Raw genomic sequence first — 114743 nt, 5'->3', positions numbered from 1 at the left:
AGCGTAGCGACACCAACAAAAATACACACAAAACTCATTCTTAAACAACTTCATAGTAAAATTATGAAACAAAGGTAAGTGATTTATTTATATCATTCTTTCATATAACTCCAAATACTGACGAGCAACTGTTTTTGGATTGAATCTTTTTATATTTTTTTGTCCATATTTGATGAGTTCATTTCTATAATTTTCTTCATTCATAATCTTCAAAATGCCTTCTTTTATTTCTTGTACAGAATATGGATTTACCAAACAAGCATTTTTTCCTGCCACCCAAGGCATAGAAGAAATATTACTTGTAACGACTGGTTTTTGTAAAGTCTGTGCTTCTATAATTGGCATTCCAAACCCCTCAATCGTAGAAACAAAGGAAACCAAATCACAATTTTTGTATGCCAAAATGAGTTCTTCAAAACTTACTTTGTCTTTGTGTTTGTAATCAATCTTAAATTTTTTGAGCAGTTTAAAATGATATTCTGAAAGTGGAGCTATGATATGAAGTTGGCAGTTAATACCTTCTAAAGATTCAAAAAGACGTTCTAAATTTTTATTGAAAGCTGCTCCTAATTGTAAAATAGTCGGTTTTTCTGAATTAAATTTCTTAGGAATATAATCTTGAGAGGCTTCTGCAAATTTGGGAGAAATAGTTGTCGGAATAACAATTATTTTATCAGGATTGCAATTTGTATGTTTTACAATTTCATTTTTTGTGGCTTCCGAAACGGCTGTAACAAACCTAGACTGCTTTACAGGAATATCTAACCAAAAAGTTTTTAGAAATTTCTTTTTTAGTTTGTCTTTTATAGAATCAGAATTTTGTTCTAAAAAAGCACAATCATGAATAGTCAAAACTGTTTTTTTAGGATTTAACCCCATTGTCAGAAAATGCACATCTCCTGTAATATGATTAATATCACTTTTTAGTTTTTGAGTTTGTCTTTTTGCATCACGAATATTTTTGATACGTGGCAAAATTCCATCACTAAAAAAAGGCGATTGATAAACAATAGGCTCTATTTTACTTGAAATGGAAGGTAAATAAGAACGAATATCTTCAAAATAAGATTCGATACTAAAATTTCCAAACTGACGAGGTTTTCGATGTAAATAAACGACTTTCAAAATTTATTTTATTTATTCCTTACCTCAACGACGGTCTTGACCTCGTTGACGGTTGAAAGGTGGCTTAAATGAACCGTCGTTGAACCTCAAATGAAGTCATCAACGAGGATTAAATAAGATAATTAAACCAAATTAGAATTTAAAGAAGAAATAATTGAAGTTGGAGAAGCCGAAATTTGATGTTCTTGTAACCAATTTTCTAGCACTACCAAATTCCAAACTCTTGCCCACGAAACTCTAGGGTCATTCTCTAAAAACTGTTTCCAAACTTTCATAATACCTTCTTCATTAAACTCTGGACGACTAGCTAAAGATTGAATTCTTTCATCACAAAAATCAAAAAGTTCGTTTTTGAGCCAAATTTGCCAAGGAAGAGTAAAACCCATTTTCTGACGATTGACAATTTCAGAAGGAAGTAAATCGCCTACCGAATCAACCAATAATTTTTTTGGAGAATGAGGAAATTTGAATGAATCTGGAACTTGAAGAACATATTCAATCAATTTATGGTCTAAAAAAGGAACACGAACTTCTAGTGTATGTGCCATACTCATTTGGTCAGAATCACGCAAAAGGATATTTTGTAAATAGGTAAAAAGTTCGGCTACCGAAATTTGAGATAAAAAAGGAAGTTTTTTAAAATCTTTTTGTCTTGCTAAACTTTTGAAAGCCGAACGCACTCTATTTTCAGTCAATTCATCTTTTCGTAAAAATGATTTTATACGTTCATCCAAAAATACTTGTCGTATTAAAGGATAGGTATAATCTAATTTCCAATCTTTTTGAGAAAGCAAACCAAAAAGTTTGTCAGAAGCTACTGAAGGACGGTATTTTTGTCGTAACCTTCCTACATGAGACTTCAAAAAAACAGGTAGTTTTCCTATCCATTTATTATTATTGAGCTTATTGAGCATCATAAAAAGTTCATAACCAGCAAAAAGCTCATCTCCTCCTAAGCCCGACAGAGCCATATCAATTCCTTTTTCTTTAGTTACTTTCGAAACGATATAGGTATTTATTCCATCTCCACTAGGGTGATCCATAGCTGAAAGAGCTTTTGGAATAATATCTAAAAAATCTTTTGGTTTCAGACGAATATCATGGTGTTCTGTATCAAAACGGTTTGCAATCAAACGAGCATATTTGGCTTCACTAAACTCACTCTCATCAAAAGAAACACAAAATGTTTTCACTTTTTGATTAGACATTCGGCTCATCAGTCCAACCACAATACTAGAATCTATTCCACCAGAAAGAAAAGCTCCAAAAGGAACATCAGCCACCAAACGCTTTTCGACGGCTTCATTTAATCTTTCATAAATATCTTTTTTGATTTGTTTGTAGTTTGTGGCTATTGTTTGCTCGGTATGATGAGCTTGCCAATAGCACTTCTCTATCCATTCGGTTTCAGAAATTTCCACATAATGAGCAGGCAAAAGCATACAAACATTCTCAATCATGGTGCGTGGAGCATGTACAGTTTGATAACGCAAAAAATCTTCTAAACCATGATGATCCAAATTTTTGGGAATATATCCCGAAGCCAAAAGTGAACGCATTTCAGATGAAAAAATATATTTATTCTCATCTCTATAATAATATAATGGCTTTATGCCAAGTCTATCTCTTACTAAAAATATTTTTTTTTCTAAATTATCCCAAATAGCGAAGGCAAACATACCTTCAAGTTTTTTGACACACGCTATTCCCCATTGGGCAAAAGCAGCCAAAATTACTTCCGAATCTGAATCTGATTTAAAAGGATAATCAAGCTGTTTTTTGAGTGCTTTGTAATTATAAATTTCACCATTAAAAACCATTACATAACGTCCGTCATGGGAATGCATAGGTTGATGTCCTGCATTCGAAAGGTCAATAATAGAAAGCCGTCTGTGTCCTAATGTTACACTATTTGTAGTTTCATCTTTCCAAATTCCTTCATCGTTTCGTCCTCGGTGTGCCATGGCTTTATTCATAGCAGCCACTCTGTGCATATTATTTTGTAACGAAAAATCTATAATTCCATTGATTCCACACATAAATTAGTCTTAATTATTTTTTTAATAAAGTAGAATAGAAGTGTTATTTCTTAGCTTTTAATAACTCTTCAATTTTAATATCTACAATAATTCTAAACCAAAAACCTTGTAGAAAGTGAAAAATCCGTCCCTCTTTTCCATCTAAAAAACCTAATTGAAAGAAGAAGCGATAGATAAAATAAATACAAGGTCGCCAATAAAGAGGGAGTTTCCACCAAATATTCTTTAAAAATGCAATTCTTTCATCAGGGTTGCCAGAAAGTTTGCGTGTAGTGTGTTGTGAACGCAACTTTTGAATTCGTTCTACCTCTTCTTGTGCTACAAGATTACTATATTTATTGTGTTTATCAAGCCAAAAAGAAATATCATTTTCCTTCGTATTTTCTTCAATTAAGAAACCTTTTTTCCAAATTTGAGTTTTACCTTCAATGACAAAACGATGATCCATATTTTCGTTAAGGTCAGAATGCCCATATCCTTTTCGAAACATTTTTAATAAATACTTCGGAAAATAGCCACCATGTTTTATCCAACGTCCTCTAAAATAATTTTTTCTATTAAAATAGATTCCATTTACTTCTTTAGAAACGGCATTTTCATCGAATAATGCTAATTTTTTTTGTAACTCTAATGTTACTATTTGGTCTGCATCCAATCCAATAATCCATTCTGTTTGAATATCAAAATTATTCAGAGCAAAATCCCATTGTTTTGGATGATTTTCAAACTTATTATATAAAACTTTGGCTTGATAGGCTTCTGCAATAGATAAAGTAGCATCTGTACTACCTGAATCTAATATAAAAATAGGTGCATCCAAATCTTTAATTGATTCTAATAAGCGAGGTAGGTGTACTTCTTCATTAAAAGTAAGAATAATAAACGAAAAATAAGGCATAAAATAGAGCAATTACAATTCAAACTAGAATGAGTAAAAGTACAAAAACACGGAAACCATAAAAACGATAGTGTAAATATAATTACAAAAGTATAATTTTTTTTTGACTTTGCAGTAATTAATAAGTATTCGTATCTTTCTATCTCGTACCAAGTTATTTTTTCAAACTTAGATGAACCTTTTCAAATTAATTCTTTCTAGCCTTTTTATTTTTACTTTTAGTTTTGCTTTTTCTCAAAGAGAGCAGATAGAAAAAGTAAATATAGCTCCTTCTTTCGATACAAATCCAAAGGCTGTTTTTGATATTAAAAATGAAAAAGTAACTCATGATAGTTTGCTCAACGATGCTTTTGTCTATGTAGATTGTACTCAAAAAAAGAATTTTCAGAATATTGTTGAGTTACAAAATGAATTTATAAAATATTCAGATACAGTAAGTTGGAATTCTAATTGTATTTATTGGGTCAAAATTACAATCAATAATACACTTCCACACGAACACGAATGGGTGTTGAATCTAGGAAAAGATTTGAACTTAGTAGATGTTTTTGATCCTCTGCCTGCACTTAATCAATATGCTCACAAACGCAATGGTATCTTTGTTTCTCCGTCTGAGAGAAATATTGATGAAATAGTTTCTCAAACTAAAGTAAGGGTCAGTTTCCTTCCAAAGTCTCAAAAAACAATATTTATTCGCTATCAAAATATTAATAATCGCCCAATAAAAGCTGATTTGAAATTGATAAAGAAAGATAAATTCGAACAAGATGTAAAATACCGTAATCTTTCTCAAGGTATTTTTCAAGGTCTGATTTGGATAATGGTTTTCTACAATTTTTTGATTTTTATTCTCAATAGAGAAAAGGTTTATCTTTATTATTCTTTGTATCTACTCGGAACTGGATTATTTCTGATGGTCATGAGTAGCTTGGCATTAGATGGAATAAATGGAGAAATGTTTCATTATATATGGTATTTTGCAGGACTTTGTGTGGCTTTTTATTTCTTGTTTATGCGTTCTTTTCTAAGAACAGACGAGCTTTTTCCTAAATTAGATAAAGCAATTAAAGTAGCTATTTATATTCAATTCATCGTTGTTGCTTTTGTGATGTTGTATCACTTTACGAAAGATATAAAATTGATTGCCATTCTTTATTTTCTTTCCATTGGTCTGCAAGCCTTATTTATTTTAATTCTTTTAGTATGGTTATTAATTATTCTAAATACTAAAAAGATGAAAGGTAAGATTAATAAAAAATTGATGTATTTTTTCATTGCTGGCTCGTTTGCACTCATTGCAGGAGCTGCTTCTGGAAATATAATGAACTTTTTAGACCTTGTACCAAGAACAGTTGGAGGAGCATTTGTACAAGTCGGAATTGTAGCCGAAATACTTCTTTTTTCAATGGGTTTGGGATATAGAATGAAGCTTAATGAAAAAGAAAAGCAGAATGTACAGGAAAAACTCATTATTCAACTTCAAGAAAACGAAACACTTCAGCGCACTCTAAATCAAGAACTTGAAGAAAAAGTAATCGAACGAACACAAGAAATAGAACAACAAAAAGAACAAATCAATAAGAAAAATCATCAGCTTGAAGAAACAAATAAAAAAATGACAGACAGCATTACGTATGCTGCACGAATACAAAGTGCTATTCTAGGAGATATAAATCAATTAGAAGAAGAATTAGGAAATGCTTTTATACTTTTTCGTCCTCGTGATATTGTAAGTGGAGATTTTTATTGGCTCAAAAAAATAGAAATAGAAGAAAAAAGTTATAAAATATTTGTTGTGGCAGACTGTACAGGACATGGAGTTCCAGGGGCATTTATGACAGTTATGGGAGTGGATTCTTTAGAAGAAATAGTTGGACATGAAAAAACATGGCAACCTCATGAAATTCTCTACAAATTAGATAAACGAATTACAGCAGCTACCACACAACGCCAAAGTACAGGAAGACAAATTCGTGATGGGATGGACATCGTAATTTTGGTGTTTGAAGAAGGAACAAATACAGCTTACTTTGCAGGAGCAAAAAACCCTCTTTTTCATATACGAGGAAACGAACATTTACTTACAAAAGGCTCTACTTCTGCGATTGGAGGAAGTACTAGAAAAGCCAAATCATTTTCTATGCACGAAATTACTTATCAAAAAGGAGATGTGTTTTATCTTTATTCTGATGGTTTTCAAGACCAGTTTGGAGGAAAAGATGGAATGAAATATATGAGTAAAATCTTTAGAGAAAAGTTAGTAGAAATTTCCAATTTCCCAATGAACACACAAAAAGAAATTTTAGATAAAGAATTTGTAGAATGGAAAGGAACACAGTCACAAACTGATGACGTGATTTTGGCAGGAATAAGAATGTAGCAGTTTCTATTAGATGAAAAAATAGAACTTGATAAGAATAACATTATTTCAAGACTATATATACCTTTACATAAAAAAACTCCTTCCGATTGAAAGGAGTTTTTTCTGTCCACTTACTTACTTTACTACTTAACTATTAGAAAACCTAGCTGAATAACTTAAAAGGTAAGTCGTTACAAAAAATTGATAGATTGCTCTATCACAAACGCCTTGTTATTCTTCTACTAATTTTCTTTTTCTGCTGCTTCAAAAAGTAAAAATTCTGTCAAAAGTTTTAGACAATTATCATTAATCTAATAACTATAAATTATCAATCAGAATTTTTGTGAAGCCAAGTTCTTGTTTTCTAATCTTTTATTAGAAATACGTCAAACATATATCAATCTATTTGCCAGTTTTGTGTTTTTCTAAAAAATAACACCAAATCGCTGTTTTTAGCTCAAAAAACCACTTTTTATTTTTTAAACGTATTTCTACACTATCTTTATTTTTTCATTTTGAAAGGGTATGTTTTTCATTTTGAAAAATTGCACTATTTATATTTATTTGATTACAAAAATAAAATTTATTTTAGATTAAAGCAAAAAAATAGTCTGTTAATTATTCTATTATTTCCTTCTTCGCATTCTTAAAGGTAACATTCAAAATCACTCCCAAAAGCATCAGACCAATTCCTATAGAAACATAAATATTAAACATCTCGTGAAAGAATAAAAACCCAAAACCAAGGGCATAAACAATTCCTGTATAACTCACACTAGCAACTCGTGCAGCTTCTTCAATTTGGTAGGCTTTTGTCATATATAACTGTGCAATTTGTGTCAAAACTCCAATCAAAAGCAAGTATAACCAATCCCAACCGACAGGCATTGTCCATTCATAAAAAATACAATACAGACTTGCAATAGGCAGCGTAACCAATGGAAAATAAAGAATTACCATAAGAGGATGTTCTGAGGTTTTGAGTTTTCGGATGCAATTATAGGCACAGCCAGCAAGAAAAGCTGATACAATTCCCATGACAAAATAAACCGTATCGACACGCTCATCAAAGCCTTTTACCATCGTTACTCCCACAAACGAAATCAAAAAAAATAGCCATTGCAGAAGCACCAAACGCTCACCCAAAATAAGCCAAGCAATAATTGCCGTAAAAATGGGAGCTAAATAATGCAGCGTAATTGCAGAAGCAAGAGGGATATTTTGAATCGTGGTAAAAAACAGAAAAAGAGACATTCCACCAAAAAGCCCACGCAGAAAAAGTACTTTTTTATTTGTTCCTAAGTCTTTTACTTTTTGCATTTTCAGACCGACCACACAAATAACAAAAGAAACCAAAGAACGAAAAAGAATAATTTCCATCGCAGGAATATGAGGCAACATTTTTACTATCAAATTCATTGTAGCAAATAATAATACAGCAAAAAGCATATACAAAATACCTTTTGTAACTCCGATTTTGGCAAGGAAATCATTGATTTTAGAAGGAGAAACGGAAGAGGAAGGAGTAGAATTTTCCAAAGAATATAGTTTTAATAAAAGTTCTGTACAGATTTTCCACAAAGGTAAGCAAGGCAAAATGAAGCAGAGCTATAAATAACTAAAATTAAGTATATTGTAGTGTGTAGCTCAAAGACTTGTCTTTAAATTATCAGAGAAGGCATATTTTTTTTCTATCTTAAAACCTATTTACTTTACAGGCGTTTATCCTTTATCAACTATTGTCAGAGTTATTTTTTTTACCAAAAAAACTACTTACAAAGTTTCAATTCAAGCAAAAAAACTTTGACAGTCCTTGTAAGGCTGTCAATAGTTTGAAAACAAAGAGACAAAACCGTTTCTTTGTTATTTCTATTCGAAAAAATTGTATCACAGACTTCCTAGTCTGTGCAAAAATATAATCCTAATTCACAGACTGGGAAGTCTGTGGTACTCTATTCTAAGATGAACCAGCTAGAAACGAACGAGCAAACAGAAGAAAAAATATTAAAACTCTCTCCTAGGGATTTTGTCAAAAAATATCAAAAGGATGGTATCATTCAGACCATTTCCTCAAAATTAGAAAACGAAAAAAACAAAACTGATTCGGTTCGTTTTCATTTGAAAGGACTTATGGGAAGTCAGGATGCTATTGTTTTGGCTGCTATTTATCGTTCGAATCCTGCACTTTCTCATTTTGTGGTGATGGACGATGCCGAAGAAGCTGCTTATTTTTATAATGATATTCAGCATTTTTTGGGAGAAACTTTGTCTAGTTCGAATCCTAATATTTTATTTTTTCCTACTTCGTATAAAAAGCCGTACAAATTTGAAAAGATAGATAACGCTAATATTTTGCAGCGTTCGGAGGTTTTGACAAGGCTCAATAATCATCATTCAGAAGAAAATGGAATTATTATAGTTACTTATCCGTCTGCACTAACCGAAAAGGTAATTAATAAACAGGTTTTGGCTGCCAATACGTTTGTGGTTAAGATTAATGAAATTGTAGAACCCAATTTTGTAATAGAAATATTAAACGAATACGGTTTTAAACGTGAAGAATATGTTTTTGAAGCAGGACAATATTCGGTTAGAGGTGGAATAATTGACGTTTTTTCCTATTCAAATGAATATCCATATCGAATAGAATTTTTTGGAAATGAAGTAGAAAGCATCCGAACTTTCAAACCAACTGACCAACTTTCCATCGAAAAAGTAAATCGTGCTGTTATCGTTCCGAACGTTACCGAAAAAGTACAGAAACAAACAAGAGAGAATTTTTTAGAATTTGTACCTTCAAAAACTCGTCTTTGGCTAAAAGATTATGCACTTACAGTCGATGTAGTAGAAAAATATTTTGAAAGAGCGACAGAAGATTTTGATACAATTTTGCAGGTTTCGAATTATACTCAAATTATTTCTGACCCAGAAGAATTATTTATTACCAAAAAAGAATTCAAAAATCAGATAGAAAAGTTTATTCAAATAGAATTTGGTAGAAAGTTCAGACGAGTTACCGAAAAAACAAAAGACAATCATTCTATTTTCGAATTTGATGCAAAGGCACAACCAACATTCCATAAAAACCTTCAAAATTTAGTTTTTGATATTGAAAGTTATAATCAAAAAGGCTATCAATGTATTATCGCTGCCGATTTGCCAAAACAGATTGATAGAATGCACACTATTTTTGAAGAAAAAGGCGTAGGTGTTCAGTTTTACGGTCTTAATATTGGTTTGCGTGGTGGTTTTATTGACAATAATTTGAATATTGTTTGTTATACTGACCATCAAATTTTTGAGCGTTATCACAGATATAGCACGCAGGAGCGTTTTACAAAATCGAAGGCTCTCACACTTAAAGAACTCAACACACTTCAAGCAGGCGATTATGTTACGCATATTGATTACGGAATTGGTCGTTTTGCAGGTTTGGAAAAATTGGATGTCAATGGAAATGAGCAAGAAGCCGTTCGTTTGATTTATAGAGATAATGACGTTTTGTATGTCAGTGTGCATTCATTACACAAAATTTCGAAGCATTCTAGTCAAGATGGAAGTTCGATGTCGCTTAGTAAACTCGGTTCGCAAGATTGGAACAATAAGAAAAAACGAGTAAAAAAGCATTTAAAAGATATTGGTACAGAATTAATAGCCTTGTATGCCAAACGCCAAACTGCGACAGGTTTTGCTTATCCAAAAGATAATTATATGCAAGCCGAAGTCGAATCTTCGTTTTTTTATCAAGATACACCAGACCAAGCCACAGCAACCAATGACGTAAAAGAAGACATGGAAAAACCTGTTCCGATGGATAGATTGGTTTGTGGAGATGTTGGTTTTGGTAAAACAGAAATTGCCGTTCGTGCTGCTTTTAAAGCCGTTTCGAATGGAAAACAAGTTGCTGTTTTAGTTCCTACGACGGTTTTGGCAGCGCAACATCATCGTACTTTTAGTGAGCGTCTTTCAAATTTTGGTGTAAATGTAGATTTTGTCAATCGTTTCAGAACGGCAAAAGATGTACGAGAAATTTTAAAGAAATTAGAAGAAGGACAAATTGATATTTTGGTAGGAACGCACAAAATTGTCAGTCAAAAAGTAAAATTTAAAGATTTGGGTCTTTTTATTATTGATGAAGAACAAAAATTTGGTGTCAAGACAAAAGACAAAATAAAGGAAATGCGTGTCAATGTAGATTGTCTTACTCTGACAGCAACGCCAATTCCTAGAACGCTGCAATTTTCACTTTTGGGAGCTAGAGATTTGTCGGTTATGCACACGCCACCACCGAATCGCCAGCCTGTAACTACGGAAGTGCATAGTTTTAATGAAGCCTTGGTTAGAGATGCCATCAGTTTGGAACTTCGCAGAGGTGGACAAGTATTTTTTGTTCATAACCGAGTGATTGATATTTATGAAGTTGCAGGGATTTTGACTCGTTTAGTTCCTGATGCGAAAGTCGTTGTCGGACATGGTCAAATGAAAAACGACCAGTTGGAAAAAACAATGATGACTTTTATAAATGGCGATGCTGATATTTTGGTTTCGACAAATATCATCGAATCGGGTTTGGATATTCCCAACGCAAATACGATTATTATCAATAATTCTCATTTGATTGGTCTTTCGGATTTGCACCAAATGCGTGGACGTGTGGGGCGTTCCAACAAAAAAGCCTTTTGTTATTTGCTCATTCCTTCGGCTGCCACGTTGCCAGCAGATTCAAGAAAACGTCTGAAAGCCTTAGAAGAATTTAATGAACTTGGCGATGGTTTTAAAATTGCGATGCGTGATTTGGATATTCGTGGTGCAGGAAATCTTTTGGGAGCAGAACAGAGTGGTTTTATCAATGATTTGGGATTAGATACCTATCATAAAATGCTAGAAGAAGCCATTTCAGAACTCAAAGAAGAAGAATTTAAAGAGCTTTTCCAAAACCCAAATGCAAAACCTCAACCTCTAAAAATTACGTGTTCGATAGAAACCGATTTAGAAATTTTGATTCCAGAGAGTTATATTTCCAATATTTCGGAACGCCTTCAACTCTACATTGAAGCCGATAGATTGAAAAATGAAGAGCAGTTAGAAAAATTCAAAGAAACTGTAAAAGACCGTTTCGGAACTCCTCCACCCGATTTTGATAATTTATTACAAGCTGTTCGTCTGCGTTGGATGGCAGAACAAATAGGCTTTGAAAAGCTGATTATCAAAAATGAAAAAATACGAGGTTATTTTATTGCAGGAAGAGAAGATTATTACAAATCGGATGCCTTCGGAAAAGTTTTGACTTACCTTCAAAAACGTCCAGACCGTTGCAAACTCAAAGAAAAAGACAATCGTGTTATTTTTATTATGGAACAAGTCAAAACCCTTGATGGTGTGATGAATGTTTTTAGGGGGATTTTGGAGTAGGGTAGGTTTTTTATTTCTAGTGCAAGGTTTTGCATTTCGCTACATTATTATGCAAGTTTCAATTCCATAACTCCCTCCATATTTTAAAGTTTTTTTCATACTTTTGTATTTCAATTAACAAAATCGTTTAAATGAATTTCTCTAAGCAAAACTGTATATTTTTTTTATTACTATTACTTAATTGTCAATCTTATGGGCAAGGTTCATCAGATAGTTTAGACTATTATTTTGATGATGAAGCCGAAAAACCAATAGGAGCTTTGAAGATAAATGTATCACAGATTATTTACGGAGATATTTCATTTTCTTACGAACAACACATAGGTAATAGAATAGGCTTAGAAGTTGGTTTAGGATATCTATTGCCTTATTATATTTCTTCATTATTGACTGATAAGGAAGATAGAATAAAGCTAAAAGATATAAAGAGTGGGTATAGCTACTTTGTAAGTCCTAAGTTTTATTTTGAGAAAAATAGAGAGTTTATGTATGGAGGTGTCAGAGTTCGAAAAAGAAAATTTATTCAGAGTGCAAATAGAACTACTACTATACTAGAATGTATTCCTCACGTAGGAGGAAACTATTATCTCATAGATAGTAAATGGTTTTTCGAGTTCAATATTGGTATAGGCTTTTCACATATAAAAACAAATTATTTTATCAATCCAGATATTCCTGAGAAAGAATACTTTCAAATTGTTGCTCCAATAAATTTAAAAATTGCTTATTTAATATATTAAAGATTATGAACAGATTATTATATCTACCCTTATTTCTTATTTCATTATTATTTATTCCTACCATTGCTTTTTCCCAAAGCCAGTATGCAAAAGCTTTTTGGAATAAGACACGTCAGAAAAGTGAAAAATCAGGACTTCGTACTGTAACACAAGGAGATATAGATGTAGTAGGAACTACAAAGGACGGAATTCGTATTATAAAGAGGGAGGAGTATATATTCGAGTTTAAAGAACGTACAAAGCATTTTATAGAAAACTATAGTGATAACTTTTCAAAAATAAAAGCAAGGGAGATACAATTAGATAATGAAGAAGAAGATTATAATAATATACTTTTGCATAACGACAAACTACTTCTATTTACTAGTTTTGAAAACAATAAACTGGAGAAAGCCTTTCTCTTTGTCCAAGAATTAGATAAGTCAACTTTATTATCAGTAGGAGAAAAGAAGAAGTTAGTAGAAGTCGATCTATCAAAAAATCCCCTTCCTTCTAAATCTTCGTTATTAGCTCGTACGGTAGATCGCATGGGAAAAGCAAACTCAGCTACTAGTAAAGAAGATTTGGCTATAAAGTTAGGATATGTTTTTAGGGTAACTACTAACAATGACTCTTCTGAGGTCATGATAACTTATCAGCTACCTGTAGCAAGAAATGAATATAAAAAAGTATATGTAGCTCTTCTTGATAAGAATCTAAAATTAAAACACCAAAAGGCATATGAATTACCTTATAAAGAATCAGAGTTTGAAATGGAAAAATTGGGAACATACTATTTAGATAGTATGGGAACTGCGTATATTAGTGGCACACATGAACTGTCAAGGAAGGAAAAAGTAAAAAAAATATTTAGTGTTTCTGATGACTTAGAGCTAAAAGAATACTCGTTTCCATTAATGAAGGAATTTGTAATTTATAAATATGCTCTTGACAATACAAATGAAATAAGAATGTATGGAGGTTATGTTAAAGATATAAATAGAAAAAAGAAAGAAAAAGGTGTCGTTTACCTTAGTGCAAATCGAGAGTCTGGCAAAGTTGAGAAAAATATAACTATTCCTCTAGAAGAAAAATATCAGAGAATCCTCAACGCTGAAAAATATACTCATAATTTTACTATTCTCCATAATCTCATAGAAAATAAGGATGGTAGTGTTCTCATAACCTTAGAAGATATATCAGGGTCATCAAAAGATATAACCGTTTTGAATTTGGATGAAAATGGAGTCGTAAAATGGTCTACTTTGGTATCAAAGAGACAATATGGTTCTACTTATACCTCCTTTTATGAACAAAAAGTAGGAGACAAACTATACCTCATTTTTCCAGAACATATAGATAACAAATCACTAGAATTATCAGTTAATGATAAAGTTGATGACTATGCTATCAATTCTAAGGAGGCAATGCTATCTGTTGTTGTCATAGACTTAGTTACAGGTAAAGCTATAAAAGAAAAAATATATAGATTCTTTCCAAAAAAGGATAAAGAATGGATAATACCTCGTAAAATGGCTAAAATAACTGAAACAGAAGCTCTTATATATGCAGAAGGAGATGATACTTTTAAAATAGGAAAAATTACTTTTAAGCCATAAATTTTATACAGTTAAAAAGCCTATCATTATTTGATAGGCTTTTTTTAATTGCCCCTCGTTCAACTTAGAATAAATCGTAGTTAAGCATTGTCTTAGACTACGATTTATCAGTTTGGCAAATCTTCAGATTTGCGAGTGATAGGTGTTTTTGTATTTACTTGACGACATAAATCTGAAGATTTATATAATTGATAGGTCTTAGTTACAAACTAAGCCCAACGAGGAGAAGATTGGGAAAAAAATAATTAACAAAAAGTTCAAAACGAAAGAATAGTTTTCAATTTGAAGCAGTAGATTATAAACCTACTAAAAAAAACACTAAAAGCTAATACTGTATATAATTATCATTAGCTTTTTGCTTACTGAAGAAAATATTTACGGACTTTTTTGGTAATTATTTACTAAATTAGTTGTTTGAAACACCCAAAAAAACATTATATACAATTTAAGAAAAGATAAACTTCGGTGCAATTACTGATGTTTAGAAAACTATTCTAATAATCAAAAACTCATTATGAAAAAACATATTTTAGCATTAATTATTTTAATATTTTCATTTGTTTCTTGCAATAATGATAGTGACGATTTCAACAACATCGATTCAGACACTAAATGGTGGATATTAACTCGTCCGAACCAGAATGGTGTTGGAGAATCTGAAATTATCCTTTACAATGAAACTAAATCCATAATTGAAAGAACAATTGATTTGCCTACTCAAGTCGATTCGCCTCACGCACTTGAATTCAACGGAGAGTTTCTGTGGCTTGGTGGAATGGGAGCAGATGAATCAATCTATAAATTAAACCCTGAAGATGGAACTGTGGTTTCTAAATTAACCAATATTAGAACCCAAGGAATTTCTTATTTAAATGGAAAACTTTATTATTCATTTTATGGTAGAATATATAAAATAAGCCAAGACGGAACGCTAATTCAAGAAATCATATTATCAACTGACAGCAATCCAACCGACATGGCAATAAACAATTCGTCACTTTACTATGTTTATAATGGAGCTATTGATCCAATTATTAAGATAAATCAAACAGGTTCAACAGAAGAAATAATCACAGAAACAGAAATTACTGGATTATATACTCTTGCAATTCAGAATGACAATTTAATTGTTACAACAAATTCCAACGCAATTCGTCGTTTTGACATCAATTCTGGCGAGAGAATATCTGATACAGAAACAATTATAGAAGGCTGGATTACTGCAATTGTGCCTTTTAATAAGTAATCTACCCCTGCTGTTGCTCGGCTGTCCAAAAATTGCCGTCGCTTGGCTTTGCCGAGTGACTGATATGTATTCGGCATCCTGAAAACTATGGTAAAACCAAGTCTAACCTTTAGAAAAATTGTTAAAATTTATTCCATTTCTATCGTATAAAACTTTGTTTTTTACACAAGCGAAAATGCGTTGAATAATTTTATTTCGCAAGGCATTAATGACACTCATTTTATTCTTACCTTCTGCTACTTTTCTTAAATAATAAGCTCTTAATTCTCCTTCCACTTGTAAAGCTGATAAAGCACACATATGTAGAGCCGTTTTAAGTTGCTTATTAGCCATTTTTGAAACTCTAGCTTTTCCTTTGAATTTTCCAGAAGAATTTTCAAAGGGAACAACACCACAATAACAAGCTAATTGTTTAGCTGTATCAAACTTAGTAAATCCATCAGTAGCTACTAATAACTGAATAGCAGTTACTTTTCCTACTCCTGTCACGGAAGTAGCTAATTGATAGAGTTCTTTAAGATGTGGGTCGTTTTTTATAATTTGGTTCATTTCTTCTTCAAGCTCTTTTATCCTTTGTGTCAAATGCTCTAAAGTAGCTTTAGAGTTTTCTTCAAGCAGTTTTTGAGTAGAAGATTTACTAAATTGACTTTGTTCATTGACATACGTTTCTAACTCTTGTTTATGATTGACTAGCGTTTTACGTAGTTTTTGAAGTGTTTTTAAGTCTTCTAGCTGTTCACTGGGTGGACAATATAGATTTGCTTTGTCTTGAAAACGAAACGCATAAGTAGCAATACGCCCAGCATCAACTTTATCATTTTTACCTCTATTAGCTCCTCCAGAACGCTTTACTTGAAGAGCATTTTCTACCCAAATAGAACACTTAAAATCACTAAAAGCAACCAAAAGCCAGTTAATGTAAACACCTGTATGTTCCATACAAAACAAACTTTCTTTAATTTCATGCTTGTCTTGAAAAGAAGAAAGGTAAGAAGTTATACTTTCTAAATTATTCACAATATGTTTGTATTTGATGGGTTTGCCTTCTTGAAAAAGAGCTATATCTAAATGGTTTTTACTCACATCAATACCTATAAAATTTTGGTAAGTTGGCATAAAAAAGTTAATTTAGGGTGACTAATTTAAAGTGATTCATCGTATTCAATCAGACTTAAAACCTTATCTAATGAGTTTATTTTTAGGTCAATAAAAATACTCCGAAAACTATTTGAGTTTGAGATTGAATAAAAGCAGATAGAGGCTGATTCAGGATATAGATTTCAAAATCTTGCCGTGGATATAGGTTCTCTATCTGCTAGATGAATTCTTAAATACAAGATAAGAAATTACATCTATTTTATCTACTACAAACCTAAAGGCCGTGTATCTGTATTTATTCCTTTTTCTTCATTCTGCGTTCTTACTGGTCTTATTAAAATCAAAGAATAAAAAAAGTGCTGCTGTTTCACACAGAGGCAATGAAAGGATAGCATTTTAAATGCTGTCAGATTTATATAGTTAAGCAAAGTAAATTCGAAATGTAGAAATCAACAGTCATCTTTTTTCAAACAAAGCTAAGAAGTTTTTGAATAGTACTAAATTTTTCCGTAGTTGTCAGCAGTTTATCATTTAGAAAATAAATACATGTTGCTTATTTATACTTATGATTCTTTAAAAGGATATTAATTTAGTAGTAAAAAACGTATTTATCCTGTATTTCATCATATAAATCACTCGCTAATCAGTTACAGTATTTTAATTTAAAAAAACTATGAATCTAATTTTGGCAATGATAAAATCATTATTTATTTTATTACTCTTCGTTTCTTGTACTACTAAAACCGATGATAAAAAAGAAAATAGAACAGAAGAAAAAAATATAAAAACGGCTGATACACTTTCAGAGCCTGTTCGAGTTTTTATTTTTTATTTCTTTTAGCTCCTTTGTTTATGAGATTCAAAATCATAGCTAAATACACAAATGCCTTTGCAGATTTTCTTGTTTTTTCATAATCTACTTTTAGTCTTCGGTTCTGATTGAGCCACGCAAATGTTCTTTCTACAACCCATCTTTTGGGTTGTGGAACAAATGCTTTATCATCTTTTTTTTCTCTTCTTGGACTATTGACAATTTCCACTTGCACTCCTGTTTGACTAAATATTTCAGTAGCCAAAGCCCCACTTCTATACCCTGCATCAGCAAGAATTTTGAAAAATGGTCTGCCTCTAAACTGAGCTAAATACGACAAATAAGCAAGTTGATTTACATCGGCTTGATTGGCTGGACTAATCTCTAATTCTAGTAAATTTCCTTGCGTATCTACTAAAATATGCCGTTTCCGTCCTTTTTTGAGCTTATAGCCGTCCACTCCTATCGCCTCTCCTCCATAAACACTCTGAACACTTTGAGAGTCTATACAACCCAAAGAAGGTCTTGGATTTCTACCTTGTGCTATACGTTCCCTTCTAACAAGCTTATCTAACAGCTTTTTATACCAACCTGTCTGCTGCCACTTACTGAAATAATCATACAAGCTACTCCAAGGAACACCATAACTACTAGGAAGCAAACGCCAACTGCTACCTGAACGAGTAAGATAGAATAGACCAGAAAATAAATTATACAAACTGTGTTTGCGTTTTCTTTTCAAATACGAAGAAGGTATAAATTTTTTCATATATTGCCAAAGAGCATCAGATAAATATTCATTAGTAAACATAGAAATTGATATTTTAATTAGTAACTGAAAATCAATTACTTAACTAATAAAAAAATCTGATGTTCTTTTTTTTTAAACTAAACTCGAACAGGCTCTCATATAAAGAAGATGATAAAATTGTTGCTGAAAAAAGTATTGACTATCTGAAGATAGATACAGTATTTTTTCCTATTGACAACAAAAATTCTAACTTATTCGGATATAATAAATGGAGTAGTAGAGGTTGGGGGTATGCAGAGGTTATAAATGATTCTATTTTATTTGCTTTTGATGATTTGCATGATAATATGAAGTTGTTAAATGTTTATACAGGTAAAATAGACACAGTTGTTAATCACGATGTTGATTATTATTTTCAAGGGTTTAAAGAAGTTAGAGGAGAGTTATTTAGGCAAACCCACAATTTTTTGTATAGGTTTGATGCTAAACTCAATTTAAAAGATTCTATTTCAGTGAGTGAATATCTTTCTGACGATTATGCACAATGTGATTATGTGGATAAAAAAAGCGACAATCTTTTTTGTATCAATATTTTATATCAAAAAGGTTTTGAAAAAACCAAAATTAAGAAAGAAGAACTAACAAAAGTTCTTGATTTAGAAAGAATAAATGATTCTACTCTTCAATATGGAATCAATCTATACAAAGTGAAGCAATTACCAAAAAACACAACATTTACTTTTTATTCTAAAAATAAAATATATTCAGTTTATCACTTAGAAAATAAATACATGTTGCTTATTTATACTTATGATTCTTTAAAAGGATATTAATTTAGTAGTAAAAAATGTATTTATCATGCATTTCATCATATAAATCACTCGCTAATCAGTTACAGTATTTTAATTTAAAAAAACTATGAATCCAATTTTGGCAATGATAAAATCCCAAGAGGGAAAAAAACTAGGTGCTATGAATCCTCCTCTTTCTCAATGGCTTGATGGCAGACTTATTTCGGCAAATGAAGGCGAGATGGAAATGGAATATCAAGTACGTGAAGAAATGACAAATCCTGTCGGAATTTTGCATGGTGGAATTCATTCAGCTATCATGGATGACCTTATCGGAATGTCTTGTTTTTCGCTTGCTCTTCCACACGTTTATTTGTCTGTAAACTTGACTGTTGATTTTTTAGGACAAGCCAAAATAGGCGATAAAGTAATTGCAAAAACTATTTTGGTCAGAAAAGGAAAAACAATGATAAACTTTTCGGCAGAAATTCATCACGCAGAAACAGGGCAGCTTATCAGTCGTGCTACTTCGAATATGGTAAATTCGGGAATGCAATCAGCTTGGGCGAAGGAAGAAAAAGAGTAAGAATTAGTGTAGAAATAAAAAATGTAGCAGCTTGATTTATACTTATTTCAAGCTGTTTTTTGTATATTTATTTTGGTAGAAAAATCGATAACAACTTTCTGAATTAGAAAAGCGTTTTGAAATTAAAAACTAAACTCATTCTATTATGTCAATTACAAAAAAGGAAAAAGATAAATATAGAGCGACTAAAAGTAATTCTAAAAAAACTGATTTTATTTCTGAAGAGGAATATTTAGATAGAGAACTTTTAGCAGAAACAAAAAGTGAATATGATAATGGTAAAATTGTGGCGATGGCAGGAGCGCAACCTGAACACAATCAAATTGTAAGTAACTTACAAGGAGAGTTATATATTTGCTTGAGAGATTCAGATTGTACACTTTATCCAAGTGATATGCTTGTTCATTTGCCTGAATGCACAAAATATGTTTTTCCCGATTTGACTATTACTTGTGAAGAATTAGTATTTGCTCAAAAAAATAGGAATGGCTTGAAGGTTCTTACAAATCCTCAAATTGTGATAGAAGTTTCCTCAAAAAGCACAGAAGGATATGATTTAGGTGAAAAAATGAAATGTTATTTGAAACTAAAGAGTTTGAAAGAATACATTATTGTCAGCACAAAACAAAAGTTAATTATCATTTATACCAAAAAAATAAAAGGAGAAATAAGAACAAAAATTTATGATGAAAATGATAAAGAAGTGAAAATTGGGGAGTGTAAAATTTCGATGGATAGAATTTATGCAAAAGTAGGCTTTGAGCTAGAGAATGAAAGCGAAACGGAAGAAGAAAAATCATAATTTTGCTCAATGCTCCTATTTTTAATCAATACCTATGAAACCCTTTATAAAATTCATTCTTGTTCTATTATGTGCTTTTGTTTTGACGACTGTTTATAATATTCTGTTCAATGGCAATGTACCTGCACAAAAAATGTGTCTTATTTCAGTGTTTTTATTAGGAGGTCTTCTTGTATTTTCTCTCATTGTCAGTTCTTTGATTTCTATATTTTTTATCAAAAAAGGGAAATTCAAAGTTGTATTTAAAAAATCTATTTTCTCTGTATTCATACTTTCTTTTTTTTCATTATTCTTGTATGAGAGCTATTCAGAATTTGAATCTTACCAAAAGAATAAAAAATATAGAGAAGAAACTAGGAGAATTACAGCACTAAGTTTAGAAGAGAAATTAGAAGAAGAGTTTATCAAAAACCCAAAACAAACTTTTCTTCATATTACCGATTCAAAAGATTCCATTTTTCCTAAAAATATAGATAAATTTTCTCATATAGACTTTCTATTAATCAGTCAAACGAATATCAGAACATTACCAAAAGAGTTTGCTCAACTGATTAATTTGGAACTCCTCGTTTTACAAAGGAATAAGTTTGATACACTGCCAGAAATAATCTTTGAGTTACAAAAATTAGAGAGGTTGAATATAATGGGAAATAAAATCACTTATATATCTCCAAACATAAAAAAATTAGAAAATCTTAAAGAGTTAATATTTTATTCAAGTATGGGAGGAGAAAACTATTTAAAATCTATTCCAAAAGAAATGGGAGAGCTAAAAAACCTAGAGCATCTCACTTTACACAATATAGATTCATTTCCTTTAGAACTTGGGAATTTGGATTCACTTAGTTTTTTGATGTTAAATCAAACTAGCTTTGATAGTTTTCCAGCTTTTATGTTCAAACTCAAAAATATTGAACAGATAACTATTGCCTTTCGTCCTACCCAACCTTTTCCTCCTCACATTACCAAAGATTTTGAAAAACTCAAAACATTAAAGCATCTTCGTTTTATGTATATCTACCCTAGTGAAGAAGAAAAAAAGAAATTACAAGAACTTCTACCCAATACAGAAATCGAATACTAATAAAATTTCGTATTTTTGGAAAACCTAATCTTTGCTCTCAAAAACTCAGAATAAAACAAAAAAATACTATGCAACGAGATACTCAAATTTTTGATTTAATAGAAAAAGAACGTCAAAGACAAGAACATGGCATCGAACTAATCGCTTCTGAAAACTTTGTTTCTCCACAAGTAATGGAAGCAATGGGAAGTGTCTTGACAAATAAATACGCTGAAGGATTACCAAATAAAAGATATTATGGTGGCTGTCAGGTTGTTGACCAAGTAGAACAATTAGCTATCGACCGTTTGAAAGAACTTTTTGGTGCAGAATGGGCAAACGTACAACCTCACTCGGGCGCACAAGCAAATGCAGCCGTTATGTTAGCAGTCTTGAATGCTGGAGATAAAATTTTAGGCTTTGACCTTTCACATGGTGGACACCTTACACACGGTTCAACGGTTAATTTTTCAGGGAAATTATACGAACCTCATTTTTACGGAGTAGAAAAAGAAACTGGTCTTATCGATTGGGATAAAGTAGAACAAAAAGCAAAAGAAGTAAAACCAAAATTATTGATTTGTGGTGCTTCTGCGTATTCTCGTGAGTGGGATTATGCTCGTTTGCGTAAAATTGCTGATAGCGTTGGTGCGCTTTTATTGGCTGATATTGCTCACCCTGCTGGACTTATTGCAGGTGGTATTTTGGCTAATCCATTACCTCATTGTCATATCGTAACTTCTACCACTCACAAAACTTTGCGTGGTGCTAGAGGTGGAATTATTATGATGGGGAAAGATTTTGAAAATCCTTATGGTATCAAAAATCCAAAAGGAGAGTTAAGAATGATGTCTGCTTTATTGGATTCTGGAGTTTTTCCAGGTACGCAAGGAGGACCTTTAGAACATGTTATTGCAGCTAAAGCAGTAGCATTTGGCGAAGCTCTAAAACCAGAATTTAAAACCTACATCAAACAAGTTGCTAAAAATGCACAAGCCATGGCAAAAGCATTTGTAGATAGAGGGTACAAAATTATTTCTGGAGGTACAGATAATCACTTGATGCTTATTGACCTTCGTAATAAAGATATTACAGGAAAAAAAGCCGAAAATATACTTGTACAAGCTGATATTACACTCAACAAAAATATGGTTCCTTTTGATGACAAATCTCCTTTTGTTACTTCTGGAATGCGTATCGGAACGGCTGCCATTACTACTCGTGGAATGATGGAAAGTGACATGGAACGCATCGTCGAACTAATTGATAAAGTTTTGATGAATGCTGATGATGAGAAAGTAATCGCTGATGTTCGTACAGAAATAAATAACTGGATGAAAGATTTTCCTTTGTATAAAGAATTGGAAATGAGCGTTTAAGTAGTTATTAGTGATTAGTTAATTTCAATAAATCAAACTTCTATGCTTTTAGGAGTTTGATTTTTTTTATTAAAATCTGATTATTTAGAAGAATGCAAACGACTAAATGTTTCAGGAGTCATTCGAAGATAGGCAGCAATATATTTGTGAGGAATTTCTTGAAAAAGTTGTGGGCTTCGTTCATAAACACGTTTGTAACGCTCGGCAGGCGAATTATTCAATAAATCAACTTCTCTTTCTAATTGTTGTAAAACGAGTTCTTCTAACAAAATGCGCCAAAGGTTTGTATATTCTGCATTTGATAAAAGAAAGTTTTTAAAATCAGTTGCATTCATTCGAACTACTTTTGATTTTCGAATTGCCTCAATAGAATAAATAGTTGGAACACTTTTAAAAAAAGAATCCAAAACTGTAACAAGCGAACTACGATACGCAAAACGAGTAGTATGAATTTCATTTTCGCTCTCTACACAAATTCTAAGCGCACCACTTTCTACATAATAAATCCAATTATCAATACTGCCAGTCTGAACAAGCATTTCATTTCTTGACAAAACGATGTCTTTATCCCATAAATTAGGAGCAGTTTTGTCTATGGCTTCTTTAAGAATTTGTATTGGATTCATAGAAAAAAAATGATTGATGATAAATTAAGACTTGTACCAAATGATTTTTTGTCATTTTTTTAAAACAGGATAATGTATATCATTATTAAAGGTTCTATCATCAATAATTTATCCCACTTGAAAAGAGTTTGAATAAATATAGTACCATCTAATATTTAAATCAAATATTATTTGTAATCTTATGTGTAGAAGGTAGCACTTAGGTCATTAAACACAAAAAAGACTTGCCAATTTGACAAGTCTTTTTATACAAGTGTTTGAGGTTGCGAGCGTACACGCAATAATACCTTCAAGCTACGAATAAAGCCGTTTTTTTTGTAGTGTGTCCTATAATGTGAGCTACAAAAACGACTTTCCTTTTGGCAAGTAGTTTAGGCTACTTTTTCAATTTCTTTTTCAGTTTCTTCTGAAGCTGAATATGAGATAAATAGATTCGTTTCGATACTACTTGCCTTAGCCTTTCCCAAATCTATTTTTAGATTGTTTTGTATAATCATTTTATACAAGTCTTTCAACTCCCTTTCTGCATCAGCTAATTTTTTAGCTAGAGAATAATTTTCTTTTAATAAATCATTGGGTTGTTCTTTTTGAATTTCTAATTTTTGAGTTTTTTCCAGAATATTATAACCTTCTCCCATTATTTTAGAAACAGGTTCGCCAGTAATTTCGCTTAGTTTACTTACGTATTTAGTTTCTATACTATCTCTTTTATAGAAATTATACAGCGTTGAGGACGATATTTTCAACTTTTCGGCTATTTCGTCGTGTGAATATTCAGAATTATCTACCACCGACTTAAAAAAATTTCCAATCATAACGTGTTGATTTTCAGTTGTTTAAAAAAATAATTGCAATTTATTGGAATTTATTTTTACAATATTGTAGGATATTGAAAAAATAATTCTTATGTTTGTAACACAATGTAACACAAATATACAAAACATTCTAAAAAGATAGAAAAACAGTTTGTCGATTATCTACAAACTTTTTTTTAAAAGAAGACCTTCTATGAAAAACAAAAAAAATAAACCTAGATATTTTGGCTCTGCACGAGTAACTCAAAGCGAATATTCAAAAATCAAAGATTTTTTGGATAAGAAAAAACGTAAATGGTCGTGGATTGTAAGGGGTTTGATGCTTTTCAATGATGAAGAATGGCAAATATTTTACAATCAAATTGAGGAAAAATATGAAGAATCAGAAGCCAATTAATCAAATAACTGACTTACAAGAGTTGGAAAGGTTACACCGAAAAGAAAAATATAACCTTACAGTTGCTAAAAGTCTGCAAAACGGACAGAAAGCCGTTGATGAAATAACTTTGAGGATAAAATCCATAAAAAAACGAAAAATAGACTTGAAATAATGGAGTTCGAATATGCAGAATGGCAATACTGAACAGCAAGACTTAGGGAAGAAAAGCTCTCTAAGATTAAAGAATCTAAGCGTACTAAAAAACAAAAAGAATCTTTAAGATGTGCAAAGTTTTGCAGACAATTCTACTTAAAAATAATGCAAAAAAACTGACTCAAAATAGACTTGAAATGAACACTAAAAGACTACTTACTTATCTATCTTCTTTAAGATACTACTTTCTAATTCTTATTGCTTTTCATTTAGAATTTGGGGGTAGTTGGAGAGGAACATATAGAGAATGGTGTGCTTTAGGAATAGAGATAATCTTTGTTTTAGTATTGCTTTATTTTCCTTTTCAAAAAGAAGATTCGTACTAGAAAAACGCAATCAAAAAATCAAAATAGACTTGAAATAAATCTACTTATTCCAATATGCTAGAAGTAAAAGAACTCAAAACGAAAGAAGACTTTGAAGGACTGCAAATAGGCGATTTACTCTTATGTGAGTTCAAAAAGCCTTTCAAAGACGGTAGAACGTTTTATAGCTTTCCAGTTTGTGAGATAAATTCAGAGAATGAAATTATCCTAAATCGTAAGTTAAATTATTATTTCAGTTACGAATTGTATTTGCAAGGTGGTGGTTGGTTAAAGAGTGTTTCTCTAGTAGAGCAAAAAGCTGATATAAGGAAAGTTGTGAGATTAACACCTCAACAAGCTGACCACCACGATTTTAATTTTACAGATACTTACAAGGAGTGGATAGAAGCATTTATTAAAGACTGTAATCTTGATGTAAACTTGATTTTTATTAGAGCTAATAATTGCACCTCAAGATGCACCTCAATAGACATTGAATATACAGTTTTAGATGATATGCTTAGGTTGGTAGGTTTCTTAGGATATGCCTATGCTATGCAAGACAACGGTAGATAGAAAATATTTTTCACTCAAAACTGACCTAAAACAATCAAAATAAATCTACTTATTCCAAAATTGAAATAACATGACACCACAAGAACAAGAAAATAAAACCCAATCCTTTGAATTAGGAAACACGCAAATAGAGTGCGTTTCAGAAGTTATTGAGGGAGAACTTTTTGACACAAAAGTTTCTATTGGAAACGAAACGCTTTGTTTTGTTGCAGGTTCGGATTTAGAATATTTCATTTTAGAAATGGAGCAACTTATACAAAAGTATAGAATTTAAAAACTCAAAACTGACCTAAACACTAGCCTTATGCTTTTCAAAGACATTAAAGACATTTTTTATATCCTTTCAAGACTTGCCTACATTGTTTTTGTAGTTCCAATACTTTGGATATTGATGTATATAATTGGAGGTTTTAATTGGTTATGGTATTGGTTGTCTTTTGGTGTAAAGTACGAAATAGAAAGATATTTTCTTCTAAGAAGTGTCCGAAAATATGAGGCTAAAAAAGCCAAAAAGAAAGCTGAAAAGCCTGAAAAAGTTATTCACGCAATGAGAGTTGATTCTTAATTCACTAAAAAAACTAAACCCTATATGTTCAAATTATCAATAGTAACAGAAAACAATTTTGCAGTTTTGGGAATCACAGCAAAAACGGAATTTTTCAGAGTTATGGAAAATGAAAAGTTAGACACAGTTCAAGAAATTGACGATAACTTTTTAGAAAAAATAGCATCAATGAAAACTACGGACTTCTCTAAAAATGGCTTTACAGAGGAATTTAAGGCTGTTTTTTTTAGAAATGCTAAAAGAAGAAAAAGGGAAAAAGTGTTTTCTAACTGATTCGTGGCTTACTAAGCGTGAGAATATAGATACACAAATGTATATGAAAATTGTGTCCTTCTTGAATGAAGGTAAGACTTTGGAAGAAGCTATTAATTTGTATAAAGCAGAAACAGAAACTAAAGATTAAAAAAGATGCAAGAAACAACTATAAAGTGTCCAATCTGTGAAAGAAATGTGTTTGCTGATATTTATGAAGTAGATGCAGAAACAGATATACCGACTGAAACAGGCTTTCATGTTCATTGTTCCGACGATGCTTTGGAAACTAGCTTGTGTGATTTGGACTTTAATGATGCCGTAAACTTGCATCATACCGTTTTTCTCTATTTAAGACAAGAAAAAGTACTAGAGCATTTTTTAGTTCTAAAAAAACAAGTTTGGAACATATCTGATGTTCTAACTTTTTTGAAAAAAGTAGGGATTAATCCTAGCTTGATTCAATTTTTAGAAGAAAATAAAGATAAATAATTCTCAAACCCTATTATCAATTATGAGCAAAGAAAAACCACTCAAGAAATTCAAAAAAAATATCAATCACATGTTAGAATTAGACCAAATGATTGAGAGATATGCAACTGAAAATGACCTTACCTTAATAGTTATAACTTCACTTGCAAAACCAACTAAAAACGGTGCAGTTGTTACAGGAAGTTGGATTAACTACGGTAATAAAGAACTAGAAAAGCCACTTGTTAGAGGTGTACTAGAAATCGTAAAGTCAAGACTAGAATCTTAAAAAAAACGTGTTGTGCGTATGTCCTTTCATAAGGAAGTAAGTAGAATGAATATAAGGCAGAAACATTGTTTTTGCCTTATTTAAAGAAAAGGTAAGTGTAGTAGCATAATTGGTTAATGCGCTGAACGGTTAGTTCAGAGAGTGAGGGTTCGACTCCCTCCTACGCTTCATCTAGGCAGGTGTCCGAGAGGTTTATTAGCTCCTACAATGACGTGTAAATCCTGATTTCCCAAAGGATAAAAAAGCTAATTGGTATAAACATATCTGTAAAAGGCAAAAAACAGATATAGGCTTGTTTGTGGTAAGATTGAGAGCTAGTAACTCTTGATTTAGGGTTCGATTCCTTTACAAGCTACAAATTCATAGTTAATGAGGGTTAAACAGATTTAATTGTGATGTTTGGTAGGGACTGCGAAACTCCCTACCATTTTATAAAAATTATTCATTCTAAATTATTACAAAAATGGACGTTCTGAATTACGATTATCCTGATATAACACAAAACTTAGCACCCAAAACTGACCCTGTTTTACTAGAGGAAGCTAAAAAACGTGGTTTCTACAACGGAAATACAGAGTACAATAAGATGTTTTCAAGTATGTTTTTTTGACAAAGAAGGAAAACGACAGAAATTAAAAATAAAGGTTTTATGCTCAATTTTTCCTTTAAAAAAAATGCAAACCGAGTACGTATTTGTTTGAAATACGCTATCAGATATATATTCTAAAGTGAGTGTCATTGATGCTCACTTTATTCCAAAACAACAATTATATGGAAAAGCCAAAAAGTAATAGTTTAACAGGTGCATTGATGGGAATGGCACTAGCAGCACTTTCATCAGAAGGCGTTGAGTTGCCACCGATGGAAGAGAGAAAACCAAAACGTTTTATCGAACACAAGACACCACTAAACAAACAACAAAAAATCCGTCGTCGTCGTGCGAAAGCTGCACGAAAAGCAAGACAGAAAAATAGAAGTTAAACCTAAACCCTAGTATGAAAAATCAATCAGCTTACGAACGTTTCCTAGAGAAACAAAAACTCCAAAAAAGCAAGCAATTAGACCAAAATCAAATTGCTTTCCACGAGGACGAAAAACAAAATTTTCACAAGAGTAGCCTTGCATACAAATTGCATTCAGAAGCTACTCAAAAATTAAAAAGTGTATGAAAGACCCACAATTCCACCAAAAACTCAATCTATGGCAACGGATTGAGAGAATGTATCAACGAGAGTTAGATGCAGTCGTGCCAAAAAAGAAACCTATTAGAGAAAAGTGGCTTACCGAAACAGCTACCAAAATTCATTCTCTAAAATCACAGCTTTACCAAGCTGACAATCCAAATTGATTATGAAACAACCAGTAAAGTCCTTATCTGAAATGACAGACTTCAATAAAAAGGAGTATGCAAAAAAAATAAAGGATGCAAGAAAAAAGGTAACAGACCATTTACGATTAATGCAAGTATGTAAGCAGCAAGCTAAACCGATGCCTTCGTTTTCTGCATCAGTCAAAGTTTTTGAAAATATGCTTGAAGCCTTTGATATTTCACTAGACGCCTTACACGGCACACCTATTGAAATGTTCCCTGAAACAACAGAAACAAAGAAAAACACTTGATAAATTCATTTCTTTCAGCAGCTTCGTTTTTATTTATCACAGAAAAAAGAAAAAATCAATGGAAATCGCAGCATACATCACATTACCTAGTCTTATTCTTAGCCTTGCTTTCAACTTTTACTATGCTCGTAAAGCAGCAAGTGAAAAAATTGAAAATATAGATTTAAAGCAAAAGAATAGGTTTTTGCTAGACAATATTAATCGAAATTATTAAAAAACTATGGTAGGTTATATCTTATTTGCAATTACTCTACTCACTTGTCTTCCAATTATCATAATAGGTTTTTTTGAGAATAAAAAGCTCAAAGGTATAAATGATTTTTTGGATAGAGAGAATGAGGGTTTACACGGTAATCTGAAAACGCAATATTACCTTGAAGGCTGTGAGCGAGATGGAATCACACCAAGGATACAAGAACCCAAACAAATAGAAAAACTATGATTTACCTATATATTTCCCTCTACATCATTTACTCTATTGTAACCTTTTATTTAGGTTTTCGCCTCGCAGGATTCCTAATAAAATGGAAAGCGAAACAAAAACGGAAACAGAATCGCATTAAGAAACAAAAGCAGAAACAAAAACAAAGTGCCGTCAGAAACAACAGAAACGGTACTTTTCGTAAAAATGTTCACAACGGTAAGCGTATAAATATAAATCCAAATGGAAAAGCAAAGCCCAACAATACAAACTCCAATCGTACTAAATTACGAAGACACGCTAAGTAATGGCTTAGCTAATTTTATGTCAAGACAGTTGTCCAACATTTGCGTATTTGTTGGACTAATGATGAGGATAATCTTTGTGCTTATCATTGCTATTACCTTCGGTTATATTTTCGTAGAAATGTATAAGCAAGGACACGATTTTGTCGGTCTTTGTATTCAATACGCTATTCCTGCATTTTTAGAAATTGCCTTTACCTTGTTCTCTTTAGTATCAGCCAAAATGTACGGCTATGGAGATAACAGAAGTAAATACTTCTTTTTTGGGGCAATTTTAGGACTTGTTTACAACGGTACTCAATTATGGTTTCTTTCAGATGTATTGCCTTTCGGAGATATGAATTTTAAAGTCCAAATAACATTACAAGTAGCAAACTTTGTAGCATGGGGGCTTGTAGAAGGGGGCGCATTACTAACAAACCCTAGAAAAATAAATAACTCTGTAAATCAAATTGACTTACAGAAACAACAGTCAGAAACAACATCAGAAACACAAAACCCTGTTTCTGATTCAGAAACGGATGTTTCGGACGAAGAAATTGAGAACACACAAGACTTCACAAGTGTAGGTTCTATCTCTTACATAAAACCTACTTACTTTATTCCTAAAGAATTTCGTGTAGTTGGTAAGACAGAATGTATTGCTGATGGGAAACTTTGGAACTTAAAAACTGCCTACAAATTGTACCATATCTACAAAGATAGATTTGAACGAGCTAGTGGAAATGTTCAAGAGAACGAACGTAAATCTTATTATCTAGCGTATTTAATCCGTCATACGGAAAACGGCACACAAATAACATGGAATAATGAGTTTGAGAAAAAGCCTGATTATCCATTACCAAACGTGGTAAATAAAAAGCCTATAAATGGCAAAAAAATACTAAACGGTCAAGGTCAAGAAGTCTAAATTTTAAATATATGTACGACCCAACTTGTGATTATTGTGGAGGTTGTGAGTACGATTGCTACTATGGTAATCCAAAACAACCTCATTGTAAAACAACCTCAAAAACTAAAACTATGAGTACAGAAACAAAAATAAAAGAGCTACTAACTCCACTCCTAAAAGAACTCACAGAATTACATCAACCTGATGGCGTACAGGAGGAAATGGACTTTGAAACTAGCATTGATGTTTGTATTGATAGTCGTGCTAATAATGGATTCTACTTTGTTTTTCGCTCAAACTATGACTATCCAAATCATCTTTTATGTGATAAAACAGTTAAAGGACTGAAAAATCAAATCATAGCAATTAATTTGACAAAAGATGTTGAAAATATCAAGTCTGATAAATACCTAAATCCTCCACCAACATGACACGACAACGCCAAAAGGAAAAAAAACGACTGATACAAGAAATTGAAACACTAAAGCCTATAATTCTAAAATTCATTGCTTCAGATGAAAAGGAATTGATTCTCACAAAAGGAACTTATAAGCTGACTTTTTTAAAAGAAAGTTCAATAGAAAGTCAGTTAAATTCCTTCGGAATAAATATTCATAGACCAAAATAAGCCAGTAACGGAACTAAGAGGGTTCGACTCCCTCTATTGGTTCAACAAAAAGTAAAAAGTTGGAAAAGGGAAAAAAAAGAGTTATTTTTGAAGTCTTCAAGAATCCCTAAACCCACCAATTTTTCAATTTTTTACTTTTTGGATAATTAAATCAATTTTTAATTAATCAAAACAGAGAAACTATGGAGGGAAATAAAGTCTTAACACACAATCCGAATCACTTTAAGCTGCAAAACATTGTAGATAAAAAGTATTGGTGTGAACACCGTCCTTCACTAACCTATTTCACAAAATCTATTGAGCGTTACAATAAACGAACACTCAAAAAGACTGAAAAGTTACGTTTAAATGCACGTAATACGGCTATTTGTATGCTAGAATCAGCTATAAACGCATACAACAATGGTAACATAATAGAAGTGGAAAACGAAGAAGGACAAATGGAAAAAGTATTTAATTTGCTTGTAATAGAAAATGGTAAGATTTTCTATGAAACATCTAAGTTTTTAGCCAAACATCTTTACTTAGCTTCTTGTGAAGACCCACGAACAGCAGAGGAACATCTCAAACGAATCCAGTTAGCAATAGACAAAGGTTGTAATATCTTTCTTTCTTATCATAAGAACTTTGAAAAGAAACACCGTTTTGACTGCAACGCAAGATTTGAAATAAACCCTGAACTTTTAGAAATCACAGACCGTAGAGAACACTATACCAGTAAAAAACGAACTTAAACAGACAACTCCCTCCGACATACATACAGCTTTCATTTTTGAATCATCTAACGTGGATTGACTAAAATCTGAAAGAGTGAAAAACTTCACAGTTATTTTTGCGCCCAATTTTGAAAGGTTCAAAAATGAAGGTTGTACAGTACAGCCTTTGAAATCTAACATAAATACGTTTTTTGCGCCTATTTATAGTTAATTTCATTTATGGCAGTTGTGTGTCGTTACCTCAAAACCTAAATATTTGTATAGTATTGTTTGTATTACAATGTATTGTTATTTGTATAATTAAACATTATATAATTAAACAATTTTTAATTAATAAGAACCTTAAATTTTTGTCAAAAATGGCTCAACACGACACTAGCATTCAATTTGTTATCTATTTTAAGGAACTCCACGCATTCGCAACCGAACATGGAGAACTCAAAGAAATAAACCGTTCCTATCGTTTCCACCCTTTTGAAAACGGCTTTATAAATGCCTTATACCTCGTTAAAAAGGTGCTTTTGGGCAAGATGTATGGAGATTATACACCTCAAAAGGTTATTATCTATCAAGATAACAAGCCTATCTACCAACTTCCTAGAGTAAGTGGAACACCTATCTGTAATGACCGAAAAGAAGTAAAAAAAATAGCTTATGCTATCAATGAATTAAGCGAATACGAAAAGCAATATAAAAAACAACTTATTGCTTCTACTCCAAAAGTAACTCCAATAGTTCCTAAAAAAACACAAGAAGAAACCGATGCAGAACTAAACACTATCAAAAGAAGTGTTTACAACGGCATAAAAGCCAAAATTCTACTAGAAAAATTAGATTGGACACCTTCGGTAAATCAAATTATAATAGCAGAATTACAAGCTAGAAACGAAAAAACAACGATTGAAAGCTATTTTAAAGAGTATTTTGATACTCTAAAAGTAGAAACGAAAAAGCCTACTACTAATTTTTCAGATGAACGTTCTGGAGAGCCTACCCAAATAGGCGAAACATTCAAAAAAACTACAAAGGTTTTGACAAACTCTGTTCCTACACAAGTAGAAAAAACAGAATTGCCACCGATTTTAATAGAATCGTATGTTGATTTACTTTCAAAAGACTACGAAAAAACAGGTAGAAAAGCCACAGAACACGTAAAAAACACGTTTAAAAACGCTTTTTCTCGTTGCACAACAACAGAAAGACTAAATTCTGTTTATGCGAACTTTGTAACTCAAATTCATAACGGACAATTTTAGTATGAAAACAAAAAAAATAAACTCGTTTAAGGTCCTGATTGCTTGTGAGTATTCAGGAACAGTAAGAGATACCTTCACTAGAAAAGGTTTTGATGCTACCAGTTGCGACATTTTACCAACTGAAAGCAAAGGAAAGCATTATCAAGGAGATGTTTTTGATATTTTACACTCCCAAAAGTGGGATTTACTGATTGCGTTTCCACCTTGTACTTATGTTAGTTCAGCAGGTTTACATTTTTGCAATGTAGAACGACATGGACAGAAAGCAATACAAAGGATAAAAGATAGGCATAAAGCCATAGAGTTTTTCCTTGATTTGTACGATGCACCAGTAAAACATGTTTGTATTGAGAATCCAGTAGGGCATATATCCAGTACGATTTTGAAGCCTACACAAAAAATACACCCTTATTATTTTGGCGAGAAACAAATGAAAAGGACGTGTTTGTGGCTCAAAAACCTACCAATTTTGAAGCATAGCGAACAAGATACTTTGTTTTCCAAAAGAACGCATACAGAGAAACCTCAACCAATAGCCATTGATGCGACAACAGGAAAAAAGAGATATTTTACAGATGCTTTCAAAAAAAATGGAATGAAATCAGCTCACGAACGAAATAAAACTTTCCAATCAATAGCCGATGCAATGGCGAATCAATGGGGAAACTACCTTAAAAATCTATATCAATTATGACACAATCAACAAAAAGCCAAACATACAACATGGATTGTGTAATTGGAATGAAGGACTATCCTGATAATCATTTTGATTTAGCTATTCTTGATCCACCTTTCGGTATTAATGCGCCCAATATGTCAATGGGAACAAATAAAAACAGAAAAGACCAAAAAGGTGGAACATCAACAGCTACTAAGCTAAAAGGTAGATTGAATACAGGTAGTGGAAAGCTGAAAAATAGGATTTTGAATAAAAGTCTTATTGAGTGGGATAATGAAACTCCTTCTGAAGAATACTGGAAAGAAGTGTTTAGAGTTTCTAAACATCAAATTATTTTTGGAGGAAATTATTTTGATTTGCCACCAACACGAGGAATCATTTGTTGGGACAAAAAGCAACCTTGGGAAAACTTCTCACAATTTGAACTTGCGTGGACTTCCTACGATAAACCTGCAAAAGTTTTTCGTTTATCAAGTAGAGGAGGAAATAACAAAGATAAGAAGATACACCCCACTCAAAAACCGATTGAGTTATATGAGTGGTTGCTTCTCAAATATGCTAAAGAAGGCTATAAAATCCTTGATACGCATTTAGGAAGTGGGAGCAGTAGAATAGCGTGTTACAAACATGGTTTTGATTTTACTGGATTTGAGATAAGTAAAATCTATTTTGATGCTTCAGAAGAACGATTTAATCAATTCAAACAACATAACCCTATTTTACTACGATGACAGGATCAGAAGCCAAAAAACTAAGAGAAGCATACGGTTTTACACTCCAAGAGTTAGCCGATATTTTCGGCTACTCACAGCGAGGGAATATCCTAAGAGTTGAGGAAATGACAATCGTACCCAAACTCTACCGTTTTGCTTTACTTTCTCTAACTCACAACTGTAATTCAGTAGGAATATTTCTGCAAAATTACTTTCAAGAGCAGGAAAATAAAGGCAAAATGACAAAACAAGACTATCAAATAGTCTTCTGTAAAGCTAGAGTTCTTGAAGTCAGAATAAAGGAAGAGTTATCAGCTTATTTGATAAAAAACCTACCTTTTCCTAAAAAGAGAATGTTCTTTAACAAACCAATTTCTTTGTTATGTATTCAATTTGAATACAAAATCTAAAATAAATTTATAAAACCGTACTCATTTAGAGTACAAAACCCTAAACCCAAAATGAAAAAAGTAAAAATTGAATTAGAAGTATCTTTTTGTAATGATTGCCCTTTTGCTTCTAAACAAAGTAGGCAAGTAGGACTATCAACAGGCAGCGATTATGTTGTAGATTGGATATGTCAAAAAATAGAAAAAAAGATAACATGCTCTGATATTGGCGAAAAGGTAAAAATTCCAAACTTTTGTCCATTTATAGAAAACGACCCTAAAAATGAATAGAAAAAAAACAAAACTCTCTACTGGTTACAATCCAAAAACAAAAAAACATACTCTTTACTTAGGAGAAGCTGTTGTTTTAGGTATTTGTAGGTTATTGGAAGATTACATAAGAAATTTTGAGAAGCAAAACCACCCTCAAATGGCTAACGAACTCAATTATTTTGAATATGCAGAGATATACCTTTACAAATCCTTACTTAAAAAAATTCGCTCATCGGTGGCGAATGGAAAGGGAACACTTGTTTTATTCAAAATAGAAGCACAAGCATTGTCTAAAATAGATATGCGTTTAGAACCTTATTTTTCAAAAATTACTTAAATTATGAAAGAATCACAATTAAAAATCGTCCTTCAACTATTAGAAATAGACTGGAGTGAGTTTGTCAAGTTTATTGCTCATAAAACAATTTCAATGTTAGGTACAGAAACGTACTATTATCAATCAGATATAGACCATTTTCTACTACTTCAATTTGAAGCAAGAAGAGATAATTTACTCAAACATGAGAAACTTAATTTGTAAAAACACACAAAAAAAAGCCTTTCAAAAACTAATTTGAAAGGCTTTTTTATGCAAAATAAAAGCCTAAAATAAACAAAATACTTCAAATATTCGTATATTTGAGTTCACAAGGTTTCCTATTCCGTTGTTTTTTTATTCGAATAAAAATAATTTACAAATGAAAAACGTAAAAACGGAACATATCCTAATCGGAGTTGGTGCAGGTGTAGCCTTGTATTTTGGCTACAATCACATGCAAAAAATGCAAGAAGACAAAAGAAGATTGCAAGCACTTGAACAACAAAAGCAGAATCTAATGATGATGCAGCAAAACGGACAAACTCAACAAACAACTACTGGAACTGGATCAAAAGTAGAAAGTACTGTCCAAGATGCAAAAAGTATCTTAGATTTATTTGCATCAAGTGGTCTTCTTACCAACAATGCAAAACAAGATTGCATCAGCAAAGGTGGTAAATGGGATTCAAATGGTTTATTCAAAAAAGGTGTTTGTGTAGAAGGAGCAGAACAAGAACAAATTACTAGAGGTACAGAAGTAAATCATCGTGAGATTGCTTACTTTGATAAATCCCAACTGAAAGAAATAGCAGGTCTGAATATCAAAGGCGAACTGATATAAAAAGTCCTAACTTCTTCAAAACATAGAAAACTCTAACAAAATAAAAAAAAGCCTTCAGATTTAGTTCTGAAGGCTTTTTTTTATAAAGTAAAGAAACAACCATATAATCCATTACTTTTAACCTCTTTTTTGTCAGATAAGTAACTTTTTAAGGCGCAATTACCTTCATATTGATAATAACCATTAATGCGTGGCTCAAAAGTGTTTTTGTGAATTTCATTTTTGTTAAAGAGAGCTGCAAAAACTTTAGTAAAATCTTTGTCAGTTGCTAAAATATCAAACTTCATATTATTCCAATAACCACTTTTTACAAAAATTGCACTGGTTGTTGGAAACTTATTTTTTAAAGATTCAACTAAATAATAACTACCTGCACCTCCATTAGAAGCATTTACAAGATATGGTAAGGTAAGTTTATTATTGATACTCAATAACTTCATATACTGCTCTGCAATAGTTTCTTTCTGCGTTTCGCTGCTGTCAGTTATAGTAATTAATAGCTTTTCGCCAACTTTTTTAGTGTTTATCAAAGATTGGTTGAAAACCTCCATTTGAAATATTTTACCAACTCTATTCTTGTGTTTACTATTTTTTATCAACCAACAACAGTAAGGATTGTGTCCATGTAATAAAGTTTTATACCCTAAATACTGTAAAACATCCCCTTTTAGTAACGTGGTTTTATTATGTGCGCTACCAAAAGTTTCTTTTTGCACAAACTCTTCAACAGGAATGTCTATTTTATATATAGCAGAGCTATGATAAGAAGTATCTGTTAATACTTCAAGTAGGTTTTGATTGCTCATAGTTTTTTTTAGTTCTGAAGGCTTTTTTTATTTCTTTTTTTGCGTTTTGCCTTTCTGTTTTCTTTCCACTTCTTCGAAAAGCTGCAATTACATCTTTTTTATGTTGTGTTTTTTTTGGGGTATATTTAACTAAACCCTTTTTTTCTTGATAATTCCAATATCCGTCGGAAGGATTGTTTGGATTATTATTTTTATACTCTGTATCTTCATAAGATTCAAGACTATGTAGTCTTTTTACAAACTGTTTTCCTTTTTTACTGTATGGTTTCATTAGTTTTGAAGGCTTTTTTTATTGGTTAGTATTCTCTAATCTAATTAATTTCATTTCTAATATATCTATAAATCGTTCAGGACAGTGGTATAACGCATACCAATCTCTTGAGTGGTCATAGGTAAAGGTTTCTTTGTATTCTTTGTCATAGATAGTCTTTCCTTCCCACTTTTTTTTTGTTACTTCCTTTCTTTTAATAATTAGTTCACCAACTTCTTTAGATGATAGAATTTTCTCTTCATTTTGTAAGTGCTTTTTATCTACTAATTCCAATCTTTTTTGCTGTAAAAATACGATAATCTCATTTAAAGTATTAATCTGACCCAGTAAATAAGGATACATATCAGATTGTTTTTCTTCGGTGGTTAGGTTCTTTTGCTCATTCTCTAATAAAACCACTTTTTCAGTTAGAAGCCTAACCGTTTCTTTCAGTATTTGTTTTTCTTTATTCATTTTCTAAAAAAAATATATAGTCTTTAATGTCTTTATAAATTTTACTTCCTTGAGGATTTAGTAAAGTCCCTTTTTTTATATTTGTTCGTTTGTCTTCAAATGTAATTAAAGTGCTGCTTGAGTGAATATCTAAATAAGTCTTTAGTTTCTCTAGTATTTCTTTTTCTTTACTCATAATATTAATCTATTTTACAGTTATTACTTTTCATTTTCTGAAAAGTAAAGTTTAAATCTTCTAATCTGCAATATTCCAAGTCAAAACTAAAGTTACTTTCTCCTGCATTTCTTGTAAAATGTGAAAATTTAGCTTTAAAATTTGTATTATAATCCTTTTTTACAAACATACAATTATCTATCAAACAGTTATTTAATTTTACAGAAACACCATTAAATATACAACCCTCAATATCACAAAAAAAAGCCTTAAAAACACCATTAAACGTGCAATTTACAAACTTAGTGTGTTCAAAAATGCCTCCTTCAATACACTCTCCTGTACGAATGTTTGTTTTCTCCAGTATTTCTTTTTCTTTATTCATTCTTGAATTTTATTGTAAAATTGGAATATCTGTCATATCCACATATACCTTCACATTAGGCATTGATTTAAAGGATATTATTTCTTCTGCTGTAAGTTCTTTTCTGTCTTGCCTTACAATATCTTTTTCAGGAATATCATAAGGATTGATAAGCATAAAAGTATTTTTAGAAGTAGTATGCTCTATAATGCAATTAAATTTTAGCTTTTTACTCATTTTTAATCTAAAAAAGATAATCTGTAATTAAATATTTTCAAAGTCTTCTTGTATTTATTTCGTTCTGAAAAAGTCAAGGGACTTTTATTTGATTTTGCTATGATACCAGTTCCCAAAACACGAATCCAATATTGATTTGTTGATACAGAGAGTGTGGATATACTTTTTTTGAATAAAGTTAGAGTATATTGTTTGCTGTTTTTCAGTTCCAAAACACATATATCCATAATGCAATTAAATTTTAGCTTTTTACTCATAATCTTTCCAAGTTTTGATAAACGATAGAGGACCTTGTAAATAAAATGTAGCTTGAAGGTAATCATTAAATCCTCCGTTGTTGTGTCTTGCATTTACCATTTTGCAATCTTTTAACTGAAACTGTACATACGGAAATACATTTTTGAAATTAAATGCAGACACTTCACTTGTATTTGTTGCAGTTAATAGAATATGAAGGTTGCCCTCATTTACTGTAATAAGAATTTTTTTTAAATTCAAACCTTTAGCAGAATCATAAATAGCTTTTACAAAGTCCACGAGTTCGTAACCGTCGGCTACTTCTGTTAAATTGCTATCAATTTTAGTTATTTCTAGCAATCCTTTGTCTAGTTTGTAGTTTACATCTTCAAATTTGTACATTTTTATAGTGTTTTAGTCCCTGTAAATACATTTTAATCTCCTACAAAACTCTTTGAAGGATAAGTTTTGTGTCATGATTTTATTTTTACAGTTATTATCTAATAAAATCAATGTATAAATTATTTTCTCCTTTAAAAGCCAAGCAATCAGTACCAACAGTTGCTTCATAATATTCTAATGGAAACAAGATACCTTTATTTATAAAGAAATGATTGTTAAACTCTTCAATCAAAGAAATATGTAACTTCTTAAAATCGCCTTTATTTTTCAATATTTCTAATCTATCAGCATTTTTTATAATATAATAAAATACACCTATCGCATTGTGTTTATGAATAGTTGGTTTTTTGCTTGGCTCTTTAAAAGAAAAGTAGGCGTGAACTGAAAAAACGTATGCAAAACTTTCAACAAAATTATTTACAGGGTCAAAAACAAAATTTCTGTAATAATCTACTTTCGCTTTAACCTCCTCTATCGTAGGAGGTGGCTCTGAAATTAATCTAATATCTTGATTAAGATACCTTTCAGCACTAGCTTCAATTTCTTCTATTAAATATTGGTTCATTGATTTGTTAATTATAAGAGTGTAAAATTCAAATTTATATATATTTTTAGTCCTTATAAATTATTTTCAATCTTCTACGAAACTCCTTAAAAGACAAATCCTCTGCAAAAACAAAAATAAATAGTGCAAAAGTATCTATTATCTGTCTAAATTTTAGTTTTTTACTCATCTTCTAGTGTTTTTGGCGCAAAAACGCACTTTTTTTGATAAAATTCAACCTTTTTTAGCAATATTTTACGCAAAACATAACTCATTTTGCTAAAAACCTAACTAATTCTAACTAATTCTAACTCATTTTAGCCTTATTTTACGAAAAATGTAACTCATTCTACATTTTTGTTAAGGCAATTTGCGTTTTTTTGATGGTTTTCGTGGCACAATTTATCAACCTTATTAGCAAAAGAAACTTTTTTTCGCTCTAGCTTTAGTCCAAACTTGTAGTAAAGAATAATTGCAGAAACTTCAAAATAACTAAGAAAGCGTTTTTTGCTAAAATTTATGAGCGTTCCATCGTTTATAAGAGGTTGTATTTCTGTTGTTAGTTGATAAATATTTATACTCAACTTATCTAAAATTTGTGATTTGCTCATTGCACAAATCTCCTCCATTTCTTGATTAATTAAATTTTCTAATGTCATTGATATTAGATTAATAGTGTTACTGAATCAAAATATCTGAAAATATCTCAAAAGGAATCTAACTAGCTCTAAATATCCCTATATCGTCTATTTTCATTACCGTATCATTGTGTATCAAACAACATGAAAACGGCAAAAATGAACAGCAATACTAAATCAATTCTAGCTATTACAGGTGCAACTGTTGTAGGTGGAATTTTACTTACGAAGATACTAAAAACCAACAGTTTATACAAAAATTTTGAGGTTCTGCCTGATATTTCTGTACATAATATTGGTTTTGATGGTGTTGTTATCAATGCAAATGCAAAAATTGTCAATTCTTCAAACGGTTCTGTCAAATTACGAAAGCCAACTATCAAGTTGTGGAATGAAGACAAAACAAAATTATTAGGTATTTCAGATGCTTACCAAGATGTAGAAAGACTAGAATCATGGTCTTCCCTTTGGTTTAAAAATATCCGTATAAATATCCCTTTGCTTTCTCTTCCTTCAAATGTACTCACTCTTTTAAAAGATGGCTATCTCAAAATGATTGTCGAAACTATCCTTACAGTAGAAGGAGTAACAATTTCTAAAGAGGAAACGGTAGAATTAACTGCAAGGTTTTAATGATTAGTAACAGCCGAAATATCGCCCAAACTACTCAATTTGACCGTTTTTTTCCAAAATCTACTGGAAAAGATACAGTCATTATCAAAATGGCTGACGTTGATGATACCCTTGACTTAATGCAAAAAGTCATTGTAGAAACGCTTGACGATACAAAACTAATTGTCGAATTGTTAAAAAAGGATAGCATTAAAGCTACCTCCGAAGCAATTTGGAGTTTCGTTTACAAGCATATCAACTACAAAGAAGACGAGCAAGGAATTGAACAAGTCAGAAGACCGAGCAGAACGTGGAGAGATAGAAAAACTGGTGTCGATTGTGATTGCTACCTAGTTTTCATTTGTAGCATTTTGTCAAATTTAGGTATTGAAAGCATTATCAGGATTACTGACAACTATGGAAATGGTTGGAATCATGTTTATCCTGTTGCTATTGACGAAAACGGCAAAGAGATAGTAATAGATTGTGTTTTGCACGAATTTAACAAAGAACATTCTTATAAAAGAAAAAAAGATACACGTATGGAATTAGCAAGACTGGACGGTTTAAACGGTGGAGATTGTGGTTGTGGTTGTAGTGGAAACTGCGAACAAACAAACCGAGCAATCGTCGAACAACAAACTACTTACTTATCAGGATTATTTTCAAACTGGAACAACCCATTGGATTGGGTAAAAGAAAAAGCCGATGATTTTGGAGATACAAAAGTAGGTGGAGCAATAAAAGATGGTGTTCAAGCTGTAAAATCTGTTGTAGCTAGTCCTTTGCGAAATGGTTTGTTGCTGTATATGAAAGGTAATTTGTTCAAAGCAGCCGAAAGATTACGTTGGGGTTGGCTTACAGAAGAAGAAGCTGCAAAATATGGTATTCCTTCAGATAAATACCAAAAAATAGGCACTTTAGTAAATAAAGTAGCTCAAATTTACCTCAAAGCAGGTGGTAGTCGTTCAGCTTTACGAAGTGCAGTTTTTAATGGAAAGGGTAATCGTTCCCCAAAACTTGCAGAACCTACCAATTTACAATCTCCTATCGGTGGTTTAGGAAACTTACAGCCGTACAAAATAGAATATTATCAACCTTCATCAAATGAAGGTATTGCAAGACAAGGAAATCAAGAAGTTAGCATAGCAGCGCAAAGAAATAGCGCACTGCAAAGTATTTTAGCTCAAACTCGTTCTACTTGCCAACCTCAACAAATAGAAGCTATTGAAGGCTTATTTGGGTTGCAAGGTTTAGGAGTCGTCGACCCTGCAACAGTATCACTAATTGCAGTAGCAACAGGGGCAATGACAGCCGTAGTAGCAGCACTTGACAAAATGGGAATTATACACTCTTCACAAGCAGACGGTAGTAACGAATCGGATAGTACAGGAGATGCACAACTTGATGCACAACAAAGAGAACAACAAGAAGCTATGATGAGAGCAATGCAAGAGATTGATGCAGAAATTGACGCAATCGACAATCAAAATCAAAATCCTTCTTCCCCTATTGAGTGGGTAAAACAAAATCCTTTACCAAGTGCAGGAGTGGTTGCCGTTGTTTTAATTGGTGGTTATATGCTTTTAAAACCAAAAGACAAGCCTAAGCCTACACCAAAAAGCCAATTAACAGGCACTAGAAAGCGAAAATCTACACCAAGAAAAAAGACTACAAGCCGTAAAAAACCAAACGAAGAATTGCAGTTTTTAGGCATTTAGAGAGGTAGTAAAAAAAGCTATCAAAACATTACAAAACGATTTATTTACAAACAGATAATAAATAATCATCATGGACAAAAACTTAATAAAAGGTAAGGGACTAACCCAAGCGAAAGGTAATTATCAAGATACACTTTTACAACTGGCTGTTGTTTTAGGCTCAGGTGTAGTAGGAGGTGCTGCAAGTGCTTTTGTTGGAAAAGGCTCTGGAATTATTGGTATAGTAACGGCAGGTATAGGTGTCTATTTTGACTTAGTACCACTTACCGTAGCAGGTACAGCAATGACAGCAAACGGATTTTCAAGAAATGGCGCATTAGGTAGCCTAAACGGTGGAATGAATGGGGTAAAGGACGGAATTGCAAACCTAAAACAATACGCTACAAACCTCAAACACTCTGTATTCCTAGACAAAATTATTCCTGACGATGAACCTCAATTAAGTGGCTTCTCTCGTCATTTCATAGCTCCTTCCTCTTCTCATAATTTTAATGGAATAGGAAACCTGAAATTCATAGACAAAGAGGAAGAAGCTATGTATCGCTCAATGTTTTCAGATGCCGACGAAGTACAAACTTTAACAAGTGGCACAAATGCAAAAGGAGAATTGATTTAATCAAAAAATCACTATCAAAAAAAATCAAAATCTTTCAATTATAAAATCTACAAACAATTATATTTTTCAATTATGACTAATGAATATGGCAATTTAATGGGTTTAGGCGCAAAACCTTTTCCTTCGGATATTATGAACTCGCATGAGTGGTTTTTACACTACATGTACAACACAAACGAAATTCCTCAAGAGATTCAAGCTCGTTTAAAAGCTCAAATTGATGGCAGTGGAGTTTTGAAAATTCGTGAACACGTACTTTATACAAAAGTACAAGCAGGTACAGGTGTAACACGAATTGATTTGTTCAAAGAGGACTTACAAGTTCGTAAAGGTGTGCGTAACATTCGCAATGCACGTCCTGAAAAAAATCAAGTCATGTTGGTGCGTGGTATGAGAGTTCGTCTTGGGACACAAGGTGGAACTGTTACTGACGGTGGAACACCAGTAGCCTTGAGTACAAATGTCGCAACGGCAGAAACGCAAATGGCTGTTTTGAAATACGAAGGTATTGACAGAGATGATGATTACAACTGTTTCAAAAGTTCAGAATTTAGCTTAAAATCAGGTTCAAACATTTTGGTACACGAACTTTCTGCATGTGTTTTTGAATCAGGGCTAAAACAAGTCCAAGAAGGCTTCTTTATGTTTGATAAGCCAATCATACTACAACCTGACCAAAAGTTAGATAGTTATTTTGAATTTGGCGATGCTGCAATGAATGACCTTCCAGTAGGTACTGCTATTTCAGTAGAACTTATTGGTTCTCGTACTTACTAGAATGTCAAAAAGGTAAAATTTATCTTAAATGGGTTTAGGGTAAGTTGATTAAAAAAGGGGTTTTCACTTGAAAACTCCTTTTATTCTATCACATTCAAAAAGTAGCAAGTACAATGAAAATATTTAGAGAAAAAGTAGTCCGAAAGGTACTTAGACAACCTTTTGAACTAGAAATTGGAACAGATGGTGCAACCGTTTCAGAAACGTTCAGATTAGATCAAGATATAGTCTGTGTAACAGGTATATCCTTATCGTCTGACGACAATGAGCGATTAGTAGCTCGTACAAAAGTCAATGAATTACGAATTGACAATTTTGAAACCATACGAGATGTGTACGCAGATAGATTTTTCCATTCGGAAAATGTCGCTGCAAATAGTCGTATGTACGATATTTCTCAGTTAGACAAAGATTTAGAAGGAATCGGAACGCAAGGCACAAGAGAAGTAAACGTTTCTTATACAGATAATGGCGCAGCAGGTTTCGCAACTTATACTGTTCGTCTTTATTTAGAATGCTATGTATTAGCGTAACAAAAAACAAAATGAAATCAGTATCAAAAAAAATAACAATAGACTTGGAAGGCGATAAAAAGCAAATTTTACTTTCTATTCCTCCGAACAAAAAAATTGTTTCAATGGGTGCTAAATTGGTAGATGCAACGGATTTATACGATGATTTGAAACCAATATTAGGTACTCATGAAATAGCAAAAGTTGTTTTTACTGATTACAAAAACAAAGTTGTGTTAGCTCAATCTGTGAATATAGATTTTGAGAACACCACTTATTTAGGTAAAGAATCAATTTGTTTTGAGCCGTTTTATTCAAATTATCTTCTCGTAAGAGTAGATGATATTATCAATAAAAAAACAACCGTAGATACAACTTATCAAATAGAAGTATTTGCAGAATATCAATAAAAAAATGAATCCAAACATAGCCATATTACTTGCAAGTGCTTATGAACGTGAATTGTGCAACTCACAAATACGCCATTTACCTTGTACCATACAGCCAAATGAGGATTTAAAGATTGAAGAGCAAAGTAGATTCTATTTACTAGATACCCCTTCATCAATAGTTATTTCAGCAGCATCAGGTTTTTATGACCCTACTCAAAAAAGTTCTGTGGGTACGCATCAATTTGATGGTGGAATGACAATAGAAAACAATTCAGCAGTAGCAAAAACGATTGAGTTTTTAGTCGTTTCTGGTGATCCTATTTCTGAATCTGTTATCCAACAATTAGACTAACTAAACCCAAAAAAGTAAATGGAAAGTTTTGTAGAATCAACACAAAAAGCACTTAATAAAATAGCAGGATTACTTCTTTTAAGTAAAGAGAATAGTGCTACTCAAGATTACGATATTATTATTGATGATGTGCGTGTTGTGCCTAGAAATGATAATCCTGAACTTTTGAAGTTAATAGCTCAACAGATTGACGAAGACACCAAAAAGGTGCAAGTCAGAATGTACAATGGGAAGTCAAAGAATCACGAACCTAAAGAATTTGTAAAGTCTGACAAAGCCTTAAATGGATTTGGTCTTACAGAACAACAGATTAAAAACAAATTCAAAAAAGAGTACGAAGAAAAGGAGAAACTTGAAAAACTTGAAAAACAAGTAGAAGAATTAGAAGAGGAAAACGAATCTCTTCGAAAAGTAAATTTAGGTGGAATAAATGTTTCAGATGCCCTAGTAGGTGCATTAACTCCCTTGCTTCATCAAGGAATAGAGCATTTTGTGGGTTTGAAAAGTCAAGCCGTAGCACCTCAACAATTAGCAGGAACGCAAGATGAGTTTTTGATGCAACTAAACGAACTTATCCAAACAATGCCTGATAACCGAAAAGCTGCAATACTGCAAAGTTTCCAAGTTTTGGCACAAGTTCCTGACCAAAAATTTAATCAATTTCTAATGTTTATGAATGAAAATTTCACAGACAAAAACCCTGAACAAAATGGCTGATAAATTCAACTTAATTGGCGAAAAAACTACAATAGAAGTAGAAAAAGACAAAGAAGAATCATTGCTAGAATTAGCAAAACAATCAAAAGAGGATTTGGAAAAGCTCGTAAAAGCTATGAAAAAACCTTTTTATAAACAATTATTCAAAAACGCTAAAATCTAAGAAAACAAATGTTCGAAGAGATAGAAGATGTTGGAAAACTCGCTTTAATAGCCGTAGGTGCTATTTTGGTAGGCACACAATGGCATAAAATATCTAGTAAAATACAAGATAACAAAACCGATGCAGCCTATTCCGATGCAGCTATTTCTGAAAGTCCTTCGGAATTTGCCAAACTTTTTAATCGTGCATTTGAGAACTGTTCTTATATGATTTGTAGTGGTACAGATGAGGAAGCCGTAGAAGCATTGGTGGATAGAATACCAAGTAAAAAGTTTACTGGACTTATGGAAAAGGAATATTTCAATCTCTATAATGGCGAATCTTTCCAACAAAGATTATTCGACGAGTTTGGAGGTTGGGGTTCTACTTCATCAGATAATGAAATTTACGACAGACTAATCCTCAAACTTAACCAAAAACCGAACGCATAAAATGGAAGATAAAGATAAAAAATTACTCGTAGCAGGACTTTTATTAGGGGGGGGAATCTTTCTATATACCAAGTCAAAAAATGGTGGAACTGGCTTTAAGCCTTTGGATAATATGATTAATCCAAACTTAGACAATCCAACAACAACTGTTACAGATACTAGCGCAAACGGTGGACAAACAGTATCCGTAACTGGTTCTGTGAAGTTTGGCGACAAAGGTAATGCAGTAATTACATTACAACGCTACCTCAAAGAAATTAAAGGCGAATCTTTGCCACTTTCCACACGCTCAAACGGTACTTTGGACGGAGATTTTGGTAATGAAGTAAAAACATTAGTAACTAAATACAACATTCCTTACCCTGTCCCATTGAGCAAAATTGCCGAATTTGAAACTGCATTGAAGGCGCAAAGTAGTCTTAATAGTGGAGATAGTAGTGGAGGTTATTATAATCCAAATGCAATTACAAGTACAAGTACAAGTGGATTTAATGCTGCCCAAATTGGTAACGAAATTCATCAAGCTATTAGTGGTTTTGGTACAGATGAAGAAAGATTGCGTAAGGCATACCTTCGCATCAAAACAGCTAGTCAGTTTGAAGAAGTTTCAAAGTATTACAAAGACAAGTACTTGCCTTATTTTGCAAAGTTTGACACCATGGACGAAGTCATCAACGATGATCTGAACGATAGTGCGATGGAATGGAATCAATACAAAGAGTTCAAAATTTCTTTGGGTATTACTTCATCAAACTCTAGCAAATCAAATCAAGTAGCACCAAACGGTAGCGACAACGGTGGTTTTTTCTACAATGAAGATATGTGGGCAACACAAGGTAGTTGGGGAAGTACAAACGGATTGAACGGATTAGGAATGATTGATTGGTACAATGTAATCACTAAGAAAGATGTTACAATCTATCAAAAAGGAATGGCTACTTCTTATGCAAAACCAAACACTAATTTAGGTGTCATGATTGGCTATTCGCCTGATAAACAGTACGTAGAAGTCATAGACATCCAAGGCAATCAATTTGCTGTTCTGACAAGCTCTGTCGGATTATCAGCAGTATAAAAAACAGAAAATAAAGACAATTTTCAATAAAAAATCATTTACAAAAAAAATCAAAATCTTTCAATTATGGCTCTTCAACAACAACAACAACAATTACTTTTTCAAAAAGTAGCAAAAATTAAAATTGATTTAGCAAAAATCAATAATACAATAAAATGGATTCGTACTTTGCTTAAAAGTCAGTTTTTAGGCTTGTTTTTGTCAAAGAAAAAAGTACACGAAGCGTTGGAAATTACGCAAGAGGTGTCAGGTATAGCTGATATTTTGACAGAAACAGGTGGACTAGAAAGTGCTAGAGCAGTACTCAACAAATGTGTAGAATTAGGAGGTTTCGACGAAGCCTTGGACAAACTCAATGCAATAGAGATTCCTTCAGAGGATGTAACAGCGTCGTCAAAAAAAAAGACGACAACAAAGAAGAAGTAAAGCCTGTGGAAACTGCAAAACCTGTGATTGTTAAAGAAAGTCCAAAAGATAAGTATTTGATAATATTTGATGCAGGACATGGCATAAACACAAAAGGAAAAAGAACACCATTTTTTGAGGACGGTTCTTTCATGAAAGAATGGGAATTTAATATTGATGTTGCTCGTAGATGTGTAAAATTGTGTCAAGATGCAGGTTTTGAAACGGTTTTACTTAATCCTGAAGAAATGGATTTGCCTTTGTCTTCTCGTTCTAAAAGAGAAAATAGACTGTTTTTAGAAGCAAAAGAGAAAGGCAAAACTCCAATTTTTATAAGTATTCATGCAAATGGTCATGGAAATGATAATCAATGGAACAGCGCAAAAGGCGTTGTTACTCTTCATCAACCTATTACACCACGTTCAGAATTTATCAGAACTTTATCTAAAGAAATAAAAGGCAAAATTAAAGAATTGGATAAGGAAGATAAGTTTTACGCAGAAAAGTACGATGATATTATCAGACCAGAGATACATAGAAGAGTACAAGGAAAAGTTTTGGCAGGAGAAATACAAAAGGTTCTTGTCAGAGAAACGAAACTTCATGACAGAGCTTTCACAATGGCACGAGATACATCAGTACCTCAAAATCTACATATTACTAGAGAAACAAAATCTATTGCAGCACTTGTAGAATGTGGTTTTATGACAAATAAAGTAGAAGCTGCACTACAAAGAACGGACGATTTTAGACGTATTTGCGCTGAGAGTACCGTTGAAGGAACATTCAATTATATTAAAATTTTAGAAATATGAGCTACTACGGATATTCAAATAAAGGATTAGGATTTGTTTTTAACAGTTCTACTTTCGACGCTGTGAAGGACGTTCAAAATCGTATTGAGGAAAAACAAAGTCAAGCACTTAGATATAGCAAAGACCTCACGGAGCGTATTATAGAATTGCGTACTGCAATTACTCATTTGAAAGGTAAAAGCCGTACTAAAATAGAAGACGCTTACTTAGGCTTGTACCAAAATGAGTATAAAAAACTTACTAACGAGTCGCAAGACATAAAAAAACGTTGGACGTGGATAGGTAATTACAAGCGAAAAAGAACTGAAGCAGAAAACTGTATCAGAAATGGGAATATGTACAACACTACCGTAGAACAATGTTCTGTATTTAGCAATGGTGGTACAAATACAAACTTTCCAACACCAACAAATACAGGAGGGGGTGCAAATTCTAAAGGAGATATTTCTATCACCCCTTTACCTATACCAGTAACAACAACTAACGTTTCTAGTGGAGGTTATCCAATTAAATTACCAGTTACAACTACAACTACAAGTACAGAAGCTACCTCTAAAGCAAATCCACCTATTCCACTGGATAACAAAGGAGATACTTCTCCTGTAATGTCTTTCTATGAGAAAAATAAAACAGGTGTGTTAGTTACAGGTGGAGTATTAGCTGTTTTAGTTGTTGGAGGGGGGGTATGGTACGCAAACCGACCAAAAAAACGAGGTCAAAAGAAAAAAGATTCCTATAATCAAAAAAAGTAAATTATGAGTATTTTTTATCCTAAAAAAGGTATTGTTCTTCCTGACTTAAATATAAATACAATAGCTGATAGATTTATAATAAAAGGAATAAAAGAAAAACTACTACCATCATATTTTTCCGAGATAATCGGAAAAAACAATGCAGCTTTTAGATGGGAAAATGCTATTCAAAGAGCTAATTCGGAAGGGTTTCAATTTGTTAAAATTACAAATGAACCTACAATTTTGAAGGGGATTTCTGTAATAAATAATTTTTCGCAAAATCCATATTCGTTCTTTTATGAGCTAAGGTATTTGACTAAATCAACTTTAAGAGGTTCGTATGCTTATTTAGCATATACTTTTGCTGAGATAGCAAAAAGAATGATTCAAGATGATGAGGTTAATTTTTCAAAAACCGAAAAAGAAAATGTATCTATTGTACTAAATATGAATTTTGAAAAACCAAAACAAACAGAAGACATGGACATACTACTTCCAAACAAAGACCCAGTAGCAATAGCAAACGAAACCTCTAACCCAATAGGTGAGGAAGCTGTTGTAACAGCTATTGATATTTTTGAAGGTAATAATTCACTTTCTAAAACATCTTTGGATAAACTTATAGCACAAGAAAACGCTAAGAAAAGTAATTCAACAGCAACTTACTCTGATGTAGCACAAGCTCTTTCTTTAGAAGAAGCTACTTCCAATAAATCCAGTAAAAAATGGTGGATTGCAGGTGCAGTTGTGGGTATTGCTGCCGTTGGTGGTGGTGGTTATTACTATTATCAAAAGAAAAAAAAGAAACCAAAATCTAAAACAACCAAAAAATGAAAACAGGAACTAAAATAGCCGTTGGTGTTGGAGGAACTCTTCTTTTGGGAGTAGGTGGTTTTTTTGCTTACAAACACTTTTCAAAGGGGAAGGATGCTAATTCAAAAGCAAATTATGATGCTACATTATTTTCAGAAGAGTTTCCTGAAACAGACCCTTTATCTTCTGTACCTGAACAAGCTGCACAAGGAATTACACAAAAGCAAGCTAGAAATTACACACAAGTAAGTAACTTTTTTGAAACTCAAAGAAGAATTGCAGAAGAAAGTGGAGATTTTAACCGTGCTGCACAAATGACAGCATCATTAGAAAAACAAGCTCGCATAATTAAAAATACAGAAGACCCTGAAACCGTGTATAATAATTATTTAGCAAATCCTAATACTATGACTAATCTATTCATAGGAAAGAAAATAAAGGCTTGCCAAGCAAATCCTAGAGATGCAGAATGTCAAGCATGGAACACTCCTTTAAGAGATTATTTAGCTCGTAAAGGTGTGATTTAAAATAAAAAACTATGTACCTACCAACACCTCAAACACTAAAAAATTCAAAATGGAAAGTCTATACTAGACCTTTTGAATTGAATATAGTAGGCGTTCGTTCTCCGAGCTTACGACCTAATAAGTTTGATGACATAATGGTAGTCTTTTATTACGACGACAAAGGAAAGCTAGTTTATCTAAAATTCCCTTGTACGACTGACACAGGTACATATTGGCTTAAAAATCCAATGATGCCACAAGGAACGGCAATAGTACAGGAAGGTCAGTACATAGATGCGTATCAATTAGGTTTTCATCGTGGACAGTACAAAGCACTTGTTCAAGTCAAGCCAGTAAGTATAAGAAGAGATAACAACAGAGATGATGTTTTAGATTTTTTTGCAGGAAAGATATACAAAGACAATATAGGTGCAAATATCCACCATGCAAGTTCAAACGGAACTACCAAGTTTGTAGATAAATATTCGGCAGGTTGTCAAGTCTTTGCAAATATAGAAGACTATGATTATTTCATTTCTCTTTGTGATAAACATAAAAGTTTGTACGGAAATAGTTTTACTTATGGTTTGATTGATGCGAGAATGCAGCAAAGAACCGTAGCAAGAAGGACAATTACAGCTTTAGGTGCATTAGCACTTGCAGCCGTTTATAATAAAGAAATTACGGATTTTTTAGGCTTGAAAAATTAGCCAAATATAACTTACCATAAATTTATTTTTATGAGAATTGTTTAGAAAAAAATCGTTATTTTTACATTAAAAATTTCAACCAAAATGCCAACTAAAAGAAAGACACCAGTAAGAAGAAAAAAATCAAACTTAGGTTCTGTCAAAAATGAAGATAGACTAAGTGTTGGAGGTGCAATACTTTCTTTTGTTTTTCCAGTCGTAGGCGTTTATCATTTTGCAGCTAATCATACTGACAAACCAAAAAAGGCAAGTACAGCCTTAGCACTTGCAGCCGTTGGATTAGTTGGGAATCTTTTTGCTTATGCAAAAATGAATGAAAGAGCTTCTAAAAAATTTGTTGATGATGTTACTAATGTAGGTTCTCTTTCTAAATTTAGACAGAAGGAAGAAAAATATTTTGTGAAGTCAAAAGATAAAGTTTCTATTCTTGATGGCTCTTATGTAGGAGAGGTTAGTGGATGGACTTTGACAATATTATCACAACCCTATTATAATACAAAAATAGGATTAGAGTTCGGCATAAAAGGTATGCACATACCAACTAATGTAGTGGTAAAAAATGGAATTGCTTATTGCTGCAAATAATTTTTTATAAAACAAGTGCTATAATCTATAAACTTTCAACCAACATGGCTAAGAAAAAAACAACAAAACGCAAAACTTCAACAGGTCTTACAGCAGGTCAGAAAAAGATAAAAGCTATTTCTGCAAGAGCATCAATTATATACAAAAAAAATCCTAATAAAAAATGGACGGATTGTATCAAACAAGCTAGTAAAGAATTAAAGTAAAAACATAAAATAAAACTATGAACACTCAAAGAATCCTCAAAACTGAAAAGCAAGTCCTTCAATACATTAATGAATTGAAAGGGGTTGCTTTTTTGGGTTCTTTGAGTCATAGTAAAGCAGATTTTGAAACTCAAAAAGAAAATACTCTAAGAGCTATCCTTTGGATAAAAAACAACCTTTTTGTAGGGGGCGTTTTGAAAAGCTATTACGAAGCTGAATACAAAAAAGACAAAACTAAAAACTTTAGAGAGCGTGATATTACTCACTTGTTGGAAGATAAAATTCAAGAGTTTGAGCCTTATCCTCACTTTGAGTTAGGATTTAATTTTTCAATAAATAATGAGTTAATAATATCTATTAATATCGTTGATGATATTGATAAAATCAGAAAAATATCTTTTGATTTATTATACACTCCTGAGCAACAACGTATTTGGGAAAAACTAAAATTCAATGGCAAAATAAGACGTACTAATGGAAAACTAAAATACCACGATAGACAAAAAAGAGATGATTTAGTGTATTGGTATGGAGAGTTTTTACGTCGTGGAAATAAAAAACAAGCCTATGCAGTTCGTGATGTTTTGTTGTCTAATTATGCTTTTGGGAAAGACACAGACGGTTATTCAGGACAGCCATACAAGAGAAAAATATATGTAGATAAAGATAGAAAATTTGATGGAAACAATGACAAAGAAACGCTTTACACTATTGATAAAGCATACTTTGACAAAGTAGAAAAAGAAATTGATAAGGAACTAAACAAAAAAACTTCTACTAAAAAAACAGATACAGATATTCTTTTAGAAGTGATAAAGCATATAAAAGAAGAGTTTTTATTTTTAAATAAAGCGATTCAAGCGTATGATTTGAGATATGAAAAAGGAACTGATACTATTGAAGATAACGATAGTATTGAACGAATTTTATCAAATCATATTTACGATGTTATTAGATTTAGAAATTTGAGTAAAAAGTATGAAGTAAACTCAAAGGCACATTATTATTTTGCTTTCAATGAAGATAAAGCCGTAGTTGTTAAAATCCATTATGGAGAAGATAAAAAAATAGATTTTATTTTAGAAGATATTTATGATGAACAATTAGAGCTTGAAAGAAAAAAACTAACTGAAACAACTGTTAGAGCATTTTTACAAGATACACCTTTAAGCAAACCAAAATATGTATTTTCTTTTGGAGAAAATGGTAAAGAAGTAAATGCTTTTTTAAGTGGAGATACTAAAGATTTGTATATAAGTTTTTACGATTCTTATGGAAAATTCATTTCTAATAATCAAGTACCGAATGCTAAACTTGTTTATTTCATAGACAACATTAACCAGTATTACAGAGGTAAAGAAAAAGTAAATCCTAATCTAATAGCATTTCTTAAAAAGCCTATACTTAGCCAAAAAGAAAAAACTTCTACCTCCGAACCAAACGAATTAGAAGCACTTGACAAAAGAAAGCAAATGCTTTCAGAAAAAGTAAAGTCTTTATCTGCAAAAAAGAAAAAACTTTACTCTAATATGGATATTACAAGTCCAAAAAGTAAAGCAGAAAAAGAGTTGGAACAAGAAATAAGCACTATTTATTCAGAAATAAATAGCATTGTTGGGCAGAAAAGAAAAATCAATTCTTCTACCTCCGAACCAAAAAAGAAAATGAAAAAAGACTATTCCGAAGGCGAAAAACAAGGGAGAGAAATATTAAACGCATACTTCACTCCCTTAGAAATTTGCGAACAAATGTGGGAACTAGCAAAAGTACATGGCTACAATGGTGGACGTGTACTAGAACCTGCTTGTGGAACAGGGAATATGTTAGTTCATGCACCTGACCAGTCCAAGTGTGTAGGTCTGGAAACTTCGGAACGTTTCTTTTTAGAAGCTAAAGAAAGATTGCCAAAAGCAACCTTTCATAATATCTATTTTGAACAACTCTTTTTGCAGCCTGATAGATTTACAGATTATTACAAAGGTAAAGAGCGTACATGGCTTGAAGGTTATCCTTTTGATTTAGTTATTGGCAATCCTCCTTATGGAAAATTTACAGGTAAATATGCTTCTTACTTTTCAAGAAAACGAAAAGGAAACGTACCAATGAAACAGTATGAATTGTTCTTTGTCTATAAGGCTTTAGAACTCCTTAAAAAAGGTGGTTTAGTTGTTTACTTGACTACTCAAAACCTCCTTAGTACAGGCTTTAATGCCTACAAAGAACAAAAGAATGCTGTTTTAACAGAAGCTGATTTGGTATATAGTTGCCGAATAGGTAGTGTCTTTGAAAAAACAAAAGTGCCAGTAGATATACTAATCCTTCAAAAAAAATGACAACAGAAGACAAAGTAAGAATAGCAATCAAAAACGCACTTGACGAGTGCGATAGTGGAAAAACTCCACACGTTTGCAATACGAAAAGTACTACACAAGGCTATCAACGAATTGAAAGCCTTATTTTGAGCATTATGATTAAAAACAATCTAACACCGTCCGAAGCCATAGGACACATAGAAAACGAAGAACTCTAATGAACTACTATTCTAAACGTATAAGTCTGATTTGGCATATCTCTACTGATATGCAAAAACAAGGTTTGCATAAAGACAAAAAAGTTGATTATGCAGCTTTACAGAAAGGTTTTTTCTCAGACTTTGTACGTTCAGAATATGCAAAAGAAATAGAAGAATTAGAAAAATTAGACAAGTCCGTAGAGCCTACAAAAGAAGAATTATTTTCTTACTCTAATTATTTTATCAAATATCCTGATAGGTTAGCAGGACAGTTAAAAATGTCTTCTACTTACATTTTTCCAGTTTACTCAACGGCTAACCTCAACGAAAGTGTAGAGTTTTTGAAAAATCAAGTTGCTTTATTAAAAGGAAAGGGGAAATCTACTTCTGCTAAAAAACCAAAATTTGAAGTAGGGCAACACGTACAATTAAATGAAAAAGGATTAAATGAACACGCTGTTTATTTCAGAACAGATGGTAATAATAATTTTCAAATAACTGACTTTAGAGGAGAAACAACTGTAATTGTATTTTCTTTTATGGATAAATTAACAAGGTATTTTGATGTTGATGAAATAGAACCACTAGCTTCACATAAGATTAAGTGGGATAGAAATGATGAAGAAAATTTTGAGGAAAACACACCTATTACTATCTATTACGATGAGTATTTGCCAAAATTTTTATCAGAAAAGTTTGGTACAATGAAAGGCTACGAGTTTATTCGTCAAATTAAAGGCGATACAGATTTTCCAATTAAAAAAGAAGTAAAAGAATACGTTACACCAAATGGAAGACCTAGGACTCAAACCGAGTATTATTTTATTGAATTTGAAGGTCGTAAGATTATTTTAGACAAATATTTACATGATTTTTTTGCTCAACTTAGAAGTAGTTATCTAAAAGAAAATGGTTATAGATATACGCAAGATGAGTTTTTGAAAATGTTTGACAATATCAATATTGTTGGGAATCCTGTTTTTTACCATTATGAATCTATTAGTTCTGCTATCAAAAACAAAAAAGATGTAAATGCAGATGTATTAAAAGACTATCCTGACCTTATGGAAAAACAAGATACTTCTATCATTGATGTTACCGACCTAAAAAGTGATAAGATTATGGAAAACAAACAAGCTACTCAAGCCGAAAAAACAAAGGCATTAAAACAACATATTTTTGAAAAATTCAAGGATATTGTAAAAACGAGTATTAGGTATGAGAGCTTTTCAGGTGGTACAGCATATCGCATAGAGTATTTTGCTAAAAAATATAATTTAGAACTAGAAAGATACCTTCAAGACAAACTACAATATTTTGATGGTGTAGATAATTTTGATAGCCAACAATACAGAAAAGCTGAAGGGATTACTCACAATGGCGTATTTGTCAATGCAGTAAAATTTATAAGTGTTTCATTTACTGAAACTTCTCAAAAAAGAAAAGAGAAAAAAGCAGCTAGTAAATCAAATAGTACAAAAAGTGTAGTGTCACAAAACACTGATATACAACTGATTGACTATTCTGACAAATCTATTGCAGTTGTTGGAGATACCTATTCTATAAAAGACAAACTAAAAAATTTAGGGGGTCGCTTTAATCGTGGTCTTACAGTCAATGGAGAGCGTACAGCAGGTTGGATATTCAAAAAAGAACAAAAAACTGAATTAGAAAGGTTTGTGTCTAAATCTAGTCAGTCAGAAAAACCAAAAATAGACGAAGCTAAAATGAAAAGAATTAGAATCAATAAAGGCAAATTGAAACTATTAGCTTTAAAAAATCAATCCCTTGATGGATTTAGTGGTTTGTTTGGTTTGGGTTCATTGGGTAAATTGGATAAAAAAACAATTTCAGATAATGAAGAGCAACTAAACAAACTTATCACAACTGATAACTCTTCTACAAAAAAAATCAATTCATTTGAGGATAATTTCAATCGTTACAACAAAGGAATTACCGAAAATGAAATAAAAGCATGGGTTTGGTTTAAGCAATCGCAAGGTTCGCCCATGTACGGTTGGGAAAAGTGGTTTTTAAAATCAACTGGAAAGAATGAAGAGGTTTTAGTTACTAAGCAAGCTACTAAAATAAAAGACAATCATTTTAGAGATGAAGCAACTGTTCCAAGTGGTTCTGTTTTGGGAAAACCTACTCGTTTTTCAAATAAATATGCAAAAGAAATTTATCAAGTTTATACAGATAAAGAAGGAAATAAAAAATTTGTAAACAAAGCTCATACAAAACTTCAAAGGACAAGTGCAACGGCTGATAAAAAAGAAATTGATAAATTAGTAAATGAAGGTGTTTTATTCTTTGGAGAAGCTGATTTATTGCCTTTGCCTTTGTTTACTTTTGGCAATATCTATGATAAAATTTTGGCAGTAGAAAGTCAAAAAGATAGTATTATTAGTCAATATGGACAAGCTGTTTATGATAATCATATAGAGGCTTTAGATGCTGCAAAGCCTAGTCCTTTATCTGTTATCACACCTGATGCAAGCAAGCGTTTGAGAATCTTACCTTTTTCAGAATTTGCATCACAATTTATGATTTATACTGATGTTGATGGCAATGAAATTGGTTCTGAAGAAGGAATTAGTATTGCCGATTTTTTCAGAATATGGCTAAGCAAAAATGAAGAGCTTATAGAAACTCAAGGTATATCTGCTTACAATATAATAGATATTTACTTAGACGGTGGACGTAAATCAAAAGAAGAAAAAGAGTTTTTAGAAAAGTTTACTCGTTTAGAAGGGGATAGGCTTTTTGATATTTTCCTACATACTGGATTGTCAATCAATGATCAAAAGAGATTGGATATGTCTTGGAATAGACAATTTAATGGGTTTGCTGAATTAAATTATAAACGTGTGCCTATTGGTTTAAAAACATGTGCATTGTTCAAAGGTAGAAGTTTGGCTTTTCTTGAAGCTCAAAGAGAAGGCGTTGCTTATATAGATGCAGTTGGTAGTGGTTGTATTGCGTATGAAGTAGGTGTTGGAAAGACTATTACAGCTATTTTAATTGCTGCACAAAATATTCAAAACGGTACTTACAAACGCCCTGTTATTGTTGTTCCTGCTCCTACGTATGAAAAATGGAAAAATGAATTAGTAGGCTATACAGATAAAAAAGAAAACTTTATTGAAGGCGTTTTATCTCACTTAGGCGTTAAAATCAATGATTATAGCAATTTAGGTTCGCCTTTCTTGAAAAAGAATAAAAATATTAATAAGCAAGTTGAGGAAGGTTCTATTACACTTCTTACACATGAAGGACTGGAAAAAATTGGTTTTTCTCCTGCATTGGAAGAAGAGTTATTAACTGAATTATCTAAAATACTTCTTGTTGATAATGGCGAAAGCAATAGAGATTTAGAAAGCCAAAGAGAAAGTTTAAGAATGTTGATAGGTCGTATTGGTAAAAAAACCGTATGCGATATTGACATTTTGGGTTTTGATGCAATGATTATTGACGAAGCGCACAATTTCAGAAATGTTTTTTCGTTTGTGCCTGCTCAAGAAGGTACAAAACGATACAATGTTTCAGGAAGTGTAGCTGCAAAAGCACAAAAGGCTTTTATGTTGTGTAACTACATACAAAGGAAATTCGGTGGAAATGTAATCTTACTTACAGCAACACCATTTAACAATTCGCCTTTAGAAGTTTATTCTATGCTTTCTTTAATCGCTCTGAATAAAATGAGAAAGGTCGGTATAGATTCTCTTAGTCAATTTATGGAAACATTTATTCAAGAAATCTATGAAACAGTTGTTACTTCTACTAATAAATTGGCTCAAAAGGCTATTGTAAAATCCTACCAAAATAAAAAATCACTTCAAGCTCTTGTTTTTAATTACATTAATTTAAAGACTGGAGAAGATGCAGGAATACGTCGACCTAAGAAAATTAATCTTCCTAGATTATCATATAAAGATTCAGACGGCAATATAGTACAACTCAAACCAAGTGAGCAAATAACGACTTACTTAGAAATGAATGCTATGCAATTAGCTTTACAAGCTGAAGCTGTAAAACTTGCAGAAAGTGGTACTAATTTCAAAGAAAAAGGTAAAAATACCTTAATTGGATTAATGATGAGCCGTAATAATGCGTTCAGTCCTTTTTTGGTTCACAAGGAAAAACCTGTTGATTATATTGATTTTGTTGATAATTCTCCCAAAATAAAATACACAATGGAGTGTATCAAATCAGTAAGAAAACATCATCAAGATACTAAAACCCCTATTTCGGGTCAGATTATTTATTCAAATGTAGGTAAGGATTATTTTCCGTACATAAAAGAGTATTTAGAGAAAGAAATTGGTTACAAAACTGGAATAAAAGTAGGTAGAAAGTCATTTGATGAAGTAGAAATTATCACTAGCAAAGTAACAAAAAATAGAAAAGAAGGCATAAAAGAAGCATTTTTGTCAGGATCTGTAAAAATAGTAATTGGCTCAGGAACAATCCGTGAAGGGATTGATTTGCAGAAAAAAACAACCGTTCTTTACAACCTATATCCTGATTATAATCCTACGGATATAAAACAAATTGAAGGCAGATTTCACCGACAAGGAAATGAAAATGGGTTCGTGCGTTCAGTTATGCCTTTAACTCAAAATAGTTTGGACGTGTTTGTCTTTCAAAAATTGGAAGAGAAAACTGCACGTATCAATGATGTTTGGTCAAAAGCAACTGACGATTCAAATGTACTTGAGCAGGAAAGTTTGAACCCTGAAGCTATCAAATTTGCACTCTATACTGACATAAATAAATTGGTTGATTTGAGAGTAAGTGAGATAAGAATGGATATTAGTAAGTCAAGAAAGAAAATTGAAAATGAATTAAGTGTACTCAAAGAAGTAGAAGCTGCAAAGAAAATCTATAACTCTGCTAAAACCTACATTCATGAGAGATTTGTAGAGTTTAAGCGTTTGGCTACCAATTATATAGAAGAATATGACGGTTCTGATAAAGAAGTCATTATGAAAGCATTGGAGTACCAAAAAAGTGTGCTTCAAGAGCTTAATAGTTATAGTTATATTGATGACAAGCATTTAGTTAGAATTGGTATTAAGATACAAAGAGAGTATAAAAACTTCTTTAATAATAATTCTTATGGTTATAGCGACCAATTAGGCAACTTTAGAGGTGTTTTGACTAAAATCAATAAAACTGAATCTATCCTAGCAAAATATGATAATATCGAAGATGCTATCAAAAAAATCAATGAACAAATCATTGAGCAGGATGAAAAGTTAGAAGAATTAGGTACAAAAGAATACGAAGCTAAAATCTATAATGAAATTGTAGAGGAAAAAGCCAAGCTAAATATTGACGGTAGAACACCTGAAATGGCTGCAAAAGACTTTTCAGACCTCAACTATTTACTTGACTACAAAATGGCAGATGTGGACGGTATTGAAGGCAATTCTTTACCTACTGATAAGCCAAAAGAAACTAAACTTATTGCTAATAAAACGGCAAGTAATGATAAAGCCAAACGCATACGCATTAACAAAGGAAAGCTCAAGTTAATGAAATTAAAAATGAACGAGCTTAGTGGAATCTATGCCTAAAAAATCAATTATTAAAACTCATTAAAACTTTTCAATTATGATACAAAATATCACAACAGCGCAAATAAATAGTTTACCTCCTTCATATCAAAAACAATATGAAGAGTTTAAGGAACTTACTGAAAACTTTGATGCCGATTTTATGGCAGAACAAGAATACAAAGATTTTGGTAAAGACCTTTATCAAAAAATAATTAAGAAGTTGGCAAGTGAAAGTAAATCCACACCAACAAAAAAAACAACAATCCGTAAAGCACCGTCAAAGGCTAGAGCTACCGTTTCGGCACGTAAAAAAGCAAGAACAACACGCAAAGCTGCACCAAAGAAAACAGCAGCCAAAAAAGCAACACCAAAGGCAAAAACTACTACCACTAGAACAAGTACAAGTAGAAGCACTTTGAAGCCAAGTGAAAGTTCATACGCATCAAAATATATCTATTCATTTTTGCAGCTTGTAGGAAAGAAAAAAAGCCGTAATCAATTAGAAAATTTGGTTCGTGATATGAACAATGCAATTATCAATAAAAAGGTAAGAAAGACTTCAAGCTATAAAGAAGCCTTTAATTATATTGGGAAGTTTTTGCAGAATTTACTAAATGGTAGTCGTTCTCAATCATTTACGATAAAACTTCCTACCGACGGAGTAGAAAAAATGAAACGATTTGCACGTATGCACGAAACAAAAGGCGTTCGTGCCTTGCGTAGATTTGCAGCCGTACAAGGGGAGGACTATCTCAAAAAACACGATGCTTTAATGTCGTATTTGAAAAACGTACCGACTTCAGACCCATACAAAGCAGAAGCAAACCGAGCAATCAAAACATTACAAGCAGCCAAAAAGAAAAAAGGAACAATCAAGTTTACAACAGCACAATTACGTGGATTAAACGGAATTGATGGAGTAGAACAACCAAAAAAAAAAGGTAATACGCTAAATCCGTATGCACAAGGCGCAATCATTGGTGCTGCATCAGGCGTGGCTAGTGTAGCTATTCAAAAGGGAATGTCAAATGTTCTTTCAGGTGTAGATATGATGAGCGTGATGTATGATACTTTGGTTCTACCAAGTAAATATAAAGGTGTAGGTCTTGATGATATGCCATTGAATACGAGCATTCTTTTATTTGCAAAGCCAAAACTTGGAAAATCTACACTAGCCTTAGAGCTTGCAAAAGACTTGTCAGAAGTTGGCGAGGTTCTGTATGTTTCAGGCGAAGAAATGTTTGATAACCAAACACCGTCCAAGTCTTTGCAGAATAGGGCTGAAAAGGTAGGAGTTACTGATAATATGTTTTTCTCTAAAGAATTGATTGATTTAGAACCGTATCAATTCATTATCCTTGATTCTATTAACGCTATCGGATTAGATATTGAAGGTTGGAGAGCATTAAGAGCTAAATATCCTAATAAATTCTTTGTTCTTATTTCACAAGTTACAAAAAGTGGAGTGTTTCGTGGTAGTCAAGAGTGGTCGCACGAAGTTGATACTATTATAGATGTTTCTGAATTAGGAATTGCTACAATCGTAGGGCGTTTTGGTTCAGGAACTTACGAGTTTTTGAATCCAAAATACGCTTAAATTATGGAGAACCTAACTAAAGAAGAAATTGTAGAAATTGTTAAAGCAGCAATAACACATCAACCACCTATACCAGTTAAGAATGAAGAAAGAGGGTTTCTTTCTTCTGCAAAAAATGTAGTGATTACTCTTTTTGGGGCTGCTATAATCGGTGTTTTTAGCGTGCAGTACGCTAGAAATGATACTAGCCTTCGTTTTGAGGTAAAAATGGAAACGCAATATGAAAGTCTTGTAGATAAATTAGACAATCTATTGTCTAAATATGATGAGGTTCAAAAAGAGCTTCATGACAGAACTGCTGACCGAATTACAAATAGTGCTTTTAAAGAAGAAATTATGATTAGAGATAGTCGAATAAATTCTTTAGAAAACTCACTACATAGCGTTGAAAATAAATTTAGAGAATTAGAATTTATCATAAAATCTAAACACAAATGAGAATATACACAAATGAATTTAATGCTGTCATTTTTGCAAAAGATGATGGAACAATCATACGAGCCTTTCCAACAGGAAATTTTGAGGTTACTCTTCTTGAAAACAACAAAATAGAAATCAAAAACCCTATTTTTGGTTATCAAGAAGCATTTTTGTTTTCTGATATAAAAACCTTCGACGGAAGTTCTACTGGTGCAACGATAGCAGATACAATAAATTATTTATCTGAAAAGGTAAATTTTAGAAAAGGTGGTATTTCAGAAGAAGACCTAATAGCCGAAAATATCACCGAATTGCAAGGCGAGGAAGGAAGTGTTCAATACAAAAATGCACTAGGAAAGCTCTTTGGAGATGCTTTTTTGTTATGGAAAAGTAGGCTTTTGACTGTTTTAGGTTCACTTTATATTAAAAGTGAAAGCAACGTAACAGGAAATGCTGTTGAGGTAAGAAGTGAAAATAACACAGTATTGTGTCAAGTTACGAATAGTGGCGAGTTTCAAACTAATAAAATTACAGGAGTAGGAGGTAATAATGTAAATTACACAGTATATTATGACGCTGGTTATGCTAACACTAGAGGTATTTATGGTGTGAGATTGTGGAAAGGGCAAAATGCTTCAGCAGGTAATTTATACGCAGACTTTGGTTCAAATAACGTAATTTCTTTTTACAAAAGAACGCAAGCAGACACCATGTCCACAAAAGTCTTAACCGTAGGCGACCCCCTATTTGGTGTTACTTATGATTTAACAATACAAGGACAAGCTGCAAGTCCAATAAATGGTTATACAGGAGGAACGTCAAAAAGTGTCGTTATCGAAGATGGAAAACCTCGTCCAGATGACACAGGATTTGGTTACGATGGCTTGGGTGTAATTATCAAATCTTGGAGGAAAGAAACAGGCACAGACCCAGTTTTGGAAGAAGTGGCTAAATTTCAACATGAAAAAGTTAGTATTAAATTACCTGTATTTGCTGACAATGCAGCAGCTTTAGTTGAGTTGGACGTGAACGACTGGTACACAACAGCAGCAGGCGACATAAAACGAGTTATCTAATCTAAATAAATAAAAAACATGATAAAAATAAACCAAAATTTTGAATTTGATGTGGCAATGGATGCTGACACAAATGTACGAGGATATGTAAAAGAAATTGTGATACGCCCTAAAAACAACTCTGTTACGCCTAATGAGATATTTTTAGACATTCATGCAGAATGTTATCCTAGTGCTATGCCTGATTTCTTGAAAAAAGTTACTTTAGAACCGTTGAATGTATCACAAGAGAATTATGATACAATAATGACAGAAGTTTTTAATCAATTAGGTGATTTTATAAACATTGAATTAGGTGAAAAATTGAATCTTCTTATTCAACAACAAATGCAGAAAGCAGAATTGTAATAATCTTATTTCTCTTTGTAAATTATATACTTAAACAAAAATATATATGCTTTTTTTTCAAAACCAAAACCTAAAAAATGAATTAGGGTCATTTAATTTAGGCATTCCAACAGCATCGGATTTTTACATAGATCCAAATTCAAATTCTCCTTATCAATTAAATCTTGATTTGGATTTTTCAAAAATGAACTTGCCTAGCTTTACGACAACGGATAAAGCCTTGCCAAGCCTAACCCTATTGCAGCAGCAAGACGAATTAAAAAGGAGGGAAGAGGAACGATTGCGCCAAGAAGAAGAAAGATTACGTCAAGAAGAAGAGGATTTTCTCAAACAGTATTCTTCTCAAAACAACTTAGAACTGAAAAATGTAAAGCCTAACGAAAAACAATGGATAAAAGGTTTTACAAACAACGAAGTTTTAATAGGAAGTGGCGTTTTGGGGTTAGCCATTGTTGCTGTTGTTGTAATAAAAAACAGAAAATAAATGTGTGTATTAAGGGTACACACAAGAAACGAAGGGGAGTAATAAATCTATTGCTTAGTTGCTTCTATATCTGCAACTATTGTAACAGGGACACCATCACTCAAGTAACTTACTTGTTGTGCAGCATTTACCTTTTTTGAGTTGTAAAAGTATGCACCATGATAATCTACATTGTTTAAATTAATTTTATTAACACCAGTAATAGTAACGTTTTGACCTTCTACAATATCAGTGTCATTCACTAAGTCAAAAGCAATTCCGTCATTGTCTTCTTTAAATTTGACAGCCGTGAAAAGAAGTTCGCCTCCTTCTTTGAATTGTATCACTTCATTATCAATAGTACCTGTGCCTTTAGTTGCTATCATAGTTCCAGCAGCATCGTATTCAGAACCTAAGTAGCCAAAACCTTGTTGGGTTTCATAGAATTTTATACGATAGTTGTAAGTTCCAACAATATCATCTCTCAAATCTTTTGGGTCTTCATCTTTATCACAAGAAGACAAAAATAGAAAGCTAGAAATGAATAATAATAAATACAAAAAATTAAATTTTTTCATTTTGAAATGGGTTTGGATTTTAAAAAAAATAATTGAGTTATAAAGATAGTTCTTTTTTATTTATTACGAAATACTCTATCAAATTCATTCCTAACTAGCCATTCATCAATAACTTTTGCATAGACTTTTTCTGTGTATCGTACTGTTTTATGACCTAAAACACGACTTACTGTTTTTACAGTTATTCCACTATTTAAAAGTAATGCACCAAGTGTATTTCTTGAAATGTGTGAGGTTAAATATTTATTTATCCTTGCCATTTTACAGATAATACGCAAGTTTTTGTTATAGACATGTCCAGTAACAGGGACGGTGTCAAAGTTTACCTTTCTTAAAAACTTCATTCCATTTGGTAGGAGTGGAATTTGTTGGTAAATATCTGTTTTGCCACGCTTTTTAATTAGCCAGTTCCAGTCTGTTTCATTTTTTGCTATTCTAAAATGGTCTTCTTTGGTAAACTTTGCCAAATCTCCATACGCAAGACCAGTATAAGACTGTATCACAAACAAATCTCTTACTCTTTCCAATTTATGTTCTTGTGAAAGAAACTCTAAATCTTCTAATCGTTTGAGTTCATCAGGAGTGAGATAAATATATTCTTTTTCCTTTTTAGCAAGATACACCTCATATTTTGCTACTGCATCTTTTTCTATCTGTCCAGTTGTGTAGCCTAATTTGATAGCTGCTTTTATTCTGCTTATCGTTTTTGCTACATAATCTACACTATTTACATCTTTACTTTCTAACATTAGACTTTATTACGATAATTTTTGATAGGTTATTCTTGTCTTTACCCTTAAATTATGAATACCACACGCAATTTCCATGACTTGGTCTCTTACCTCTTCTCCCCACAATCGGATTTCATCTAAGACAATTCTAAGTCTTTTTACTCCTGCTATGCTGTGTTCTGCACGTACTCTACGACTAGACTTTTTACTATTTTCAGCCTTGTCCTGCTCCGATAATTCTTTTCCTCTAGGCTTTTTTTTGGGTTGCTCAATAAGGACACCTTTAGGTCTATGACCTTGATAACCAGTATCTTGATGAAGAATAGTTCCCTCAGGAAAGGTAATATCATCTTCTTCTAATAAACGTTTATCGTGTACTTTTCCTGTTTCTGTATCTCCTAAAAAAACTACCTCTTGATGTTTATCTGTAACTAAAGTATTTTTTATAGTGTGCTTTTTTTTTTCCACTATATACTTCTTTTTGAGCTTTGTAATCGGAGGGACGAGGAATTTCACGTTCGCTTCCATCTACCCATAACTCTAAGGCTTTACCTGCTTCTTCAACACGATCTGCAAGTTTTATTGTCCATTCCGATTCATTTCTTGCAGGCAATACATTAATTTTTCTTAAACTTTCTTTTAAAATGGGAAGAAGGCTGTTAATCCATTGATTAACTTTTCCTTGAGAAACATCAAAAGTAAGAGCTAAAGATTCCTGTAAAGGGTTGTTTTTCAAGTAGTAAAGGATAAAAAAAAGTTTCATTTCACTACCTTTTAGTTGTATTTTTGCGTGTTCTCGGAAGGTGGGCTTATTTCTAGCCTTTCCTTTGAGGTCATAATACATATAATGTTTTTCCCAAAGTGGAGAAAAAGTAGCTAATAACTCATCAAACTCTTTGATAGTCAAGCTAGTAAGAGCCATAAAAGGCTTTTCTTTTTTACGTAAGTTAGGTAAATCAATCATAAAGTAAGGATAAAATGACCGCTAATATAATAAAATTTACGTTTTAAAGTCTATTTTTTTTGCAATAGCTTCTAAATCTACGTGTGTTAGATTGTATGCTTCTAAATGTTCGTTTTTCTTATCATTTTTTAGATAAGGAATAAGCCAAATAGTGAGAGTAGTATTGTGTATTCGAAGAGTTTCTTTACTTCTTTTCTCAATAAACTCTTTTTTGTGCATCAACTGTTTGAACAGGTCCACAACCGTAACTTTTGGCTTTAATTTGCCTTCATATATATCTGAAACCTCCTGAATGTGTGAAATAGTATCTTTAGTATTAAAGTAGATACTCATTAAATCTGCTCTTATATCCTCTAAAATGATATTATAAGCATTTGCATTTCTGCCAGTAACTCTTGAACCGTTCCAGTCTTTAGGATAAACTTTAATTTTTGTGCTTAAAGCTGTGGAACGCTGACCATTCCAAGAAACATAATACTGTATTGTTCCTAATCCGTTTATTTTGTCTTTCTTATGCTTCCTATGTACAAAAACAACATTCATAAATCTTTTTTTTAAACATACATTTTAGTTTAGTTGGTAAATAATAAAAGACTTCAAAAATAGTGTGTCCTATAATTTATTTGTGTGTCCTAAAGTGTATGCTGCGTACAGAAGTCAGTAATTAAGGTGTTTAATTATTGAAACAAAAAAAAGGCTTGTAGAATGGTTCTACAAGCCTTTTAGTAAAAAGGAATAATCCGTATTTTGAGGTATTGAGGTTGCGAGCGGATTCGAACCGCTGTACACGCTTTTGCAGAGCGTTGCCTAGCCGCTCGGCCACGCAACCTTTTTATTTTGCACTCTCTAAAGTTTGTGTTTTAGAGAATGCAAACTTACGAATCTTAATTGATTTTGCAAAGAAAAAGTTCATTTTTATAGAAAAATCTAATAAAAATATTTCTTTCTTACTTATACCACCTCTCCAAACAAATCAAATTCTTCTGCTTTGTCTATCCTGATATTAGCAAAATCGCCTATTCTCAAATAGGTTTTTCTAGCATCTACCAAAACTTCGTTATCGACTTCTGGAGAATCAAATTCAGTTCTGCCAATAAAATAATTTCCTTCTTTTCTATCGATAAGCGTTTTGTAAATCTTACCAATTTTTTCTTGATTGAGTTCTAAAGAAATACCTTGTTGTATTTCCATTATTTCTGCAACACGCTCTTGTTTTTCTTCTTCTGTCAATGTATCAGGCATAGAATGAGAATGTGTGTCTTCTTCATGAGAATAAGAAAATACTCCTAATCTATCAAATCGCATCTTTTCTACAAAATCCAAGGTTTCTTCATGGTCTTCTTGCTCTTCGTGTGGGTGTCCTGCAATAAGCGTTGTACGAATAGCAATTTCAGGCAGTTTTTGGCGAATAGCATCAATTAATTCTTCTGTTTTTTCTCTTTTTATTCCTCTACGCATTGCCTTCAAAACTTTGTTTGAACCACTTTGTAACGGAATATCTAAGTAATTACAAATTTTATCATGCGCTTTCATTGTATCAATGATTTCTATCGGAAAGCCAGTTGGATAGGCATAGTGTAAACGAATCCATTCAATTCCTTCTACATCGGCTAGTTTTTCTAAAAGTTCTGATAAAACTCTTTTTCTATAAATATCAATTCCATAATAGGTCAATTCTTGTGCAATAAGCATTATTTCTTTTGTTCCTCTTGCAGCCAAATTTTTAGCTTCTTCTACTAATTCCTCCATCGGACGAGAAACATGTTTTCCACGCATCAAAGGAATAGCACAAAAAGAACACGCTCTATCACAGCCTTCCGAAATTTTGAGATAGGCATAATGTTGAGAGGTGGTTGTCAGACGTTGTCCTAAAAGCTCATGTTTGTAATCTACATTGAAACGATTAAGAATCAAAGGCATATCTAATGTACCAAACCAATCATCCACTTCTCCAATTTCGCTAGAAAGTTCGTCTTTATAACGGTGTGACAAACAGCCCATCACATATAATTTATCAATTTCGCCTCTGCTTTTTGCTGCTGAATAATCCAAAATCGTATTTATAGACTCTTCTTTTGCTTTTTCGATAAAACCACAAGTATTAATAATAATAACATTTGGCTGTTCGATTTTCTTTTTGACTTCTAACTGATGATGAGCATCAATTTCGTTGGCACGAAGCTGAGTAAGTATATTTTCAGAATCCACAAGGTTTTTTGAGCAACCTAGCGTAATTATATTGACTTTATCTTTTTTGATTGTACCCGTTTTCATTTACTTTTATATTTTGGAAGCTGACTTTCTAATTAAACATTTAATTAAAAACAGCTAATGGATTTTCTTTCTTTAAAAATAAGATTGCAAAATTACGCAAAAAATAATAGAAAACATAGAGTCGAAATTTAAAATAGAATAATAAAGGCTTGATTTTCAATAAGATAAATTTAAAAACGACATACAAAATTTCATTTCTTTTTAAAGTATAAGTTTTTACCTTAGAAATAATTTATTTTAGAAAATTTTTACATTTAGATAAGATTAGAGAGATCGATTTTGTTTGTAGGGTACAGAAACGGTTTACATCCTTAACAGTGATTCAAGGAAAATTAATATAAAAACTGTCATAAATTAAAACTATAAATTTATCTTGCGAAGATTTTTAAAAATCTATCACTAAAATAATTCAAAAATATTTCGCAATGAAAAAAATTACTTTATTCCTTTTAGCCTTGGTAATTAGTTTACCTTCTTTTGGACAAGATATTAGCAAAATCACTAAAATTGTTAGTCCGACAGCACAACCTGCTCCTATTTCTCTAAAAAGAAAAATCTCAAAAACTACTTCTCAAAATGGACAAAATGATGATTTACCTTTCGAAGAGCGTCTAAAACCTTTTTATCATGGCGTAGCTTCTGGCGACCCACTTTCTGACCGAGTGATTATTTGGACACGAGTAACTCCTGATACAGAAAATCAAACTAATGCTATTCCTGTAAAATGGTATATGACTTCTGATGTAGAACTTAAAAATGTAGTTGCAGAAGGAGAAGTTAGTACAAATGCAGACAAAGATTTTACAGTTAAAATAGATGTAGTGGGGTTACAACCTAACACAACTTATTACTATTATTTTTCTGCTTTAGAAACAAATTCACTTATTGGGCGCACCAAAACTGCTCCAAATGAAACTAATGCAGAACATTTGAAATTTGCTGTGGTTTCTTGTCAGAATTATGAAGCTGGTTATTTCAATGCTTTTGGAAGAATTGCAGACCGAAATGACCTTGATGCTGTGGTTCATTTAGGAGATTATATTTATGAATATGGAACAGGAGTATATGGTGCAAATCTTATCGAACGCTCACACCAACCCGAAACAGAAATTTTGACTGTGGCAGATTATCGTACTCGTTATTCATTGTATCGTTTAGACCATAATCTTCGAAGAGCGCATCAACAACATCCTTTTATTACCATTTGGGATGACCACGAATTTGCTAATGATTCGTATAAAGATGGAGCGCAAAATCATACAGACTCAACAGAAGGAAACTGGGCAGATAGAAAAACAATTTCTAAAAAAGTATATGATGAATGGATGCCTATCCGAACAGTCAATACAGGCATTTATAGAGTAATTAATTATGGAAATCTAATGGATCTGATAATGATTGATACTCGTATTGAAGGGCGTGATGAGCAAATTAATGATGTTACAAATCCTCTTATGTATGCACCAAACCGTACACTTTTAGGACAAACACAAAAAGAGTGGTTTTTGGATAAACTAGAAAACTCAACAGCAAAATGGAAAGTAATTGGAAATCAAGTTATTTTTTCAGAGTTTAATGTTGGTTGGGCTGCTGCTGCGCTTACTCCTCCTCAAACGCCTGAACAAGTAGAAAGTACGTTTACAGATATTTGGGATGGTTATCCAATAGAAAGAGATAATATTATTGATTTTATGTCAAGTAATTCTATTGATAATGTGGTTTGGCTGACAGGCGATTTTCATTCTACCTTTGCCTTTGATATTGCAAAACGTCCATCTATTTTTGGATTTGACCAAGCAACTCCTACCTATAATGCTGCAACTGGTGAAGGTTCTGTGGCTGTTGAGTTTGCAACTCCTAGTATTGCTTCTGCTAATTTTGATGAAAATGTAGGTGCAGCTACTTCGGCAGCTTTAGAATATCAAATTAATAAACCACTTCCTGCGCCATTAGAAGGTGTTAATCCAAATCCTCACATGAAATTTGTTGATTTGGATAGACATGGATATTTTATTTTAGATATTAAGGAAGAAGCTGTTCAGGCAGATTGGTTTTTTGTAGATAAAATTTTAGAACCTTCAGAAGGAGAAGGTTTTGGGGAAGGTTGGCTCACAACTGACGGAAGAAATCATTTGACAAAAGCTGATTCTCAAACTGCTCCCAAAACTACACAAGCAACAGCAGCACCAAATGAAGTTCCTGAATATGTAGATGAGGTTACAGGAATATTTTCTCCAAAAAATGAATTTACAGATATTGCTATTTTGAGTTTGTATCCAAATCCTTCTTCTACGATTGCACTTGTCAATTATGTGGTTGCTCGTCCGATGAATATAAATATCAAACTTATTGATTCACAAGGAAAAACTGTAAAAGTAATTGAAGAGCAAAAAAATGTAAGTGGAAATTTCGCCCTCCAATTTTCTGTAAAAAATCTTTCAGTAGGTGTTTATATTCTTCAGTTTGAAACTGACAAAGGACAAATTAGTCGTAGAATTGTAGTAGAAAATTAACATTTTTATATAAAATTGATTTTTTCTGATTCAAACACTTCTTTTTATTTTAAAAGGAAGTGTTTTTTGTTTTTTTATTCTAATTTTATCTAGCAAAAAAAACTTTGTCTTTTGTTTAACGTTCTCTTTTTTGCAGATTTATTGTGAAGCCTATTTTTTAAACTCTATTTTTATACCTGTCCTAAAACTCTATCTATTTTATGAAAAATATTCTATCTAAAAAACTTCTTATCATTATAGGAAGTATTCTCCTAGTGTTTGTTGTAGGAGGTTTTATAGCAGTCAATTACTTGGATAACTATTTAAAAGAACAAATTACCATTTCTATTAATGAAAATAAAAAATCTCCTTACAGAATAGAAATTGGAGAGGTTCATGTCAATTTATTGCCAACAAAAGTAACTTTAGAAAAAATAAAAATTCGAACAGATAGTATTTCAGCAAAAGAAAAAGGAAAACCGAATGCGAAAATTGATGTAGAAAAAGTAGTTTTTAAGGGTGCAAGTATTCGTAAATATATAATGAATGGAGAATGGCATGCTGATAAAATTACACTTCAAAATCCTATTATTGACATAAGATATATTGCTGACTCTACTCAAGGCGTTTCTCGTGCTGCTGACACAGTCGCTAATTTTGTGGTTGCGCCTCTATCGGTAGGTATTTTAGAAATAAAAAACCTGACAGGAAACTATCAATATAATTCAAACTCAACGATAGCACTCAAAAAACTAGATTTAGAAATTGAAGATGCCAAATGGCTCAAACCTCCTACTTTTCGTTTTAGTTCTGAAAAAATACAACTTTCTTTTGAACAATTAAATCATAAAACAACTGATTTTGTGCAAACAGTCGATACACTAAATGGAACGTTGAATAGGGTTAGTTTTGATACTTCATATATAGATGTCTTGCGTTTTTCGGATGTAAAATTACTCATAGATAATTATTCAATGGCACATCGAAATGGAACAGATTTTAAAATAGGTGAAATTAATTATCAAAATAAACTCGTAAAAGTAAAAAATGTAGAACTTTTACAAGACTTAGATGAAAAACGAGAAATGAAAGCAGAGCAGTTAGAAGCTCATAATTTGGATTGGCAAGCACTACAAAGACAACTCATAAAGGCTGACAAAATTTTGGTTTTTAATCCTACCATTTCCATTTTGAAAGATCGGAATCGTCATCCAGAACCTTCTGAAAAGAAAATGCCTTATCAATGGAAAATAGGTTTGGCAATAGATACTTTACAGATAGAAAAAGGAAATATTGTATATTCAGAGCGTGCAGAAGGATTGGATGGAATAGGAAGTCTTACCTTTGATAGTTTGAATATGATGGCTCTCAATTTTCATAATTTTGAAGAATCCAAACCTGCTATCATCAAAGCAAATATGTATTTTATGGAGGAAAGTAGAATCGAAATTACGATGGAAATGCCTCTCAATACAGATACATTTGAAGGAAGTATAAATGGTTTTTGTACAGAAATAGAAATCCCAACTCTCAATAAAATGCTTTCTCCTATTACTCGCTTTGAAGCAAATAAGGGAATAATAAAGAGAGCTGAATTTGATGCCAAAATTAATGATGGATATGCAACAGGAACATTTCGTATTACTTATAATAACTTAGAAATAACTCTCCTAAAAAAGAAGTCCAACAAAAAACGTAAATTTTTAAGTGGGCTTTTAAATACTGTTATTGATAAAAATGTAGAAGGAAAAGAAGGTAAAATAAAGTATCAAAGAGAGTATAATGATAGTTTGTTGAGGTATGTTTGGCGAACAATTCGTAGTGGGCTGATTACTTCTATGTTGCCCTAAACAAACTAAATTTCTCTTTTTAATGTCCAAAAAAGCCAGTTTGCTTCCGATGTACACGTTACAACTTCCCAACCTTGCGCTCCCAATTTGGAAAGTGTTTTGACAACTTCTGCGTATGAACCTGTGCTTTTTTCTTCACTTCCATTTGGTAAATTATAACGAAGACCATGCGAATCCCAAAGCCATTCTAAAGTAGCATATTCCCATTTTTTGTTCATAATTGATATTTTTATGTAAATTTGATTTGAATAATGAGTTTAAAAAATTGCTTTCTTTACAATTTAATAATTTTCTACTAAAAAACGAATACAAATGAAAAATATACTTTTTATACTTGGTTTCTTAATTTTCACTCTGCTTTCTGCTTGTAGCTCATCTAATGTTGAAAAAGAAAATACAGATACATTTGTAGTAAAAGAAGATGCAGAAACGACAAAAAATGAACTTCTCAAACAACCAAATAAATTATCAAATGAGGAACTCAAAAAAATGAAATATGATGATTTAGAGGAAGAGATGCAAGGAGGAATTGTTAATGTGAAGATTGATGATGAAGATTTTGCAGAAAAAGATTATATCTTCGAAACACTTCGAAATGAAAACACAGTAGAATATGATGCAGCATTAAAAACAGCAACTATAATGGTAGCCAACTATCAAAATACAAATACAAACTTAGTCATTACGGCAATAGGAGGTAAAAAAGGCGATTTTCCAATTATGTCAAGTCCTCAACGCTCTGCGACAGTAACTTTTTATTATAATAATGGACTTGCAAATATTGGAGGTTCTCTAAAAGAAGGAGTTGTAAATATTGATATTTTTGATGAAGAAAAAGGGTATGCTAGAGGTAGAATAGAGGGTAAAACAGAAGAAGGTAGCCCTATGAAAGCTACCTTCGAAATTCATGCTGAAAGACAAGTAAGTTCTATTCAAAATTAATTTTTGTAATAAAACTAAATTCATCTCAAATTTATTTACGCATTTACCATTGCTTCTTTTTCTACCAAGTAACGTTCTGCATCAAGAGCAGCCATACAACCTGTTCCTGCTGCAGTTACGGCTTGGCGATAAATTTTGTCTTGAGCATCTCCAGAAGCAAAAACCCCAGGAATATTAGTCAGTGTGCTATCATTTTGAGTAATCAAATAGTTACTTTCGTCCATGTCTAACTGTCCGATGAAAATATCTGTATTGGGTTTGTGTCCAATAGCTACAAAAAATCCATCAACAGCAATCTCATGACTTTCGTTCTTTAGATTATTGAGCAGACGAACTGAAGTTACATTTTCGCCATCTCCCAAAATTTGTTCTGTTTCTGTATTCCAAAGAATTTCTATATTTTCTTTTGTCATGACACGTTGCTGCATGATTTTGGAAGCACGAAGCTCATCACGACGAACAATCATATATACTTTTTTACATAATTTAGCTAAATAACTAGCTTCTTCACATGCCGTATCTCCACCACCTACAATAGCAACTGTTTGTCCTCTAAAGAAAAAACCATCACAAACAGCACAAGCAGAAACACCTTTTCCGTTGTATTCAGCTTCTGAAGGTAAGCCTAACCACTTTGCAGCAGCACCAGTAGAAATAATTATTGATTCGGCTTCAATTCTAATTCCAGAGTCATCATAAGCAACATGAGTTCCTCCAGTTTTGCTAAACTCTACTTTTTCGATAACACCATAACGCAAATCTGTTCCAAAACGTCCTGCTTGTTTATCCAAATCTTGCATCATTTGAGGTCCCATTACACCATCTGCATATCCAGGGAAGTTTTCTACATCATTTGTGATAGTAAGCTGTCCACCTGGTTGTTGCCCTTTGTATAAAATAGGCTCTAGTCCTGCTCTAGCTGCATAAATGGCTGCTGTATAACCTGCTGGTCCTGACCCAATGATAAGACATTTTGTTGTATGTATTTCTGACATAATTCTTTTTTTATTTTTTGGTTGTTAATATAAAAATGTTTTTAGTTGGTTATCTTTTCCCTTTAATCAACGTATCAACATAATTTCATATAAGTTACAAAATAAACGATTTTTTATGAGAAATGGTTTTGAAACTTAAAAATAAGCACATTTCAAATATCTAAACCTTGGCTTTTGATGTATTTTTTGAAGTTGTCAAGGTGTTTTTTGCATTCTATATAATCTAACTTTTTCAATTCTTCAAAAATTTCTCTATCCTCTATACCATCATACCTTGCTGTTAAAGAATACTGAAATAAATTTTTGTACTCTCTCCAAGCTCCAATACTAATTCTCATTGTAGGAATCCAACGGCTATTTGGATTAACATTTCTTTCTATGTCATTGTGGGTTTGTCCAATTTCAATACCCTTATAGTCTGCTAGAGCTTGTAAGTAATGGATAGCAATGTAAAAAGTAATTGTAATTTTCCAATCAAAAAACTTTTGAGGAAAGACAGTTTCCATTTCATTCAAAAGTTCTTGATTATGTTTAGCTTGTTCTAAATGGTTTTGCATCTAAATCTAATCTAAATTTATTTTTGGAAGGTGATTAAATTTATTTACAAAACTCAATGGTATAAACTGCACTAGGAAAGAATGTTGAGTTTCTTCTTCGTACTTTTCTAAAAAATCAAATACTATATTTCTGTTTTTGGTACAATCTTCCTTTAAAGCAATATAATAAGTCTGGGTTTTATCTCCTTTTTCCTTTGAAAAAACACAATCTATTAGCTCCTTATTTTTTTTAAAAAAAATAATTACTTTTTCTTCATTATAATATTTCGGTCTAACATAGAAACGACTTATTGGGCTTTTAGAACGATTTTTTATTTTATTATGAGAAGATATTCTTCTATTTGAAAGAGTTTTATACCGTGAAGTTCTGCGTTCTAATAATCGTCGAAAAACTTCATTATCAGAAATAAGATTTTTATCATCCTCTTCTAATAGATGGTTAATTTCCTCTTGAAACTCACTTAATAAAGTTTGTAAAAGTGGGGTAAATGCTTTAAGACGGTTTAAATTATCATTATGTGTTTTCATATTATAAATCTATTATTCTTAAAAAACGAGCGTAAAGTGAAAGTTAATCCTTTACATTTAAACGCTCATTTTTTAAGAATAGTTTTATTTCTTAGAATTTCAACTCTTCTCCCTCATAAAACTCTAAAACCTTAATTCTAAAGATAAACTCATATTTGGCTCTCAATAAATCAGCTTGTGCAACAGAGAGGTTATTTTTTACAACTGTATATTCTGTGCTATTGGCTGCACCTGCTTCAAGTCTTTTTTCCATTACTCTTACTGTTTCTTCTAATGCTTTTACTCGTGTTTGACTAGCTTCGAAAGATGCTTTTGCTGCACGAGCCGAAATATATGCCTGTTCGATGGTTTGATAAAGTTGTGTACGAACAAGTTTAGAGTTTAATTGTGCATTTTGAGTCTGAATTTTGGCTCTCTGAATACCATTATCTACTTGAAAACGATTAAAAATAGGAATTTGAAGATTTAATCCTAAATTATATCTAAATGATTCGTTGAGTTGATTGAAAAAACCAAAATTATCAGTCGGAAAAGTAAAATCTGGACTTACTACATAATCTGTAGGAATGCCATTATTTGCAATATATCCAATCGTATCAACTCCTGAAAGAGTAGGTTGTGTAAAATCAAACCGTTCTTTTTGATTACTTGTATAATTCGAACCTGCACCTGCTATCAAAGAAAGAGTAGGAATTCTTCCAGCTTCGGCAATATCAATTCCTTTTTTGGCTACTTCTATATTTATATCTGCCCCTTTGATATTAGGTTGTGTGGTTTCGGCAATTTGATAGATTTGATATGGATTTTTTGAATCTAAAATAGCTGAAGGGTCATCCACTTCTGGAGTAATAATATCAAAACTTTCAGTAGGTTCAAGTTGCATCAGTTGGCGAAGTTGAAGTTTTGCAAGCATCAAGTTATTTTCTCCCAAAATTATTTGTTGCTCATCGGCTGCTAATTGCGCTTCTAAGTCATATAGATTTGCTCTAGGCAAAACACCAGCTTCCACAAGTTGTTGTGTTCGGTCATATTGTGCCTGTGTACTTGTTTTCTGACGACGAGCATTTTCTGCAATTTCTTTATTCAAAACAACCTGTAAGTAATTACTGGCAATATTGAGCATCAAATCATTTTGGGCTTGTCCATAATTGAGCTTATCTGCTTCTACCTGTAACTCATTTTGGCTAATTGTATTTTTTAGGCGAGAACCATTATAAAGAGTTGTACTAGAGCTTAAAGATAAGTTATTCGTTTGGATACGCTGATTAACAAAACTATTCGAAAAAGGGTCAATCGAACGTCCCCAGTTGTAATTATGAGAAAAAGAAGCGTTTGCATTAGGCAATCTATCATCTTTAGACTGTTTTAAGGCAAGCTCAGAATTCTCAATACCTAATTCATTTATCTTTAATTGAATATTTTGACGCAAGGCATAAGCAATACAAGAATCTAACGACCATTTTGGAGTCGTGTTTGTGTCTTGAGCGATGGTTTTTTGAGCTAAAAAAAAGAAACAAATACTCAAAAAAAGGCTAGTAAAAGCAAATAAATTCTGTTTTCTATCAAATTGCATATCTTTCATAGTTGATTTAAAATTCTTGATAATAATGATTCCTTATATAATAGATAGCCAAAATAAACAAAACACTTCTATTTAGAGCTATTCGATGAATAATTGATTTGTTAAACTTTTTAAAAGAAAATTACAATTTTATCAATATTAATTTCTATAAGAATAGCTTGGTTTAGTTAAATGGTTGATTTATAACTAATTAATAAAATAATCAAGTGAATAATCAATATTGTTTATCAAAAAAAACACTCAATACACAACACGCTGCATTAAAAAGTAGTTTTTGCACTGATTACTGATTCTTTGAGTTTAGCTCTTCTATATATAGGAATAAAAAAACCAACTTGAAAAAGTAAATCTCTAGTTTGGATAGTTCGTTCTGGATTTGCTAAATATCTATTAAGTCTATAATCAAATGAATTGATATTGTTTAAGCCATATCTATATCTAACTGAGGTCTGAATACTTACATTTTTCAAATTAAAAGAAGGAGTGATTCCTACTATTGCTCCATAATTAAGTTTTTCAAACTGATTATCTGAGTTTACATCATAATTTAGTACTTCTACACGTGGATTAGGAGCGAGGACTTTGCCAAACGAATTATATAGACGAGCAGCCGAAACCCCTGCTTCTGCTGAGAGTGAAAACCAATCTGTAATTTGATACGAATAAATTCCGATAAGATTTACGTCAAAAGTAGAAATTGTATAATCTACTGTTCCTTCTAAAAGAGCTATTCTATAAGAGGTATTATTACTTCTATAACGTCCAATAACAAGCTCAGGTTGAATGCTAAAGTGGGAATTTAGTCTATAATTCGTAAAAAAAGTCAGAACTGAACCTGTACTAGGACTATTTTTATCATTTTCTTCTGGATTGCTTATTTCAAATTGTCCGTTAGTAATTCCACCACGAAAGCCAATACTAAATTTAGTTTTGATTTTCTTAGCTAATAAGACAGAATCTAAAGGGATAGAAGAATTTATTTGTGTGGAATCAGTACTCTCAGATTGGCAAAAAGCATAAGAAGTAGAAAATAAGTTAATAAAAATCCCAACAAATAATAAAATTATTAAAGAAAATGTTTTTTGTGATAAATAATTGACAGACAGTGCTTTATAATTGTTTTTGTGAGTGGAATAGACCATAAAAATTGAGTTTATTGAAAATAAGTAGAAGAATTTTGATTTTTTTTAAAATAAATGCAACCTTTTTTAAGGGTTGGTGGGTCTTAGGAGTATAACAAACAGTTCACTTGCTGCAAAGCTACTACTTTAGTGAGAAATGAATCAAAAAGTTGTGAAATAATAGATTGAAATTTTCTTAAAATTAGTTCTTTTTCAAACAGAATTTAAAAACTGACTTGAAACAAAACTAAGAATAACTGAAAAAATTAAAATAATTTCTACAAACTATTTTGTAAGTCTCAAAACTAATATATACCTTTGCATTCACAAGTGTAAACTACTAAGTGCGCAAAAAATTGATAATTCAATTACACTAAACTCTATTGTTCCATGAACAAAAATCTTTTTATTTATTCATTCAAGTACCTTGCTGTTTTATTGGCATTGGTTACTTTTTCTTCTTGTGAGCGTGATGAGTTCACAGAACAAGATGCTTTTGATTTACAACAAGCACAACTTAATGCACAAGATGCTCGTGAGCAAGCTGCTTTAGCTGCTCAAGATCAACGTGTAATGGACATGGCTCAGTTCCGTCGCAGCATGGATTCACTTACTCGCCTTAACTCTGGTGGTAAAGTATTCTATACTGTAAACGTTGTACCTGGTGGTTCTTCTGCGTTCTCTTCTGGACGTTTCGAAGAAGTTGAAGGTCTTGACGGTGCTACTGTTACTGTATCTCAATTAGGTGGTGCTATTGTTGAGCAAAAAACTACTGTTGGTGGTCTTGCTTCATTTGAAATGTACAGTGGCGAAGTTACTGTAAATGTTGAAGCTCCTAACCATACAGATTTAAACTATACAGCCAACCTTACTCCAGACGGTGGTGTTCCTAATGGCGCATTATTGTATGTAGGTAATGTTGTTCCTGTATTTGATGATCCTAACAATCCTGGTGCTGGTTCTGAAGAGAATCTTGCAACAGTTAAAGGTTTTGCTTTTGCAGAGCTTGACATTACAGAAGGCAATAATCAAGAAGAATCAGTTCCAGACGGAACTAAGGTTCGTGCTTTCATTGACGTACAAAACCCTGCTTTTAAAGCTAAGTATATCGACCAAGCTAATGACGAAGGCGTAAACAACGGTGGACAGCCTACTAAGTCTGGTTTCATTCAAAGATTTGCTTATGAAGAAGCTGCTTCTACAACAGGTACTACTGTTACTACACCTTTGAATAACGATACTGCTCCTGATGGTGGCGAGTATAGCATCACAATTGGTGCTACTGCTTCAGGTCTTCCTATCATGATGAAATTTGATGATTTCGCAGCAGATCGTACTTACTTCTTTGATGACAATGACACTGACTTTGGTGGACCTGTTGGATTTGGCCCTGGTGCTAAGCGTTTTATCTATACACAAAACACTGAGTTAGTTGGTGGTGTAGCTAATCAAGCTCCAACTCCTATCTCAAGTTTAGGTGATATAGACCTTGGTCCTGGAAGACTTAGAGTGAACTTTGATTTCGCTCAAAATGAAGCTACTGCTACTGCTGGTCTTACTGGTGGTGATGCTGTTGCTTCTGTAACTATTACAGATGGTGGTTATTACTATGTAGCTCCTACTGTTACTTTCTCTGCTCCTACTACTGGAACAACTGCTACTGGTACTGCAATAATGGAAGCTATTCCTACTGCTGCTAATGGTGGTCCTGCTGCTGGTACTGTTGGTGCTGCTGCAAGAGATAGAGGCATGTTAAGAGTTGCTGGTGTAAATCTTAATGGTGTTGATGGTATTGCTAATAATGCTGATGACACTAGAGGTTCTGGTTATACTTCTAACCCAACTGTTACATTTACTCGTTTCTCTTATACAGGACGTGATGCTGCTGGTGTTCCAGTTGCTAACGGTACTGGTTCGGTAGCTGCTTCTAGCTCTACGATCAAATACATCCGTATTATTGACGGTGGATTTGGAATGACTGGTGCTGGTACTTCAACAGGTGTTGGTAACTATACAGGAACTGTTCCTGGTGTTGTATTTAACAACAACGTTGTGCCTAATGGTGGTGGTGGTGTTTTAGCTACTGCAAACCTTATTGTTGATACAAATGTAGGTACTGCTACTGAAGTTCAAATCACTGATGGTGGTGATGGATATAGTGATGCAGTTGCTATTACTTTCAACTATGGTCAGAATGCTGTTGTATCACTTGGAACAATAGGTGGTGCTGATAATATATTTGCACAGGTTGCTGGTGAATTAAGATGGAATAATACAGGTACTACAAGAATTCTTACAGTTGCTAATGCTGCTGGATCTGAAGTAGCTTTTGCTGGTGGTGATAATTACTCATTTGTACCAAGTATTTCACTTACAGGACTTGTTGCTCCTGCTGGTGCAACTCTTCCTACATTTGCAGCAACGGTTGTTGGTGGTGTAATTACTCAAATCGAAATGCAAGGTGCAACTTCTGGTTGGACTACTAATCCTGAGTACACAGGTACTATCAACATTTCTGCTAACCCTGAAGGTGTAGCTATCTCTGCTGAAGGCTTCACTGAAGGTGGAAGTATTGATACTTATACATTTAGTTCTAACTATGGTGTGCCTCCAACAATCTACAAAACTTCTGTAGAAGCTATTACTGGTGCAACATTTGATTATCTTACTACTGACGCTGCTGGTGGAGGTGTTATCCAAGATGAAAATGGAACTGCTGTTGCTGCTGCTGATTATGCTGAAAATAGTGATTATATCTTTGTATTTGAAAATCCAACTACTGGAACTTCAAATGCTTGGGGATATCCAATCTTTGATAACGGTGGAAACAATGTTGTAGGTCTTTTATTTGCTCCAGGTACTGGACAAGGTATTGGTTATACTGCTGTTCCTGCTGATGGATTCAAATTCTGGGTTATTCCTGCTGACTTAGCTGGAAATGCAAATGCAGCTTTAGCTAAATATGCTCAGACAGATCTTAACCCTACTCCTGATGCAAACGCTAAAGCAACTGCTGCTCGTACTGCTCAAGTATTGACTATTACATTTACTGATGGTGGTCTTGGTTATGCAATCCGTCCTGAGTTTGTTATCTCTGGTGGACAACGTTCTGCTGAAGATTTAGCTACACTTAACTCTAACATTAATAGTGTTCGTGGTCAGCTTAACTTCAACTCTGCTGGTTCAATCATCAATACATCTGTATCTACAGCTTTACCTGCAAATACATTTACTGCTGATGGTATTGCTGCTGAGCCTCTTGCTCTTACAATATCTGTTGAACGTTTACAAGGTATATTCAACTCAGAAGTTAATGTCTTTGATCTTGCACTTAATTTGAATACTGGTCCTTTTTCAGGTGGTGTTCTAATAGGTAGTGCTGGTGACGGAACTGCTGTTGCAGGACCTGGTGCTTGGGGTTATTTCGATGAGGCTCAAGCCCCGACAACTCCTGAAGAAATGTTCAATGACCTTGAGAGGATAGAATTTACTGCTGCTGATCGTATAGGTACTAACGGAGCTGCTAATGCAGACTTTAAGTATATCACGGCTCCTACTTATACAGTTAGTTTCTTAGGACTTGATACAGGTGGTAATGGTGTTGCAGTACTTGATCCAAATACTGCTGATATTACTTCATTAAGTTCTAATGATAACGGTTCTTTCCCTGCTGGTATCACTTTTGGTGGTCTTGCAACTTTCGTTATTCCAACGAATGATGATAGCTACGACCCTGCTGGTGAGCGTTTCCGTACTATTGGTGGACCTTCTTCTTTTGAAGTATTCTCTGGTCTTACTTATATCCGTGACGTAAACTATGGTACTGGTATTGAATTAGAATAATTTTAATCTTTAGATTAAAAGTTTTATTCAAAACTTGAATCTTATATATAAAAAAGAAGGCTAAGGGAAACCTTAGCCTTTCTTTTTTGTCAAAAATTATTTACTCATTTTAAAAGATAAAAAAATATGCGTTGTTTAATTTATAGCTTATTCTTATCTGTATTGATAGGTAGTTTGTTTTCTTGTACAGATTCAAAACAAAATAAGGAAGAAGAAAAAGTAGCTTTGATGAAAGCAAACTGGAGTGATACAACAGCTTTAGCCAAAGCTATAGATGTTTTTTATAAAGACTCTGTTTTTAAGAACGGAAAAATAGCCTTAGAGGTACGAGATGGTACTATTAAAAGTAAAGCACCCTATCGCTATCTACAGTTACACAAAATATACCGTCCTAAGTTTAAACTGACCTCTTCTACTGTCGGATATATGCCTGTTTTGATGCTCTCTGGTGCTGATTCGGCTATCGTAGATTTTCAGCTTACTTGGCAACAAATAAGCCCTAAAGATTCATTAGGGAAATTTATGGTTACTGATAAGTTTTTACAATCTGTAAACCATCAAGCTAGATATGAATGGATACAAGAAGGAGAGTATTGGATAAGAAAAAATGTTGAAGTTTCTGAACAAAATCAACAAAGAAAAGGAAGAGGAAATGGTTTGGACATAGATCCTAAAAGTCTCAAGAAAAAACAATAGAATAATTAGATTTTTTTCAACTTTGACAGTCTTTTCACAAGGCTGTCAATAGTTTGAAAAATAAACACTTCTGTACTCAACTCTTCTCATTCTTTATTTAACTCAAAGGAATTTTATTTTTAGATGCGATTAACCTTTTTTTTATCTTAAAAAAAGTGTTTTTTGCCATAAAAAACGTATATTTTCGTATCTTTGCAGCCAAATCAAAACCTTCCTGTTGAACACTTACTTCATTAAGTATCAACAAATTAAAAGAATTAGCTGTTGTTGGTTTCTTACTAACAACATACCTACTATCAATATGGCTGCTATTTATCGCAAATTCGGAGTTACTACAATTATTGCTGTTTACCTGCTTATTTTGGTGGGTGGAATTGTGCGTAGTACAGGTTCTGGAATGGGTTGTCCAGACTGGCCCAAATGCTTTGGACAGTATGTTCCACCAACAGATATTAGTGAATTACCAGAGGATTATAAAACTATTTTTGCCGTTCAAGGGCGTGAAATAGCTGATTTTAATGCTGTTCATACGTGGATAGAATATGTAAATCGACTTTTAGGAGCTTTAATTGGACTTTTTATTCTGATTACGGCTGTTCTTTCAATTTCATTTTGGAAGAAAGATAAAATTATTACATTTCTTTCTGTTTTGGCTCTCATTGGAGTACTCATACAGGGTTGGTTAGGAGCAAAAGTAGTTTCAACAGATTTACATGAAGGAATGATAACCATTCACATGGTAATGGCTCTTGCCATTGTTGGATTATTGATTTATACAGTTGTTCGTTCGTATAATGGCGTTTTGAAAACTGAAAAAGTAAGCAATACTCCGAAAATCAATTTGATTGCTTTTGCAAGTGCAGGAGTTGCTTTTGTTCAGCTTATTTTAGGAACTCAAGTAAGAGAAAATATTGATAGCGTTTCGAAAACTTTAGGCGAAAGTATGCGAAGTGAATGGATAGAAAATCTAGGAACAACTTTTTATATCCATCGTTCTTTTTCTATTTTAGTTTTGTTGCTTCATGTCGGTTTGATTTATTCTCTTTGGAAAAATGCCTCTGCAACTGGACGTATTCAATCGCTTGGAAAGAGTCTTCTTGCTATCTTGGTTATAGAAGTCATTACAGGAACTATTATGGCTTATTTTGCTATTCCAAAACCTTTACAACCTGTCCACATGCTTTTAGCTTCTGTAGCTTTAGGCATTCATATACTACTTATTTTATTTATTAATTTTGATTTTCTTTTTAGGAAAAAGGAATTTAATATTAATTCAAACCTTAAATCCTAAGGGTTTCTGAAAACCCTTAGGGTTTGAACTATATACAATTATGCTTACCAAAACAGATAATCTAACTTTGGACATAAACTTAGACCTTCCCGAAACTCCAACTGAAATACACAATACAGATGTAATACATGCCGAAACATCAAAAATTAAAGCCTTTTTTGCACTCTTAAAATTTCGCTTGTCAGCATTGGTTGTTTTTTCTTCTGCTATTGGTTATGCTTTGGGAGTTGATGAAATTACAGATTGGAAAAAATTTGCAATATTTTGTTTTAGTAGTTTTATCATTACAGGTTCTGCCAATACACTCAATCAAGTAATTGAAAAAGAGTACGATAAAGATATGAAACGCACCAAAACTCGTCCTTTACCAACAGGTATAATTTCACAAACAGAAGGAATTATCTTCGCTGTTATTTTGGCAATTATTGGAGGAGTTTTATTGGTTACTTTTGTCAATTCTCTTACGGCTGCTTTAGGTCTGCTTTCACTCTTTTTGTATGCTTTTGTTTATACTCCGTCCAAACGAATTTCTTCATTTTCGGTCTTTATTGGAGCATTTCCAGGGGCATTTCCTCCTCTTATTGGCTGGGTTGCTTCAAATGGTGAGATTACTCAATTTGCTCTTATTCTTTTTGCTATTCAATTTATTTGGCAATTTCCTCATTTTTGGGCAATCGCTTGGCTTGGAAATGATGATTATGTAAAAGCAGGTTTCAAAATGCTTCCTAGTGGTGGCAAAACATTGAGAACATCAATTCAAATCTTGACTTATACCATATTTTTGTTACCTATTGGTCTAATGCCTTATTATAGTGGAATGTCTGGCAAAATTTCGGCAATAATTATCTTTGTTTGTGGACTTTTATTCTTAATTCCTGCGTGGCTTTTAGTAAAAAAAGGAGATAACAAATCAGCTTTATTTTTGATGTTTTCTTCATTTTTCTATTTGCCTATTGTTCAGCTTGCTTTATTATTTGACAAACTCTAATTTGATAAGTTATAGTAATGTCGCTCGTGAGGACACGAGCAACGGATATATCAAAACAAAATCACTTATTCTACCATTGCTTGTGTCCTCACAAGCGATTATTTAATAATAAAAAAATGGATACTACAAAAAATATATACATAGAGGAACAAGAAATAACAACAATGCACCCAAAGAAATTTAATGTTTGGTTGTTTATTGTAAGTATTATTATGCTTTTTGCTGCCCTTACTTCGGGGTATATCGTAAGACAAGGCGATATTTTGAAAGAATGGTTAGTTTTTGATTTGCCATCTCTTTTTTATTGGAGTACAGTAGTAATTTTACTTAGTAGTGTTACGATGCACTGGGCATATATTGCAGCCAAGAAAAATGAAATCGGACAAGTAAAAACAGGTCTTATTGTTACGCTTGCTTTAGGAGTTGTCTTTTTGGTAATGCAAATTCAAGGCTGGGGACAACTTGTAGATGCAGGTGTATTCTTTGCTGGAGATAAAAGTAACCCTGCTGGTTCTTTTATTTACGTTATTTCTGGGTTACATGCATTTCATATTGTGGCTGGTTTAGTTTTCGTAGCCGTTACTTTAATTAGAGCTATGAACTCAAAAGTTCATTCAAAAAGCACCAATACAATTTCTATGTGCATGACGTTTTGGCATTTCTTAGACCTTCTTTGGGTGTATTTATTCTTCTTCTTTATGTTCTTTAAAGATGGATTGAATTAAATCAATTACAACATTTAGATATAGAAAAAAGCAAGTTTAGAAATGAACTTGCTTTTTTTGTTTTAATAAAATTCTATCAAATTATGATAAATAAGTATCTGAAAATTAGCTGGAATACTTTATATATATGCTTAAATAACGAATGGATAGACTCAAAAGAAACAGTAAGATTAATTAATGAAAATCAGCATACCATAAAATGCCATGAGGATTTGTTAGTTGATTTTAATTTGAACGACGATGATAAAAAAAATATCTTAGATTTAATTTACAAAAACTACCAAATAAATGAAGAAGAGGGACTCAAAGATTGGCAAAACTCTACTCTACTCTCAATCAGAAACTCTCAACTAACCATTAAAGAAAAATTAATAGAAGTAGCTAATCTATGGGCTTATTTTAATTATCCAAACGAATGGAGAAGTTTTATTTATTATATCTCAAATGAGAATAATAAGAATATTAATTCTCTTGAAGGGCTTTATGAAGTCTTCTTAAATTACCTAGATCAGTTGGAAATAAAGTAAATACAAAAAAATCTACCAGTAAAATTAGTTTACTCTTTCAAATCAACTCGTCTTAGTTCTCCTGTTGGAGTCAGAATATAAATGATTTTATCGTCCTTTTCTTCTCTAGGCAACGTATAACGTATCTTCAAAGTAAAAAATAACTGAACAGCAGGTTCTAAAATTGTCGGATTGATAATACATTCGATATTATCATACTCTAATTTTTCATAGAAAGCACTTGGAGTACGATTTTTATCATTTACTTTTGAGTTTTTAGAAAAAGAAGTCTTGCCTTTCGAAACGGCTTCATACGAACGGTATCTATCAAAAGGAAAGAAGGTCTGAAAATTTTCATCAGCTACTTTTTCAGCTTTCGAAATTTGAATCTTTGCACTATCATAGAGTTTTTCTTTTTTTGTAATTAATTCAAATGCTTTTTTACGTAATTTTTGATAGAGAATATCTGTATCTTTAATAAAATATTCTACTTTAGATAAATCATAAATTTCGTTTTCGGCTGCTTTTGCAATAATTTTATCTACCATTTTGTTATCTTTAAAACGAATATGGACATTCTTTTTTAGCTCAAAACCCACAGGAACTTCATTATAGGTCTTGCTAAAAAGTTTTTTCTCAATATCATATTCGTACTCTGGAACAAGTGAAAGAAAATCGACAATCATTTCACCTTCTTTAATTCCTAATTCTAAAAGTCCTTTTTGAAAATTAGCAATTCGCTTGTCCATATTTTCTTGCACATCTTTGAGTCTTTCTCCTTTTTGTTCGATGTGAAACATGGCTACATATTCATCTGCCGTAACATTCATCAAAACAGTAGCTTCTAATTCTAGCATATTATTATTCAAAATAGTTGCTACTGGAAGAACTTGAGAGGGATTTTTTTCTGTACCATAAATTGAATTTGCAGCTTCAGAGTTGCCATAATTGTAATTGGCTCTATTTTGTGCTAAACAAACAAAATTTGAGGAGAATAAAATCAAGAATAGTGGTATAAATAAGCTGTTGTTCGTTTTCATAAAATTTGAGTAAATTTGGTAAAAATAATATGGTTTCAGACCCTTAGGGTTTCGAAAGCCCTTAGGGTCTAAAATTATGCAAAATGATAAATCTCTCCAATTTACAAAAAGATAAGGTTTCTACCGTACAAGTCATTGCAGATATTGGTGTTTTAATTTTGGTTTTGATAAATCTGACATTGATTGTTTTCAATTTTTTATTCACAGCCGAACTTGTCCAAAACTTCCTTAAAGCATATATTACCTCATTTTATCATTTTTATAATGATTATATTTTCAAAAATTTTGCACTTATAGATTTAGTTTTTGTAGGAATTTTTATTTCTGATATTGTTGTTCGTTGGGCGATTGCAATTTATCTGAATACCTATCATCGTTGGTTTTTTTATCCTTTTATTCACTGGTACGATGTTTTGGGTTGTTTGCCTTCGTTTCGTTCTTTGCGTGTGTTGCGCTTGGTGGCTATTCTTTACAAACTTCATTTGATGGAAGTTATCAATCTTTCGAATACGTATATTTATAAAACACTCGGAAAGTATTTTTCCATTTTTGTAGAAGAAGTTTCGGATAGAGTAGTAATAAATGTATTGAATGAAGTACAAGGAGAGGTAATGAAAGGAAGTCCGATTGTAGAAAAAATAGTAGAAGATGTAGTCCGTCCTCGTTCAAATCTCTTGACAACTTGGCTTACAAAACGTGTGCAAGTTGTCGCTGCAAAGAATTATCCGACCTATAAATACGAATTAAAAAGATATGTAGAAGTGCTTATCAATGAAGCCGTAGAAAAAAATGCAGAAATAAAAACGATAGGAAAAGTACCTGTTATGGGTGAGTTTATTTCTCAAAACTTAGAAAGAGCTATTGCTGATATTGTTTTTAATGTTGTCAATCAACTGGTAGAAGATGCCACAACAGTCGAAGAGAATAGAATTTTGAAAGAAGTAACCGAAATTTTGGTAGAAGCATTACTCATTGATTCAAAATCTCAAGAACAGTTTGGTGCAATCACAAAAGGAATGATAAGTGAAGCCCTAGAACTTATCAAAAAACAAGTCGCTATCAAACAATGGCAACTCAAAGAGTTGGAAGAAAAAGAATTTGGTTTTAGTCCCCCTGCACAAGAAAGTATAAAAGATATTGAAGAAGAATGGGAAACCGAAAAAACAGGAGTAAAATCCAACAAAAACCCAAAACGAAAATAAAATGCCAACTTGTCTGAAATTGGTAAAAAAAATTAAAAGAACTACCTTTGCAAATTAATACAATCTACTTTTGTACGATTTTGGAAAGAATTTAAAAACAAACGAATAATAACAAAAAATTAAATTATAAATTTTGGATATACAAGGAATAATTATTGGAATTTTGCAGCTTTTGGCTTCGCTTTCTATCTTGGTAGGATTGCACGAATTAGGGCATTTGTTGGCAGCAAAGTATTTTGGGGTTAGAGTAGAAAAGTTTTCTATTGGTTTTCCTCCAAAAATATTTGGTTTTAAATACGGAGAAACTGAATATTGTTTGAGTGCTTTACCTTTAGGTGGCTACGTCAAAATAACAGGAATGATTGATGAATCCTTAGACACTGACCAAATGAAAGGTGAGCCTCAACCGTATGAATTTCGCTCAAAACCAGCGTGGCAACGTCTTATTATTATGTTAGGAGGGATTATTTTTAATGTCGTTTTGGGTGTTTTGATAATGGTTGCGATTGCTTTTACGTATGGAGAAAAATATATTCCGATAGATGAAGTAAACAGATACGGAATTGAAGTAAACGACCTCGGAAAAAGTCTTGGACTAGAAACAGGCGACAAAATAATCAATATCAATGGAGAAACTCCAAAGTCATTTAGAGATTTATTAGACCCAGCTTTTATCTTAAATGATGACTCGTATTATACCATTGAAAGAAATGGAGAACAGAAGAAAATTTCAATTACAAGTGAGTTTTTGAAAGTTTATAGTTCTGATAAAGATGAAGCAAAAGCGTTTATGACAATACGTGAAGGAAAATATCCTTTCACGATTGGTGCAATCGCTCCAGATAGAAATGCAGAAAAAGCAGGGTTAAAGACAAAAGATAAAATTATAAAAGTAAACGAAACAGTAACAACCGACTTTGAAGCATTCCAACAACTACTACATCAAAATGCAGGAAAAACACTTACTTTTGTAGTAGAAAGAGATGGAAAAACAATGAATTTGCCTGTAAATGTTGCAGCAGATAGCACAATCGGAGTTGGAATAAGTTATGAAATAAACTATGTAGAACGTCCGTATAGCTTCACAGAATCTCTACAAGTAGGAACAGAAACTGCTTTTGGAGTTATTGGAGTACAAGCGATGGCATACAAAAAAATGGCTAAAGGAGATATTAATGCTTCTGATTCATTGAGTGGACCTATTGGAATGGTTATGATTTTTGGTTTTGAGTTTGAGGCGTATCGTTTTTGGAGAATTACAGGATTTTTATCAATGGTTTTGGCTTTGATGAATCTTTTACCAATTCCTGCCCTTGATGGTGGACATGTGATGTTCCTTCTTTATGAGATGATTACAGGTCGTCCTCCTTCGGATAAATTCTTAGAAATTGCTCAAAAAGTAGGAATGGTTCTTATTCTTTGTCTTATGATTTTTGTTTTTGGAAACGATATTTGGAAACTGATAAAGGTTGGGTTTAATTTATAAAATCTAATTTATCTTTAGCTTACACTTCAGAGTGAGAAAGCATAAAAGAACCATTTCTAAACTAATTATTTTAGTTTGGGAATGGTTTTTTTATTCACAATTAATAATTTTTCAGCCTTTAGCTGCTTCTCTCGCCAAATGGTCTGCTTCTCTCAACACATCTAATTGTCTGTATTCTCCTGTGTGTTCTTTTACTATTTCTAAGGCTTGTTTGCTAGAAATTTTGTGTCCTGCACTTACAAAAATTGGTTTTACATTTTCTCGGCTGCGATAAGCATAACCGATAAGTTCCTGTTGATTTTTAGTATTGTCTTCTAAGTAAATATCCAAACTACTGTATTTTTCTTTAGCTAAATCTCCATTGTATTTTACTAAGGTATCTTTAGCTACCCCAATAGACATTTTTTCTAAAGCTAGACCAATATAGGAAGCCAGACCAAATTTTCTTGGGTGTGCTATTCCATGTCCGTCAATAAGTAAAATATCTAAATTTAGGTCAAATTCTTTTTCAGCATCATTGATTAACTTTATGATAATATCTCCTTCTCTAAAGGCAAAAAAACTAGGAATATAGGGAATTGTAGCTTCATATTTTTTTGTAAATGTATGAATGATTTCTCCCTTTCTATCAAAAATAACAAGGGCTGCAAATCCATTTTCGCCTTCATATTGCACGTCTATTGCCCCCAAAATAGCTTCTGGATAAATAGGTTCTGCATCGATAGGAATCCAAATACTAGGTGCAAGTTGGTTTTGAAAATCAGTTAGTTTTTTTATTAAATCGTCCATTAAAATAAAATAAGAGGTAGGATGTAAAAATATGAATTAAAAACCAGCAACTAATTGCGTAATTTTAGAATATGAAAGTACAATAGTAAGGAAATAATTCATAAAATAAATTTCTAAATTTTGAAATCTAGTCGTTAAATTTGCTTTTGGTGCAGCATTTTTATCTACATTTACGTCAGAGTATAAAATAAGACTTTTTTTAATAAAGAATACCAAAGTTATTTCTTTTGATAAAAAATATCTACTCCCTTCCAAAAAGCAATTTCTCCCTATCATTAATTTTAAAATTAAAAAAATATCATGAAAAAAATTGTATTTCTCTTGCTGTTTTGTTGTCTATCATCTCTGTTTGGTTCAGAAGGTATGGCACAATCTAATTCTAATTTATTTACCAATTCTATTTCTTCGTCCAATCATATTATAGAAGGAAAAATTGTCAAACAAGAAAGTTTTTGGAATCAAGACCAAACTATGATTCTGACTCGCCACACATTGGAAGTCTATAAAGTCTTCAAAAGTTCTTCAAATCTATCTCAAAATACGATTACTTTTACAACAAAAGGAGGAAAAATAGGAAAAAACATTATTAATGTAACCTCACATCATTTTCCTATTAATTATGGAAATTCAGGTCTTTTTTTATTTAATCAAACAAGTACGACTTATCAACTTGCTAATGATGGGTTTGTATTTTATGATGTTTTGAATGAAAAAGCGAGTTCGAAAAATAATCATTTTAGTAACATTCGAAATGAAATCTATACTCAACTTTCTGCACCAAGAATAATAAAAAATGAGTCTTTATTTTTACCTTCTCCTTCTAATCAACGAAATGACAATATTACAAGTATTGCTCCTACAACCATCACAGCAGGAACTCAAAGTATTTTGACTATAAATGGTTCTGGATTTGGAACTGAGATAAATAATGAATCAAATATTTATTTTTCGTATTCTCCTAATGGTGGACAGAATGAATATCCTGTTCTTCAGTTTGGTTTTGCAGGTCTTTTTGGTCTAACAGAAATTGTAGAATGGACAGATACACGCATAAAAGTAAGAGTGCCAAGTGTAGCAGGAACTGGAAGAGTAACCGTTACAAATTCAACAGGAGAGCGTTTTACAAGTTCTGAAATATTAACTATTCCATATTCGGTAGAAGCCACACCTTTATATTGGTATAGTTTTGATGGTGAAACTCCTTTCGAACAAGAAGCGACAAAAAATTATTTATCAAATTATAATGGAGAAGGTGGTTATACACTTTTTGTTGATCCTTCCTTTTTTGCAAATACACAACAAATGAATGCACTCAAATCAGCACTCAACAAATGGCGTTGTGCGACAGGTTTTAATGTCAAAATTTCGGCAAATCAAGCTCCTATTCCTTTTGGATTTGGTGGAAAAACTACGATTTCTACTTTTGATGGAAATGAATTTGGCGACCCTAATGCTCGTAGTTATGCTTATTCAAGAGTAGAAATTTGTAATACAGGAACAGAACTTGTTCCATTCGTACAAGAATTTCAGATTTTTGTCAATTCAAATATAAACTGGAGTTATTCGGGAACACCTTCTGCTGGTCAGGTAGATTTTGAAAGTGAAATTTTGAAATCTTTAGGAGTGGGACACCAACTGGGCTATGTAAATAATCCAAACGATTTGATGTTCCATTTCTTAGAAACAGGAGTACAAAAAAATACGCTTTCACCAACAAACTTAGAAGCAGGAAATTTGATGATGAATTATACTGTAAATGCTGATAATGATTGTGGTCTGCCATCTATGCAAAAAGTAACTGCTGCTGATTGTAATAATTCTGTAAACCCTCCTTTGGCTCGTTTTGAGGCTGATGTTACAGGGTCTTGTGATGCTCCTTTGAGAGTTCGTTTTAATAACACAAGTAGAAATGCAGTTTCTTATCAATGGACTTTTACAGGAGGAACTCCAAGCACTTCGACAGAAAAAAATCCAACTGTTAATTATACTACGTCTGGAAATTTTGCTGTTACTTTGGTTGCTACAAGTGGAGTAGGTTCTAGTACAGAAACAAAAACAGATTTTATCAATATAGGAAACGGAATTGATTATGTAGTAGATTTGGGTGCAGATAAAGTGGTTTGTCAAGGCGAAAGTGTTACACTAGATGCAGGTGCTTTTGCTAATGCAACTTACGAATGGAGTACAGGACAAACTACTCAGACAATCACAGTACAAAATGCAGGAACATATTCTGTGGAAGTAATGAAAAATGGGTGTTCGGTTTCTGATGATATTCGTGTTTCTTATAATACGACTGCAACCGTAGAAGCAGGACAAAATCAAGGTATTTGTGAAGGAGAAAGTACACAATTAAGAGCTACTGCAACAGGGGCAACTTCATACCGTTGGACTCCAAGCACAGGGCTTTCAGATGCTACTATTCTAAATCCAGTTGCTTCTCCTACCGAAACGACACTTTATACGTTAGAAGTAACAACAGGTTCGAATTGTGGAAGTATAAAAGATTCTGTTTTGATAACTATTCAAGATGTATTAGAATTACCATTTTTTCCTGCTGAAGAAGAAATTTACATTTGTGCAGATGATGTGTTTTTTATTGATGCTTTTCCTGCAAATGCTACAAATCCTAGTTTTAGATGGTCAAATAGAAGCACAGAACCTTATTTAGAAATAACTGAATCTGGAACTTACTGGGTAGAAGTAACTGACCCTAACTTTTGTACATTTAGAGATACTGTAACCGTAATAACGACACCAGTTCTGAATGTAGAAGCAAGCACAGAAGAAGAACAAAATACAGTTTGTCTTGGTAATACAATTCAATTACGTGCAACAGGAGCAGCTTATTATGAATGGGAAGGAGAAGGAATTGTAAGTGAGCCATTTGTGTCAAACCCTTTAGTTTCTCCAAGAGAAACAACTACTTATTTAGTAACTGGATATGGTGGTTTTAGTGGACAATGTGAACCACAAACAGATACAATCACTATTTTTGTAAAAGAAATTCCTGTTTTAGAACTAGGCGAAGATGCAAAACTTTGTTCCGAAACGTCTTACACAATAGATGCAACAGTTGATAATTCGACAGCAGTTTACATATGGGAAGATGGAAGCAATGAAGCACAAAGAACAGTAACAGAAAACGGAACATACAAAGTAGAAGTAATTACAGATTGTGGTGTTTTGGAAGACAGCATAAAAATTACTTTCTTCGAACCTTCTACATTAGTTGATTTTGATTTTGTAGTGGAAGGTGCACAAGCTACCTTTGAAAACAAAACTGAAAGCGAGTATGAACTGGAATATACATGGAGTTTTGGCGATAGTCTGAACTCTACAAGTCCAGAGCAAAATCCTGTTTTTGTCTATTCAGGAGGAGGAACTTATACAGTTACTCTTACAGCAAAGGCACAAGATTGTGAAGCACAAGTAAGTATAGAAAAAGTAGTAACTATTGAAGATTTTGTAACTGGAATTGAAGACGAAATAAGAGCTAAAAAAGTAAGTCTTTATCCAAACCCAAGCAATACAGGAACATCTGTTTTGAAATGGCAATCCGATTTAGGAAAAGCAACTTCTTTTGTGATTTATAATACGTTAGGACAAAAAGTAAACTTCCAAAAAGTAAATCAAGCAGACAATCAAAATGCTAGTTTGTCTATCGATGCACAGAATTTGCCAAAAGGAATTTATATTATTATGCTTTCTTTTGAAAATTATACCATTCAGAAAAAATGGGTAATTGAGTAACTGTATCACAGACTTCCTAGTCTGTACAAATAGAAAAAGCCTTATATCTAAAAACTTAGATATAAGGCTTTTTTGATATGCTATTATTTATGACTGTTTTACCTAGCCAATACTATTTTGATATTTTCTCTTCTATCCGAAGAAATATATTCTACATAATAGAGTCCAGAAGAATAACCAAGCATATTAATTTCTACTTCGTTATTTCCTTTCTTAGCAACTCCTTCTATACGTTTGATTTCTTGACCTAAAGAATTACGAACCAACATCGTATATTTCTCACTTGAAACCTCAGAACTAAAACGAATTGTAGTAGAACTATTGAAGGGGTTTGGAGAGGCTGTTAGTTCAACAATTTTCTGTTTATTAGTTGTTGCTTTTACCTTACCCATTCCAACAGGTACTATTTTGATGGTATCAGAAATCATATCAAAACAAAAGTTTTCTGAGAGTCCATGCAAGCCAGTGGGTACATCAAAATGGTCGTCAATGTCATATTGTAATTTATAGGTTATAATATAATTTCCTAAAGGTAGAATTGCAGGATATAAAACACCTGTATTAATATCGAAAGCAGGACCTAATCCACCAACGCCTGATTGTGAAAAATCTATATCATAAGAAATAAATTCTCTAGAGTTTCTAGGTAAGGAAGGAAAAGCATAAACAGATAAATCAACAGGAGTTGTACTACCTACTTCAACTCTATCATTTGTTATTTCAAAAGTAGCTATTTCGCTCAAAGTAATTGTATCTGTAAGTACACTTGTACAAGCTATTCCAGCAGGAGGAGTATAAGTAATAATATAATCTCCAGCAGGAAGAGTATTAAGTTCAAGAATATTATTAGTAACCCCTACTCCACTATATGTACCACCCAAAGGATAACCACCAGATAAAGGAATCAAATTATCCTTTGCATTAGGACATATTTCTCTAGGATAAACATCAAAACTAGAAACACTTTGTACTTCCACATCTATCTGTTTCACAACCACATCATTACTACAAGAACTAGTAACAGTAACTTCCACTTGATGCGTGCCTATTCCACTCCAAGAATGCGTATAATGACTTACATTATTTGCTACAACTACTCCATCTACTTTCCATACATAATCATAAGCCCCTGAAAAGGCAGATAAACGATAAGTTACATCACTTCCACAGGTAGTTTCACAATCTCCATTCGGACACAAAATATCAAAGTTAGAGTTGATAGGACGGTTTGGTGCTGGGGCGTTTAGGAGGGTGGGAATGACTACAATACTTTCAAAAAGATATTTGCAAGCTAAAGAGTTTGTTTTTTCCACCAAAATAGACGAAACAGAGTTGCTTTCAGGGTTGTTAATGCGAAATACATTGACTGTAGGTTTTATATAAGGAGAACTATTACAAGAACGCAAACTATCATTTTGATATAATCCATATATATTGCCATCCACACCAAGAATAAGATCTTGCATAAATGTTGTTGTTATTCCTCCATCAAATATTTTTTCTTCTGGATCATAGACTAGTTCAGGAGTCACATTATTAGGAATATCTAAATTGATTCTCCAAATACCTCCTTTTTTAGTTGTTCCATCATTAATATCAGATGATAAACTATAATAAAAATACCTTCCTGATGACGTAAAAGCCCGTTCATCATTACTAGTACCTAACATAGGATGATAGTGAGTAGAAGAGTTAATATAGTAAGGAGTAAAACTTCTGTTAAAGGTAAGGCTACCACTTTGAAAATTAAATATGTTTACTTTATTTGAATTATAAGGTCCAAAACTAGATATCGCTACTTTATCTCCTTGTGGAGAAACAGTAATTGCATATAATGACACACCTTGACAACTCGGAGGAAAAGAAGGATTTAGTGGAACTGAACTAATGTAATCTACATCACCTCCTAGAGTAGTGTTTAAGTCTACTTCTTGCCCCAATGTAATACTACCATTTGCTCTTAGATTAAAGATAGCTAATTTACTATCTGTACCCATTACAAAAATCCAATATCCACCTCCATTTTGACAATAAGGAATTGCTTGTATTGCTCCCATAGCTCTATAACCTTGATGTTCTTCTGCAACAGTATAATTTCTTGATGGATTATTAGCCAAAAGAGGTACATCAAGTGCTACCACTGTTCCATTAGATTTTATTCTACTGTAGTAACTTCCTGAAGGACTATTATGTACAGAAGGAAATGTAGGAGGTAAAGGATAATTCGAGCAAATATCTTTATAATAAGTTCCAACAGAGAAAACAAAGTATTCATTTTGAACTGTTGGATGAGGGAGTATAAGTACCTGTGAAGCTCTATCTCCACCTTTTATACTTACCTTTTGTCCCCCAGCAAATACAGAAAAATTACCTGTGTTTGAATAAACTCTTGGAGCATTTCCATAATTATAATGGTTATAATATATTTCTTTGCCTGCATAAATTTGTAATTGTCCACTTTCATCTGAATAGGCAGCAGTATTAGAGAGTTGATTATACTGATTTCCTGTACTGCTTTCAACAGGATTTCCACTAGAGAAATTAAGACGTTCATTTTCCCATAATGGCCAGTTTACTTGAGAAGGATCTTGTCCAAAAGCATTTGCAGACAAAAAGACGGTTAGCAAAAGTAGATTTGCTATAAAATTTGATAGTTTCATTGTATTTGTACAATTTGTAATTAATTTGTGTAATATTGTTAAGGACAGTAAGCTAGTTAGTGATTTGTGATTACTGCCTACTACTTAATGACAAAAAATAAAAAAAATGACACTTTTTTTATAAAAAAACAAAATTTATTTATAAACAACTGATAACAAATGCGTTATACTTTTTTTATTTACTTTTTATTTTAACAAAAATTAATTTTATACCAATGCCATTACTTACCGTCCGAGTTTTTCCCAACCTTACTGAAGCTAATCTTTTCAAACTTAGATTGGAAAATGAAGGAGTAGATTGTTATTTGTTTGATGAAAATATTGCAGGAATGGACATTACGTATGATGTAGCCATTGGTGGCATCAAAGCAAAAGTCAATTCAACAGATACAGAGCGAGTAAAAGAAATCTTGAAAGTGCTAGAAGCCGAACAAAAAGGAAAAGATATATTTATCAAATGTCCTGTTTGTGAATCTACGGAACACTATAAAAATTTCACCTCTATAAAAGGTTGGTGGGCTATTATTTGGGCTTTTTTAGGGATTGGTCGCCAAACACAAAATTATAAATGCAAAGAATGTGGAAATGAATTTGAATAAGGTTTTTATTCGTAAATTTATCTTTTTATTTCATGTCTTTACTTACCGTTAAAGTTTTTTCAACTAGCACAGAAGCGCATTTATTCAAGTCAAAATTAGAAAGTCAAGGAATTGATTGTTATTTATTTGATGAGAATATCAATTCTATGAATATGTTATATGGTGTAGCTACAGGAGGAATAAAAGTTAAAGTAAATGCAAGCGATACAGAAAAGGTAAAGAGTGTTTTACAAAAAATAGAAGATGAAAAAAAAGCAAAGGATATTTTTATAAAATGCCCTGTTTGTGAATCTACCGAACATTACAAAAACTTTAATTCCATAAAAGGCTGGAAATCTTTCTTAGCTACTCTTATGGCTTTTCTTACATTTTCTTATCCTTTCTATCAAAAAAAAGTGTATAAATGCAAAGAATGTGGAAATGAATTTCAGAAAGGAGAAGTCCAAAAAATAGAAACAGAATAGACCAAAATCAGCATGAAAAAAATACAATATACTCCCCATATTTGGACAATAGACAATTTTCTGTCAGGAGAAGAATGTCAAAATCTTATTATTTTTAGTGAGAATAAATCTTACGACGAAGCTACTGTAAGTCTGAGAAGTGGCGCAAAAATGATGAAAAATATCAGAAATAATGAGCGTTTGATTTATGAAGACGAAAAATTAGCAAAAACGTATTGGCAAAAATTAGAAGAATATTGTCCACAATTTATCAATGAAATAGTCAAAGAAGATATTACAAAAAGTGAAGTTATTGGATTAAATCCTAGATTTCGTTTCTATAAATATGAATCTAATCAGCGTTTCAAAAAGCATATTGATGGAAGAGTAAAACTAGAAAAAGAAGGAAAAGTACAAGAAAGTAGGATTACGTTTATGATTTATTTGAGTGATGATTTTGAGGGAGGACAAACTGTTTTTGATTATAAAAATGAAAAAAATGAACTTCAAATTATAGAAATTCAGCCCAAAACAGGAACAGCACTTTGTTTTGTTCACGAAATCAAACACGAAGGAAAACCTGTTCCAAAAGGAACAAAATATGTTTTGCGTTCGGATATTATGTTCGAAAAAGTAGCTGACACTTTCTAAGTGTCATAAGATACAAGTTGTATAATCTAAACTTTGTAACTACATTTATAAATACTTTAAAAATCAACTTTACTGTTGTTAATGACATCACAAGACATGGAAGAAAAAGAATTACCTATCAATTTTTTTAGTGAAGAAATTGATTTTGAATTAGACAACGAAGAAACAACAAGCGACTGGCTTCAAAAAATTGCTAATAAAGAAGGTTATGTTGTTTCGGCAATCAACTATATTTTTTGTGATGATGAATATTTACATAAAATTAATATGGAATATTTGAATCATGATACTTATACTGATATTATTACATTTGATAATTCAGAACAAGAACAAGTCTTGGAAGCTGATATTTTCATTAGTGTCGAAAGAGTAAAGGAAAATTCAAAAGAACTCAAAACTACTTTCAATCAAGAAATTCATCGGGTTATGGTTCACGGACTTTTACACCTTACAGGAAATGACGACCATTCAGCAGAAGATAAAAAAAATATGAGAGAGAAAGAAGATGAAGCATTAAAGTTATTAATGATAAATGATAAATGATAAGTTGTATTTTCGAAATCAAGCAAAAAAAACTATTTTTTTGGCAATGTTGTGGGTAAATTTGGAAAGTGAGTATTGTTCCTATAGCTGTCATTTCCCATCCAAAATTAAAAAAATAGACTTGCTGACAATCTTGGCTTTTTACACAAAGAGTAATAAAAGAGTAAGTACAATTCCTGCTAAGGTAAAATATACCCCTTTTTTGAAAACACTTGTTTTTGGTAGAAACATGAAAAAAGAAGAGAGAGAAAAGAATAACAATGCCACACCAAAAAAGACATTCAGAAAAAATAATGGTTCGCCAGATTCTGATTTGTGTAAGTGTGTCATTTTATCCAAAATAAAAGGAAGTTCTTTGATTTTATACTCAGCGATTCCACTTTCTTTGTCATAAAACCCATTTTGAAAATAAATCTTACCATTTTCTTCTTTGCTAACTTTTAGTCTTCTTAGTTCTAATAATTCTCCTAATTCATCAGCAGAAGCATTTGTTTTTATCTGTTCTGTAATCTGTATTTCTTGCTTAAAGACATCAGAATCTCTAAAAATCAAAACGATTCCACTAAGCGCATACACACTCATAATTCCGACTAAAAAAAAGCCTAAATAACGATGAATAATTCTTACTTTTAAAGACGCAGAGTTTTTACTTGCCATTATTTTTTGATTGAATGTTGTAAAAAAAGAACTAAAATTAATTTTCTTTAAGAATCATTTCAAAACTAACAATTCCTCCATCAATAACAGCTTTTTCTAAGCTACCATTTTTATAAAAAAAGAAACTCTCTTTTCCTCTTGAATTCACTTTTTTGTACTTGTGATTTCCCAAGTGAGTAATCGTATTAAAATCGCCTTCTTGTTCGGAATAACAACGCTTTATATTTACAGGCTCTTCAAAATACATACAGATGGTAGAATACTGAACAGTTTCTTTAAATGTATTTTCAAGTTCGCCATCTTTAGTTACTTGATATTCATTGTTTTTTCTTTTGGTATTGGCTTGTGCATGATTATTTCCATTGTAGTTTATATCTACATCTGCTGTTTGTAGAATCTGATTATCAAATACTACATCATATTCATAATTTATATCAAAAGTCTTGATAAATTTTAGTTGAATATTGGTTGAGCTTTGATAAAACGTTTTGGAATCTATATTTTTTTGGGTGGCATACAATGTACCTACTGGTTTTTCTCTCCAAATTATATCAAAAGATAGTTTTTTTTCGGGTGGATTAGAAAAATTGAATTGACAAATAATAAAACTAAAGAGAAACAAATACCAAGTCATAAATTATTCTGTTTAAAGTATATCCATTTGTTTACAAATATAACTTATTTGAAATCAATTATCCTTGTTTGTTTTTAGCCAGTAAGGAATCTTTATAAAACTTTAGTAGGTGTCTTGAAATAATGAAAAGAGAGGGAGTTGTAGAAAAACAACGTGTGTCTCGTCCTGAAATAGCGTTACAGGTTTTTAGATAAATTAAATCATACTACTAGACATTTTTCCCATCTAGCGCAAGGTTCATCTTGTGTCTATCATTTCGTCAGCATATGCTGACAAAAAAGCAAGTACAAGATAGAATCTTGCACTAGAAACTTGGATTCAACTGATAAACGCATTTTTTTTAAGTTATTTTAAATTTTGATTAGATGATTTAAAATCAAATCTTTTTCTAGGTCTATTGTTTATTTGTTCTTAAATTTGATAAATTTCTTGATTTGTATATTCATCAAAATTAGCTTTTTTAGGAATAAATTGCCTAATCAAACCATTTAACCGACATTCCCCACCCTCTTTGTTTTTTACGATTTTATGTAATTTTTCTTCCTAAATTTCATTTTCAAAGTTAAATAATAGCAAAATATAAAATAAAGCATGTAATTTATCTTGGGATAATAATATTTTTTCTTGGTTTTACGCAAGTGTGGGGAATGTCGGATTTAAGTTTTCATTGGCTTCTCTTTCCCTGCTATGATAGGGATGAGCAAAATAAAATTCTATCTCTAATTGCTACGACTTCTTTACTGATATGATGATTATTCATGTTCTAGATCATTGTAAAGGCGCATTATGAATGGGGAAAACGGAAAGACTATAATTTAGTACGAGTAAGTTTACACCATTCTAGTGGAAAAAGAGTATTTAAATAACCTATGTTATTAGTTTCTAACCTAAAAATAGAAACTTCTTTAATGGCATTTCTTATCTTTGAACTATATTTACATCGCTGGAAAATAGAGTTCTGTTTTTCATTTTCTCAAACAGGTTTTAGGGTGGGAAGAATTTCTCATTAAAGACTGGGAGAGTATAAAAAACTTGATTACTCTAGCTTTTTTTATAGGAGGATATTTTTATGAAATAGAAGACCAAATAATATGATTAGCACAACTAGGAGGAGGCAAAGTAACACGAGGACACCTACTTAGAGGAATTGCCAAAATCCTAGAAATGAAGCAAACTCAAGACTTTTTGCAAAAAAAATAATATTTCTAAACAACAAGTAAAAGAGGTATTAGAACGATTTTTGGGAATAGGAAACTTTTCCTAAGTCTCCAAAAAAGTAATTAAATTCATAGTTTTGTCTTTTTATAGTTGACAGCTTGGAAGCTGTCAGCTACTTTTTTACAAAAAAATAAGAGCTAGAATTAAAACAGAAACAACAATCAAAAGGTAAAACTGTACTTTTCCATTTTGTAAACTCTTCAACTGTTTTGCTGCTAGATTGATAATAAAGACTGCAAAATGAGTACTAAAATCAACTACATATTTGTCTATCCAAGCAAAAAAATGTCCTAGAATAACAATTACCTTTGAAAAATTATCAATCGCAGAATCTAGTTTTCTGTCAAATAAAGATAAAATTAAAGCTATATTTACATAAAACCTTACAATTTTTTGAGTCGTTAGAGGTGGTTTTGTTTGTGTTGTCAGAGTCGCTATTTGAGTAACAGGTTTCCAAAAACAAAGAATAAAAAAGTTATCTTGCCAAAGAAAATAATTCTTGATTTTTGGTAGAAATTCTATTTTAATTAATTTTTGATTTAGTTTCTTAGAAAATCCTAAAGTAAGTCCTAAAAAAGTCAGAAAAGTAGCCAAAATAGGAAGCCAAATTTTGAACTGATTAGGTGCATTTGAAAATAATTTTGGAAGATTTTTGAGCCAATAACTTTCATCAGGTTTGAGAGGATGAAACGAAAAAACAAACCAAAAACTGCCACCAAAAAGCAAAACTAAAGGCAAATACCAAAGCCATTTTTTAGAAAAATTATTTCCATTTGATTTATTACTTTCTTCTTTATTAAAAAATAAGGGTTGCAACTGTCTTCCTCCATAAAAAGCAGTCAGAAAAGTAGCTACAAACAAACCAATTCCTATAAAAAAATGGTTTTCTACTGTTTCTTTCAAAATCCATTCTTTAGATAAAAAACCAGATGTGAAAGGAATACCCACCAAAGCAGCCAACGCAAAAGCATAAATTAGGAAGAAAAAAGGGAGTTTTTTATAATTATCTTTTCCCATTTCTGACATTTGCTTTGTTCCATTTTTTTCTATCAAAAAACCTGCTCCCAAAAATAGTGTTGCCTTAAAAAATGCGTGTGTAAAAAGATGCAAAACGGCAGCCTGCCAAGCTCCAACACCAACAGCAATCGCCATAAAACCGAGTTGAGAAACAGTCGAAGCTGCAAGTTGTTGTTTTAGATTTGTGGTAAAATAAGCCGTAAGAGCCGAAAAGACAGCCGAAAAAAGAGCTAACCAAACTAAAATTTCTGCAATAATTTTGACTTCTTCAAAGACAAATTCCATTCGAATCAGAAGATAAATTCCTGCTGCTACCATTGTTGCAGCGTGCAGAAGTGCAGAAATAGAAGTTGGTGCTTCCATTGCATCAAAAAGCCACGTAGAAAAAGGAAACTGCCCAGATTTTACCAAAGCAGCAAGCAAAATTCCTATTGAAATAATTACTTTTGTAAAATAAGGAATAGAAACAAAAGTCGTTTTGAGTTCAGAAATTGAAAGCGAATAATTGAAAAGCAAAGCTATTGCAACAAGCAAACCTACATCGCCAATACGATTGAGTAAAAAAGCCTTTGTAGAAGCACGAGAAGACTTTTCTGTTTTATCAAAATCAATCAAAAGAAAAGAAGCCAACCCCATAAGTTCCCAAAAAACAAAAAATAAAATTAGGTTATCTTGAGCCAAAAGAAACTGCATCGCAAAAACAAAAAGCCCCAAAATTCCATAATAAAACGTCTTTTTCTTCTTTATATAAGCAAGGGAATAAATATGAACTGCAAAAACAATCAAACTAATCGAAAACTGAAAAAATGCAGTTAGCGAATCTATTTTTATCGAAATATTTATTTCTCTTGTTCCTGTATTTGTCCATAAAAAAGAATCTGAAAGTGGTTGCCCTGTATTAAAAACCTCGAAAAGTTGTGTACTCGTGGCAAGCAGAGCAAAAAAAGAAAAACCCAAAGCAGCATATTCTATACTTTTTTTTGAAACTGTATCTTCTTTCATTTTTGGAAAAAAGACAGCACTCAATAAAGCAACTAGAAAACTAAGAAGTGGAAAAAGATAAACTAAAAAATAAATAGAATTCATATCACAAAAGTAATCAAATCTACATTTAAAATTATGAAAACAAGAATATTTTGGATTACTAAAAACTTGGCGATTATGCCAAAACCAAATTCAGATGACTCTTTAGAAGAAGACATTATCAATTTTGCTAACCAAAAAGTAACTGTTTTAGTTAGTTTGCTTACAAAAGAAGAGAATTTTGATTTAGGATTACAGAATGAAAAACAGGTCTGTGAAAAATATGCTATTGATTTTATTTCTTTTCCGATTATTGATAGAAGCATTCCGACTGAAAAACAAACTATTCAGATTAGAGAGTTAGTCAAAAATTTGGCAGAAAAAATTAATCAAAACAAAAAAATAATAGTCCATTGTAGAGGAGGAATCGGACGTGCAGGAATGCTTTGTTCAGCTATTTTGATAGAACAAGGAATTTCTAATCAAGAAACTATCGAAAAAATAAGTAAAACTAGAGGAGTAAGTATTCCAGATACAGAAGAACAGAAAGTTTGGATAATGAAGTATTGAATAATACTCACACAGACTCAGCAGTTCCCAATGTAAATTAAATTAGCAATAAAACGCCTTTCTAGGATTCAAAAATTTGAAAAAGTAGCTTTAAACTTTCTTAAATGTTGATTTTTTTAGCAAAAAAATGACTAAATCATAGCTTTGAGATTGCATTCGTGTTACATTGGGAATTGCTGACACAGACTAGGAAGTCTGTGATACAGTTTGATTACTTAACCAAAAACTTTCCTCTCTTTATAACTTCGCTATCTGTTTGAAGCACCCAATAATAAATTCCTTTTTCAAGCTGTTGGTCTAAATTAAAAGGACTTTGTAGATTTTCGAAAGTTGTTGTTTCTTTCTTTGAATTGATAATTTCCAAATAAATTTCTTCTTCACTTATTCCACTCCATTCAAAAATCAAATTTCCTGTATATTTTTCTACAAAAATATTGGGAGATTTTAAATTAATTGTGCTACGAGTAACTTGATTAAGTTTGTTTTCGTATTCGTCTATTGGTTGATAAGCTATTAGATTTTCTTTTTCTGATTGAGCAGTAGTATTTTTTTCTATTTCATTCTTTTTATCTGATGAAGTAGAGTTTTGTACCATAACTTCTTTCTTCTCCTTTGAGAAAAGAGAGTTATCTTTTGTTTTGTCTAATGCATCGGTTGGGTCAGTTTCGACCTCTACCAATGTGGGTGCATCAACTTGAGCTTGTAAGGCTTTTTCATTTTGAGAATCAATAAGCTGTGCAGCTACAAAAAAAACACTTCCTCCAATAGCAATAGCTAAAGAAAATACAGCAGCCATTTTATAAATAGAAGGTTGATTAGACTGGGCTACTTTTCGTTCCCAATCTTTTTGTTGTTCTGTTTTTTGTTCTTTTATTTTTTCAAGTTCTTGACGAAGCTGATTTCTTCTGTAAATGCGTTCTTGTTTCATATAATCAACATCATTTGTAGGTTCTAATAGAGAGACAATATTTTGCTCTTGCTTTTTCTTCAAGAGTTCGATGAGTGTTTTGTGCTTATACAACTCTTCTTGCAAAACAGGGTCATTTTCCAGTCTTTTTTTAAATTTTTCTAATTGTTTGGCAGAGAGTTTACCTTTCAGAAAATCTGAAATAAGTTGCAAACGCTCCAGTTCTTGGTTGATATTTCCCATTGTTCATACAAACAGAGTTTTTAGTATCCTTGAAATTCTAAGTATAAATTAACTTTTTTACTACATTTCAACTTTTATAAAGCATCTATTTTTATACAATTTATTCCTAATTTTATAGGTATTGCGTTTTAATCAATGAATACTTACTTAACTCAAAGAAGCTATTTATTTCTTAAAGATACAAATTATAAAGATAAATTGAGTAGTTTTGATAGCAAAAAGCTGTGTTTAATTTTATTTTTTCTACTTAAAATCAAACTTTTGTCCTAATATTGGCTTTTTAGGCAGTATATAGAATATCTAAATACTACTCATTTTTATTAATAGTTGTGATAATAATGGCAATATCTTATCCAATTTTATTAAATCTGCTTCAAACATTCAAAAATTTGGATTTCTGAGATAGGAATATCAAAAGTTGCTTGTCCAATTTCTTCTAAAGCACATGTCAGAATTGTACTTTGAGCATTTTTTTTGTCTTGTTTTGCCCACTTTATTATTTCTTCTAAGATATTTTCTTGTTGAATGGCATTTCTAAAATTGGTAATTGTGTCTTCAAAAACAATAGAAATATAATTTTTTATTACTGTAAAATCTGTTTCTGAAATAAATTTTTGATTAGGATAATTTTCTTTACATAAAAAAGCTGAAAAATAACTCTCTGCTATCATTCCTAAGGCAATGGCTTCTCCGTGCAAAAAAACAGGTTTGATATTCTTCTTTTGACTATTTTTTTTATTCTCTTCTATAAAATAAGATTCGATTGCATGTCCAATCGTATGACCAAAATTCAAGATTTTACGAAATCCTTTTTCTGTTGGGTCTGCTTCTGTAACCTCTGCTTTTAAAGCAACTGAATGAGCAACAATTCTATCCCAAAGTTCATTTTGTTTATTTACAATACTTTGATTTTCAAAATTATTTTTATTTAGTTTATCATCTTTTAAAAGATTTTGCCATGCTTCTTTGTCTGCAATTAGTGTATGTTTTATTACTTCAGCAAAACCAGAGCGAAGTTCATTTTGAGGCAATGTTTTCAAGAAAGGGGTATGAATCCAAACTTTTGAAGGAGTTTTAAAGAGTCCAATATGATTTTTGAAACCATTAAAATCAATTCCTAATTTTCCCCCTACACTAGCATCTACTTGTGATAAAAGTGTTGTCGGAATCTGAATAAAATCAATTCCACGCTTATAAGTAGCAGCACAAAAACCTCCCATATCGCCAATTACTCCTCCCCCCAAGTTGAGTAAAATGGCTTTTCTATCAAAATGATTTTGAGTGAGTTCGTACCAAATATGTGTACAGGTTTCTAGTGTTTTATTTATTTCACCTGATCGAATTTCTATCAAAAGTGGTTTGGGCAGTTTGGCATTTTCGAATACTTTGTATAAAATAGGATAGCAATCTCTTTTTGTGTTTTCATCTACCAAAACAGCCACTTGTTTGTTTTGAAGCAATGAAGCGATATTTTCTAAAGCGTCGAAGGTAATGTACGAAGGTAAGTTAGACGATTTTGTAGTTTTCATTTTCAATAATCCTTTATCAATTCTTTTTCTCTAATTCTTCAATACGTTTTTGGAGTTCTTCTTTTTCAGTTGTATGCCTAGCGACCAATTTTTCTAGCATACTTTTTTGAGCTTGAAGCGCATATTCTGAACGTCTTTTTTCAGAATTCCTGTTTTCTTCCATTTTTGTAGTTTGTTCTTTTATTTTTGCTTCATTTGCTTTGAGTTGTGAAATGTCAGCTAAAACAAGTACATAATTTTCAATCGTTCCAGCATTATTAAAAAGGGCAACTCCGATAGCTTGTACCCAAATTTCTTGTCCTGTTCGGTTGAGCATTGTTGTTTCAGCCTTCCAAATTGCGCCTTGTGCCATTGTATTAAATCCTTGTTGGAGTTCGCCTTCTTGTGCAAAAATTCCAAAAGCAGAGCGTTCTAAAAGTGTAGATTTTGAATATCCTAAAACATCAACAGCCAAATCATTTATGGTTGTAATATTCTTTTTATAATCTAATTCTAACAAATAAAAACTAGATTGAATAAGTTCATTTCTGTATTGCAATTCTTTTTGCACTCTTCCCATCTCTTCTTGTGTGGCTTGTAGCTCTTCCATATTTTGGCGCATTTCTTCCTCTTGCGCTCGTAATTGCTGCGTCATTTGTTCGGACTCTTGTAACAGACGCTGCCCAGTAATATTACTTTGCAAAATTGAAAGTGTTGCTGCAACGGTTTCACCAATGGTTTCCAAAAACTCAATCTGATAAGATTCAAATTTCTTAAAAGAAGCAATTTCTATCATTCCATATACTTCTTTATTCAAAAGCATTGGAACAATCAAAACCGAACGTGGATTTGCTTTTCCAAGCCCAGAAGTAACAGCAACGTATTCTTTGGGAACATCTGTAAGGTGCATCGTTTGTCCTTCTTGCCACGCCTGCCCTGTCAAGCCTTCGCCTAACTGAATGGTACTATCCAAAAAACGTTTTTTATCCCACGCATAATATGCCATTAGTCGAAGCTGCTCATGTCTTCCTTCTTGTTCTTTCAAGAAAAACCCACCTTGATTAGCTTCTAAATACCTTACTAGAGTCGTGATGAGTTCGTCTGTAATTTCTTCAAAAGAACGACTACTATTTCGGAGAACATCTGAAATGAGCATTGTACCTTCATTTTTCCAACGTCTTTCTTTTGCACTATGTTCTGTTTCTCGTAGATTATTACGCATTTTGAGGAGAGAATTTCCTAAAATATCTCTATCCGAAAGAGGTGTAAAATCAGATTGATAATGTCCTTGTCCTATCTCTTTGGCAAAATCTGATGTATCTTTTAAACCAAGAATCAAGGTTTGTAATGCAATTTCCATTTCTCCAATTTCATCAACTTGCACATTTTCATTGTCATGTCTGTATTTCTCAAAACGTGGCAAAACTCCCTCACTAAGTTTTTTTATACTGTCTTTAACTACTTTTATACGTGAGATAATCGTTTGAGCTAAGAAAAAAGCAAGCGAAAATCCTAAAATAATAGCGATAATACTTACAAAAATAGTTTCATTACGCAGCGTAACCGAAGCACGATTGACGGCATCTTGTGTCTGTTGTCCTGCTATTTTTTTATTTTCTATCAATACTTCTAAATCTATCTTTATCTGTTCGAAGATATTATTTAGCCCTTGCATTTGAGTTTGAAAGCCTATTTCTTGTACTAAAAGATTTTTTTCAGTTGCATTTTTATCATTTAATGAAGAAACAATACGCTCTTCGATTTTGTGCATACTATCCATTGCCGTAAATGTATTATTCAAAATTTCAAGCGAGGTTTCTTTATCGCCTTGCCAGCCTTCTGAAAGTGAAATAAGTTTGTCTTTTATGGCTGGATAGGTTTTGCTTTGAAGTTTGCGAAGTGAGTTTTTGGCTGCATCGTTTTGTTCTTCACTCTGAAAATAAACATAACTTGTAATGAGCCTCATCGAAGTATTGGCAAGGCTGCGAAATTCTTTTAGATTCTCAACAGAGGGCTGAACCACTTCTGTATATTCGTCTATTTGCGCTACATTTTGATTGAGTTGGACAATAAGTGTAACTGCCCCCGCAATAAAAAGTAGGAGAAGACCAGAAAATCCTCCAAAGATACGTTGCCAAATAGTAAGACGAAAATTATTCATTCAGTTTTATTCAATTTATAATCCTAACCGTTGGTGAGGCTAAAGCTGTCAACGAGATTTCTACTTCTTTTCCATTTTTATCGAATCAATCACAAAATACGAATTATTTTTTTGAATAGAAATAGTTATTTTTCAATCTTTTCTAAAAAGGTTTCGTTTTTCCATACCAATCTTGATAACCAAATAAATATAAATCTGAAATACTCACTTCTTTAGTTGAGGAATCTGATTGTTGAATTTGTATAAAAATAGTGTGTACATAGTCTTTGTGAAGTTTTATACTTCCTAAATCAGAGCTATGAAAAATATACATCATCAAGTTATCCTTAAATGGACTTACCAAAGATTTATAAGGAGTTTTTTCAGTAGAAAATTCAGCTTTACTTAGAGATAAATTATTGTAATCTTCTCCTTGACTATTCTTTATTGTAATACCATTTAGTTTTACAAGCACTTTTTTTACTTTTGATTCTGCTTCAAACTTTTCTTTTGATGAATAATTACCATTCAAAAACGTAATTCCTATTGGATAATCTATTCGACTGATAAGAGAGTCAGTTTTTGTTGTATAAACTTTATATGGAATCATTTTTTTAGGAAGTTTTATTTCTATCCAATCGCCCTCCTTACCTTTCCAAACTGTATTTGGGTCATTATCAATCAAATATTCGGCATTTTCGGCTGATGATGAAATTGACGCAATTGGAAAGAGTTCATATTCTGTTTTCAATGTTTTTGCAATTTTCCTTCTTTTATTATCGTAAATAACTGCTAAATACGAACGTTTTTTGAGGTCAAAATTTTGAGTTTTTAATGTATAAATTCCTTTTTCTTCTTTCAAATTTTCTAATCCTTCAATTTTTGGATTGCATTGATGTTGATACAAATCTGATAAATCCATTGTTACAGAAAAATCTTGAACTATTCCATCTGCCCAACTACTTGAAGGAAATAAATCATATACAAATCGTCTTTCAGAAGGTGTGGGAATAAATCCAAATCCATAATAATAATCGCTTTTATAATTCTGAATGGCATATTTTATAGTTAAAGTCTGTGTTGTTCCTTCTTCAAAATCTAGTTTTAAAGCATACCATTGTCTATCTATTTTGGAAGGATAATATTTATCTTCTTCTTTATTATGTTCATTACTTTCATAGGCATTATTTACTCGCCAATATGAATATTTAGCAGCAATAGTATTGACCCAAACATCAAAACTTAAAAGACTGACATACTTGTCATCTCTCCAATCGCCTTCATACATATCCACAGGAAAACCATAATGAACAGACTGCGTATTTCCATTATTTTTCAAAAAATAAGTAACTTCAATAAAGGTAGTATCACTTATGATTTTTATGCTCAAATCTTCTTTCAAAAGTGAAATATCAGCTTTTTGAAGTAAACGAATATTCCCAGTTTTTTTGAAATAATTTTCATCTACAACTCCTCCATTTGCAAAAGCTAGAGAGAAGTTTAGGAAAGATAAAAGAAGAAGTAGGATTAGGTTTTTCATATACTTAAAATGTACCGTTTTTTTCTAAAAATTACTAGGTCTTTTTTTGTTAAAAATATGATTTTTGGTGTCAGTAAAGTACCAACAACGACACATAAATCTAAAAAAAAACCATTTTATTTTATTAATAAAATGGTTTCTACTTTTATTCACGTCAAAAACTGTAATTACTCTTACTCCAAAGAAGCCCAAATTTCTTTTGTTATCTTGATTCCTTTTTGTTCTGCTTTCTCAAAATAATATTTAGCTTCTGACTTTTGTTTCTTGGCAAGATAAATTTCTCCTAAAAGTTTGTAGCCTTCTGCATCTTCTGGATACATCGTTATATAATCATTTAGATACAAAATTGCTTCTGATAAATTTGCTGTTGGAATCAAATTATCTTTGTGCATAATAGCTAGATATTTCAAAACTTGAGGTTGTTTTTTAGAAGATACCTTCTGAAAATGAGTATAAGCAGCTTGATTATTTTTGATATTCCATTGTTTTAAACCTTCTTCAAAATGATTGATGACTACAATTTCATTTTTTGTTGAATGAGTAGAATTAGTAGTTGCTGTTAATCTTATATTTTCACTATTTTCTTGATTTTGCTTATTTTCTAGCCACGCCAAAGCTGTTTTGTTATTCTGTCTAGCAGCTTGATTGTAATAAGATGTAGCTAATTCACTATTTTTTTCTATAATTTGTCCTTCTTGATAGGTTTTAGCTAAAAGCAGTTGAGCTTCTACAAAATTATTTATTGCAGCCTTTTCAAGCCAATATTTTGCTTTTACCCAGTTTGGTCTTGCGCTTGTTTTTGTATCTAAATACATTTTACCGAGTTCGTATTGTGCTTCTGCATCATTATTCATGGCTAAATAAAAACGATAAGTAGGCAAATCTGAAGGCAACCAACGTTTTGCATCTATGCGTTCCAAAGCCTCGCCAGCACGAGGGTATTTTCCACCCCATGCCTGTAAATAACAACGAGCAGCTTGTTCCATACTTTGCTCTACCCCACTTCCTTTTTCGTATAAATTTCCCAAACGAAAAGCAGCTTGTGCATTTCCTTGTTCTAAAGCACGTTGATATAAGTCAGCAGCTTTCAAAAAATCTACCTTTGTTCCTATACCAAGCTCATAAAACTGTGCTAATGCAACTTGTGCAGAATCATATCCTAAAGTTGCAGATTTCTCATACAACTGAAATGCTTTTTCGTAATGTGCTGTTGTAGAAGCACTTTTTTCTTGTTGCTTTCCTAGTTTGTAAGCAATAGTTGCATCATTCTCTTGTATGTTTTGGGCAAAAGAAGAAACTGTAATAAGAAGAGTTGTAAGTAAGGTAGTTATCATGGTAGTAATAAGTGCAATATTATTTTTATGAAATTGTTTTTCCTGTGATTTAGATATTTTATAATTCATCAAAACGTATTTTTAATTAAATCAAATTGACTATGTATTACAAAATATAATATAAAATGTGCTACTTAACTTGTAGTAGATATTAGCCAAACTTTATGCCTTGATTTATTTTAAATACGTAGAATTACGTATAGAGTTAGGCTTTTACGATTAAAACATTATTTCTCTCGGCTAGTAACATTTTAAAATCGATAAAATTTTGTCTATTTTATTCTTGTGTTATATACTTTCTTAAAAAGGATATTAAAACACTATTGAAAATAAATAAGCATTGATAAACTAATCACTACAAATATATGTTGAGAAAGATTCATATTTCTTAGGGTTAATCCCAATATTTAATATTAAGGGTTTTTATTATATTCAAAAGTAATGAGTTTTAGAAAAAAATATTTATAAAAACCTGATAACAAGTCATTTATAAAAATAAAATTCTAAATTTGATTTTTCTTGAGTATCGTTTTTTTCAATTAAGAAAATAGATAATCTCTCTAAAACACCTCAGAATTAACACAAATATAAAACTATATTACGATATTGTAAGTAATACTATTTTATTTTCTATTTTAAAAACATTACCTTTGCATTCTTTTTGCGCTATGGAGTTTGCATACCTTCGCCGTATTCTTTATTTTAAATTCTAAATTACGAAATCAAAATGCCTACTATATCATCATCTTTGTCGTCGTTGTCAAAACTATCTAAACCCATTTTGAAATCAACTAGGCAAACCAAATCAGACTTTAAACCTTCATCTACTTCTATGAAAAAGCCATTAACAGCTTCTTCTCTTCCAGTAATGGAAGCATTCTACACTTTACAAGGTGAAGGTGTTTTTATGGGGCATGCAGCCTATTTTATACGTTTGGGAGGATGTGATGTAGGTTGTTTTTGGTGTGATGTAAAAGAATCTTGGGACAAAGAAGCGCATCCACAACAATCTATTTCTCAGATTGTAAAAGAAGCCAGTTCTTTTCCTGCTCGTTTGGTCGTTATTACAGGAGGCGAACCACTTATGCACAATTTGGATGAACTTACAGAAGCCTTACAAAAAGAAGGATTCAAAATTCATATCGAAACATCGGGAGCGCATCCACTTTCAGGTACTTTAGATTGGATTACACTTTCTCCCAAAAGATTCAAAAAGCCTTTAGAAGAAATTTATGAAAAGGCACACGAACTCAAAATGGTCATTTATGCACTTAGTGATTTGAAATGGGCGCAAGAAGAAGCACAAAAAGTTTCGGAATCTTGTAAATTACTTATTCAACCCGAATGGAGTAAAAGCAGTAAAAATTTACCTATTTTGATAGAGTTTGTAAAAGAAAATCCTAGATGGCAAGTTTCGCTACAAACCCATAAATTTATGGATATTCCGTAATTATAATTAGGGAAACAAACAAATTATTCAGACCAAATCCAAAAAGTAGAGAACACAAAACAAAATTATTCGTTCTATTAAAAATAGAATGCTTATTTTGTTGGCTTTATCCTTTAAAAACCTAAATCTCTACGTATGTCGAAATACTCTTCCTATCTACTTAATTTGTTTTTTTTATCTCTATTTTTCTTTACTGTTCCC

At 32.1% G+C, this 114743-nt stretch carries 126 protein-coding genes and 2 tRNA genes (1 of these 128 only partly in view); 85 read left to right on the top strand and 43 right to left on the bottom strand.

The window, feature by feature from the left end; genetic code table 11:
• Positions 1 to 87: 87 nt before the first annotated feature.
• The 3 genes from ACE193_RS15540 to ACE193_RS15530 all read right to left on the bottom strand — a co-directional run bounded on the left by ACE193_RS15540 (position 88) and on the right by ACE193_RS15530 (position 4062).
• Entirely contained in the window at positions 88 to 1125 is a 1038-nt protein-coding gene (locus tag ACE193_RS15540; RefSeq protein ID WP_375559139.1) for a glycosyltransferase family 4 protein, read from the bottom strand.
• 122 nt (positions 1126 to 1247) lie between these two features.
• The gene (asnB, locus tag ACE193_RS15535) at positions 1248 to 3164 is read right to left on the bottom strand and encodes an asparagine synthase (glutamine-hydrolyzing) (RefSeq protein ID WP_375559138.1); all 1917 of its coding nucleotides are present in this window, start codon (positions 3162 to 3164) and stop codon (positions 1248 to 1250) included.
• 43 nt (positions 3165 to 3207) lie between these two features.
• Positions 3208 to 4062, bottom strand: coding sequence for a glycosyltransferase family 2 protein (locus ACE193_RS15530; protein ID WP_375559137.1), 855 nt, complete (start codon positions 4060 to 4062; stop codon positions 3208 to 3210).
• A gap of 172 nt (positions 4063 to 4234) precedes the next feature.
• Between ACE193_RS15530 and ACE193_RS15525 the strand changes: the two genes are divergently transcribed.
• On the top strand, positions 4235 to 6442 hold the full coding sequence (locus ACE193_RS15525) for a 7TM diverse intracellular signaling domain-containing protein (RefSeq protein ID WP_375559136.1): 2208 nt from the start codon (positions 4235 to 4237) through the stop codon (positions 6440 to 6442).
• A 600-nt stretch (positions 6443 to 7042) separates the two neighbouring features.
• On the opposite strand, the gene ACE193_RS15520 is transcribed toward ACE193_RS15525, so the two are convergent.
• Entirely contained in the window at positions 7043 to 7963 is a 921-nt protein-coding gene (locus tag ACE193_RS15520) for a DMT family transporter (RefSeq protein WP_375559135.1), read from the bottom strand.
• A gap of 423 nt (positions 7964 to 8386) precedes the next feature.
• Between ACE193_RS15520 and mfd the strand changes: the two genes are divergently transcribed.
• The 4 genes from mfd (at position 8387) to ACE193_RS15500 (ending at position 15420) form a co-directional block, all read left to right on the top strand.
• Positions 8387 to 11836, top strand: coding sequence for a transcription-repair coupling factor (gene mfd, locus ACE193_RS15515; protein ID WP_375563364.1), 3450 nt, complete (start codon positions 8387 to 8389; stop codon positions 11834 to 11836).
• A 131-nt stretch (positions 11837 to 11967) separates the two neighbouring features.
• Positions 11968 to 12576, top strand: a complete 609-nt coding sequence (locus ACE193_RS15510; protein WP_375559134.1) for a hypothetical protein — start codon at positions 11968 to 11970, stop codon at positions 12574 to 12576.
• Positions 12577 to 12581: 5 nt separating this feature from the next.
• The gene (locus ACE193_RS15505) at positions 12582 to 14174 is read left to right on the top strand and encodes a hypothetical protein (protein WP_375559133.1); all 1593 of its coding nucleotides are present in this window, start codon (positions 12582 to 12584) and stop codon (positions 14172 to 14174) included.
• A gap of 709 nt (positions 14175 to 14883) precedes the next feature.
• Entirely contained in the window at positions 14884 to 15420 is a 537-nt protein-coding gene (locus tag ACE193_RS15500; protein ID WP_375559132.1) for a DUF5050 domain-containing protein, read from the top strand.
• A gap of 102 nt (positions 15421 to 15522) precedes the next feature.
• Here ACE193_RS15500 and ACE193_RS15495 read toward each other — a convergent pair whose 3' ends face one another.
• Positions 15523 to 16536, bottom strand: coding sequence for an IS110 family transposase (locus ACE193_RS15495; RefSeq protein WP_375559131.1), 1014 nt, complete (start codon positions 16534 to 16536; stop codon positions 15523 to 15525).
• A 655-nt stretch (positions 16537 to 17191) separates the two neighbouring features.
• Between ACE193_RS15495 and ACE193_RS15490 the strand changes: the two genes are divergently transcribed.
• On the top strand, positions 17192 to 17359 hold the full coding sequence (locus tag ACE193_RS15490) for a hypothetical protein (protein WP_375559130.1): 168 nt from the start codon (positions 17192 to 17194) through the stop codon (positions 17357 to 17359).
• Here the strand turns inward: ACE193_RS15490 and ACE193_RS15485 are convergent.
• Complete coding sequence (locus ACE193_RS15485; protein WP_375558806.1) at positions 17340 to 18140, bottom strand: IS5 family transposase; 801 nt, start codon at positions 18138 to 18140, stop codon at positions 17340 to 17342. The two genes, ACE193_RS15490 and ACE193_RS15485, sit on opposite strands and share 20 nt — an antisense overlap.
• 59 nt (positions 18141 to 18199) lie before the next feature.
• Here ACE193_RS15485 and ACE193_RS15480 point away from each other — a divergent pair, with 59 nt between their 5' ends.
• The 5 genes from ACE193_RS15480 to glyA all read left to right on the top strand — a co-directional run bounded on the left by ACE193_RS15480 (position 18200) and on the right by glyA (position 22701).
• On the top strand, positions 18200 to 18913 hold the full coding sequence (locus tag ACE193_RS15480) for a hypothetical protein (protein ID WP_375559129.1): 714 nt from the start codon (positions 18200 to 18202) through the stop codon (positions 18911 to 18913).
• Positions 18914 to 18998: 85 nt separating this feature from the next.
• The gene (locus ACE193_RS15475; protein WP_375559128.1) at positions 18999 to 19457 is read left to right on the top strand and encodes a PaaI family thioesterase; all 459 of its coding nucleotides are present in this window, start codon (positions 18999 to 19001) and stop codon (positions 19455 to 19457) included.
• Positions 19458 to 19602: 145 nt separating this feature from the next.
• On the top strand, positions 19603 to 20259 hold the full coding sequence (locus ACE193_RS15470; protein WP_375559127.1) for a Uma2 family endonuclease: 657 nt from the start codon (positions 19603 to 19605) through the stop codon (positions 20257 to 20259).
• 34 nt (positions 20260 to 20293) lie between these two features.
• The gene (locus tag ACE193_RS15465; protein ID WP_375559126.1) at positions 20294 to 21343 is read left to right on the top strand and encodes a leucine-rich repeat domain-containing protein; all 1050 of its coding nucleotides are present in this window, start codon (positions 20294 to 20296) and stop codon (positions 21341 to 21343) included.
• A 68-nt stretch (positions 21344 to 21411) separates the two neighbouring features.
• Complete coding sequence (glyA, locus tag ACE193_RS15460) at positions 21412 to 22701, top strand: serine hydroxymethyltransferase (RefSeq protein ID WP_375559125.1); 1290 nt, start codon at positions 21412 to 21414, stop codon at positions 22699 to 22701.
• Between the two features lie 80 nt (positions 22702 to 22781).
• Here the strand turns inward: glyA and ACE193_RS15455 are convergent, their stop codons facing one another.
• Positions 22782 to 23327, bottom strand: coding sequence for a Crp/Fnr family transcriptional regulator (locus ACE193_RS15455; RefSeq protein ID WP_375559124.1), 546 nt, complete (start codon positions 23325 to 23327; stop codon positions 22782 to 22784).
• A gap of 371 nt (positions 23328 to 23698) precedes the next feature.
• Positions 23699 to 24142 (bottom strand): helix-turn-helix domain-containing protein, encoded by a 444-nt coding sequence (locus ACE193_RS15450; protein WP_375559123.1) that lies wholly within the window; start codon positions 24140 to 24142, stop codon positions 23699 to 23701.
• 193 nt (positions 24143 to 24335) lie between these two features.
• Between ACE193_RS15450 and ACE193_RS15445 the strand changes: the two genes are divergently transcribed.
• From ACE193_RS15445 to ACE193_RS15310, 28 genes are all read left to right on the top strand, one after another.
• A complete protein-coding gene (locus tag ACE193_RS15445; protein WP_375559122.1) occupies positions 24336 to 24539 on the top strand; it encodes a hypothetical protein in 204 nt (67 codons plus the stop codon).
• The gene (locus ACE193_RS15440) at positions 24517 to 24693 is read left to right on the top strand and encodes a hypothetical protein (protein WP_375559121.1); all 177 of its coding nucleotides are present in this window, start codon (positions 24517 to 24519) and stop codon (positions 24691 to 24693) included. Before ACE193_RS15445 ends, ACE193_RS15440 begins: the two co-directional genes overlap by 23 nt.
• 178 nt (positions 24694 to 24871) lie before the next feature.
• Positions 24872 to 25060, top strand: coding sequence for a hypothetical protein (locus tag ACE193_RS15435; RefSeq protein WP_375559120.1), 189 nt, complete (start codon positions 24872 to 24874; stop codon positions 25058 to 25060).
• 54 nt (positions 25061 to 25114) lie between these two features.
• Positions 25115 to 25615, top strand: a complete 501-nt coding sequence (locus ACE193_RS15430) for a hypothetical protein (protein ID WP_375559119.1) — start codon at positions 25115 to 25117, stop codon at positions 25613 to 25615.
• Between the two features lie 70 nt (positions 25616 to 25685).
• Positions 25686 to 25889: a hypothetical protein gene (locus tag ACE193_RS15425; RefSeq protein WP_375559118.1), complete on the top strand. Its 204-nt coding sequence runs from the start codon at positions 25686 to 25688 to the stop codon at positions 25887 to 25889.
• Positions 25890 to 25919: 30 nt separating this feature from the next.
• Complete coding sequence (locus ACE193_RS15420; protein ID WP_375559117.1) at positions 25920 to 26180, top strand: hypothetical protein; 261 nt, start codon at positions 25920 to 25922, stop codon at positions 26178 to 26180.
• Positions 26181 to 26204: 24 nt separating this feature from the next.
• Positions 26205 to 26453, top strand: a complete 249-nt coding sequence (locus ACE193_RS15415; RefSeq protein ID WP_375559116.1) for a hypothetical protein — start codon at positions 26205 to 26207, stop codon at positions 26451 to 26453.
• A gap of 135 nt (positions 26454 to 26588) precedes the next feature.
• On the top strand, positions 26589 to 26924 hold the full coding sequence (locus ACE193_RS15410; RefSeq protein WP_375559115.1) for a hypothetical protein: 336 nt from the start codon (positions 26589 to 26591) through the stop codon (positions 26922 to 26924).
• 22 nt (positions 26925 to 26946) lie between these two features.
• On the top strand, positions 26947 to 27192 hold the full coding sequence (locus tag ACE193_RS15405; RefSeq protein WP_375559114.1) for a hypothetical protein: 246 nt from the start codon (positions 26947 to 26949) through the stop codon (positions 27190 to 27192).
• Between the two features lie 94 nt (positions 27193 to 27286).
• Positions 27287 to 27360: transfer RNA gene (locus ACE193_RS15400), tRNA-Asn, on the top strand.
• A gap of 295 nt (positions 27361 to 27655) precedes the next feature.
• A complete protein-coding gene (locus ACE193_RS15395; protein WP_375559113.1) occupies positions 27656 to 27802 on the top strand; it encodes a hypothetical protein in 147 nt (48 codons plus the stop codon).
• Between the two features lie 161 nt (positions 27803 to 27963).
• Positions 27964 to 28173 carry a hypothetical protein gene (locus ACE193_RS15390; protein ID WP_375559112.1) on the top strand — a complete coding sequence of 70 codons (210 nt, stop codon included), beginning with the start codon at positions 27964 to 27966 and terminating at the stop codon, positions 28171 to 28173.
• A 14-nt stretch (positions 28174 to 28187) separates the two neighbouring features.
• On the top strand, positions 28188 to 28361 hold the full coding sequence (locus ACE193_RS15385) for a hypothetical protein (protein WP_375559111.1): 174 nt from the start codon (positions 28188 to 28190) through the stop codon (positions 28359 to 28361).
• The gene (locus ACE193_RS15380) at positions 28358 to 28540 is read left to right on the top strand and encodes a hypothetical protein (RefSeq protein WP_375559110.1); all 183 of its coding nucleotides are present in this window, start codon (positions 28358 to 28360) and stop codon (positions 28538 to 28540) included. The genes ACE193_RS15385 and ACE193_RS15380 overlap by 4 nt, the downstream gene beginning before the upstream one ends.
• 2 nt (positions 28541 to 28542) lie before the next feature.
• On the top strand, positions 28543 to 28812 hold the full coding sequence (locus ACE193_RS15375) for a hypothetical protein (protein WP_375559109.1): 270 nt from the start codon (positions 28543 to 28545) through the stop codon (positions 28810 to 28812).
• A 220-nt stretch (positions 28813 to 29032) separates the two neighbouring features.
• Entirely contained in the window at positions 29033 to 29254 is a 222-nt protein-coding gene (locus ACE193_RS15370) for a hypothetical protein (protein WP_375559108.1), read from the top strand.
• 222 nt (positions 29255 to 29476) lie between these two features.
• A complete protein-coding gene (locus tag ACE193_RS15365; RefSeq protein ID WP_375559107.1) occupies positions 29477 to 30448 on the top strand; it encodes a hypothetical protein in 972 nt (323 codons plus the stop codon).
• Positions 30449 to 30459: 11 nt separating this feature from the next.
• Positions 30460 to 30861, top strand: coding sequence for a hypothetical protein (locus tag ACE193_RS15360; RefSeq protein ID WP_375559106.1), 402 nt, complete (start codon positions 30460 to 30462; stop codon positions 30859 to 30861).
• Positions 30858 to 31058: a hypothetical protein gene (locus ACE193_RS15355; protein ID WP_375559105.1), complete on the top strand. Its 201-nt coding sequence runs from the start codon at positions 30858 to 30860 to the stop codon at positions 31056 to 31058. Before ACE193_RS15360 ends, ACE193_RS15355 begins: the two co-directional genes overlap by 4 nt.
• A gap of 182 nt (positions 31059 to 31240) precedes the next feature.
• The gene (locus ACE193_RS15350; protein WP_375559104.1) at positions 31241 to 31792 is read left to right on the top strand and encodes a hypothetical protein; all 552 of its coding nucleotides are present in this window, start codon (positions 31241 to 31243) and stop codon (positions 31790 to 31792) included.
• Positions 31793 to 32133: 341 nt separating this feature from the next.
• Entirely contained in the window at positions 32134 to 33030 is an 897-nt protein-coding gene (locus tag ACE193_RS15345; protein ID WP_375559103.1) for a hypothetical protein, read from the top strand.
• A 1-nt stretch (position 33031) separates the two neighbouring features.
• Entirely contained in the window at positions 33032 to 33724 is a 693-nt protein-coding gene (locus tag ACE193_RS15340; RefSeq protein ID WP_375559102.1) for a hypothetical protein, read from the top strand.
• Positions 33721 to 34440, top strand: a complete 720-nt coding sequence (locus ACE193_RS15335) for a DNA methyltransferase (RefSeq protein WP_375559101.1) — start codon at positions 33721 to 33723, stop codon at positions 34438 to 34440. The genes ACE193_RS15340 and ACE193_RS15335 overlap by 4 nt, the downstream gene beginning before the upstream one ends.
• Positions 34437 to 34832, top strand: a complete 396-nt coding sequence (locus ACE193_RS15330; protein WP_375559100.1) for a hypothetical protein — start codon at positions 34437 to 34439, stop codon at positions 34830 to 34832. Before ACE193_RS15335 ends, ACE193_RS15330 begins: the two co-directional genes overlap by 4 nt.
• Before the next feature lie 51 nt (positions 34833 to 34883).
• Positions 34884 to 35102, top strand: a complete 219-nt coding sequence (locus tag ACE193_RS15325; protein WP_375559099.1) for a hypothetical protein — start codon at positions 34884 to 34886, stop codon at positions 35100 to 35102.
• A complete protein-coding gene (locus tag ACE193_RS15320; RefSeq protein WP_375559098.1) occupies positions 35095 to 35421 on the top strand; it encodes a hypothetical protein in 327 nt (108 codons plus the stop codon). The genes ACE193_RS15325 and ACE193_RS15320 overlap by 8 nt, the downstream gene beginning before the upstream one ends.
• Positions 35422 to 35424: 3 nt before the next feature.
• Positions 35425 to 35625, top strand: coding sequence for a hypothetical protein (locus tag ACE193_RS15315; RefSeq protein ID WP_375559097.1), 201 nt, complete (start codon positions 35425 to 35427; stop codon positions 35623 to 35625).
• A gap of 157 nt (positions 35626 to 35782) precedes the next feature.
• Positions 35783 to 36244: a hypothetical protein gene (locus tag ACE193_RS15310; RefSeq protein ID WP_375559096.1), complete on the top strand. Its 462-nt coding sequence runs from the start codon at positions 35783 to 35785 to the stop codon at positions 36242 to 36244.
• A gap of 80 nt (positions 36245 to 36324) precedes the next feature.
• Here the strand turns inward: ACE193_RS15310 and ACE193_RS15305 are convergent, their stop codons facing one another.
• From ACE193_RS15305 to ACE193_RS15260, 10 genes are all read right to left on the bottom strand, one after another.
• On the bottom strand, positions 36325 to 37050 hold the full coding sequence (locus tag ACE193_RS15305; protein ID WP_375559095.1) for a hypothetical protein: 726 nt from the start codon (positions 37048 to 37050) through the stop codon (positions 36325 to 36327).
• Positions 37028 to 37321, bottom strand: a complete 294-nt coding sequence (locus ACE193_RS15300; RefSeq protein ID WP_375559094.1) for a hypothetical protein — start codon at positions 37319 to 37321, stop codon at positions 37028 to 37030. The genes ACE193_RS15305 and ACE193_RS15300 overlap by 23 nt, the downstream gene beginning before the upstream one ends.
• Before the next feature lie 18 nt (positions 37322 to 37339).
• On the bottom strand, positions 37340 to 37774 hold the full coding sequence (locus ACE193_RS15295) for a hypothetical protein (protein WP_375559093.1): 435 nt from the start codon (positions 37772 to 37774) through the stop codon (positions 37340 to 37342).
• Positions 37767 to 37949 (bottom strand): hypothetical protein, encoded by a 183-nt coding sequence (locus tag ACE193_RS15290; protein ID WP_375559092.1) that lies wholly within the window; start codon positions 37947 to 37949, stop codon positions 37767 to 37769. The genes ACE193_RS15295 and ACE193_RS15290 overlap by 8 nt, the downstream gene beginning before the upstream one ends.
• A gap of 4 nt (positions 37950 to 37953) precedes the next feature.
• Positions 37954 to 38313, bottom strand: a complete 360-nt coding sequence (locus ACE193_RS15285) for a hypothetical protein (protein WP_375559091.1) — start codon at positions 38311 to 38313, stop codon at positions 37954 to 37956.
• Between the two features lie 9 nt (positions 38314 to 38322).
• Complete coding sequence (locus ACE193_RS15280) at positions 38323 to 38529, bottom strand: hypothetical protein (protein WP_375559090.1); 207 nt, start codon at positions 38527 to 38529, stop codon at positions 38323 to 38325.
• A 2-nt stretch (positions 38530 to 38531) separates the two neighbouring features.
• The gene (locus tag ACE193_RS15275; protein ID WP_375559089.1) at positions 38532 to 38756 is read right to left on the bottom strand and encodes a hypothetical protein; all 225 of its coding nucleotides are present in this window, start codon (positions 38754 to 38756) and stop codon (positions 38532 to 38534) included.
• 22 nt (positions 38757 to 38778) lie between these two features.
• On the bottom strand, positions 38779 to 39168 hold the full coding sequence (locus tag ACE193_RS15270; RefSeq protein ID WP_375559088.1) for a hypothetical protein: 390 nt from the start codon (positions 39166 to 39168) through the stop codon (positions 38779 to 38781).
• 94 nt (positions 39169 to 39262) lie between these two features.
• Positions 39263 to 39733, bottom strand: a complete 471-nt coding sequence (locus ACE193_RS15265; protein WP_375559087.1) for a hypothetical protein — start codon at positions 39731 to 39733, stop codon at positions 39263 to 39265.
• A gap of 323 nt (positions 39734 to 40056) precedes the next feature.
• Complete coding sequence (locus ACE193_RS15260) at positions 40057 to 40371, bottom strand: hypothetical protein (RefSeq protein ID WP_375559086.1); 315 nt, start codon at positions 40369 to 40371, stop codon at positions 40057 to 40059.
• A 123-nt stretch (positions 40372 to 40494) separates the two neighbouring features.
• Here ACE193_RS15260 and ACE193_RS15255 point away from each other — a divergent pair, with 123 nt between their 5' ends.
• The 27 genes from ACE193_RS15255 to ACE193_RS15125 all read left to right on the top strand — a co-directional run bounded on the left by ACE193_RS15255 (position 40495) and on the right by ACE193_RS15125 (position 64493).
• The gene (locus tag ACE193_RS15255) at positions 40495 to 40983 is read left to right on the top strand and encodes a hypothetical protein (RefSeq protein WP_375559085.1); all 489 of its coding nucleotides are present in this window, start codon (positions 40495 to 40497) and stop codon (positions 40981 to 40983) included.
• A complete protein-coding gene (locus ACE193_RS15250; RefSeq protein ID WP_375559084.1) occupies positions 40983 to 42683 on the top strand; it encodes a hypothetical protein in 1701 nt (566 codons plus the stop codon). The genes ACE193_RS15255 and ACE193_RS15250 overlap by 1 nt, the downstream gene beginning before the upstream one ends.
• 70 nt (positions 42684 to 42753) lie before the next feature.
• The gene (locus ACE193_RS15245) at positions 42754 to 43299 is read left to right on the top strand and encodes a hypothetical protein (protein ID WP_375559083.1); all 546 of its coding nucleotides are present in this window, start codon (positions 42754 to 42756) and stop codon (positions 43297 to 43299) included.
• Positions 43300 to 43371: 72 nt separating this feature from the next.
• Positions 43372 to 44076, top strand: coding sequence for a hypothetical protein (locus tag ACE193_RS15240; RefSeq protein ID WP_375559082.1), 705 nt, complete (start codon positions 43372 to 43374; stop codon positions 44074 to 44076).
• 113 nt (positions 44077 to 44189) lie between these two features.
• Positions 44190 to 44609 carry a hypothetical protein gene (locus ACE193_RS15235; protein ID WP_375559081.1) on the top strand — a complete coding sequence of 140 codons (420 nt, stop codon included), beginning with the start codon at positions 44190 to 44192 and terminating at the stop codon, positions 44607 to 44609.
• A gap of 11 nt (positions 44610 to 44620) precedes the next feature.
• Complete coding sequence (locus ACE193_RS15230; protein WP_375559080.1) at positions 44621 to 44998, top strand: hypothetical protein; 378 nt, start codon at positions 44621 to 44623, stop codon at positions 44996 to 44998.
• A gap of 4 nt (positions 44999 to 45002) precedes the next feature.
• A complete protein-coding gene (locus ACE193_RS15225) occupies positions 45003 to 45332 on the top strand; it encodes a hypothetical protein (protein ID WP_375559079.1) in 330 nt (109 codons plus the stop codon).
• 18 nt (positions 45333 to 45350) lie between these two features.
• Positions 45351 to 46049 (top strand): hypothetical protein, encoded by a 699-nt coding sequence (locus ACE193_RS15220; RefSeq protein WP_375559078.1) that lies wholly within the window; start codon positions 45351 to 45353, stop codon positions 46047 to 46049.
• Positions 46042 to 46212 (top strand): hypothetical protein, encoded by a 171-nt coding sequence (locus ACE193_RS15215; protein WP_375559077.1) that lies wholly within the window; start codon positions 46042 to 46044, stop codon positions 46210 to 46212. The genes ACE193_RS15220 and ACE193_RS15215 overlap by 8 nt, the downstream gene beginning before the upstream one ends.
• A gap of 8 nt (positions 46213 to 46220) precedes the next feature.
• Positions 46221 to 46643 (top strand): hypothetical protein, encoded by a 423-nt coding sequence (locus ACE193_RS15210; RefSeq protein WP_375559076.1) that lies wholly within the window; start codon positions 46221 to 46223, stop codon positions 46641 to 46643.
• Position 46644: 1 nt separating this feature from the next.
• Positions 46645 to 47718 (top strand): hypothetical protein, encoded by a 1074-nt coding sequence (locus ACE193_RS15205; RefSeq protein ID WP_375559075.1) that lies wholly within the window; start codon positions 46645 to 46647, stop codon positions 47716 to 47718.
• A 66-nt stretch (positions 47719 to 47784) separates the two neighbouring features.
• Complete coding sequence (locus ACE193_RS15200; protein WP_375559074.1) at positions 47785 to 48144, top strand: hypothetical protein; 360 nt, start codon at positions 47785 to 47787, stop codon at positions 48142 to 48144.
• 5 nt (positions 48145 to 48149) lie between these two features.
• Positions 48150 to 48938 carry an N-acetylmuramoyl-L-alanine amidase gene (locus ACE193_RS15195; protein WP_375559073.1) on the top strand — a complete coding sequence of 263 codons (789 nt, stop codon included), beginning with the start codon at positions 48150 to 48152 and terminating at the stop codon, positions 48936 to 48938.
• Positions 48935 to 49690 (top strand): hypothetical protein, encoded by a 756-nt coding sequence (locus tag ACE193_RS15190; RefSeq protein WP_375559072.1) that lies wholly within the window; start codon positions 48935 to 48937, stop codon positions 49688 to 49690. Before ACE193_RS15195 ends, ACE193_RS15190 begins: the two co-directional genes overlap by 4 nt.
• A gap of 3 nt (positions 49691 to 49693) precedes the next feature.
• Complete coding sequence (locus tag ACE193_RS15185; RefSeq protein ID WP_375559071.1) at positions 49694 to 50506, top strand: hypothetical protein; 813 nt, start codon at positions 49694 to 49696, stop codon at positions 50504 to 50506.
• On the top strand, positions 50503 to 51012 hold the full coding sequence (locus ACE193_RS15180) for a hypothetical protein (protein ID WP_375559070.1): 510 nt from the start codon (positions 50503 to 50505) through the stop codon (positions 51010 to 51012). Before ACE193_RS15185 ends, ACE193_RS15180 begins: the two co-directional genes overlap by 4 nt.
• An 11-nt stretch (positions 51013 to 51023) precedes the next feature.
• A complete protein-coding gene (locus tag ACE193_RS15175; RefSeq protein WP_375559069.1) occupies positions 51024 to 51701 on the top strand; it encodes a hypothetical protein in 678 nt (225 codons plus the stop codon).
• 84 nt (positions 51702 to 51785) lie between these two features.
• Positions 51786 to 52286, top strand: coding sequence for a hypothetical protein (locus tag ACE193_RS15170; protein ID WP_375559068.1), 501 nt, complete (start codon positions 51786 to 51788; stop codon positions 52284 to 52286).
• A 44-nt stretch (positions 52287 to 52330) separates the two neighbouring features.
• Positions 52331 to 52492 carry a hypothetical protein gene (locus ACE193_RS15165; protein ID WP_375559067.1) on the top strand — a complete coding sequence of 54 codons (162 nt, stop codon included), beginning with the start codon at positions 52331 to 52333 and terminating at the stop codon, positions 52490 to 52492.
• 17 nt (positions 52493 to 52509) lie between these two features.
• A complete protein-coding gene (locus ACE193_RS15160; RefSeq protein ID WP_375559066.1) occupies positions 52510 to 54825 on the top strand; it encodes an Eco57I restriction-modification methylase domain-containing protein in 2316 nt (771 codons plus the stop codon).
• The gene (locus ACE193_RS15155; protein WP_375559065.1) at positions 54822 to 55022 is read left to right on the top strand and encodes a hypothetical protein; all 201 of its coding nucleotides are present in this window, start codon (positions 54822 to 54824) and stop codon (positions 55020 to 55022) included. Before ACE193_RS15160 ends, ACE193_RS15155 begins: the two co-directional genes overlap by 4 nt.
• Complete coding sequence (locus ACE193_RS15150) at positions 55022 to 60586, top strand: SNF2-related protein (protein ID WP_375559064.1); 5565 nt, start codon at positions 55022 to 55024, stop codon at positions 60584 to 60586. The genes ACE193_RS15155 and ACE193_RS15150 overlap by 1 nt, the downstream gene beginning before the upstream one ends.
• 37 nt (positions 60587 to 60623) lie before the next feature.
• Positions 60624 to 62165: a hypothetical protein gene (locus ACE193_RS15145; RefSeq protein ID WP_375559063.1), complete on the top strand. Its 1542-nt coding sequence runs from the start codon at positions 60624 to 60626 to the stop codon at positions 62163 to 62165.
• A 3-nt stretch (positions 62166 to 62168) separates the two neighbouring features.
• Positions 62169 to 62603, top strand: coding sequence for a hypothetical protein (locus ACE193_RS15140; protein WP_375559062.1), 435 nt, complete (start codon positions 62169 to 62171; stop codon positions 62601 to 62603).
• Entirely contained in the window at positions 62600 to 63661 is a 1062-nt protein-coding gene (locus ACE193_RS15135; RefSeq protein WP_375559061.1) for a hypothetical protein, read from the top strand. The genes ACE193_RS15140 and ACE193_RS15135 overlap by 4 nt, the downstream gene beginning before the upstream one ends.
• 18 nt (positions 63662 to 63679) lie before the next feature.
• Positions 63680 to 64009 (top strand): hypothetical protein, encoded by a 330-nt coding sequence (locus ACE193_RS15130; protein WP_375559060.1) that lies wholly within the window; start codon positions 63680 to 63682, stop codon positions 64007 to 64009.
• Between the two features lie 46 nt (positions 64010 to 64055).
• The gene (locus ACE193_RS15125) at positions 64056 to 64493 is read left to right on the top strand and encodes a hypothetical protein (RefSeq protein WP_375559059.1); all 438 of its coding nucleotides are present in this window, start codon (positions 64056 to 64058) and stop codon (positions 64491 to 64493) included.
• Between the two features lie 47 nt (positions 64494 to 64540).
• Here ACE193_RS15125 and ACE193_RS15120 read toward each other — a convergent pair whose 3' ends face one another.
• The 7 genes from ACE193_RS15120 to rimO all read right to left on the bottom strand — a co-directional run bounded on the left by ACE193_RS15120 (position 64541) and on the right by rimO (position 69019).
• Positions 64541 to 65050 carry a hypothetical protein gene (locus tag ACE193_RS15120; protein ID WP_375559058.1) on the bottom strand — a complete coding sequence of 170 codons (510 nt, stop codon included), beginning with the start codon at positions 65048 to 65050 and terminating at the stop codon, positions 64541 to 64543.
• Between the two features lie 56 nt (positions 65051 to 65106).
• On the bottom strand, positions 65107 to 65799 hold the full coding sequence (locus tag ACE193_RS15115) for a site-specific integrase (RefSeq protein WP_375559057.1): 693 nt from the start codon (positions 65797 to 65799) through the stop codon (positions 65107 to 65109).
• Between the two features lie 9 nt (positions 65800 to 65808).
• Positions 65809 to 66249: a transposase family protein gene (locus tag ACE193_RS15110; protein WP_375558619.1), complete on the bottom strand. Its 441-nt coding sequence runs from the start codon at positions 66247 to 66249 to the stop codon at positions 65809 to 65811.
• Positions 66203 to 66745 carry a transposase family protein gene (locus tag ACE193_RS15105; protein ID WP_375558620.1) on the bottom strand — a complete coding sequence of 181 codons (543 nt, stop codon included), beginning with the start codon at positions 66743 to 66745 and terminating at the stop codon, positions 66203 to 66205. The genes ACE193_RS15110 and ACE193_RS15105 overlap by 47 nt, the downstream gene beginning before the upstream one ends.
• 36 nt (positions 66746 to 66781) lie before the next feature.
• Positions 66782 to 67288, bottom strand: coding sequence for a hypothetical protein (locus tag ACE193_RS15100; protein ID WP_375559056.1), 507 nt, complete (start codon positions 67286 to 67288; stop codon positions 66782 to 66784).
• Positions 67289 to 67503: 215 nt separating this feature from the next.
• Positions 67504 to 67574: transfer RNA gene (locus ACE193_RS15095), tRNA-Cys, on the bottom strand.
• Positions 67575 to 67696: 122 nt separating this feature from the next.
• Positions 67697 to 69019 carry a 30S ribosomal protein S12 methylthiotransferase RimO gene (rimO, locus tag ACE193_RS15090; RefSeq protein WP_375559055.1) on the bottom strand — a complete coding sequence of 441 codons (1323 nt, stop codon included), beginning with the start codon at positions 69017 to 69019 and terminating at the stop codon, positions 67697 to 67699.
• A 425-nt stretch (positions 69020 to 69444) separates the two neighbouring features.
• Between rimO and ACE193_RS15085 the strand changes: the two genes are divergently transcribed.
• Complete coding sequence (locus ACE193_RS15085) at positions 69445 to 71532, top strand: alkaline phosphatase D family protein (protein ID WP_375559054.1); 2088 nt, start codon at positions 69445 to 69447, stop codon at positions 71530 to 71532.
• Positions 71533 to 71732: 200 nt separating this feature from the next.
• Complete coding sequence (locus tag ACE193_RS15080) at positions 71733 to 73361, top strand: hypothetical protein (protein ID WP_375559053.1); 1629 nt, start codon at positions 71733 to 71735, stop codon at positions 73359 to 73361.
• A gap of 5 nt (positions 73362 to 73366) precedes the next feature.
• Here the strand turns inward: ACE193_RS15080 and ACE193_RS15075 are convergent, their stop codons facing one another.
• Positions 73367 to 73579, bottom strand: a complete 213-nt coding sequence (locus tag ACE193_RS15075; protein WP_375559052.1) for a hypothetical protein — start codon at positions 73577 to 73579, stop codon at positions 73367 to 73369.
• A gap of 94 nt (positions 73580 to 73673) precedes the next feature.
• Here ACE193_RS15075 and ACE193_RS15070 point away from each other — a divergent pair, with 94 nt between their 5' ends.
• Positions 73674 to 74303, top strand: coding sequence for a hypothetical protein (locus ACE193_RS15070; RefSeq protein WP_375559051.1), 630 nt, complete (start codon positions 73674 to 73676; stop codon positions 74301 to 74303).
• A gap of 35 nt (positions 74304 to 74338) precedes the next feature.
• Here the strand turns inward: ACE193_RS15070 and trxB are convergent, their stop codons facing one another.
• The 5 genes from trxB to ACE193_RS15045 form a co-directional block, all read right to left on the bottom strand.
• Positions 74339 to 75298 (bottom strand): thioredoxin-disulfide reductase, encoded by a 960-nt coding sequence (gene trxB, locus ACE193_RS15065; RefSeq protein WP_375559050.1) that lies wholly within the window; start codon positions 75296 to 75298, stop codon positions 74339 to 74341.
• Between the two features lie 152 nt (positions 75299 to 75450).
• Positions 75451 to 75855, bottom strand: coding sequence for a hypothetical protein (locus tag ACE193_RS15060; protein ID WP_375559049.1), 405 nt, complete (start codon positions 75853 to 75855; stop codon positions 75451 to 75453).
• Between the two features lie 6 nt (positions 75856 to 75861).
• A complete protein-coding gene (locus ACE193_RS15055; RefSeq protein WP_375559048.1) occupies positions 75862 to 76383 on the bottom strand; it encodes a hypothetical protein in 522 nt (173 codons plus the stop codon).
• A 91-nt stretch (positions 76384 to 76474) separates the two neighbouring features.
• On the bottom strand, positions 76475 to 77965 hold the full coding sequence (locus ACE193_RS15050; RefSeq protein ID WP_375559047.1) for a TolC family protein: 1491 nt from the start codon (positions 77963 to 77965) through the stop codon (positions 76475 to 76477).
• 260 nt (positions 77966 to 78225) lie between these two features.
• Positions 78226 to 79107 carry a porin family protein gene (locus ACE193_RS15045; protein ID WP_375559046.1) on the bottom strand — a complete coding sequence of 294 codons (882 nt, stop codon included), beginning with the start codon at positions 79105 to 79107 and terminating at the stop codon, positions 78226 to 78228.
• A gap of 369 nt (positions 79108 to 79476) precedes the next feature.
• On the opposite strand from ACE193_RS15045, the gene ACE193_RS15040 reads away from it, so the two are divergent.
• The 6 genes from ACE193_RS15040 to ACE193_RS15015 all read left to right on the top strand — a co-directional run bounded on the left by ACE193_RS15040 (position 79477) and on the right by ACE193_RS15015 (position 87156).
• A complete protein-coding gene (locus ACE193_RS15040) occupies positions 79477 to 82929 on the top strand; it encodes a hypothetical protein (RefSeq protein WP_375559045.1) in 3453 nt (1150 codons plus the stop codon).
• 126 nt (positions 82930 to 83055) lie between these two features.
• Positions 83056 to 83625 (top strand): hypothetical protein, encoded by a 570-nt coding sequence (locus tag ACE193_RS15035; RefSeq protein ID WP_375559044.1) that lies wholly within the window; start codon positions 83056 to 83058, stop codon positions 83623 to 83625.
• A gap of 301 nt (positions 83626 to 83926) precedes the next feature.
• A complete protein-coding gene (locus tag ACE193_RS15030; RefSeq protein ID WP_375559043.1) occupies positions 83927 to 84916 on the top strand; it encodes a heme A synthase in 990 nt (329 codons plus the stop codon).
• A 40-nt stretch (positions 84917 to 84956) separates the two neighbouring features.
• On the top strand, positions 84957 to 85904 hold the full coding sequence (gene cyoE / locus ACE193_RS15025) for a heme o synthase (protein ID WP_375559042.1): 948 nt from the start codon (positions 84957 to 84959) through the stop codon (positions 85902 to 85904).
• 116 nt (positions 85905 to 86020) lie between these two features.
• Complete coding sequence (locus ACE193_RS15020) at positions 86021 to 86629, top strand: heme-copper oxidase subunit III (RefSeq protein WP_375559041.1); 609 nt, start codon at positions 86021 to 86023, stop codon at positions 86627 to 86629.
• Positions 86630 to 86712: 83 nt separating this feature from the next.
• Positions 86713 to 87156 (top strand): DUF2247 family protein, encoded by a 444-nt coding sequence (locus ACE193_RS15015; protein WP_375559040.1) that lies wholly within the window; start codon positions 86713 to 86715, stop codon positions 87154 to 87156.
• Between the two features lie 29 nt (positions 87157 to 87185).
• Here ACE193_RS15015 and ACE193_RS15010 read toward each other — a convergent pair whose 3' ends face one another.
• Positions 87186 to 88175, bottom strand: coding sequence for an SIMPL domain-containing protein (locus ACE193_RS15010; RefSeq protein WP_375559039.1), 990 nt, complete (start codon positions 88173 to 88175; stop codon positions 87186 to 87188).
• Between the two features lie 83 nt (positions 88176 to 88258).
• On the opposite strand from ACE193_RS15010, the gene ACE193_RS15005 reads away from it, so the two are divergent.
• Both ACE193_RS15005 and rseP read left to right on the top strand, forming a co-directional pair.
• Positions 88259 to 89377, top strand: a complete 1119-nt coding sequence (locus ACE193_RS15005) for a hypothetical protein (protein ID WP_375559038.1) — start codon at positions 88259 to 88261, stop codon at positions 89375 to 89377.
• A gap of 133 nt (positions 89378 to 89510) precedes the next feature.
• Positions 89511 to 90863, top strand: coding sequence for an RIP metalloprotease RseP (gene rseP / locus ACE193_RS15000; RefSeq protein ID WP_375559037.1), 1353 nt, complete (start codon positions 89511 to 89513; stop codon positions 90861 to 90863).
• Positions 90864 to 90974: 111 nt separating this feature from the next.
• On the opposite strand, the gene ACE193_RS14995 is transcribed toward rseP, so the two are convergent.
• Both ACE193_RS14995 and ACE193_RS14990 read right to left on the bottom strand, forming a co-directional pair.
• Positions 90975 to 91652: an endonuclease V gene (locus ACE193_RS14995; RefSeq protein ID WP_375559036.1), complete on the bottom strand. Its 678-nt coding sequence runs from the start codon at positions 91650 to 91652 to the stop codon at positions 90975 to 90977.
• A gap of 36 nt (positions 91653 to 91688) precedes the next feature.
• On the bottom strand, positions 91689 to 91928 hold the full coding sequence (locus tag ACE193_RS14990; RefSeq protein WP_375559035.1) for a hypothetical protein: 240 nt from the start codon (positions 91926 to 91928) through the stop codon (positions 91689 to 91691).
• Between the two features lie 24 nt (positions 91929 to 91952).
• On the opposite strand from ACE193_RS14990, the gene ACE193_RS14985 reads away from it, so the two are divergent.
• Positions 91953 to 95405, top strand: a complete 3453-nt coding sequence (locus ACE193_RS14985; RefSeq protein WP_375559034.1) for a PKD domain-containing protein — start codon at positions 91953 to 91955, stop codon at positions 95403 to 95405.
• 98 nt (positions 95406 to 95503) lie between these two features.
• On the opposite strand, the gene ACE193_RS14980 is transcribed toward ACE193_RS14985, so the two are convergent.
• On the bottom strand, positions 95504 to 98065 hold the full coding sequence (locus ACE193_RS14980; RefSeq protein WP_375559033.1) for a T9SS type A sorting domain-containing protein: 2562 nt from the start codon (positions 98063 to 98065) through the stop codon (positions 95504 to 95506).
• A gap of 215 nt (positions 98066 to 98280) precedes the next feature.
• Between ACE193_RS14980 and ACE193_RS14975 the strand changes: the two genes are divergently transcribed.
• The 4 genes from ACE193_RS14975 (at position 98281) to ybeY (ending at position 100301) form a co-directional block, all read left to right on the top strand.
• Positions 98281 to 98664: a hypothetical protein gene (locus tag ACE193_RS14975; protein WP_375559032.1), complete on the top strand. Its 384-nt coding sequence runs from the start codon at positions 98281 to 98283 to the stop codon at positions 98662 to 98664.
• Positions 98665 to 98696: 32 nt separating this feature from the next.
• Positions 98697 to 99128 carry a hypothetical protein gene (locus ACE193_RS14970; protein ID WP_375559031.1) on the top strand — a complete coding sequence of 144 codons (432 nt, stop codon included), beginning with the start codon at positions 98697 to 98699 and terminating at the stop codon, positions 99126 to 99128.
• Positions 99129 to 99140: 12 nt separating this feature from the next.
• Positions 99141 to 99758, top strand: a complete 618-nt coding sequence (locus tag ACE193_RS14965; RefSeq protein ID WP_375559030.1) for a 2OG-Fe(II) oxygenase — start codon at positions 99141 to 99143, stop codon at positions 99756 to 99758.
• 81 nt (positions 99759 to 99839) lie between these two features.
• Entirely contained in the window at positions 99840 to 100301 is a 462-nt protein-coding gene (gene ybeY, locus ACE193_RS14960; protein ID WP_375559029.1) for an rRNA maturation RNase YbeY, read from the top strand.
• 141 nt (positions 100302 to 100442) lie between these two features.
• On the opposite strand, the gene ACE193_RS14955 is transcribed toward ybeY, so the two are convergent.
• The 3 genes from ACE193_RS14955 to ACE193_RS14945 all read right to left on the bottom strand — a co-directional run bounded on the left by ACE193_RS14955 (position 100443) and on the right by ACE193_RS14945 (position 104913).
• Complete coding sequence (locus ACE193_RS14955) at positions 100443 to 100958, bottom strand: hypothetical protein (RefSeq protein WP_375559028.1); 516 nt, start codon at positions 100956 to 100958, stop codon at positions 100443 to 100445.
• Positions 100959 to 100995: 37 nt separating this feature from the next.
• On the bottom strand, positions 100996 to 101592 hold the full coding sequence (locus tag ACE193_RS14950; protein ID WP_375559027.1) for a DUF6134 family protein: 597 nt from the start codon (positions 101590 to 101592) through the stop codon (positions 100996 to 100998).
• Positions 101593 to 102930: 1338 nt separating this feature from the next.
• Positions 102931 to 104913 (bottom strand): NADH-quinone oxidoreductase subunit L, encoded by a 1983-nt coding sequence (locus tag ACE193_RS14945; RefSeq protein WP_375559026.1) that lies wholly within the window; start codon positions 104911 to 104913, stop codon positions 102931 to 102933.
• 33 nt (positions 104914 to 104946) lie between these two features.
• On the opposite strand from ACE193_RS14945, the gene ACE193_RS14940 reads away from it, so the two are divergent.
• On the top strand, positions 104947 to 105420 hold the full coding sequence (locus ACE193_RS14940; protein ID WP_375559025.1) for a dual specificity protein phosphatase family protein: 474 nt from the start codon (positions 104947 to 104949) through the stop codon (positions 105418 to 105420).
• Between the two features lie 211 nt (positions 105421 to 105631).
• Here the strand turns inward: ACE193_RS14940 and ACE193_RS14935 are convergent, their stop codons facing one another.
• The 5 genes from ACE193_RS14935 to ACE193_RS14915 all read right to left on the bottom strand — a co-directional run bounded on the left by ACE193_RS14935 (position 105632) and on the right by ACE193_RS14915 (position 113161).
• Positions 105632 to 106570: a hypothetical protein gene (locus ACE193_RS14935; protein WP_375559024.1), complete on the bottom strand. Its 939-nt coding sequence runs from the start codon at positions 106568 to 106570 to the stop codon at positions 105632 to 105634.
• A 362-nt stretch (positions 106571 to 106932) separates the two neighbouring features.
• Complete coding sequence (aroB, locus tag ACE193_RS14930) at positions 106933 to 108099, bottom strand: 3-dehydroquinate synthase (protein ID WP_375559023.1); 1167 nt, start codon at positions 108097 to 108099, stop codon at positions 106933 to 106935.
• Positions 108100 to 108115: 16 nt separating this feature from the next.
• The gene (locus ACE193_RS14925) at positions 108116 to 110239 is read right to left on the bottom strand and encodes a GAF domain-containing protein (RefSeq protein WP_375559022.1); all 2124 of its coding nucleotides are present in this window, start codon (positions 110237 to 110239) and stop codon (positions 108116 to 108118) included.
• 142 nt (positions 110240 to 110381) lie between these two features.
• Positions 110382 to 111758 carry a hypothetical protein gene (locus ACE193_RS14920; RefSeq protein ID WP_375559021.1) on the bottom strand — a complete coding sequence of 459 codons (1377 nt, stop codon included), beginning with the start codon at positions 111756 to 111758 and terminating at the stop codon, positions 110382 to 110384.
• 173 nt (positions 111759 to 111931) lie between these two features.
• Positions 111932 to 113161, bottom strand: coding sequence for a hypothetical protein (locus tag ACE193_RS14915; protein ID WP_375559020.1), 1230 nt, complete (start codon positions 113159 to 113161; stop codon positions 111932 to 111934).
• A gap of 763 nt (positions 113162 to 113924) precedes the next feature.
• Here ACE193_RS14915 and ACE193_RS14910 point away from each other — a divergent pair.
• Positions 113925 to 114542, top strand: a complete 618-nt coding sequence (locus ACE193_RS14910) for a 7-carboxy-7-deazaguanine synthase QueE (RefSeq protein ID WP_375559019.1) — start codon at positions 113925 to 113927, stop codon at positions 114540 to 114542.
• Between the two features lie 135 nt (positions 114543 to 114677).
• On the top strand, positions 114678 to 114743 hold the beginning of the coding sequence (locus ACE193_RS14905; protein WP_375559018.1) for a TraB/GumN family protein. It continues 1002 nt past the right edge of the window; the window shows 66 of its 1068 coding nt (coding positions 1-66); its start codon is at positions 114678 to 114680; its stop codon lies beyond the right edge, outside the window.

The organism is Bernardetia aquimarina, from assembly GCF_042180575.1.
Taxonomy (GTDB): Bacteria; Bacteroidota; Bacteroidia; order Cytophagales; family Bernardetiaceae; genus Bernardetia.
The sequence above is the reverse complement of the archived record's forward strand: the minus strand, read 5'-3'. Positions and strand labels throughout refer to the sequence as shown.

What these genes read in the sequence shown, in the direction of transcription:
- ACE193_RS15255 (WP_375559085.1), top strand. Translation starts at nt 40,495, where the DNA reads ATGAAAACGGCAAAAATGAACAGCAATACTAAATCAATTCTAGCTATT.
- ACE193_RS15430 (WP_375559119.1), top strand. Translation starts at nt 25,115, where the DNA reads ATGCTAGAAGTAAAAGAACTCAAAACGAAAGAAGACTTTGAAGGACTG.
- ACE193_RS15505 (WP_375559133.1), top strand. Translation starts at nt 12,582, where the DNA reads ATGAACAGATTATTATATCTACCCTTATTTCTTATTTCATTATTATTT.
- ACE193_RS15130 (WP_375559060.1), top strand. Translation starts at nt 63,680, where the DNA reads ATGATAAAAATAAACCAAAATTTTGAATTTGATGTGGCAATGGATGCT.
- ACE193_RS15330 (WP_375559100.1), top strand. Translation starts at nt 34,437, where the DNA reads ATGACAGGATCAGAAGCCAAAAAACTAAGAGAAGCATACGGTTTTACA.
- ACE193_RS15355 (WP_375559105.1), top strand. Translation starts at nt 30,858, where the DNA reads ATGACACGACAACGCCAAAAGGAAAAAAAACGACTGATACAAGAAATT.
- ACE193_RS15375 (WP_375559109.1), top strand. Translation starts at nt 28,543, where the DNA reads ATGAAACAACCAGTAAAGTCCTTATCTGAAATGACAGACTTCAATAAA.
- ACE193_RS15260 (WP_375559086.1), bottom strand. Translation starts at nt 40,371, where the DNA reads ATGACATTAGAAAATTTAATTAATCAAGAAATGGAGGAGATTTGTGCA.
- ACE193_RS15385 (WP_375559111.1), top strand. Translation starts at nt 28,188, where the DNA reads ATGAAAAATCAATCAGCTTACGAACGTTTCCTAGAGAAACAAAAACTC.
- ACE193_RS14945 (WP_375559026.1), bottom strand. Translation starts at nt 104,913, where the DNA reads ATGAATTCTATTTATTTTTTAGTTTATCTTTTTCCACTTCTTAGTTTT.
- ACE193_RS15390 (WP_375559112.1), top strand. Translation starts at nt 27,964, where the DNA reads ATGGAAAAGCCAAAAAGTAATAGTTTAACAGGTGCATTGATGGGAATG.
- ACE193_RS15055 (WP_375559048.1), bottom strand. Translation starts at nt 76,383, where the DNA reads ATGAAAACACATAATGATAATTTAAACCGTCTTAAAGCATTTACCCCA.
- ACE193_RS15445 (WP_375559122.1), top strand. Translation starts at nt 24,336, where the DNA reads ATGAAAAACAAAAAAAATAAACCTAGATATTTTGGCTCTGCACGAGTA.
- ACE193_RS15340 (WP_375559102.1), top strand. Translation starts at nt 33,032, where the DNA reads ATGAAAACAAAAAAAATAAACTCGTTTAAGGTCCTGATTGCTTGTGAG.
- ACE193_RS15080 (WP_375559053.1), top strand. Translation starts at nt 71,733, where the DNA reads ATGAAAAATATTCTATCTAAAAAACTTCTTATCATTATAGGAAGTATT.
- ACE193_RS15285 (WP_375559091.1), bottom strand. Translation starts at nt 38,313, where the DNA reads ATGAATAAAGAAAAAGAAATACTGGAGAAAACAAACATTCGTACAGGA.
- ACE193_RS14995 (WP_375559036.1), bottom strand. Translation starts at nt 91,652, where the DNA reads ATGGACGATTTAATAAAAAAACTAACTGATTTTCAAAACCAACTTGCA.
- ACE193_RS15105 (WP_375558620.1), bottom strand. Translation starts at nt 66,745, where the DNA reads ATGATTGATTTACCTAACTTACGTAAAAAAGAAAAGCCTTTTATGGCT.
- ACE193_RS15365 (WP_375559107.1), top strand. Translation starts at nt 29,477, where the DNA reads ATGGAAAAGCAAAGCCCAACAATACAAACTCCAATCGTACTAAATTAC.
- ACE193_RS15115 (WP_375559057.1), bottom strand. Translation starts at nt 65,799, where the DNA reads ATGTTAGAAAGTAAAGATGTAAATAGTGTAGATTATGTAGCAAAAACG.
- ACE193_RS15420 (WP_375559117.1), top strand. Translation starts at nt 25,920, where the DNA reads ATGCTTTTCAAAGACATTAAAGACATTTTTTATATCCTTTCAAGACTT.
- ACE193_RS15070 (WP_375559051.1), top strand. Translation starts at nt 73,674, where the DNA reads ATGAAAAATATACTTTTTATACTTGGTTTCTTAATTTTCACTCTGCTT.
- ACE193_RS15325 (WP_375559099.1), top strand. Translation starts at nt 34,884, where the DNA reads ATGAAAAAAGTAAAAATTGAATTAGAAGTATCTTTTTGTAATGATTGC.
- ACE193_RS15470 (WP_375559127.1), top strand. Translation starts at nt 19,603, where the DNA reads ATGTCAATTACAAAAAAGGAAAAAGATAAATATAGAGCGACTAAAAGT.
- ACE193_RS15170 (WP_375559068.1), top strand. Translation starts at nt 51,786, where the DNA reads ATGCCAACTAAAAGAAAGACACCAGTAAGAAGAAAAAAATCAAACTTA.
- ACE193_RS15305 (WP_375559095.1), bottom strand. Translation starts at nt 37,050, where the DNA reads ATGAGCAATCAAAACCTACTTGAAGTATTAACAGATACTTCTTATCAT.
- ACE193_RS15210 (WP_375559076.1), top strand. Translation starts at nt 46,221, where the DNA reads ATGTTCGAAGAGATAGAAGATGTTGGAAAACTCGCTTTAATAGCCGTA.
- rimO (WP_375559055.1), bottom strand. Translation starts at nt 69,019, where the DNA reads ATGAAAACGGGTACAATCAAAAAAGATAAAGTCAATATAATTACGCTA.
- ACE193_RS15215 (WP_375559077.1), top strand. Translation starts at nt 46,042, where the DNA reads ATGGCTGATAAATTCAACTTAATTGGCGAAAAAACTACAATAGAAGTA.
- cyoE (WP_375559042.1), top strand. Translation starts at nt 84,957, where the DNA reads ATGCTTACCAAAACAGATAATCTAACTTTGGACATAAACTTAGACCTT.
- ACE193_RS15530 (WP_375559137.1), bottom strand. Translation starts at nt 4,062, where the DNA reads ATGCCTTATTTTTCGTTTATTATTCTTACTTTTAATGAAGAAGTACAC.
- trxB (WP_375559050.1), bottom strand. Translation starts at nt 75,298, where the DNA reads ATGTCAGAAATACATACAACAAAATGTCTTATCATTGGGTCAGGACCA.
- ACE193_RS15165 (WP_375559067.1), top strand. Translation starts at nt 52,331, where the DNA reads ATGGCTAAGAAAAAAACAACAAAACGCAAAACTTCAACAGGTCTTACA.
- ybeY (WP_375559029.1), top strand. Translation starts at nt 99,840, where the DNA reads ATGACATCACAAGACATGGAAGAAAAAGAATTACCTATCAATTTTTTT.
- mfd (WP_375563364.1), top strand. Translation starts at nt 8,387, where the DNA reads ATGAACCAGCTAGAAACGAACGAGCAAACAGAAGAAAAAATATTAAAA.
- ACE193_RS15290 (WP_375559092.1), bottom strand. Translation starts at nt 37,949, where the DNA reads ATGAGTAAAGAAAAAGAAATACTAGAGAAACTAAAGACTTATTTAGAT.
- ACE193_RS15200 (WP_375559074.1), top strand. Translation starts at nt 47,785, where the DNA reads ATGGCTCTTCAACAACAACAACAACAATTACTTTTTCAAAAAGTAGCA.
- ACE193_RS15155 (WP_375559065.1), top strand. Translation starts at nt 54,822, where the DNA reads ATGACAACAGAAGACAAAGTAAGAATAGCAATCAAAAACGCACTTGAC.
- ACE193_RS15145 (WP_375559063.1), top strand. Translation starts at nt 60,624, where the DNA reads ATGATACAAAATATCACAACAGCGCAAATAAATAGTTTACCTCCTTCA.
- ACE193_RS15280 (WP_375559090.1), bottom strand. Translation starts at nt 38,529, where the DNA reads ATGAGTAAAAAGCTAAAATTTAATTGCATTATAGAGCATACTACTTCT.
- ACE193_RS14910 (WP_375559019.1), top strand. Translation starts at nt 113,925, where the DNA reads ATGAAAAAGCCATTAACAGCTTCTTCTCTTCCAGTAATGGAAGCATTC.
- ACE193_RS15180 (WP_375559070.1), top strand. Translation starts at nt 50,503, where the DNA reads ATGAAAACAGGAACTAAAATAGCCGTTGGTGTTGGAGGAACTCTTCTT.
- ACE193_RS14925 (WP_375559022.1), bottom strand. Translation starts at nt 110,239, where the DNA reads ATGAATAATTTTCGTCTTACTATTTGGCAACGTATCTTTGGAGGATTT.
- ACE193_RS15190 (WP_375559072.1), top strand. Translation starts at nt 48,935, where the DNA reads ATGAGCTACTACGGATATTCAAATAAAGGATTAGGATTTGTTTTTAAC.
- ACE193_RS15175 (WP_375559069.1), top strand. Translation starts at nt 51,024, where the DNA reads ATGTACCTACCAACACCTCAAACACTAAAAAATTCAAAATGGAAAGTC.
- ACE193_RS15050 (WP_375559047.1), bottom strand. Translation starts at nt 77,965, where the DNA reads ATGAAAGATATGCAATTTGATAGAAAACAGAATTTATTTGCTTTTACT.
- ACE193_RS14970 (WP_375559031.1), top strand. Translation starts at nt 98,697, where the DNA reads ATGTCTTTACTTACCGTTAAAGTTTTTTCAACTAGCACAGAAGCGCAT.
- ACE193_RS15205 (WP_375559075.1), top strand. Translation starts at nt 46,645, where the DNA reads ATGGAAGATAAAGATAAAAAATTACTCGTAGCAGGACTTTTATTAGGG.
- ACE193_RS15485 (WP_375558806.1), bottom strand. Translation starts at nt 18,140, where the DNA reads ATGTTTACTAATGAATATTTATCTGATGCTCTTTGGCAATATATGAAA.
- glyA (WP_375559125.1), top strand. Translation starts at nt 21,412, where the DNA reads ATGCAACGAGATACTCAAATTTTTGATTTAATAGAAAAAGAACGTCAA.
- ACE193_RS15465 (WP_375559126.1), top strand. Translation starts at nt 20,294, where the DNA reads ATGAAACCCTTTATAAAATTCATTCTTGTTCTATTATGTGCTTTTGTT.
- ACE193_RS15150 (WP_375559064.1), top strand. Translation starts at nt 55,022, where the DNA reads ATGAACTACTATTCTAAACGTATAAGTCTGATTTGGCATATCTCTACT.
- ACE193_RS14985 (WP_375559034.1), top strand. Translation starts at nt 91,953, where the DNA reads ATGAAAAAAATTGTATTTCTCTTGCTGTTTTGTTGTCTATCATCTCTG.
- ACE193_RS15360 (WP_375559106.1), top strand. Translation starts at nt 30,460, where the DNA reads ATGTACGACCCAACTTGTGATTATTGTGGAGGTTGTGAGTACGATTGC.
- ACE193_RS14920 (WP_375559021.1), bottom strand. Translation starts at nt 111,758, where the DNA reads ATGAAAAACCTAATCCTACTTCTTCTTTTATCTTTCCTAAACTTCTCT.
- ACE193_RS15350 (WP_375559104.1), top strand. Translation starts at nt 31,241, where the DNA reads ATGGAGGGAAATAAAGTCTTAACACACAATCCGAATCACTTTAAGCTG.
- ACE193_RS15440 (WP_375559121.1), top strand. Translation starts at nt 24,517, where the DNA reads ATGAAGAATCAGAAGCCAATTAATCAAATAACTGACTTACAAGAGTTG.
- ACE193_RS15135 (WP_375559061.1), top strand. Translation starts at nt 62,600, where the DNA reads ATGAGAATATACACAAATGAATTTAATGCTGTCATTTTTGCAAAAGAT.
- ACE193_RS15320 (WP_375559098.1), top strand. Translation starts at nt 35,095, where the DNA reads ATGAATAGAAAAAAAACAAAACTCTCTACTGGTTACAATCCAAAAACA.
- ACE193_RS14975 (WP_375559032.1), top strand. Translation starts at nt 98,281, where the DNA reads ATGCCATTACTTACCGTCCGAGTTTTTCCCAACCTTACTGAAGCTAAT.
- ACE193_RS15235 (WP_375559081.1), top strand. Translation starts at nt 44,190, where the DNA reads ATGAAAATATTTAGAGAAAAAGTAGTCCGAAAGGTACTTAGACAACCT.
- ACE193_RS15495 (WP_375559131.1), bottom strand. Translation starts at nt 16,536, where the DNA reads ATGCCAACTTACCAAAATTTTATAGGTATTGATGTGAGTAAAAACCAT.
- asnB (WP_375559138.1), bottom strand. Translation starts at nt 3,164, where the DNA reads ATGTGTGGAATCAATGGAATTATAGATTTTTCGTTACAAAATAATATG.
- ACE193_RS15490 (WP_375559130.1), top strand. Translation starts at nt 17,192, where the DNA reads ATGAATCTAATTTTGGCAATGATAAAATCATTATTTATTTTATTACTC.
- ACE193_RS15480 (WP_375559129.1), top strand. Translation starts at nt 18,200, where the DNA reads ATGTTCTTTTTTTTTAAACTAAACTCGAACAGGCTCTCATATAAAGAA.
- ACE193_RS15270 (WP_375559088.1), bottom strand. Translation starts at nt 39,168, where the DNA reads ATGTACAAATTTGAAGATGTAAACTACAAACTAGACAAAGGATTGCTA.
- ACE193_RS15475 (WP_375559128.1), top strand. Translation starts at nt 18,999, where the DNA reads ATGAATCCAATTTTGGCAATGATAAAATCCCAAGAGGGAAAAAAACTA.
- ACE193_RS15245 (WP_375559083.1), top strand. Translation starts at nt 42,754, where the DNA reads ATGGACAAAAACTTAATAAAAGGTAAGGGACTAACCCAAGCGAAAGGT.
- ACE193_RS15345 (WP_375559103.1), top strand. Translation starts at nt 32,134, where the DNA reads ATGGCTCAACACGACACTAGCATTCAATTTGTTATCTATTTTAAGGAA.
- ACE193_RS15435 (WP_375559120.1), top strand. Translation starts at nt 24,872, where the DNA reads ATGAACACTAAAAGACTACTTACTTATCTATCTTCTTTAAGATACTAC.
- ACE193_RS15160 (WP_375559066.1), top strand. Translation starts at nt 52,510, where the DNA reads ATGAACACTCAAAGAATCCTCAAAACTGAAAAGCAAGTCCTTCAATAC.
- ACE193_RS15140 (WP_375559062.1), top strand. Translation starts at nt 62,169, where the DNA reads ATGGAGAACCTAACTAAAGAAGAAATTGTAGAAATTGTTAAAGCAGCA.
- ACE193_RS15085 (WP_375559054.1), top strand. Translation starts at nt 69,445, where the DNA reads ATGAAAAAAATTACTTTATTCCTTTTAGCCTTGGTAATTAGTTTACCT.
- ACE193_RS15265 (WP_375559087.1), bottom strand. Translation starts at nt 39,733, where the DNA reads ATGAACCAATATTTAATAGAAGAAATTGAAGCTAGTGCTGAAAGGTAT.
- ACE193_RS15225 (WP_375559079.1), top strand. Translation starts at nt 45,003, where the DNA reads ATGAATCCAAACATAGCCATATTACTTGCAAGTGCTTATGAACGTGAA.
- ACE193_RS15310 (WP_375559096.1), top strand. Translation starts at nt 35,783, where the DNA reads ATGAAAAACGTAAAAACGGAACATATCCTAATCGGAGTTGGTGCAGGT.
- ACE193_RS15380 (WP_375559110.1), top strand. Translation starts at nt 28,358, where the DNA reads ATGAAAGACCCACAATTCCACCAAAAACTCAATCTATGGCAACGGATT.
- ACE193_RS15005 (WP_375559038.1), top strand. Translation starts at nt 88,259, where the DNA reads ATGATAAATCTCTCCAATTTACAAAAAGATAAGGTTTCTACCGTACAA.
- ACE193_RS14980 (WP_375559033.1), bottom strand. Translation starts at nt 98,065, where the DNA reads ATGAAACTATCAAATTTTATAGCAAATCTACTTTTGCTAACCGTCTTT.
- ACE193_RS15035 (WP_375559044.1), top strand. Translation starts at nt 83,056, where the DNA reads ATGCGTTGTTTAATTTATAGCTTATTCTTATCTGTATTGATAGGTAGT.
- ACE193_RS14955 (WP_375559028.1), bottom strand. Translation starts at nt 100,958, where the DNA reads ATGGCAAGTAAAAACTCTGCGTCTTTAAAAGTAAGAATTATTCATCGT.
- ACE193_RS15315 (WP_375559097.1), top strand. Translation starts at nt 35,425, where the DNA reads ATGAAAGAATCACAATTAAAAATCGTCCTTCAACTATTAGAAATAGAC.
- ACE193_RS15525 (WP_375559136.1), top strand. Translation starts at nt 4,235, where the DNA reads ATGAACCTTTTCAAATTAATTCTTTCTAGCCTTTTTATTTTTACTTTT.
- ACE193_RS15405 (WP_375559114.1), top strand. Translation starts at nt 26,947, where the DNA reads ATGAGCAAAGAAAAACCACTCAAGAAATTCAAAAAAAATATCAATCAC.
- ACE193_RS15300 (WP_375559094.1), bottom strand. Translation starts at nt 37,321, where the DNA reads ATGAAACCATACAGTAAAAAAGGAAAACAGTTTGTAAAAAGACTACAT.
- ACE193_RS15230 (WP_375559080.1), top strand. Translation starts at nt 44,621, where the DNA reads ATGAAATCAGTATCAAAAAAAATAACAATAGACTTGGAAGGCGATAAA.
- ACE193_RS15455 (WP_375559124.1), bottom strand. Translation starts at nt 23,327, where the DNA reads ATGAATCCAATACAAATTCTTAAAGAAGCCATAGACAAAACTGCTCCT.
- ACE193_RS15075 (WP_375559052.1), bottom strand. Translation starts at nt 73,579, where the DNA reads ATGAACAAAAAATGGGAATATGCTACTTTAGAATGGCTTTGGGATTCG.
- ACE193_RS15415 (WP_375559116.1), top strand. Translation starts at nt 26,205, where the DNA reads ATGTTCAAATTATCAATAGTAACAGAAAACAATTTTGCAGTTTTGGGA.
- ACE193_RS15275 (WP_375559089.1), bottom strand. Translation starts at nt 38,756, where the DNA reads ATGGATATATGTGTTTTGGAACTGAAAAACAGCAAACAATATACTCTA.
- ACE193_RS15120 (WP_375559058.1), bottom strand. Translation starts at nt 65,050, where the DNA reads ATGAAAAAATTTAATTTTTTGTATTTATTATTATTCATTTCTAGCTTT.
- ACE193_RS15010 (WP_375559039.1), bottom strand. Translation starts at nt 88,175, where the DNA reads ATGAAAACGAACAACAGCTTATTTATACCACTATTCTTGATTTTATTC.
- ACE193_RS15060 (WP_375559049.1), bottom strand. Translation starts at nt 75,855, where the DNA reads ATGCAAAACCATTTAGAACAAGCTAAACATAATCAAGAACTTTTGAAT.
- ACE193_RS15015 (WP_375559040.1), top strand. Translation starts at nt 86,713, where the DNA reads ATGATAAATAAGTATCTGAAAATTAGCTGGAATACTTTATATATATGC.
- ACE193_RS15100 (WP_375559056.1), bottom strand. Translation starts at nt 67,288, where the DNA reads ATGAATGTTGTTTTTGTACATAGGAAGCATAAGAAAGACAAAATAAAC.
- ACE193_RS15410 (WP_375559115.1), top strand. Translation starts at nt 26,589, where the DNA reads ATGCAAGAAACAACTATAAAGTGTCCAATCTGTGAAAGAAATGTGTTT.
- ACE193_RS14965 (WP_375559030.1), top strand. Translation starts at nt 99,141, where the DNA reads ATGAAAAAAATACAATATACTCCCCATATTTGGACAATAGACAATTTT.
- ACE193_RS15250 (WP_375559084.1), top strand. Translation starts at nt 40,983, where the DNA reads ATGATTAGTAACAGCCGAAATATCGCCCAAACTACTCAATTTGACCGT.
- ACE193_RS15045 (WP_375559046.1), bottom strand. Translation starts at nt 79,107, where the DNA reads ATGGTCTATTCCACTCACAAAAACAATTATAAAGCACTGTCTGTCAAT.
- ACE193_RS15295 (WP_375559093.1), bottom strand. Translation starts at nt 37,774, where the DNA reads ATGAATAAAGAAAAACAAATACTGAAAGAAACGGTTAGGCTTCTAACT.
- ACE193_RS14935 (WP_375559024.1), bottom strand. Translation starts at nt 106,570, where the DNA reads ATGGGAAATATCAACCAAGAACTGGAGCGTTTGCAACTTATTTCAGAT.
- ACE193_RS15040 (WP_375559045.1), top strand. Translation starts at nt 79,477, where the DNA reads ATGAACAAAAATCTTTTTATTTATTCATTCAAGTACCTTGCTGTTTTA.
- ACE193_RS14940 (WP_375559025.1), top strand. Translation starts at nt 104,947, where the DNA reads ATGAAAACAAGAATATTTTGGATTACTAAAAACTTGGCGATTATGCCA.
- ACE193_RS14915 (WP_375559020.1), bottom strand. Translation starts at nt 113,161, where the DNA reads ATGAATTATAAAATATCTAAATCACAGGAAAAACAATTTCATAAAAAT.
- ACE193_RS15125 (WP_375559059.1), top strand. Translation starts at nt 64,056, where the DNA reads ATGCTTTTTTTTCAAAACCAAAACCTAAAAAATGAATTAGGGTCATTT.
- ACE193_RS15370 (WP_375559108.1), top strand. Translation starts at nt 29,033, where the DNA reads ATGGTAGGTTATATCTTATTTGCAATTACTCTACTCACTTGTCTTCCA.
- ACE193_RS15425 (WP_375559118.1), top strand. Translation starts at nt 25,686, where the DNA reads ATGACACCACAAGAACAAGAAAATAAAACCCAATCCTTTGAATTAGGA.
- aroB (WP_375559023.1), bottom strand. Translation starts at nt 108,099, where the DNA reads ATGAAAACTACAAAATCGTCTAACTTACCTTCGTACATTACCTTCGAC.
- ACE193_RS15450 (WP_375559123.1), bottom strand. Translation starts at nt 24,142, where the DNA reads ATGATTGGAAATTTTTTTAAGTCGGTGGTAGATAATTCTGAATATTCA.
- ACE193_RS15020 (WP_375559041.1), top strand. Translation starts at nt 86,021, where the DNA reads ATGGATACTACAAAAAATATATACATAGAGGAACAAGAAATAACAACA.
- ACE193_RS15395 (WP_375559113.1), top strand. Translation starts at nt 27,656, where the DNA reads ATGGACGTTCTGAATTACGATTATCCTGATATAACACAAAACTTAGCA.
- ACE193_RS15510 (WP_375559134.1), top strand. Translation starts at nt 11,968, where the DNA reads ATGAATTTCTCTAAGCAAAACTGTATATTTTTTTTATTACTATTACTT.
- ACE193_RS15030 (WP_375559043.1), top strand. Translation starts at nt 83,927, where the DNA reads ATGGCTGCTATTTATCGCAAATTCGGAGTTACTACAATTATTGCTGTT.
- ACE193_RS15335 (WP_375559101.1), top strand. Translation starts at nt 33,721, where the DNA reads ATGACACAATCAACAAAAAGCCAAACATACAACATGGATTGTGTAATT.
- ACE193_RS15185 (WP_375559071.1), top strand. Translation starts at nt 49,694, where the DNA reads ATGAGTATTTTTTATCCTAAAAAAGGTATTGTTCTTCCTGACTTAAAT.
- ACE193_RS15240 (WP_375559082.1), top strand. Translation starts at nt 43,372, where the DNA reads ATGACTAATGAATATGGCAATTTAATGGGTTTAGGCGCAAAACCTTTT.
- ACE193_RS14950 (WP_375559027.1), bottom strand. Translation starts at nt 101,592, where the DNA reads ATGACTTGGTATTTGTTTCTCTTTAGTTTTATTATTTGTCAATTCAAT.
- ACE193_RS15220 (WP_375559078.1), top strand. Translation starts at nt 45,351, where the DNA reads ATGGAAAGTTTTGTAGAATCAACACAAAAAGCACTTAATAAAATAGCA.
- ACE193_RS14990 (WP_375559035.1), bottom strand. Translation starts at nt 91,928, where the DNA reads ATGATAGGGAGAAATTGCTTTTTGGAAGGGAGTAGATATTTTTTATCA.